Raw genomic sequence first — 115,343 nt, 5'->3', positions numbered from 1 at the left:
CTGGTGGCGAAAGGTCTGCCGCCAGAAATGATGGAAATGGCAAAGCAAAAAGCGCAGGAAATACAAAAAGCTTACGAGCTAATTAAAGAACAGAAAGGCTTTAAATAATCGTTATGCCGGGTGGCAGCTAGCGCCTTATCCGGCCTACGTTAATGAATGTAGGCCGGGCAAGCGAAGCACTCGGCCTAAATGGGTCCTGCGTTTAAAAATCTGCTGGAACTTTAAACGTCATACTGTTGCCGTATTCGGGATGCGTGATAGTTAACATCTCTGCATGCAGCAGCAGGCGCGGCGCTAACGCCAGGGCCTGTGGCGGGGCGTAGAAGCGGTCGCCCAGGATCGGATGCCCTAATGCCAGCATATGCACACGCAACTGGTGGGAGCGTCCGGTAATGGGTTTGAGCACGACCCGGGCGGTGTTATCTTCCACGAACTCCACCACTTCATACTCGGTCTGCGCCGATTTTCCGGTCTCATAACACACTTTCTGCTTTGGCCGATTCGGCCAGTCGCAAATCAGCGGTAAATCAACCAGCCCCTCGGCCGGAGCGGGATGTCCCCAGACGCGTGCGACATACTGTTTCTTCGGCTCGCGTTCGCGAAACTGGCGCTTTAGCTCGCGCTCTGCCGCTTTAGTTAGCGCCACTACAATCACGCCGCTGGTTGCCATATCCAGACGATGTACGGATTCAGCTTGCGGGTAATCGCGCTGAATACGCGTCATCACGCTGTCTTTGTGTTCATCCAGACGACCCGGCACGGACAACAAGCCGCTCGGCTTGTTGACCACCATAATGTGCTCATCCTGATACAGGATAACCAGCCAGGGTTCCTGCGGCGGATTATAGTTTTCCATCCCCATGTCAGGCTCCGTTACTGATGCGTCACGACGATCAGGCGCAGGGCATCCAGACGCCATCCCGCCTGATCCAGGCTTTCCATCACCAGCTGACGATTGCTTTCAATGGCGCTGAGTTCGTCATCACGGATGTTCGGGTTAACGGCACGCAGCGCTTCCAGACGGGAGAGTTCAGCCGTCAGCTTCTCGTCCGCCTCTTTGCGCGCCGCATCGATTAGCACGCGGGCCGATTTTTCTACCTGCGCTTCACCGAGTTGCAGAATGGCATGAACATCCTGCTGAACGGCGTTGACCAGTTTACTGCCGGTGTGGCGGTTAACGGCGCTGAGCTGACGGTTAAAGGTTTCGAATTCAACCTGCGCGGCAAGGTTGTTGCCGTTTTTGTCCAGCAGCATGCGTACCGGAGTTGGCGGCAGGAAGCGGTTTAACTGCAGCTGTTTTGGCGCTTGCGCTTCAACGACGTAGACCAGTTCAACCAGCAGAGTACCGACCGGTAATGCTTTGTTTTTCAGCAAAGAAATGGTGCTGCTTCCGGTGTCGCCGGAGAGGATCAGATCCAGACCATTACGGATCAGCGGATGCTCCCAGGTAATAAACTGCGCGTCTTCACGCGACAGGGCAACATCACGCTCAAACGTAATGGTACAGCCATCTTCCGGCAGCCCAGGGAAATCCGGCACCAGCATATGATCGGACGGTGTCAGCACGATCAAATTGTCGCCACGGTCATCCTGATTAATACCAACGATATCAAACAGGTTCATGGCGAAGGCGATCAGGCTGGTATCGTCGTCCTGTTCTTCAATACTCTCAGCCAGCGCCAGCGCTTTTTCGCCGCCGTTAGAGTGGATCTCCAGCAGGCGATCGCGACCTTGCTCCAGCTGCGCTTTCAGCGCGTCATGCTGTTCGCGACAGGTTTTGATCAGATCGTCAAAGCCATCGGTGTTTTCTGGCTCAGCCAGGTAGCCGATTAGATTGTTATATACCGTGTCATAGATGGTACGTCCGGTCGGGCAAGTGTGTTCGAACGCATCCAGACCTTCGTGGTACCAACGCACCAGCACGGATTGCGCGGTTTTTTCCAGGTATGGAACGTGGATCTGGATATCATGCACCTGACCAATACGGTCCAGACGGCCAATACGCTGTTCCAGCAGGTCCGGATTGAAAGGCAGATCAAACATCACCAGATGGCTGGCGAACTGGAAGTTACGCCCTTCGGAGCCGATTTCAGAGCACAGCATCACCTGGGCGCCGCTATCTTCTTCGCTAAACCAGGCCGCAGCGCGGTCACGTTCAATGATCGACATCCCTTCATGGAACACGGCGGCGCGGATACCTTCGCGCTCGCGCAGAACCTGCTCCAGCTGAAGCGCAGTGGTGGCTTTCGCGCAGATAACCAGAACTTTTTGCGAGCGGTGGCTGGTCAGGTAGCCCATCAGCCATTCCACGCGCGGGTCAAAGTTCCACCAGGTGCCGGTGTCGCCTTCGAATTCCTGATAAATCTGCTCCGGGTAGAGCATGTCGCGCGCGCGGTCTTCCGCGCTCTTACGTGCGCCCATAATACCGGAGACTTTAATGGCCGTCTGGTATTGGGTTGGCAACGGCAATTTGATGGTATGCAGCTCGCGTTTAGGAAAGCCTTTCACACCGTTACGGGTATTTCGGAACAGTACTCGGCTGGTGCCGTGGCGGTCCATCAGCATCGAAACCAGCTCCTGACGCGCGCTCTGGGCGTCTTCGCTGTCGCTGTTTGCCGCCTGCAGTAACGGCTCAATGTCCTGTTCGCCAATCATGTCACCTAACATGTTCAGCTCATTGTTACTCAGCTTGTTGCCTGCCAGTAACATGGCGACGGCGTCGGCGACCGGACGGTAATTTTTCTGTTCTTCAACAAACTGGGCGAAATCGTGGAAGCGGCTTGGATCCAGTAGGCGCAGGCGCGCAAAGTGGCTTTCCAGGCCCAGCTGTTCCGGCGTTGCGGTCAGCAGCAGGATGCCCGGTACGCGCTCTGCCAACTGCTCAACGGCCATATATTCACGGCTGGGCGCGTCTTCGCTCCACACCAGGTGATGGGCTTCATCGACAATCAGCAGATCCCATTCGGCATCACACAGGTGCTCCAGACGCTGTTTACTGCGACGGGCAAAGTCCAGCGAACAGATAACCAACTGTTCGGTTTCAAACGGGTTGTAGGCATCGTGCTGCGCTTCTGCATAACGCTCATCATCAAACAGCGCAAAGCGCAGGTTGAAACGACGCAGCATTTCGACCAGCCACTGGTGCTGTAACGTCTCCGGGACGATGATCAGCACGCGCTCCGCGGCGCCTGACAGCAGCTGTTGATGCAGGATCATCCCAGCTTCAATGGTTTTACCTAAACCCACTTCGTCTGCCAGCAACACGCGAGGGGCATGACGACGGCCGACATCATGGGCAATGTTGAGCTGGTGGGGGATCAGGCTGGTACGTTGACCACGCAAACCACTCCACGGCATACGGTACTGTTCGCTCTGAAATTTACGTGCGCGATAGCGCAGCGCAAAGCGGTCCATACGGTCAATCTGGCCGGCAAACAGGCGATCCTGGGGTTTACTGAAAACCAGTTTGCTGTCGAGCAGCACTTCACGCAGCGTTACACCGGTTTCTTCGGTATCAAGGCGGGTTCCGATATAGGCAAGCAGGCCGTTTTCTTCTTTTACTTCATCGACATGCAGTTGCCAGCCTTCATGGCTCGTGATCGTGTCACCAGGATTGAACATCACGCGGGTCACGGGGGAATCACTGCGCGCATACAGACGGTTTTCACCCGTCGATGAGAAAAGTAAAGTGACGGTTCGCGCATCCATGGCGACAACAGTACCAAGTCCCAATTCGCTTTCTGTATCGCTGATCCAGCGTTGACCAAGTGTAAAAGGCATATATGTTCGGCTCTATATCTTTAATTGCAGGCAATACTCGTCATTTTCCGGGCTAGTCCCCGTTATTGAGAGCATACGACCCCGCTACCAGGCTAATAAATCAGTGGTAGGGGTGTTAAATGGGTCCAGGAATGGAAAGGGCGCTATGGTACTGGATGGCGGCGGTTTCGTCACGCGTCAAAATAACCCCAGTTGTCCTGTGAGTAGTGTAGCAAAATTATCGTCAATAAAGGGAAGAATTCCCTCGGCAACCGGCTGGATCTGGCGGGTCAGATAATGCTCGTAATCAAGTGCAGATAGCTGATAATCAACAGGTTCAGGTCCATTTATCGTCCAGACATATTTAATCGTGCCACGATTCTGATACTGCTGCGGACGCCCCAGTTTGACGTTCTGCTCATCGGCGAGCCGCGCGGCGCGAACGTGCGGCGGAACATTCCGCTGGTATTCGCTCAACGGGCGGCGCAGGCGTTTGCGGTACACCAGGTGTTCATCCAGTTCACCCGCCATCAGACGGTCGATAGTCTCGCGAACAAACTCTTGATAGGGCTCGTTACGAAAAATTCGCAGGTACAGCTCCTGCTGAAACTGCTGGGCCAGCGGCGTCCAGTCGGTGCGTACCGTTTCCAGACCTTTAAATACCATGCGTTGCTCAGCGCCTGACTGAATCATTCCGGCGTAGCGTTTTTTGCTGCCGGTATCTGCACCGCGAATGGTCGGCATCAGAAAGCGACAAAAGTGGGTTTCAAATTCCAGCTCCAGCGTGCTGGTCAGGTTTTGCTGCTTCAGCGATTGCGCCCACCAGTTGTTGACATAGCTTACCAGCTCCCGACCAATCCGGGCCGCATCGTCTTCCGAGTGCGCCTTTTTAAGCCAGACAAAGGTGGAGTCGGTGTCGCCATAGATGACGTCGTAACCCTGAGCCTCAATCAGCGCTTTGGTCTGACGCATGATCGCGTGACCGCGCATGGTGATAGACGAAGCCAGCCTCGGGTCGAAAAAGCGGCAGGCGGTGGTGCCAAGCACGCCGTAAAACGCGTTCATGATGATTTTCAGCGCCTGTGAGAGCGGCTTATTGCCGCGGCGTTTGGCTTCATCGCGCCCATGCCAGATCTGGGTAACAATTTCCGGCAGACAGTGCTTTTCGCGTGAGAACCAGGCGTCAAGGAACCCCTCGGTACTGTGTTCCCGATCCGGCTGTGCCATCCCTTCGATAAGTCCCACTGGATCGATCAAAAAAGTACGAATAATTGACGGGTACAGGCTTTTGTAATCCAGCACCAGCACGGAGTCGTACAAACCCGGGCGCGAGTCCATCACGTAGCCACCGGGGCTGGCGTGCGCGGGAACCTCCCCCAGATTCGGTGCCACATAGCCCGCCCGGTGCATTCGCGGTAGGTAGAGATGGCCGAAGGCGGCAACGGAACCGCCGTGCCGGTCGACCGGCAGGCCGTTTACCGTCGATCGTTCCAGCAAAAATGGCATGATCTCGGTTTTATGAAAAATACGCGTGACCAGCTCACAGTCTTTGAGATTGTAGGTGGCGAGTGCGGGCTTATCCTGGGCAAACCGGCGATCTATTTCGTCCATCCTGTCCCAGGGATTATCTATCGACTTCCCTTCGCCCAGCAGCTCCTGTGACACCGTTTCCAGCGAAAAGGATGAGAAATTCCAGAATGCGGATTTAAGCGCCTCAATGCCGTCGATAATCAGGCGACCTTTAGCCTGCGCGAAGAATACGCCGTTTTTGAAGCCATGTTCGCGCCACTCCAGCTCGCTATTGTCACGGCCAAAACGCAGGGGAATGCGGTAACGTTCAGCATGCTTTTGCAGGACGCGTAAATCGAATTGCACGACGTTCCAGCCGATTACCACATCAGGATCGTGACGGGCAATCCAGTCGTTGAGCTTTTCCAGTAACTGCGGGCGGCTTGCGACATATTCAAGTTCAAAATCCAGCGCTGAGGCATCGCCGTTTGCCGGACCGAGCATGTAGACAATACGCTGCCCACAGCCTTCAAGGCCGATACAGTAGAGTTCGCCGTGGCGCGTGGTTTCGATATCCAGCGAGACCCATTTCAGCGGCGGTCGATAGTCAGGGTTCGGCTTCAACCGGGCATTAACCAGCGTACCGTTATGTCTGTCGCCTTCAACCCAAACAGGCGAGGTGATAAAACGCTCCATCAGATACCGTTCCGGCGGACGCACGTCGGCCTCGTAGACGGTAATTGCGTTTTCACGCAGCAGCTTTTCCAGCCGCATGAGCTGGCGATGTGAGCGGCAATACAGGCCGGAAACGGGCTGGCGGTGGAAGTCTTGCAATTGCAGCGGCGTCAGACGATAGCCGTTTTCATTGCGTAATAATGACGCTACGCGAGGAACCTGACTGACAGGAATAAACGCGACCGACTCCTGAGGCGCGAGCGTGACCTGTAGCGGCCCGTCGTCTGTAGCCAGCCAGAATGTGACCTCAGTTCCCTGCGGGGTGTCCCGCCAGTGCCGGGTTAAAATAAAGCCTGCCTGCGCCACGCTGCGTACCCATTAAAAAACCAGGCATTATTATAGCCTGGTTTACACGATTTTACTGTTATTTTGTACAGTTAAAAATGAGAGCTGCGGGCAGTTATTGTGACAATAAAAGTAAAATGCCCTCCGCAGTAAAAGTGTTACAGGATAGGGTTTGGTATTTAATAAATGAATGCCTTAATTGAAAGCTCTTCCTTTAATTATTTTATTGGCCTGTCATGGCTATTTGGATCTATTATTCTTTTGTAATTATATTTGTTTCATAAATTGGAAGTCCGTTTCAGGATTTTTATGTCATTTTCGGAATCGTGCTCGTATGGTTTTGTTACTCATCCCTCGGTTCAGGAAAAATGGTTATTTTTTTTATTTGTTTTTATTCATGGTTAGTGTAACTATTTTAATCAAACACTCGGGTTACCAGGTTGAATATAATATATTTTTATGGCTTACTATTGTCTGGATAAAAACGGATTTTCGGTTCGATTTCGTCGGGAATATCTCTCTGTATAATTTGATTTTTATCGCTGAATATAATTTTATTCATCTGATAGCTCGGGTGTTTTATATCAATAGCTTGGGTGCGTAGTGTTATGGAGGCCTATTATGGATATTTATACTCAGGCGTTACAGGTAGGATATGATCACTATTTATTTGTTAATACTCAGTTATCTAACCCTACAATTAAATCAGTAAGTCAATATATTGAGTATAGAACGTGGTCAGGTCAAATTTGGCGTACTGAGGTTATTGAACGTGGGAATGCTTTCTTTCACTGGCAAGGGCATGACAGAATAAATGGTCATCGTGATACGGTGATTAATTATCTGTTGAATGGACAGCGCTGGCAGTCAACGATTACAGATTACATTTTCTTTCATTCACTGGATGGTGAAGAGGCGCAGGGACATTATGACAACGTGATTAAATACGTTTGTGCTAATAACTGTGTGTATCGAAGTGCGTTTGCGGAATATATAAAGGAATAACCAGAGAGCGCGCCACCGAGATTTCGGGCGCGCTCAGATTGTTTTCACTGGCCGTAGTAGGCTTTTGCGCCGTGTTTACGTAGGTAATGTTTATCTAACAGGGTTTGCTGCATATCCGGCAATTGCGGCGCGAGCTGGCGACAGAAGATCCCCATGTAGGCGACTTCTTCCAGCACGATGGCGTTGTGTACCGCATCTTCGGCGTTTTTTCCCCACGCAAACGGACCGTGAGAGTGCACCAGCACGCCAGGCATCTGCGAAGCGTCAATACCTTGTTTCTCAAAGGTTTCAACGATCACATTACCGGTTTCCCACTCATATTCGCCGTTGATTTCTTCCTCGGTCATTTTCCGTGTGCAGGGAATCGATCCGTAGAAATAGTCCGCATGAGTGGTACCCGTGGCTGGAATCGACTGGCCCGCCTGCGCCCAGATGGTTGCATGACGCGAATGGGTATGAACAATGCCGCCAATGGTCGGGAATGCCTGATACAGCAGACGGTGCGTTGGGGTATCGGAGGAGGGTTTCTTCGCACCTTCTACAACCTCACCGGTGGCGATACTGACTACGACCATATCTTCTGCGGTCATAACGCTGTAATCGACCCCGGATGGTTTAATCACAAACACGCCGCGCTCGCGATCGACGGCACTCACGTTCCCCCAGGTCAAGGTGACCAGGTGGTGCTTAGGCAACGCCAGATTGGCTTCCAGCACCTGACGTTTGAGATCTTCTAACATGTTGATTCCTCTGTGCCGGATGGCGGGCAAGCGCAGAGCCATCCGGCAACAACATAATTAACGTTTAAAACCGTAATAGACGTCGTTCCAGCGCAGCGCGTCCTTAAAGGCCGGCAGGCGGGTATCGTTGTCGATCACGGCGATCTCGATATCGTGCATTTCAGCGAACTGGCGCATATCGTTCAGATCCAGCGCGTGGCTGAAGACGGTGTGGTGCGCGCCACCGGCCAGGATCCAGGCTTCAGATGCGGTTGGCAGATCAGGCTGGGCCTTCCACAATGCGTTAGCCACCGGCAGTTTCGGCAGGGAGTGCGGTGTTTGAACTGTGTCGATGCAGTTAACCAGCAGGCGATAGCGATCGCCAAGATCGATCAGGCTGGCAACGACTGCCGGACCAGTTTTGGTGTTGAAGATCAGACGAGCGGGATCGTCTTTGCCACCAATGCCGAGATGCTGAACGTCGAGGATCGGTTTATCTTCCACCGCGATAGACGGGCACACTTCCAGCATGTGCGAGCCGAGCACCAGATCGTTGCCTTTCTCGAAGTGGTAGGTGTAATCCTCCATAAATGAGGTGCCGCCCTGCAGACCGGTTGACATCACCTTCATGATGCGAAGCAGAGCGGCGGTTTTCCAGTCGCCTTCGCCCGCAAAGCCGTAGCCTTGCTGCATCAGACGCTGTACGGCCAGACCCGGGAGCTGTTTCAGGCCGTGTAAATCTTCAAATGTCGTGGTAAAGGCGTGGAATCCGCCCTGTTCCAGGAAGCGCTTCATCCCCAGTTCAATACGGGCCGCTTCCAGTACGTTCTGACGTTTCTCACCGTGGACTTGCGTTGCCGCCGTCATGGTGTAGGTGCTTTCATACTCATCGATTAGCGCGTTGATTTCGCCGTCGCTAATGGAGTTCACTACCTGCACCAGATCGCCTACGGCCCAGGTATTTACCGAGAAGCCAAATTTGATCTGCGCAGCGACTTTATCGCCATCGGTGACCGCGACTTCACGCATGTTGTCGCCAAAACGGCAGACTTTCAGATGGCGGGTATCCTGTTTGGACACGGCCTGGCGCATCCAAGAGCCAATGCGTTCGTGCGCTTGTTTGTCCTGCCAGTGACCGGTGACCACGGCGTGCTGCTGACGCATACGTGCGCCGATGAAGCCGAACTCACGGCCGCCGTGCGCGGTCTGGTTCAGGTTCATAAAGTCCATATCAATGCTGTCCCACGGCAGGGCGGCGTTGAACTGGGTATGGAATTGCATCAGCGGCTTGTTGAGGATAGTCAGACCGTTAATCCACATTTTGGCCGGAGAGAAAGTGTGCAGCCAGACCACCAGACCTGCGCAGCGATCGTCGTAGTTAGCGTCACGACAAATAGCGGTAATCTCGTCAGGTGAAGTACCCAGAGGTTTTAAAACCAGTTTGCAGGGCAGTTTAGCTTCAGTATTCAGCGCGTTAACGACGTGCTCGGCATGTTGGGTTACCTGACGCAGGGTTTCAGGGCCATACAGATGCTGGCTACCAATCACAAACCACACTTCATAGTTATCAAAAATCGTCATTGTCGTGTCCTTAATGTGTCAGGGTTGCCTGGTCTACCGGGGTTTGTTGCGCCGGAGCGGCAGTCGGAAGGTATTGTTGTTCAGCGCTTATCGCCCACTGCTGGTATCGGCGGTAAAGCTGTTCAAAACGTTGAGCCTGCTCTGGTCGAGGTTGCAGCGTGTTTTCCACGGCGCTTGCCATCTGTTGCTGAGCGGCTGGGATATCGGTGTGTACTTTCGCGGCAACGGCGGCAAAGATAGCCGCACCGAGTGCGCAGCACTGGTCTGAAGCGACAATCTGTAGCGGACGGTTGAGCACGTCACAGCAGGCCTGCATGATGACCGGGTTTTTACGGGCGATGCCGCCTAGCGCCATTACGTTGTTAACCGCAATGCCTTGTTCGGTGAAGCATTCCATGATGGCGCGAGCACCAAAGGCGGTGGCGGCAATCAGACCGCCGAACAGCGCTGGCGCGTCGGTTGCCAGATTCAGATCGGTAATCACTCCTTTCAGACGCTGGTTGGCATTGGGCGTACGGCGACCGTTGAACCAGTCGAGCACCACCGGCAGATGATCCAGCGACGGATTTCTCGCCCAGGCTTCGGTTAGCGCTGGTAGCAGCTGTTTTTGGCTGGCTTTAATCTGGGTCTTCAGCTCCGGGTGCTGCGTGGCAAGCTGCTCCAGCGGCCAGCTCAGCACACGGCTAAACCAGGCATAAATATCGCCGAACGCGGACTGGCCTGCCTCGAGGCCAATAAAATGCGGCACCACGCTGCCATCAACCTGGCCGCAAATGCCTTTCACCGCGCGCTCGCCGACGCTGTGTTTGTCAGCAATCAGAATGTCGCAGGTCGACGTGCCAATGACTTTCACCAGCGTATTGGGCTGTGCGCCCGCGCCGACCGCGCCCATATGGCAGTCAAAAGCGCCGCCTGCAATCACCACGCTTTCCGGTAGCCCCAGACGCTGCGCCCACTCGGCGCACAGGGTGCCAACCGGCAGGTCGGCTGTGAAGGTATCGGTAAACATCGGGTATTGCAGATGGCGGTTGAGGATGGGGTCGAGTTCGTCAAAGAAACTGGCTGGCGGTAGACCACCCCAGCTTTCATGCCACAGGGATTTATGCCCGGCGCTGCAGCGACCGCGACGAATATCCTGTGGACGTACGGTATTAGAGAGCAGGGCTGGAACCCAGTCGCACAGTTCAATCCACGAAACCGCGGCCTCGGCAACCGCGTGGTCCTTACGGGTCACATGCAGGATTTTGGCCCAGAACCATTCGCTGGAATAAATACCGCCGATATAGCGGGAGTAATCGATCTTGCCCGGTGTGTGGCACAGACGGGTAATTTCTTCAGCTTCTTCTACTGAGGTGTGATCTTTCCACAGGACAAACATTGCATTTGGGTTTTCAGCGAACTCCGGACGCAACGCCAGTACGTTGCCGTCGGCATCGATGGGGGCCGGGGTTGAACCGGTGCTGTCAACGCCAATCCCGACCACTTCCGCACGCTGTTTAACGCTCAGTTCGGCCAGCACGGTTTTCAGCGCCGCTTCCATCGATTCAATGTAGTCGCGTGGATGATGGCGAAACTGGTTGTTTGGGCCATCGCAATACTGTCCTTCCTGCCAACGTGGGTACCACTCTACGCTGGTGGCGATTTCTTCACCGGTGGCACATTCCACTGCCAAAGCGCGTACTGAATCACTGCCAAAATCGAGGCCAATTGCAATCGCCATCGTCTTACTCCATCCAAAAATACGGGTATGGATAAACAGTAGTTAGTAGGGATAAAAACCGTCAGGCAGGATTCGCTAATCTTATGGACTAAAATGCTGTGGCATCACAAAGTGTGACGCCGTGCAAATAATCAATGTGGACATTTCTGCCGTAGTTATAGACACTTTTGTTAGCCGATTTTAACGTTGGCGCAGTACATATTTTTTACAAAGTGCTTTTCACAAGCGGGGTTGATGGTCCATTACCGCAAACACAGCGGCCCGCAGGGGCGACGGCAATGATGTCTGGCGTAATATGGACAAATTGTTTCTTAGCAGAATATAGGGAGTATTGAAATTATGGCTGAAACGCAAAACGATCCCCTGCTGCCAGGCTATTCGTTTAACGCGCATTTGGTGGCCGGATTAACCCCCATCGAGGCGAACGGATACCTGGATTTTTTTATCGACAGGCCGCTGGGTATGAAGGGCTATATCCTCAATCTCACTATCCGTGGCGAAGGGGTTATCAATAATCAGGGCAAACAATTTGTCTGTCGGCCTGGCGATATTTTGCTGTTTCCGCCCGGAGAAATTCACCACTACGGACGCCATCCTGATGCCAGCGAGTGGTATCACCAGTGGGTTTACTTTCGCCCACGCGCCTACTGGCAGGAGTGGCTGACCTGGCCGGCCATTTTTGCTCAGACTGGATTCTTTCGTCCGGATGAAGCACATCAGCCGCATTTTAACGAACTGTTTGGGCAGATAATCAACGCCGGGCAGAGAGAAGGTCGCTATTCCGAACTGCTGGCGATTAATTTACTGGAACAGTTATTGCTCCGACGTATGGAAGCCATTAATGAATCGCTGCATCCCCCCATGGACAACCGCGTGCGCGACGCCTGCCAGTACATCAGCGATCACCTGGCGGACAGTAATTTTGATATTGCCAGCGTCGCACAGCACGTCTGCCTGTCGCCTTCCCGTTTGTCGCATCTGTTCCGTCAACAGTTGGGTATCAGCGTATTAAGCTGGCGCGAGGATCAGCGTATCAGCCAGGCCAAGCTATTGCTGAGTACCACTCGTATGCCCATTGCTACGGTGGGGCGCAATGTTGGCTTTGACGATCAGCTCTATTTTTCTCGCGTTTTCAAAAAATGTACCGGCGCCAGTCCGAGCGAGTTTCGCGCCGGATGTGAATAAAAAGTGAATGATGTGTCCTGAAAGTTGTCATAACTCGCAATCTATTCAGACAATTGATGGCTTGACGAAGTTGAGACGGGTTATCAAAATCCCTGCTTCGTAAATCTGACGGACACATTATGCAAGCATTGCTGGAACACTTTATTCTTCAGTCCGCCCTGTACTCCCTGATCGCCGTACTGCTGGTGGCCTTTCTGGAGTCACTGGCGCTGGTTGGCCTGATTCTGCCCGGTACCGTGATGATGGCGGGACTGGGGGCGCTGATTGGCAGTGGCGAACTGAACTTCTGGCATGCCTGGCTTGCGGGCATCATTGGTTGCCTGTTGGGGGACTGGATCTCTTTCTGGTTGGGCTGGCGCTTTAAAAAGCCGCTGCACCGTTGGTCGTTCATGAAAAAGAACAAGGCGTTGCTGGATAAAACCGAGCACGCGCTGCATCAGCACAGCATGTTTACCATTCTGGTGGGGCGTTTTGTGGGACCGACGCGTCCGCTGGTGCCAATGGTGGCGGGCATGCTGGATCTGCCTGTCGCTAAATTTATCGTCCCGAATATTATTGGTTGCATACTGTGGCCGCCGTTCTACTTCCTGCCGGGGATCCTGGCGGGGGCGGCAATTGATATTCCTTCTGAGATGCAGAGCGGGGATTTCAAATGGTTGCTGCTGGCGACGGCGCTGTTGCTATGGGTAGGGGGCTGGTTTTGCTGGCGACTGTGGCGTAGCGGCAAAGCGGCAGTCGATCGCTTAACCGCGTATTTCCCCCGCAGCCGTTTACTGTATCTGGCGCCGTTGACGCTTGGGATCGGCGTGGTTGCGCTGGTGGCGTTACTGCGCCATCCGCTGATGCCGGTGTATATTGATATTCTGCGTAAAGTCGTGGGTTTCTGACGATTCTTTTGCCGGATGGCGCTGACGCTTATCCGGCCTGGGAAATCAATCACTCGGCTTTGATGCCCAAGAGCGTCGAGGCGCTGGCCTGACCGCTTAATAACTCATCCGTTTTGCCCTGCCAGGCGATGCGCCCGTCGGCGACCACAATCGAACGGGACGCAATTCGCGCCGCATCTTCTACACTGTGGGACACCATCAGCAAGGTAAGCTGTTTATCGCGACAGACCTCGGCAACCAGCGTTAACATCTCCTGGCGCAGGGCGGGATCGAGCGCAGAGAACGGTTCATCAAGCAGCAAAATGGGTTGTTCCCGCACCAGGCAACGCGCCAGCGCTACGCGCTGTCGCTGACCGCCGGAAAGCTCACCGGGGAGGCGCTCCAGCAGTGAGTCGATCCCCATTTGCTGGGCGATGTGATGCATTTTCTCCCGCTGCGATGCGTTCAGCTTCAATCCCGGGTTAAGGCCCAGGCCGATGTTTTGCTGCACGCTCAGGTGGCTGAACAGGTTATTTTCCTGAAACAGCATCGAAACGGGGCGACGTGAGGGAGGCGTGGCGGTGTGATCTTCACCTTCAATCAACATGGTACCGCTGGCAGGCGTGAGAAAGCCGGCGATCAGATTCAGCAGCGTACTTTTCCCGGCGCCGCTGGGCCCGAGGATCGCGACCTGCTCACCGCGCGCGATCGACAGCGTAAAGCGCATCGGCAAATGGTGATAAAGCCATGTGATATCAATCAGTTTTAACATTTCGACCCGGCAATTTCTCAATAACGGTAAACAGCGTAAAGCATAGGATCAGCAGCAATAACGCCGTAACTGCGCCATCCTGACTGCGATAAGAGCCAATCTGCTGATATAAATAAAACGGCAGGGTGCGGAAATCCTCATTACCAAATAGCGCGACCACGCCAAAATCGCCAATCGACAGCACGCAGGCAAAAGCCATCGCCTGCGCCAGCGGGCGCTTCAGGGCGCGAAGTTCAACCACTTTCAGGCGCGACCATCCCTCAATTCCCAACGACTGGCACAACATACTGTAGCGGGTGGTGACGTCCCGCATTGGGTTTTCCAGCACCTTCAGCGCGTAAGGGATCGCCATCAGCGCATTGGTAAAAATGACAATGCCGTCGGCTGATTCGGGGAGTCCAATGGTGTTATTGAGCAGCAGAAAGAAGCCGGTTGCCAGCACGATGCCCGGCATGGCGAGGATCATCATGCCGCTAAGTTCCAGCATCTGACCAGCCAGCACCTGCTGTCGGGCACGCAGTTCACGACTGCTCCATAACAGCATCATGGTGAGAACAACGCACAACGCACCTGCCGCCAGCGCAATACGCAGCGAGGTTCCCAGCGCGTGCCACAGTACAGGTTGCTTAAGAACATCCAGCATATGGCGGTTAATACCATCGACAATTACCGCCAGCAGCGGCGGCAGCAGTAGCAGCAGGGCCAGAATAATCAGCAGCGCGTCTGCCAGGCGGCTGTGCAGACGATCGTCGGGATCGCGCCAGCCCTGAACCAGCGTGGTACCGGGGGCGATGGCGCGGCTCAGACGTTGGCTGAAGAGCACCAGCGCTAAACAACAAACCATCTGGATCAACGCCAGCATGGCGGCGCGGGCGGGATCGTAATCAAAGTTCAGCGCCTGATAAATCGCCAGCTCGATGGTTGTGGCCTGCGGTCCACCGCCCAGTGACAAAACGGTGGCGAAGCTGGCGAAACAGAGCATAAAGATGAGCGCCGCGACGGGAAGGATTTGCCGACGCAGCCACGGCCATTCAACAAAGCGGAAGAAATGCCAGCCGCGCAGACCTAACTGAGCGGCTAACTGTCGCTGTTCGCCGGGAATATTCTCCAGCGACTGCAACAGCAGACGACTGGCCATCGGCAGATTGAAAAAGACGTGCGCCAGCAGAATGCCCTGCAGACCGTACGGCGAAAACGTCCATTCCAGCCCGAATGTATGCCAGATCGAGGCCAACCAGCCCTGACGACCGTACACGCTAAGAATACCGAAGACCGCGACCAGCACTGGCAGGATTAACGTCATCGCGCACAGGCGCAGCAGCGCCAGTCGTCCTGGAAAACGGCGGCGATAGAGCGCTCTGGCAAGGAAAATCGCCGGGATGACCGACAGCACTGCGGATAAAAAAGCCTGCCAGAAAGAAAAACGCACCACGTGCCACAGGTAGTCGTCTTGCCACAGTGAGATCCACTCCCCCCGTGGGGCGTTAAACCATAGCGCCAGAAACGCGGCCAGGGCAACGGCCACCATCAGCGTGGCGGCGGTAAGCCCTGGAACCAGCCAGCCGGGAATTAACGGCTGACGGCGCGTTGCCATTCGCTAATCCATGCCTGGCGTTGAGCCGCAACCTGCTGCGGCGTAAATTCCAGAGCGGTGGCTGGCTTATTCAGTTGCTCGAATCCAGACGGCAGGGCGACCTGGGTTACCGGATACATCCAGTTGCCGGTCGGAATCGCGTTCTGGAAGGCCGGAGACACCATAAACTTGAGGAATTTCTCGGCCAGTTCCGGCTGTTTGCTGGCCGCAGTACGGGCGGCGACTTCTACCTGCAAATAGTGGCCTTCGCTAAAGTTGGCTGCGGCGTAGTTGTCTTTTTTCTCGGCGATGATGTGATAGGCCGGAGAGGTGGTGTAGCTGAGTACCAGGTCGCTTTCGCCCTTCAGGAACAGGCCGTAGGCTTCACTCCAGCCCTTGGTGACCGTGACGGTTTTTGCCGAAAGCGCGCGCCAGGCCTCCGGCGCCTTATCGCCATAGACTTTCTGCATCCATAGCAGCAGGCCCAGCCCCGGCGTGCTGGTACGCGGGTCCTGATAAATGACGCGCCATTTTTGATCGCTCTCTACCAGTTCTTTCAGGCTTTTGGGCGGATTCTTCAGCTTGTTCTTATCATAAACGAAGGCGAAATAGCCGTAATCAAACGGAACGAAGGTATCGTTTTTCCAGCCGCCGGGCACGTTTACGGCTTCACTTGCTACACCGCTTTTGGCAAACAGTTTGGTTTGGGTGGCGGCTTCCAGAAGGTTGTTATCGAGGCCCAGTACGACGTCAGCTTTACTGTTTTTTCCTTCCATGCGCAGGCGGTTAAGCAGCGAGACACCATCTTCCAGCGCGACCAGTTTCAGTTCACAGTTGCAGTCAGCTTCAAAGGCTTTTTTTATTGTCGGACCCGGGCCCCAGTCAGCTGCGAACGAGTCGTAGGTATATACTGTCAGTACAGGTTTGGCGAAAGCAGGCGCTGCGCACAGCAGTAAAAGCGGAAGACATTTTTTAAACACTTTGCACCTCATAAAGTTGGGTGGCAAAGGACTTGAGTTGCAGCCTCAAATCCCTTCGCCGGCATTATCCGGATCAGGTTCGACGGGTATCTCTCAGCCCATACACTTCATCATTCACGCTGCCTCTGTGTTGGCTGCGTTACTCGGCCCATCTCCGGGCCTCGCCCCTTCGGGGCCGCTGCAAGCAGCGTTCAAATCTGCTCCCGGCAGATTTGTCGCTCACCCCAGTCACATAGTTATCTATGCTCCTGGGGACTCACTCGCTTGCCGCCTTGATGCAGCGTGAATGATTTTGTGTATGTTTTTATTTAGCACCCCGTTGAGAACGGCGTTAGTGTAATGATTTTGTTGCTATGCGGCAATCAAGAGCCGGATCTAAGGATCCGGTGGTGCAAACCACGCTGATTTAAAATCAAACCAGCCGAGGGTATTCATGCGTAACCCGCGCATACTGCGCTGTCCTTGAATGATGAGCCAGTGGTGGATCAGCGGCACAATGGCCTTTGTGGCGAGCAGCTGTTGGCACCATGCCGCCAGGCTCATTTCGCCCGTTCGCCAGCGGGCCGCATCGTTTTCCCAGTCCCGCGAGATACAGTTTTGCAGTAACGGGACTTCGCACAAATGGGCGAACAGCGAGAAATCCAGCGGTAGGGTAAAATTGGCGCTGTTGAGCCAGATATCGCTGACGATTTCACCCGCATGCCATTGATCGTAGTCGATCTCCTGAATATTTAACTGTACCTGATGCTCTGCCAGCAACGTCTTCATGATCTGCGCGATAATCCGATGTTCGATGTGATCGCGATAGTAGGTGATCGTCAGCGTTTCCAGTCCGGCGGGTTTTTCACCATGGCCGGGTTTGGCATGGTGCCAGCGGGGGAGCAAACCGTAGGCGGGAAACCACAGTCGCTGAAACTGTTCGTCGGCGTGGCAGATGAGATGGGTTGGCGAAAGAACGCGGCTAACCCAATCGCGAACCTCCTGATTAGCGCCACGGTGGGTGCGCGCATCAAACAGCAGGTAGTAGCATCCTTCCTCGAGGCGGCTTTCGATCGCCTTTTCATCCTCCGTGGGGCCTTTTAGCGTCAACCCACCGCCAGGCTCTTCACCGATATCGGGTAAAACCCAAACGTTAACTTCGTCGATCAGCGCCCGGTAGCCAAAGTAATCATCAAATGCATGAATTTTCAGTTGGTTATTGGTATTGCGCATCACCGCATAGGGACCAGTGCCAATTGGGTGGCTGGAGAAGTTGCTGAGCGTCTCCCATTCTCGCGGCAGGATCATGGCGGGGACTTGCCCCAATAGCCAGGGAAGCCAGCGGTCGGGTTGGGCGAGATGGATATCCAGCGTCCAGGCCGTGGGAGAAACGATCTGCGTGATGTGCGAGTACAGCGGCAGGGCGTTAATGCGCATCAGCGAGGTGATGACATCTTCCATTTCCAGTTCGCGGCCATGATGAAAATGAATCCCCGGACGCAGGAAGAATCGCCAGTGTAAAGGTGAAATCTGCTGCCAGTGATGGGCGATGTCCGCTTCCAGTTCCCCATTTTCCTCATTTACCCGAATTAAGGCGCTGAAGATTTGCCGGGCGATATGAGTTTCTGAACGGCGTAGCGCCGTACCGGGAAGCAGGTTGTGCATGGGACGATAATAGAGAACGCGCATGATGTGCCGCCCCTGGCGAAAACTGCGCCCCAGGTGAGAAATCAGCATTTGTCGTACGGCCGTTTTGTCACCGACCAACTGCACCAGTTGATCGATGCGATCCTGTTCCAGCAGGTCTTCTGCCCGCTGCTGCTGGAGTGCCAGCCCGGTATAGAGGAAAGTCAGGCGCGAGCGTTTACCTCGCCCAACTTCGGCTTCCCACGTTAACCAGCCGCGTTCTTGCATGGTATTGAGCAGGGTACGCATATGGCGGCGCGAACAACTCAGCAGCTCCGCCAGCTCGTTCAGCGTCGTGTCTTGCGTTTTGCCGTCACAGCATTGCCACAGACGGATGAACTGTTGTTGCAGACGACCAGAAGACATAAAAGGGGAACTCCTGCGAAAAACTCAGCAATTTTATTATCCCTATATTAAGCCAATAATAGATTCCGATGAAGCGATGAGACAACGAAGGGGTCATCTATGCGTCAGTTCTGGTTGAAATACTTTACCGCGACAGAAAAATCGTCCTGGTTGGCTTGCCTGAGCGCACCGCAGCGCTTAAAGATGCTCGAAGAACTGATGCAGTGGGAGGTGACAGCCTGACTCCTGAATTGGGAATTGCAGACATCATGTGTGACTGAGTATTGGTGTTAATCGCCGCGCCAGCAGATAATCACTGCTGGCTTTTTTTGTTTCTGCTGCGCTAAAAGGAACTGTAATGCTCTGGATTATGACCATGGGACGGCGCCTCAACGGCGTTTACGCGGCATTTATGCTAGTCGCTTTTATGATGGGCGTAGCAGGTGCATTGCAGGCACCCACGCTGAGCTTGTTCCTGAGCCGTGAAGTCGGGGCGCAGCCGTTTTGGGTCGGGCTGTTTTATACCGTCAATGCGATTGTCGGGATCGTTGTCAGCCTTGCCCTCGCGAAACGATCCGACAGCCAGGGCGACAGGCGCAAGCTGATCATGTTCTGCTGCCTGATGGCAATCGGAAACGCGCTGCTGTTTGCGTTTAATCGCCACTATCTCACGCTTATCACCTGCGGTGTGCTGCTGGCCTCGCTGGCGAATACCGCCATGCCGCAGCTGTTTGCGCTGGCGCGGGAATACGCTGATAACTCCGCGCGTGAAGTGGTGATGTTTAGCTCGGTGATGCGTGCGCAGCTTTCGCTGGCCTGGGTAATTGGACCGCCGCTGGCCTTCATGCTGGCGCTGAATTACGGCTTTACGGCGATGTTTTCCATTGCCGCAGGGATTTTCGCCATTAGCCTGGTGCTGATTGCGCTGATACTGCCGTCAGTCACGCGGGTGGAGCAACCTGTTGACGTACCGCTGGAACAGACCGGCGGTTGGCAGGACAAAAATGTGCGCATGTTGTTTATTGCCTCCACGCTGATGTGGACCTGCAATACCATGTACATCATCGATATGCCGCTGTGGATAAGCCTTGAGCTGGGGTTACCGGACAAGCTGGCCGGTATCCTGATGGGGACGGCGGCTGGGCTGGAAATTCCGGCGATGATCCTGGCGGGCTACTATGTGAAGCGCTTTGGTAAACGGCGAATGATGATCGCGGCCGTCGCGGCGGGCGTACTGTTTTATCTTGGTTTGATCTTCTTTCACAGCCGCACGGCGCTGCTGGTGCTGCAACTATTTAATGCAGTATTTATCGGTATCATCGCCGGGATAGGAATGCTGTGGTTTCAGGATCTTATGCCAGGGCGTGCGGGGTCAGCGACCACATTATTTACCAACAGTATTTCAACGGGGGTCATTCTCGCGGGAGTGATTCAGGGGGCTGTTGCGCAAAGCTACGGTCACTTTGCCGTCTATTGGGTGATTGCGGCGATTTCTGTGGTCACGCTGGTGATGACCGGGCGGGTAAAGGACGTTTGATTTTTGTAGTGCCGGATGGCAGCTTACGCCTTATCCGGCACCACAAGGACTAGCGCATAAACGCTAGCTGCTTGTCTTCGTACTCGGTGATGGCCGCTTCATGCTGCAGCGTCAGCCCGATGCTGTCCAGACCGTTCAGCATGCAGTGGCGGCGGAAGTCGTCGATTTTAAAGCTGTAGGACTTATCGCCCGCTTTCACCACCTGCGCTTCCAGATCCACTTCAAATTTAATGCCCGGATTGGCTTTCACCAGGGCGAACATTTCATCTACCTGCGCATCGCTCAGGGTCACCGGCAGCAGTTGGTTATTGAAGCTGTTGCCGTAGAAGATGTCAGCGAAGCTTGGCGCGATCACTACTTTAAAGCCGTAATCGGTCAGCGCCCATGGCGCATGTTCACGGGAAGAGCCGCAGCCAAAGTTTTCCCGCGCCAGCAGAATTGACGCGCCTTTATATTCCGGGAAGTTCAGTACGAACTCTGGGTTAGGCTGTTGCCCTTTTTCGTCCAGGAAACGCCAGTCGTTAAACAGATGAGCGCCAAAACCGGTGCGCGTAACCTTCTGCAAAAACTGTTTGGGAATAATCGCGTCGGTATCCACGTTGGCGGCATCCAGTGGGACAACCAGGCCGGTATGTTGGGTAAATTTCTCTGCCATGGTAGTTTCCTTATTTGATGCTGCGAATGTCGGCAAAATGACCGGTAACGGCGGCAGCGGCGGCCATGGCCGGGCTGACTAAATGCGTGCGACCACCGCGGCCCTGGCGGCCTTCAAAGTTACGGTTGCTGGTGGATGCACAGCGCTCGCCTGGGTTCAGGCGGTCATTGTTCATGGCCAGACACATGGAACAGCCCGGTAAACGCCATTCAAACCCGGCTTCGATGAAGATCTTGTCCAGACCTTCCGCTTCAGCCTGCGCTTTCACCGGACCAGAACCCGGCACAACCAGCGCCTGTACGCCTGGCGCAACTTTGCGCCCTTTGGCGATTTGGGCCGCAGCGCGTAAATCTTCAATACGCGAGTTGGTACAGGAACCGATAAACACTTTATCAATAGCCACTTCTGTTAACGGAATACCCGGTTTCAGCCCCATATATGCCAGCGCTTTTTCAGCCGATGCGCGCTCAACGGGATCGGAAAATGACGCCGGGTCGGGAATATTATCGTTCACCGAGATGACCTGACCCGGGTTCGTACCCCAAGTGACCTGCGGTGCGATCTCTTCGGCCTGCAGGGTAACGACGGTATTAAACGTCGCGTTGTCGTCGGTTTTCAGCGTTTTCCAGTACGCAACCGCGTTGGTAAAATCCTCACCCTTCGGTGCGTGTAAACGACCCTGCACATAGTTAAAGGTGGTTTCATCCGGTGCGACCAGACCCGCTTTGGCGCCCATTTCAATGGCCATGTTGCACAGGGTCATACGGCCTTCCATGCTCAGCGCACGGATGGCTTCGCCACAAAATTCAACGACGTGCCCGGTACCGCCTGCACTACCGGTTTTACCGATAATCGCCAGCACGATATCTTTGGCGGTAATGCCAGGTGCTGCCGTGCCGTTAACTTCAATCTTCATGGTTTTGGCACGCCCCTGTTTCAGGGTCTGCGTCGCCAGAACGTGTTCAACTTCAGAGGTGCCAATACCAAAGGCCAGCGCGCCAAACGCGCCGTGTGTGGCGGTGTGGGAGTCGCCGCAAACGATGGTCATACCCGGCAACGTTACGCCTTGCTCAGGCCCCATCACGTGAACGATCCCCTGATACGGGTGGTTCAGGTCGTACAGTTCGACGCCAAATTCATTGCAGTTTTTGATTAATTCCTGCATCTGAATGCGCGCCATTTCGCCGGAAGCGTTAATGTCTTTGGTTTGCGTGGATACGTTATGGTCCATGGTGGCAAAGGTTTTACCCGGCTGGCGCACCTGACGGCCATGCGCACGCAGGCCATCAAACGCCTGCGGAGAGGTCACTTCATGCACCAGATGTCTGTCGATATACAACAGCGGGGTTTCGTTTTGCGCTTCGTAGACGACGTGCGCATCGAACAATTTTTCGTATAACGTTTTGGCCATGATTACACCCCTTCTGCGACGTAACGGGCAATAATGTCACCCATTTCATCGGTACCGACTGCGGCAGCGCCACGGGCTAAGTCACCGGTGCGAATGCCTTCTTCTAATGCGCGGTTGATGGCGCTCTCAATTGCGGTTGCCGCATCATTGGCGTCCAGGCTGTAGCGCAGCAGCAGCGCCAGCGAAAGGATTTGGGCGATAGGGTTAGCAATGTTTTTCCCGGCGATATCCGGAGCGGATCCGCCAGCGGGCTCGTACAGACCAAAGCCCTGCTCATTCAGGCTGGCGGACGGTAACATCCCCATTGATCCGGTGATCATGGCGCATTCGTCAGACAGAATGTCGCCAAACAAGTTGGAGCAAAGCAGCACGTCGAACTGGGATGGATCTTTGATCAACTGCATCGTCGCGTTGTCGATGTACATATGCGCCAGCTCAACATCCGGATATTCATTAGCAATTTCATTGACGATTTGGCGCCACAGAATAGACGTTTGCAGTACGTTGGCTTTATCAATCGACGTGACTTTGCGGCGACGCTGGCGAGCAGATTCAAACGCGATACGTGCGATACGCTCGATCTCGAAACGGTGATAAACCTCGGTATCAAAGGCTTTTTCATGTTGTCCGCTGCCTTCGCGGCCTTTTGGCTGACCGAAGTAGATACCGCCGGTCAGTTCGCGCACGCACAGGATGTCGAAACCGTTCGCGGCAATATCTGCGCGCAGAGGGCAAAATGCTTCCAGACCCTGGTACAGCTTAGCCGGGCGCAGGTTGCTGAATAATTTGAAGTGTTTACGCAACGGCAGCAGCGCGCCGCGTTCAGGCTGCTGGTTTGGTGGCAGATTTTCCCATTTCGGACCGCCAACGGAGCCAAACAGAATGGCGTCAGCTTGCTCACAGCCTTCAACCGTCGCTGGCGGCAGCGGCTGACCATGGTTATCGATAGCGGCACCCCCCACGTCGTAGTGGCTGGTGGTAATGCGCATGTTAAAACGGTTGCGGATTGCGTCCAGTACCTTCAGGGCTTGCGCCATCACTTCCGGGCCAATACCGTCGCCCGGCAAAACAGCAATATGATAATTCTTCGACATCACACGGTTTCCTTGTTGTTCTCGTTGTTCTGAGCTTTGCGTTGCAATTCTTTTTCGACTTCTTCGGCGCGCCAAATGTTGTTCAGCACATGAACCATCGCTTTCGCGGACGATTCGACGATATCTGTTGCCAGACCGACGCCGTGGAAGCGGCGACCGTTATAATTAGCAACGATATCCACCTGGCCCAGCGCATCTTTACCGTGCCCTTTGGCGGTCAGGCTGTATTTCACCAGTTCGATGTTGTACTCGGTCACACGGTTGATGGCCTGATAAATGGCATCGACCGGACCGTTACCGTTCGCCGCTTCGGCTTTGACTTCTTCACCGCAGGCCAGCTTGACGGCGGCGGTGGCGATGTCATTTGAGCCGGACTGCACGCTGAAGTAATCCAGACGGAAATGCTCCGGCTCTTCCTGCTGTTTATTAATAAAGGCCAGCGCTTCCAGGTCGTAATCAAATACCTGACCTTTTTTATCCGCCAGCTTCAGGAATGCGTCGTACAGGTTGTCCAGGTTGTATTCATTCTCTTTATATCCCATCTCATCCATACGGTGTTTCACCGCGGCGCGTCCGGAACGGGAAGTCAGGTTCAACTGCACCTGGTTCAGACCGATGGATTCAGGCGTCATGATTTCGTAGTTTTCACGATTTTTCAGTACGCCGTCCTGATGGATGCCAGAGGAGTGGGCAAAGGCGCCGCTACCGACAATGGCTTTGTTGGCCGGAATGGGCATGTTGCAGATTTGGCTGACTAACTGACTGGTACGCCAGATTTCCTGGTGATTAATGCGGGTCTGTACGTTCAGGATATCTTTGCGCACTTTGATCGCCATGATCACTTCTTCCAGTGAGCAGTTACCGGCGCGTTCGCCGATACCGTTCATCGCGCCTTCCACCTGGCGAGCACCGGCGTGGACGGCCGCCAACGCGTTGCCAACGCCCAGACCTAAATCATCATGGGTGTGCACGGAGATGATGGCTTTATCGATATTCGGTACGCGTTCATACAGACCAGAAATGATTGCTCCGAATTCGAAAGGCATGGTGTAGCCCACGGTATCGGGGATATTGATAGTTTTGGCTCCCGCATTAATCGCGGCTTCGACCACGCGGGCCAGATCGGCAATAGGGGTACGGCCAGCATCCTCGCATGAGAACTCCACGTCATCCGTATAATTACGCGCACGCTTCACCATGTAGACTGCTCGCTCGATCACTTCATCCAACGTGCTGCGCAATTTCGTCGCGATATGCATCGGCGAGGTGGCGATGAACGTATGAATGCGGAAAGCCTCAGCGACCTTCAGAGATTCTGCGGCAACGTCGATATCTTTTTCTACGCAGCGGGCTAAGGCGCAAACGCGGCTGTTCTTAACCTGACGAGCGATGGTTTGTACGGACTCAAAGTCACCCGGTGAAGAGACCGGAAAACCGACCTCCATCACGTCAACGCCCATACGCTCGAGGGCCAGCGCAATCTGCAGTTTTTCTTTCACACTCAGGCTCGCCTGTAACGCCTGTTCACCGTCACGTAAGGTGGTATCGAAAATAATGACTTGCTGGCTCATGGTTTAGGTCCTTGGTCTTTAGGGCGCCTTGCTTCGAGCATAAAAAAACCCGCGCAACGGCGCGGGTTTTTTGTCTTAACTGGAGCTGACTTAATGCTGAATGTCGTCCACCAGTCTACCGCGCAATGAGAATGCGTTTAGTAGTAGTAGACCGATAAAACGAGCAATATAAGTCATCAATCAAGCTCCAGGCGAATGCGATATGCTTTTAGTGGTACTGGATATGAAGACTGATGTCAACCCCATTCCCTGCAAATGCTCCCGTTAAGGGGGAAAGTTTCTGATAAACTTAAGCGAATTGTGCTGAATTTCTCAGGGTATATAAAATTAATCATCTGATCGTTGAACATGTTTTTCACGGTTTGACATATTTAAGCATATTTATTTGCATTTATGGTAACGAAGAACTGAAGATAACGCCTCGTTTGGGATTTCATATCTTTATGATTTATCAGCTTTTATAGTCATTGTGAATGGGTGAAACCAATGTGTTACCCAATAATTGATAAATTAATGTTAACTTTTAATGTGTTAATAATAGAAATGTTTAATTAAAACTTAAATACGTATTCACTGTGCGTATGATTGTGTATTCGCCACGCTTATGGTTATATTGTTTTCGAAATTTAAACATATGAATCATCGCGCAGTGACATCTGCCGCACTACGCTTGTGGTGTTCTTTTGTACATTTAGATTTGTGCCTTTATGTTTTCCTAATTTTAATGTTTTTCCTTTTTCTTATTTTATATGCATGGTAAATCATATTAACGGAGATTATTTCTGCACTCCGTCTGGGAAAAGGGAGTTTAGAGTGACAGTGGAGTTAAATATGCCAGAAGTAAAAATAATAGATAAATCTAATCTCATAGAGATGGGGAAGCCACAGCTTCGCATGGTTGATCTTAATTTATTAACTGTTTTTGATGCGGTGATGCAGGAACAAAATATTACGCGTGCTGCACATACGCTGGGGATGTCGCAACCCGCTGTCAGTAATGCGGTCGCACGCCTGAAAGTCATGTTTAACGATGAGCTTTTTGTTCGTTATGGCCGTGGAATCCAGCCGACAGCAAGAGCCTTCCAGCTGTTTGGCTCCGTTCGTCAGGCATTGCAATTAGTGCAGAATGAACTGCCTGGTTCCGGCTTTGAACCTACCAGCAGCGAGCGTGTATTCAATCTTTGCGTATGCAGTCCATTGGATAATATTCTTACTTCGTTGATTTATAATCGAGTTGAACAAGTCGCGCCGAACATTAATGTCGTTTTTAAATCTTCACTAAATCTAAATACCGAGCACCAATTACGTTATCAGGAAACTGAGTTTGTTATTAGCTATGAAGAATTCCGTCGTCCGGAATTTACCAGTGTTCCGTTATTCAATGACGAAATGGTGTTAGTGGCAAGCAAAAAACATCCGCGCATTAGTGGCCCATTGCTGGAAAGCAATCTCTATCATGAACAGCATGCCGTGGTTTCGCTCGATCGCTTCGCCTCATTCAGCCAGCCGTGGTATGACACACCGGATAAACAATCCTGCGTGGCTTATCAGGGAATGGCATTAATCAGCGTGCTTAATATTGTGTCGCAAACGCACCTGGTCTCTATTGCGCCGCGTTGGTTGGCGGAAGAGTTCGCCGATTCTTTAGAACTGCAGATATTGCCTTTACCTTTAAAATTGAACAGCCGCACATGTTATCTTTCCTGGCATGAGGCTGCGGGGCGCGATAAAGGACATCAATGGATGGAAGAACTGTTGGTCTCCGTATGTAAGAAGTAGCCGCTGGCAGAATAAATCGGGGAGTACATCTGGTTTATTCTGCTTTTGTCTTTATATCTAAAATTTTGTGCTGAACTCGACTTTTTACGTATGTCCGAAAGTGTAAAAAAATAGACTAATTGCTGTAAGTCCCCCTTTTTAAGCGATTATTTATCATATCAATTGCTTATGCTGGTTTAATTCTCCATTTATTCAATTCTAACCTCCGTTTTATTCTTATTTACTCCAGTGCCACCCCTTCGGAGTCAATTGCCATGCGTCATCATCAGCGGTTAATGTGTTGTTAAACCGTAATTCATTATAAGAGTGAGGCAAGCCATGGAGATGTTGTCTGGAGCCGAGATGGTCGTCCGATCGCTTATCGATCAGGGTGTGAAGCAGGTATTCGGTTATCCCGGGGGGGCCGTCCTCGATATTTATGATGCATTGCATACGGTCGGCGGTATTGATCATGTGTTAGTCCGTCATGAGCAAGCCGCAGTACATATGGCTGATGGCCTGGCTCGTGCCACGGGAGAAGTGGGCGTCGTTTTGGTCACTTCCGGACCAGGGGCAACCAATGCGATCACCGGGATTGCAACGGCATATATGGATTCCATTCCGTTGGTGATCCTCTCTGGCCAGGTCGCCACCTCCCTGATTGGCTACGATGCCTTCCAGGAGTGCGACATGGTGGGTATATCCCGCCCGGTGGTAAAACACAGTTTTCTGGTTAAACAAACGGAAGATATCCCGCAGGTGCTGAAAAAAGCCTTCTGGCTGGCGGCAAGCGGTCGTCCGGGGCCGGTGGTGGTGGATTTGCCGAAAGATATTCTGAATCCGGCGAAAAAACTGCCTTATAGCTGGCCGGAGTCGGTGAGTATGCGTTCGTATAACCCGACAACGACCGGGCACAAAGGACAGATAAAACGTGCTTTGCAGACGCTGGTCGCGGCGAAGAAACCGGTTGTCTATGTTGGTGGTGGCGCGGTGAATGCCGCCTGTCACGAACAACTGGGGCAAATTGCCGAAGCACTCAATCTGCCGGTTGTCTCCTCGCTGATGGGGTTAGGCGCGTTTCCGGCCACGCATCGCCAGGCGCTGGGAATGTTGGGCATGCATGGTACTTACGAAGCGAATATGACCATGCATCATTCTGATGTGATCTTTGCCGTCGGCGTTCGTTTTGACGATCGAACGACCAATAACCTGGCAAAATATTGCCCGAATGCGACCGTGCTGCATATCGACATCGATCCGACCTCAATTTCAAAAACCGTCACTGCGGATATTCCGATTGTGGGCGATGCTCGCCTGGTGCTGGATCAGATGCTTGAACTGCTGCCGCAGGAGAAATCGCAGCAGCCGCTGGATGATAACCGTGACTGGTGGCAACAGATCGAACACTGGCGCGCTCGTCAGTGCCTGAAATACGACACGCAAAGTGAAAGTATTAAACCGCAGGCGGTGATTGAAACCATCTGGCGTCTGACGAAAGGGGATGCATACGTGACCTCTGACGTTGGTCAGCATCAAATGTTTGCCGCACTTTACTATCCGTTCGATAAACCACGCCGCTGGATTAACTCAGGCGGCCTCGGCACCATGGGATTCGGGTTACCCGCGGCGTTAGGGGTGAAAATGGCGCTGCCGGATGAAACGGTGGTGTGTGTTACCGGGGATGGCAGCATTCAGATGAACATCCAGGAACTGTCGACGGCGCTGCAATATGAGCTACCGGTACTGGTGCTCAACCTTAACAACCGCTATCTCGGCATGGTCAAACAGTGGCAGGACATGATTTACTCCGGGCGTCACTCCCAGTCTTACATGCAGTCGCTACCCGATTTTGTGCGCCTTGCTGAAGCTTATGGGCATATCGGTATCCAGATTAATCATCCAGGCGAACTGGAGAGCAAGCTGGGCGAAGCGCTGGAACATGTGCGTAACCATCGCTTGGTGTTTATTGATGTCACCGTCGACGGCAGTGAGCATGTCTACCCGATGCAGATTCGTGGGGGCGGGATGGACGAAATGTGGTTAAGTAAAACGGAGAGGACCTGATTATGCGCCGGATATTATCAGTATTGCTGGAAAACGAGTCGGGTGCATTGTCACGTGTGATTGGTCTCTTCGCCCAGCGCGGATACAACATTGAAAGCCTGACCGTCGCGCCGACTGACGACCCGACCTTATCGCGAATGACGATTCAAACGGTAGGGGATGAGAAAGTCCTGGAGCAGATCGAAAAGCAGCTACACAAACTGGTGGATGTTTTGCGCGTCAGCGAACTGGGGCAGGGCGCCCACGTTGAACGAGAAATCATGCTGGTGAAAATCCAGGCCAGTGGCTATGGCCGGGAAGAGGTGAAACGCAACACGGAGATATTCCGTGGGCAAATCATCGATGTTACGCCGTCGATCTACACCGTACAGCTGGCGGGCACCAGCGATAAGCTGGATGCGTTTCTGGCAACGCTACGGGAAGTCGCCAAAATCGTGGAAGTTGCCCGTTCCGGCGTGGTGGGGCTTTCCCGCGGCGATAAAATTATGCGCTAACGCTTACCTGACCTACGCGAGATGCATTGGCTATCGGTTGCTTTTTTTTTGCGAAATCAGCAGTAACCAGAGACAAAAGCGGTTGCCGCAGTCATTATTCTGCGCTTAGATGTTAAGAAGTTTAACCCATGCCATCTCAAAGGTTATGGTTTGTACATTTTACGCAAGGGGCAATTGTGAAACTGGATGAAATCGCTCGGTTGGCCGGCGTTTCGCGAACGACTGCAAGCTACGTTATTAACGGCAAAGCAAAGCAATACCGCGTAAGCGACAAAACGGTTGAAAAAGTCATGGCGGTGGTGCGTGAGCATAATTACCACCCGAATGCCGTGGCGGCCGGGCTGCGTGCTGGACGCACACGTTCTATCGGGTTGGTGATCCCGGATCTCGAGAACACGAGCTATACCCGGATCGCAAACTATCTGGAGCGCCAGGCGCGTCAGCGCGGGTATCAACTACTGATTGCCTGCTCTGAAGATCAGCCGGATAACGAAATGCGCTGTATTGAGCATCTTTTACAACGTCAGGTTGATGCCATTATCGTTTCGACTTCCTTGCCGCCTGAACATCCGTTTTATCAGCGCTGGGCGAACAGTTCATTCCCGATTGTGGCGCTGGATCGCGCGCTGGATCGTGAACATTTCACCAGCGTGGTGGGCGCAGACCAGGATGATGCGCAGATGCTGGCGGAGGAGTTACGTAAATTCCCTGCTGAAACCGTGCTCTATCTGGGGGCGCTTCCTGAATTGTCCGTCAGTTTCCTGCGCGAACAGGGTTTCCGTACCGCGTGGAAGGACGATCCGCGTGAAGTGCATTTTCTCTATGCCAACAGCTATGAGCGGGAGGCGGCCGCGCAGTTATTTGATAAATGGCTGGAAACGCATCCAATGCCTCAGGCGTTGTTTACCACGTCGTTTGCCCTGTTGCAGGGGGTGATGGATGTGACCCTGCGCCGCGACGGGCAGTTACCGTCTGATTTAGCGATTGCGACTTTTGGCGACCACGAGCTGCTCGACTTCCTGCAGTGCCCGGTTCTGGCGGTGGCGCAGCGCCATCGAGATGTCGCGGAACGCGTGTTGGAGATTGTGTTGGCAAGCCTGGATGAGCCGCGTAAACCCAAACCAGGTTTAACGCGTATACGGCGTAATCTGTACCGTCGCGGTATTCTAAGCCGTAACTAAGTTGCCTCAATTGATGATGTCGGCGGATAAGCCTCTGACATCATCAATTATCCCGTTCTCGGAAATAACCGCATTATAATTAAGAATATTCTTTAGAATTATCTGAAATTGATTCTTCTATTATGCCGAATTAAAAATGCAACTATCCATTTTTGGGTAATTGAGACGTAACGATGCGTTACGGTTGTATTATTTTGTTACAAGCATGTAGGGATTTGCCGAATTAACAAACACTTTACTGGTGTGTTGCGACAATCTCGCCCTTATCTCGCTCCTGTGCGGCGTACAGACTGATTAACTGGTACTGTTATCTCGCTGCATATTGTCCTAAAATGCCGCTCGCGTCGCAAACTGACACTTTATATTTTTCTTTTGATGATATTCAGTTGTTTTAAACAATCATGAGTTGTTGGATTTTTTTCTTACAAATATTCATGACGTTAATTTGCTTCGTTTGCTGTACGGAATTTGTTCAACGCTGATATTAGCCGTAAACAATGGGTTTTTTGCTCCGCTAAGCGCCGTGACTTGCTTGACAAGGTTTTCCTCCGCTCCGTAAACTCCTTTAAGTGGGAATTTGTGGGATAAAGTGGTAATCGGGGGTGAGGCTGGCATGTTCCGGGGAGCAACGTTAGTTAATCTCGACAGTAAAGGGCGCTTATCTGTGCCTACCCGTTATCGGGATCAACTGCTCGAGAGCGCTACCGGTCAAATGGTTTGCACCATTGACATCCATCACCCGTGCCTGCTGCTGTACCCCCTGCCTGAATGGGAAATTATCGAGCAGAAGTTATCGCGTCTGTCGAGCATGAATCCAGTTGAGCGTCGCGTACAGCGCCTGTTGTTGGGTCATGCTAGCGAATGTCAGATGGATAGCGCTGGCCGATTATTGATAGCGCCCATTCTGCGGCAACACGCAGGGCTAACGAAAGAAGTGATGCTGGTTGGGCAGTCCAATAAGTTTGAGCTGTGGGATGAAACGACCTGGTATCAACAGGTCAAGGAAGATATCGACGCTGAGCAGTCTGTTACCGGCGCGCTGTCGGAACGATTGCAGGATTTGTCTCTATAAAATGATGGAAAATTATAAACATACAACGGTGTTGCTGGATGAAGCCGTAAACGGCCTGAATATTCGTCCAGACGGCATCTACATTGACGGGACATTTGGTCGCGGTGGTCACTCACGTCTGATCCTCTCGCAACTTGGCGAAGAGGGGCGTTTACTGGCCATCGATCGCGATCCGCAGGCGATTGCCGTTGCAAAGACGATTACCGATCCCCGTTTTTCCATCGTCCATGGTCCTTTTTCTGCGCTGGCTGATTATGTCGCCGAGCGCGGACTTACCGGTAAGATCGACGGGATTCTTCTTGATCTTGGGGTGTCTTCTCCACAGCTTGATGATGCTGAGCGCGGATTCTCATTTATGCGTGACGGTCCGTTAGATATGCGTATGGACCCTACACGCGGTCAGTCAGCGGCCGAATGGCTGCAAACCGCCGATGAAGCAGATATTGCCTGGGTGATTAAAACCTTTGGCGAAGAGCGCTTCGGCAAACGTATTGCTCGCGCCATCGTAGAGCGCAACCGCATCGAACCGATGACCCGCACTAAAGAGCTGGCGGAAGTGATTGCGGCGGCAATGCCGGTGAAAGACAAATTCAAACATCCCGCGACCCGTACCTTCCAGGCGGTGCGCATTTGGGTGAACAGTGAACTGGAGGAGATAGAGCAGGCGCTAAAAAGCTCGCTCAGCGTGCTGGCACCAGGTGGTCGCCTTTCGGTAATCAGTTTCCATTCGCTTGAAGATCGCATTGTGAAACGCTTTATGCGCGAACAAAGCCGTGGTCCTCAGGTTCCGGCTGGAATACCGATGACCGAAGCGCAGATCAAAAAGCTGGGCGGCCGTGAGTTAAGAGCACTAGGCAAGATGATGCCGGGTGAAGAAGAGGTAGCTGAAAATCCTCGTGCCCGTAGTTCAGTTCTGCGTATTGCAGAGAGGACGAACGCATGATCAGCAGAGTGACAGAAGCCCTCAGCAAAGTTAAAGGATCGATAGGAAGCAACGAGCGCCATGCCTTGCCTGGCGTGATCGGTGACGATCTTTTGCGGTATGGGAAGCTGCCACTCTGCCTGTTCATTTGCATTATTTTGACGGCGGTTACCGTCGTGACAACAGCACACCATACGCGCTTACTGACCGCGCAGCGTGAGCAGCTGGTTCTGGAGCGAGATGCGTTGGATATCGAATGGCGCAACTTGATCCTTGAGGAGAACGCGCTCGGCGACCATAGCCGTGTTGAACGGATCGCAACGGAAAAGCTGCAAATGCAGCATGTTGATCCCTCACAAGAAAATATCGTAGTACAAAAATAAGGATAAACGCGACGCATGAAAGCAGCGGCAAAAACGCACAAGCCAAAACGCCAGGAAGAACAAGCCAACTTTATCAGTTGGCGTTTTGCGTTACTGTGCGGCTGTATTTTGCTGGCACTGGGTTTTCTGCTGGGGCGCGTTGCCTGGCTGCAAATCATCGCGCCGGACATGCTGGTGCGTCAGGGCGATATGCGCTCTCTGCGCGTACAGGAAGTGTCCACATCGCGCGGGATGATTACCGACCGTTCAGGTCGTCCGCTGGCGGTGAGCGTTCCGGTTAAGGCGATTTGGGCCGACCCAAAAGAGGTGCATGACGCAGGCGGCGTAAGCGTTGGTGAACGCTGGAGAGCGCTGTCGACCGCGCTGAATCTCCCGCTCGATCAACTGGCTTCCCGCATTAACGCCAACCCGAAAGGGCGCTTTATCTATCTGGCGCGTCAGGTAAACCCTGACATGGCTGACTACATCAAAAAACTGAAGCTGCCAGGCATTCACCTGCGCGAAGAATCCCGCCGTTACTATCCTTCCGGAGAAGTGACCGCTCACCTTATCGGCTTTACTAACGTCGACAGCCAGGGGATTGAAGGCGTTGAGAAAAGCTTCGACAAATGGCTCACCGGACAACCGGGCGAACGTATTGTACGTAAAGACCGTTATGGCCGCGTCATTGAGGATATTTCCTCTACCGACAGCCAGGCGGCGCATAACCTTGCGCTAAGTATCGATGAGCGTTTACAGGCGCTGGTCTACCGCGAACTGAATAACGCCGTGGCGTTTAACAAGGCGGAGTCAGGCAGTGCGGTACTGGTGGATGTGAACACCGGTGAAGTGCTGGCGATGGCCAACAGCCCGTCCTACAACCCGAACAATCTCACCGGTACGCCGAAGGATGCGATGCGTAACCGTACGATTACCGACGTGTTTGAACCGGGGTCCACCGTCAAACCGATGGTGGTGATGACGGCGCTGCAGCGTGGCGTGGTTCGCGAAAATACCGTACTTAACACTATCCCTTACCGAATTAATGGCCACGAAATTAAAGACGTGGCGCGTTATAGCGAATTGACCCTCACCGGGGTTTTGCAGAAGTCGAGTAACGTCGGTGTTTCCAAGCTGGCGTTAGCGATGCCGTCCTCAGCGTTAGTAGACACTTACTCACGTTTTGGGCTGGGAAAAGCGACCAATTTGGGGTTGGTCGGAGAACGCAGTGGCTTATATCCTCAAAAACAACGGTGGTCTGACATAGAGAGGGCCACCTTCTCTTTCGGCTATGGGCTAATGGTAACGCCGTTACAGTTAGCGCGAGTCTATGCAACGATCGGCAGCTATGGCGTTTATCGGCCACTGTCGATCACCAAAGTTGACCCTCCTGTTCCGGGCGAGCGTATCTTCCCGGAATCAACCGTGCGTACCGTAGTGCACATGATGGAAAGCGTGGCGCTGCCCGGCGGCGGCGGCGTGAAGGCGGCGATTAAAGGCTATCGTATCGCCATTAAAACCGGTACGGCGAAGAAAGTAGGGCCGGATGGCCGCTACATCAACAAATACATTGCTTATACCGCAGGCGTTGCGCCTGCGAGTCAGCCGCGCTTCGCGCTGGTTGTTGTTATCAACGATCCGCAGGCGGGTAAATACTACGGTGGCGCCGTTTCCGCGCCGGTCTTTGGTGCCATCATGGGCGGCGTACTGCGCACCATGAACATCGAACCGGATGCGCTGACAACGGGCGATAAAAATGAATTTGTGAATAATCAAGGCGAGGCAACAGGTGGCAGATCGTAATTTGCGCGACCTTCTTGCTCCATGGGTGCCGGGTGCACCGGAGCGAGCACTGCGGGAGATGACGCTCGACAGCCGTATGGCTGCATCGGGCGATCTCTTTGTCGCAGTATTGGGTCATCAGGCGGACGGGCGTCGGTATATCCCGCAGGCGATAGCGCAAGGTGTGGCTGCCATTATTGCAGAAGCAAAAGATGAAGCTACTGACGGTGAAATCCGTGAAATGCACGGCGTTCCAGTTATCTATCTCAGTCAGCTTAACGAACGTTTATCTGCACTGGCGGGCCGCTTTTACCACGAGCCTTCTGAAAAAATGCGACTGGTCGGCGTGACCGGGACCAACGGTAAAACCACCACCACCCAATTGCTGGCACAGTGGAGCCAACTGCTTGGCGAAACCAGCGCGGTGATGGGAACAGTCGGCAATGGCCTGCTGGGCAAAGTGATCCCGACGGAAAATACCACCGGTTCAGCCGTTGATGTCCAGCATGTGCTGGCGGGGCTGGTTGCACAAGGCGCAACGGTTGGCGCAATGGAAGTGTCTTCACACGGTCTGGTTCAGCATCGCGTGGCGGCGCTGAAGTTTGCCGCATCAGTATTTACTAACTTAAGCCGTGACCATCTTGATTACCACGGCGACATGGAACATTACGAAGCCGCGAAATGGCTGCTGTATTCCACGCACCATTGCGGCCAGGCCATCGTTAATGCGGATGATGAAGTCGGTCGTCGCTGGTTGGCCAAACTTCCGGATGCGGTTGCCGTATCGATGGAAGATCACATCAACCCGAACTGTCACGGTCGTTGGTTAAAGGCGATTGACGTGAATTATCATGACAGCGGGGCAACGATTCGTTTTACCTCCTCATGGGGTGACGGCGAAATTGAAAGTCGCCTGATGGGCGCGTTTAACGTCAGCAATCTGCTGTTGGCGCTGGCAACGCTGCTGGCGTTGGGATATCCGTTAGCAGATTTACTGAAAACAGCGACACAATTACAGCCGGTTTGTGGGCGCATGGAAGTGTTCAGCGCGCCGGGTAAAACCACCGTTGTGGTTGATTATGCCCATACGCCAGATGCGCTGGAAAAAGCGCTGCAGGCGGCACGTCTGCACTGTACTGGCAAACTGTGGTGCGTCTTTGGCTGCGGCGGCGATCGCGACAAAGGCAAACGTCCGTTGATGGGCGCGATTGCCGAGCAGTTTGCTGATGTTGTCGTGGTGACCGATGACAACCCACGTACCGAAGAGCCGCGCGCCATTATTAACGACATTCTGGCGGGTATGCTGGATGCCGGACAGGCGAAAGTGATGGAAGGTCGCGCAGAGGCTGTGACAAACGCCATTATGCAGGCGAAAGAAAACGATGTGGTGCTGGTGGCCGGGAAAGGTCACGAAGACTACCAGATCGTTGGCTCGCAGCGCCTCGACTATTCTGACCGCGTCACGGCAGCGCGTCTGCTGGGAGTCATCGCATGATTAGCGTAACGCTCAGCCAACTGGCGGAGATCCTCCGCGGCGAACTGAAAGGAGCCGATCTGACTCTTGATGCGGTGACAACTGATACGCGTAAAGTTACGCCGGGCTGCCTGTTTGTCGCGCTGAAAGGCGAACGCTTTGATGCCCACGATTTCGCAGACAAGGCGCAAGAGAGCGGGGCGGGTGCGCTGCTGGTCAGCCGTCCGCTGGACACCAACCTGCCGCAGCTGATTGTTAAAGATACACGTCTGGCGTTTGGTGAACTGGCGGCATGGGTACGCGCTCAGGTTCCGGCGCGCGTTGTCGCGCTGACCGGCTCTTCCGGTAAAACGTCCGTCAAAGAGATGACCGCATCCATTCTGAGTCAGTGTGGCAACACCTTATATACCGCGGGCAACCTGAATAACGACATCGGCGTACCGATGACGCTGTTGCGCTTAAACAACGATTACGACTATGCCGTGATTGAGCTTGGCGCTAATCATCAGGGCGAAATCGCCTGGACCGTTGGCCTGACGCGTCCGGAAGCGGCGCTGGTGAATAACCTGGCGGCCGCGCATCTGGAAGGCTTTGGTTCACTGGCGGGCGTTGCGAAGGCAAAAGGTGAGATTTTTACCGGCCTGCCAGCGAACGGAATCGCCATTATGAATGCCGACAATAACGACTGGCTGAACTGGCAGAGCATTATCGGCGATCGCAAAGTCTGGCGCTTCTCCCCGAATGCGGCCAACAGCGACTTTTCGGCGGCCAATGTTCATGTGACTTCACACGGCACAGAGTTTTCTCTGCAAACGCCAACCGGAAGCATTGATGTTCTGCTGCCGCTGCCGGGTCGTCACAACATTGCTAACGCCCTGGCGGCGGCTGCGCTCTCTATGGCGGTAGGCGCGACGCACGAAGCGATTAAAGCGGGTCTGAAGGAGCTGCAAGCGGTACCGGGGCGTCTGTTCCCGATTCAACTGGCAGAAAATCAGCTACTGCTGGATGACTCCTATAACGCAAATGTCGGGTCAATGACCGCAGCGGTAAACGTGCTGTCCGAAATGCCGGGCTACCGCGTGCTGGTCGTTGGCGATATGGCAGAGCTTGGCGCGGAAAGCGAAGCATGCCACGTGCAGGTGGGTGACGCTGCGAAGGCTGCAGGTATCGACCGTGTGCTGAGTACAGGGAAACTGAGTCAGGCAATTAGCCATGCCAGCGGTGTGGGTGAGCATTTTGCGGATAAAACCGCGTTGACCGCGCATCTTAAGGCGCTGATTGCAGAACATCAGATTATGACGATTTTAGTGAAGGGTTCACGTAGTGCCGCCATGGAAGAGGTAGTACGCGCATTACAGGAGAATGGGACATGTTAGTTTGGCTGGCCGAACATTTGGTCAAATATTATTCCGGCTTTAACGTCTTTTCCTATCTGACGTTTCGCGCCATCGTCAGCCTGCTGACCGCGCTGTTCATCTCTTTGTGGATGGGCCCGCGCATGATCGCCCGCTTGCAAAAAATGTCCTTTGGACAGGTCGTGCGTAACGACGGTCCGGAATCACACTTCAGTAAACGCGGTACGCCGACTATGGGCGGGATTATGATCCTCACCGCGATTGTTATCTCCGTACTGCTGTGGGCATACCCGTCGAACCCGTACGTATGGTGCGTGCTGGTGGTATTGGTCGGTTACGGCATTATCGGTTTTGTTGATGACTACCGCAAAGTGGTACGCAAAGACACCAAGGGCCTGATCGCGCGCTGGAAATACTTCTGGATGTCGGTGATTGCGCTGGGCGTGGCCTTTGCCCTGTATTTGGCTGGTAAAGATACCCCGGCCACTGAGCTGGTGGTGCCGTTCTTTAAAGACGTGATGCCGCAGTTGGGGCTGTTCTACGTGCTGCTGGCGTACTTCGTGATTGTGGGTACTGGCAACGCGGTCAACCTCACCGATGGTCTGGATGGTCTGGCGATTATGCCGACCGTGTTTGTGGCCGCAGGTTTTGCGTTGGTAGCGTGGGCGACTGGTAACATGAACTTCGCCAACTATCTGCATATTCCCTATTTACGTCATGCCGGCGAATTGGTGATCGTCTGTACGGCAATTGTCGGTGCGGGGTTAGGCTTCTTGTGGTTTAACACCTATCCGGCGCAGGTCTTTATGGGCGACGTCGGATCGCTGGCGCTGGGCGGCGCGCTGGGCATTATTGCCGTGCTCCTGCGTCAGGAGTTCCTGCTGGTGATCATGGGCGGTGTATTCGTCGTAGAAACACTGTCGGTCATTTTGCAGGTTGGCTCCTTTAAGCTGCGCGGACAGCGCATCTTCCGTATGGCGCCGATCCACCATCACTATGAACTGAAAGGCTGGCCGGAACCGCGCGTAATTGTGCGCTTCTGGATTATTTCGCTGATGCTGGTGCTGATTGGCCTGGCAACGCTGAAGGTACGTTAATCATGGCTGATTACCAGGGTAAAAAAGTCGTCATTATCGGTCTGGGTTTGACCGGGCTGTCCTGCGTGGATTTCTTCCTGGCGCGTGGCGTGACGCCGCGCGTAATGGATACCCGCGCGACGCCGCCGGGCCTGGACAAATTACCGGAAGCGGTTGAGCGTCATGTTGGCAGTCTGAATGATGACTGGCTGCTGGCCGCTGATCTTATTGTCGCCAGCCCTGGTATTGCCCTGGCGCATCCTTCGTTGAGCGCCGCCGCCGATGCGGGAATTGAAATTGTCGGCGACATTGAGCTGTTCTGTCGCGAAGCACAGGCACCGATCGTCGCGATCACCGGTTCCAACGGGAAAAGCACAGTCACTACGCTGGTAGGTGAGATGGCGAAAGCGGCCGGTGTGAACGTGGGGGTTGGCGGTAATATTGGCCTGCCCGCGCTGATGCTGCTGGATGACGAACGTGAGCTGTATGTTCTGGAATTGTCGAGCTTCCAACTGGAAACGACCTCCAGCTTACAAGCCGTAGCCGCTACCATTTTGAACGTCACCGAAGACCATATGGACAGATATCCGTTTGGCTTGCAGCAGTACCGTGCGGCCAAACTGCGCGTCTATGAAAACGCGAAAGTGTGTGTGGTCAACGCTGATGATGCGCTGACCATGCCGGTTCGCGGGGCGGATGAGCGTTGCGTGAGCTTTGGCATCAACATGGGTGACTATCACCTGAACCGTCAGCAGGGCGAAACCTGGCTGCGAGTGAAGGGTGAAAAAGTTCTTAACGTGAAAGAGATGACGCTTTCCGGTCAGCATAACTATACCAACGCCCTGGCTGCGCTGGCGCTGGCGGATGCTGCGGGTCTGCCGCGGGCGTCGAGCCTTAAAGCGCTGACCACGTTTACCGGTCTGGCGCACCGTTTCCAGACTGTGCTTGAGCACAACGGCGTGCGCTGGATTAACGATTCTAAAGCCACCAACGTCGGCAGCACTGAAGCCGCGCTGAATGGCCTGCACGTTGACGGTACGTTGCACCTGCTGCTGGGTGGCGACGGGAAATCCGCTGACTTTACGCCGCTGCAACGATATCTGACCGGCGACAACATTCGTCTGTACTGCTTTGGTCGCGATGGCGCGCAGCTTGCCGCTCTGCGACCTGACGTTACGGAACAAACTGAAACCATGGAGCAGGCAATGCGTCTGCTCGCACCGCGCGTGAAGTCGGGCGATATGGTGCTGCTGTCGCCCGCCTGCGCCAGCCTCGACCAGTTCAAGAACTTTGAGCAACGCGGTGACGTCTTTACCCGCCTGGCGAAGGAGTTGGGTTGATGCGCTTATCTCTCCCTCGTCTGAGAATGCCGCGCTTACCGGGACTGGGTATCCTGGCGTGGGTCTTCGCGGCACTTAAAGGCTGGGTGATGGCTTCGCGTGATAAAGACGCGGACAGCCTGATCATGTATGACCGCATGCTGCTGTGGTTGACCTTTGGTCTGGCAGCGATCGGTTTTGTGATGGTGACATCGGCATCGATGCCCGTAGGACAACGTCTGGCGGGCGATCCTTTCCTGTTTGCTAAGCGTGACGCACTGTACATCTTCCTCGCCTTCTGCCTGGCGATGGTGACGCTGCGTCTGCCGATGGAGTTCTGGCAAAAGTACAGTACGACGATGCTGATAGCCTCGATCATCATGCTGCTGATTGTGCTGGTGGTGGGTAGCTCCGTTAACGGGGCGTCGCGCTGGATTGCGCTGGGGCCGCTGCGTATTCAGCCTGCGGAATTTACCAAGCTGTCGCTGTTCTGTTACCTCGCCAACTACCTGGTGCGTAAAGTTGATGAAGTGCGTAACAACCTGCGCGGTTTCTTAAAACCGATGGGCGTGATCCTGGTGCTGGCTATTTTACTGCTGGCACAGCCTGACCTTGGTACGGTGGTAGTGCTGTTTGTCACTACCCTGGCGATGCTGTTTCTCGCCGGAGCGAAACTGTGGCAGTTCATTGCCATCATTGGCATGGGGATTTCAGCGGTCGTGCTGCTGATCCTTGCCGAACCGTATCGTATTCGCCGCGTAACCTCCTTCTGGAACCCATGGGAAGATCCGTTCGGCAGTGGCTACCAGTTGACGCAATCCCTGATGGCCTTTGGTCGCGGTGAGGTTTGGGGGCAGGGCTTAGGTAATTCAGTCCAAAAACTGGAGTATTTACCAGAAGCGCACACCGACTTCATCTTCGCCATCATTGGGGAAGAGCTGGGTTATATCGGTGTGGTATTGGCACTTTTAATGGTATTCTTCGTCGCTTTTCGCGCGATGTCGATTGGCCGTAAGGCGTTGGAAATTGACCACCGTTTTTCAGGCTTTTTAGCCTGCTCAATCGGGATCTGGTTTAGCTTCCAGGCACTGGTAAACGTCGGTGCGGCGGCGGGTATGCTGCCAACCAAAGGTCTGACGCTGCCGCTGATCAGTTATGGTGGTTCAAGTTTGTTGATTATGTCGACGGCCATCATGTTTTTGTTACGTATTGATTATGAAACGCGTCTGGAAAAAGCCCAGGCGTTTACACGAGGTGCACGATGAGTGGTCAACCGAAGCGGTTAATGGTGATGGCGGGCGGTACCGGCGGGCATGTGTTCCCGGGGCTGGCAGTCGCGCACCATTTAATGGCCCAGGGCTGGCAGGTTCGTTGGCTGGGCACCGCCGATCGTATGGAAGCGGACTTAGTGCCGAAACACGGCATTGAAATTGACTTTATTCGTATCTCCGGTTTGCGTGGTAAAGGCGTCAATGCGCTGCTGGCTGCACCTGTGCGTATTTTTAATGCCTGGCGTCAGGCGCGCGCCATCATGAAGCAGTTTAAACCCGATGTGGTGCTGGGTATGGGCGGCTACGTGTCTGGCCCTGGCGGTCTGGCGGCCTGGTCATTAGGTATTCCGGTTGTACTGCATGAGCAGAACGGCATTGCGGGATTAACTAACAAATGGCTGGCGAAGATTGCCACTACGGTGATGCAGGCTTTTCCTGGCGCTTTCCCGAATGCGGAAGTGGTGGGCAACCCGGTGCGCACTGACGTGCTGGCGCTGCCGTTGCCAAAAGTGCGCCTGGCCGGGCGTGAAGGTCCGGTTCGTGTGTTGGTCGTCGGGGGATCTCAGGGCGCACGCGTACTGAACCAGACGATGCCGCAGGTTGCCGCAAAGCTTGGCGGCGCGGTGACTATCTGGCATCAGAGCGGCAAAGGCGCGCAGCAGACCGTTGAACAGGCGTATGCCGACGCGGGACAACCGCAGCACAAGGTCACTGAGTTTATTGATGATATGGCAGTGGCCTACGCGTGGGCTGATGTCGTGGTTTGTCGCTCAGGCGCGCTGACGGTGAGCGAAATTGCCGCCGCAGGTTTGCCTGCGCTGTTTGTGCCGTTCCAGCACAAAGACAGACAGCAGTATTGGAATGCGCTGCCGCTGGAGAAAGCGGGCGCCGCCAAAATTCTGGAGCAGCCGCAGTTTACTGTGGATGCCGTCGCCAGCACCCTTGCCGGGTGGTCGCGAGAAACGTTATTAACCATGGCAGAACGTGCGCGCGCCGCATCCATACCGGATGCCACAGAGCGCGTTGCAAATGAAGTGAGCCGGGCTGCCCGGGCGTAATTGTGGTGATGCCTTTTGCATCGCATGAACTAAGAAGTTAATGGCTAAAGAATGAATACACAACAACTGGCAAAACTGCGTTCCATCGTGCCCGAAATGCGTCGCGTTCGGCACATTCACTTTGTCGGCATCGGTGGTGCTGGTATGGGCGGTATTGCCGAAGTTTTGGCCAATGAAGGTTATCAGATCAGCGGTTCTGACTTAGCGCCGAATCCTGTGACGCAGCAGTTGACGAATCTGGGTGCCACGATTTTCTTCAACCATCGCCCGGAAAACGTGCGCGATGCGAGCGTGGTGGTGGTATCCAGCGCTATTTCTGCGGATAACCCGGAAATTGTTGCAGCGCATGAGGCACGTATTCCGGTGATTCGTCGTGCTGAAATGCTGGCGGAGTTAATGCGTTTTCGTCACGGTATTGCTATTGCCGGGACGCACGGTAAAACCACGACCACGGCAATGGTCTCCAGCATCTACGCGGAAGCGGGTCTGGATCCCACTTTTGTCAACGGCGGTCTGGTGAAGGCCGCTGGCGTGCATGCGCGCCTGGGTCATAGCCGTTATTTGATTGCCGAAGCGGACGAGAGCGACGCGTCGTTCCTGCATTTGCAGCCGATGGTGGCGATTGTCACCAATATCGAAGCCGATCATATGGATACCTACCATGGCGACTTCGAAAATTTAAAGCAGACGTTTATTAATTTCCTGCATAACTTGCCGTTTTATGGCCGTGCGGTGATGTGCGTTGACGATCCGGTGATCCGCGAACTGTTACCGCGAGTTGGCCGTCAAACCACAACCTATGGTTTCAGTGATGATGCCGATGTGCGCGTTGAAGATTACCAGCAGATTGGTCCACAAGGACACTTCACGCTGGTGCGTCAGGGGATGGCCGATTTACGTGTTACGTTAAACGCGCCGGGTCGTCACAATGCACTGAACGCGGCGGCGGCAGTGGCGGTCGCGACGGAAGAAGGTATTGAAGACGACGCTATTCTGCGCGCGCTGGAAAGTTTCCAGGGTACCGGACGTCGTTTTGACTTCCTCGGCGAATTCCCGCTTGAGCCGGTGAACGGTAAAGCCGGAACCGCGATGCTGGTTGATGATTATGGCCACCACCCAACGGAAGTGGACGCTACGATTAAAGCCGCGCGCGCGGGTTGGCCGGACAAAAACCTGGTGATGCTGTTCCAGCCGCACCGGTTTACGCGTACTCGCGATCTGTACGACGACTTTGCCAACGTGCTGACCCAGGTCGATGCGCTGTTGATGCTGGATGTGTATGCCGCGGGCGAAGCCGCGATTCCGGGTGCCGACAGCCGCTCGTTGTGCCGTACGATTCGTGGCCGCGGTAAGATCGATCCGATTCTGGTATCCGATCCGGCCCAGGTGGCAGAAATGCTGGCACCCGTATTAACCGGCAACGATCTGATTTTGGTGCAGGGCGCTGGAAATATCGGCAAAATCGCGCGTTCCTTAGCTGAAATCAAACTGAAGCCGCAAAACCCGGAGGAAGAACAACATGGCTGATAAAATCGCGGTCCTGTTAGGGGGAACCTCCGCTGAGCGTGAAGTATCGCTGAATTCAGGCGCGGCCGTACTGGCAGGATTACGCGAAGGTGGTGTAGATGCCCATCCGGTTGACCCCAAAGAGGTCGATGTCACTCTTTTGAAATCTATGGGGTTTCAGAAGGTGTTTATTGCGCTGCACGGCCGTGGCGGTGAAGATGGCACATTGCAGGGCATGCTGGAGCTGATTGGCCTGCCGTATACCGGCAGCGGCGTCATGGCTTCCGCGATTTCAATGGACAAACTGCGCAGCAAGCTGCTGTGGCAGGGCGCAGGTTTACCCGTCGCCCCATGGGTTGCGCTGACCCGCGCTGAGTTCGAAAAAGGTCTTATCGATGAAGCAGTTACAAAAATTTCTGCGTTAGGCTTGCCGTTGATTGTAAAGCCAAGCCGTGAAGGTTCCAGCGTAGGGATGTCAAAAGTTGAAGAAGAAAATGCTTTGCAGGGTGCATTAGTATTGGCTTTTCAGCATGATGAAGAAGTACTGATTGAAAAATGGCTCAGTGGCCCGGAATTTACAGTTGCGATACTTGGCGAAGAAATTTTACCGTCAATACGTATCCAACCCGCGGGAACCTTCTATGATTATGAGGCGAAGTATCTCTCTGATGAGACACAATATTTCTGCCCTGCTGGTCTGGAAGTCGAACAAGAAGCCTTTTTACAGGAATTAGTCCTGAAAGCGTGGACCGCATTGGGCTGTAAAGGTTGGGGTCGCATTGACGTCATGCTGGACAGCGATGGCCAGTTTTATCTGCTGGAAGCGAATACCTCTCCGGGTATGACCAGCCACAGCCTGGTGCCGATGGCGGCGCGTCAGGCGGGCCTGAGCTTCTCGCAGTTGGTGGTAAGAATTCTGGAGTTGGCGGACTGATATGTCGCAGGCTGCGCTGAACACGCGAAACGGTGATGAAGAAGAAGTAAACTCCTCACGCCGCAATAATGGAACGCGTCTTGCAGGAATACTGTTCCTGCTGACAGTGCTGTGCACCGTGTTTGTCAGCGGCTGGGTAGTGTTGGGATGGATGGAAGATGCGCAGCGCCTGCCATTGTCAAAACTGGTGTTAACCGGCGAACGGCATTACACGCGCAATGACGATATCCGTCAGTCCATCCTGGCGCTGGGCGCTCCGGGAACATTTATGACTCAGGATGTGAACATCATCCAGAGTCAGATTGAACGCCTCCCCTGGATCAAACAGGCGAGCGTCAGAAAGCAATGGCCTGATGAATTGAAGATTCATCTGGTTGAATATGTGCCAATAGCGCGTTGGAATGACCAACATATGGTGGATGCCGAAGGAAATACCTTCAGTGTCCCAACCGGTCGGGCCAATAAGCAGGTATTACCTATGTTGTACGGACCGGAAGGCAGCGCAAGTGAAGTGCTGCAAGGGTTCCGCGATATGGGGCAGGTGCTGGCTAAGGACAGATTCACCCTGAAGGAAGCGGCAATGACCGCTCGTCGTTCCTGGCAGTTGACGCTGAATAACGATATTAAGCTGAATCTGGGCAGGGGCGATACGATAAAACGTTTGGCTCGCTTTGTGGAACTCTACCCGGTTTTACAGCAGCAGGCGCAAACCGATGGCAAACGGATTAGCTACGTTGATTTGCGTTATGACTCAGGAGCGGCAGTAGGCTGGGTTCCCTTGCCTCCTGAGGAATCTAATCAGCAACAGAATCAGGCACAGGCAGAACAACAATGATCAAGGCGACGGACAGAAAACTGGTAGTTGGACTGGAGATTGGCACCGCGAAGGTAGCCGCTTTAGTAGGGGAAGTTCTGCCCGACGGTATGGTCAATATCATTGGCGTGGGCAGTTGCCCATCGCGAGGTATGGATAAAGGCGGGGTGAATGACCTTGAGTCAGTGGTGAAGTGCGTACAGCGCGCCATTGACCAGGCTGAACTGATGGCAGATTGCCAGATCTCTTCAGTGTATCTGGCGCTTTCCGGTAAACATATTAGCTGTCAGAATGAAATTGGTATGGTGCCCATTTCCGAAGAGGAAGTGACGCAGGAAGATGTGGAAAACGTGGTACATACGGCAAAATCCGTACGCGTTCGCGATGAACATCGTGTTCTGCACGTCATCCCGCAGGAATACGCCATCGACTACCAGGAAGGTATCAAAAATCCGGTCGGTCTTTCCGGTGTGCGTATGCAGGCAAAAGTCCATCTTATTACCTGCCACAACGACATGGCGAAGAATATTGTCAAAGCCGTTGAACGTTGTGGTCTGAAAGTTGACCAACTGATTTTTGCCGGGTTGGCAGCCAGTTATTCCGTATTGACGGAAGATGAACGTGAACTGGGTGTCTGCGTGGTGGATATTGGTGGTGGTACAATGGACATCGCCGTTTATACTGGCGGGGCGTTGCGCCACACTAAAGTTATCCCTTATGCAGGGAATGTCGTGACCAGCGATATCGCGTATGCCTTTGGTACGCCGCCGAGCGATGCTGAAGCCATCAAAGTGCGTCATGGCTGCGCACTGGGTTCCATCGTGGGTAAAGACGAGAGCGTTGAAGTGCCAAGCGTTGGTGGTCGTCCGCCGCGTAGCCTGCAACGTCAGACTCTGGCAGAGGTCATTGAGCCGCGTTATACCGAGCTGCTCAACCTGGTCAACGAAGAAATTTTGCAATTACAAGAACAGCTTCGCCAGCAGGGTGTGAAACATCATCTGGCGGCGGGGATTGTGTTAACCGGCGGTGCTGCGCAAATTGAAGGTCTTGCGGCCTGCGCACAGCGCGTGTTCCATACACAAGTACGTATTGGCGCACCGCTGAATATTACCGGTCTGACGGATTATGCCCAGGAGCCGTATTATTCAACGGCGGTGGGGCTGCTGCACTACGGGAAAGAATCCCATTTAAGTGGTGAGGCTGAAGTAGAAAAGCGCGTAACTGCCTCGGTCGGATCGTGGATCAAGCGACTGAATAGCTGGTTACGTAAAGAGTTTTAATTTTTAAAGAGACCGACGCAAATTAACGGTCTCAGGCGACAGGCACTACACAAAGTCATTCAAGTTGCATCGCGGCGGCAACTGAGCGAATCTCCTGGAGCATAGTTTACTATGTCACGGGAGTGAGTGAAGGCAGCCAACAAAGAGGCGGCTTGAAGGATGAAGTGTAAAACGGAGAGAGAAACTATGTTTGAACCTATGGAACTAACCAACGACGCGGTGATTAAAGTCATCGGCGTCGGTGGCGGCGGCGGTAATGCCGTTGAACACATGGTGCGTGAGCGCATCGAAGGTGTTGAATTCTTCGCGGTGAATACCGACGCTCAGGCGTTGCGTAAAACGGCGGTTGGACAGACCATTCAGATTGGTAGCGGCATCACCAAAGGTCTGGGCGCGGGTGCAAACCCGGAAGTCGGTCGTAATGCGGCAGACGAAGATCGCGAAGCTCTGCGCGCAGCGCTTGACGGTGCAGACATGGTGTTTATCGCAGCTGGCATGGGCGGCGGTACCGGTACCGGTGCAGCGCCAGTGGTAGCTGAAGTCGCAAAAGATTTAGGTATTCTGACCGTTGCTGTCGTGACTAAGCCTTTCAACTTTGAAGGCAAGAAGCGTATGGCATTCGCGGAGCAGGGTATCACCGAGCTGTCCAAACACGTGGACTCTCTGATCACTATCCCTAACGACAAGCTGCTGAAAGTACTGGGCCGTGGTATCTCCCTGCTGGATGCATTTGGCGCAGCGAACGACGTGCTGAAAGGCGCAGTCCAGGGTATCGCTGAACTGATTACTCGTCCAGGCCTGATGAACGTCGACTTTGCAGACGTGCGCACCGTGATGTCCGAAATGGGCTACGCGATGATGGGTTCTGGCGTGGCGAGCGGTGAAGACCGTGCAGAAGAAGCGGCTGAAATGGCTATCTCTTCTCCGCTGCTGGAAGATATCGATCTGTCCGGCGCACGCGGCGTGCTGGTTAACATTACTGCGGGCTTCGACCTGCGTCTGGATGAGTTCGAAACCGTGGGTAACACGATTCGTGCCTTTGCATCGGATAACGCAACTGTGGTTATCGGTACCTCTCTGGACCCGGATATGAACGACGAATTGCGCGTGACCGTTGTTGCGACTGGAATTGGTATGGACAAGCGTCCTGAAATCACTCTGGTGACCAACAAACAGGTACAGCAGCCGGTAATGGATCGTTACCAGCAGCACGGTATGGCGCCGTTGACGCAAGAGCAGAAACCGGTAGCGAAAGTGGTTAACGACAATACGCCGCAAACCACGAAAGAGCCGGATTATCTGGATATCCCTGCATTCCTGCGTAAGCAAGCTGATTAAGAATTAGCTGGAATTTGGGAATTGTGGCTCTTTGTGCTAAACTGGCCCACCGAATGTATAGTACACTTCGGTTGGATAGGTAATTTGGCGAGATTATACGATGATCAAACAAAGGACTCTTAAACGTATCGTTCAGGCGACTGGCGTCGGTTTGCATACCGGCAAAAAAGTCACCCTGACATTACGCCCTGCGCCGGCCAACACCGGGGTCATCTATCGTCGCACCGACTTGAATCCTCCGGTAGATTTCCCGGCCGATGCCAAATCTGTGCGTGATACCATGCTCTGTACGTGTTTGGTCAATGAGCATGATGTGCGGATTTCAACCGTAGAGCACCTTAATGCTGCTCTGGCGGGCTTAGGTATCGATAACATCGTTATTGAAGTTAACGCCCCGGAAATCCCGATTATGGATGGCAGTGCCGCTCCGTTCGTTTACCTGCTGCTTGATGCAGGTATTGAAGAACTGAGCAGCGCCAAAAAATTTGTTCGCATCAAAGAGACCGTTCGTGTCGAAGATGGCGATAAGTGGGCTGAGTTTAAGCCGTATAATGGTTTTACGTTGGATTTCACCATCGACTTTAACCATCCGGCGATCGACTCCAGCACGCAGCGCTACGCGATGAACTTCTCTGCGGATGCGTTCATGCGCCAGATCAGCCGCGCGCGTACTTTCGGCTTCATGCGTGATATCGAATATCTGCAGTCCCGCGGCCTGTGCCTGGGCGGCAGCTTCGATTGTGCCATCGTTGTTGACGATTATCGCGTATTGAACGAAGACGGCCTGCGTTTTGAAGACGAATTCGTTCGTCACAAAATGCTCGACGCGATTGGTGACTTGTTCATGTGTGGTCACAACATTATTGGTGCATTCACCGCGTATAAATCCGGTCATGCACTGAATAACAAACTATTGCAGGCAGTCCTGGCAAAACAGGAAGCTTGGGAATATGTGACCTTCCAGGACGATGCAGAACTGCCGTTGGCGTTCAAAGCACCTTCGACTGTACTGGCATAACGACATACGCTGTCGCATAAATTCGACTGGTAAATCTGGCACTCTCTCCGGCCAGGTGAGCCAGTCGTTTTTTTATCTTTCGATTGCAAAACCACCTTATCTGAAGCGACTTTTTCCCCACCAACAGATTAAAACACCGTTCGATCGCTGCTTTCTTAAGCATATTTACCCGCGACTTGCTGTCATTACTGCTGTGGAGCGTACGCTTTAATGGTAATATTTATGCGCAAAAAAATGGTTTTGCATTTGTAACCCCAAACGCAGGGTATATCAGGTGGCAATAACGTGAGTGGAATACTGACGCGTTGGCGACAGTTAGGCAGACGGTACTTCTGGCCGCATCTCCTGTTGGGGATGGTCGCGGCTAGTTTTGGCCTGCCTGCGCTCGGTAATGCTGCTGAACCTAATACTCCCGCGAAGGCGACCGCCAGCAATCACGATCAATCTGCCAAAGTTAACTTTAGCCAGCTTGCTTTGCTGGAGGCGACCAATCGCCGCCCGAATTTTACCGTTGACTACTGGCATCAGCATGCCATTCGTACGGTCATTCGCCATCTTTCTTTTGCTATGGCTCCTCAGGCGCTGCCTGTTGCCGAAGAGCCGTTGCCAATCCAGGCGCACCATCTTGCGTTACTGAATACGCTCAGCGCGATGCTGACGCAAGAAGGCAGACCGCCCGCGACCGTGAGTCGCGTGACATATGCCCATTTTACCTCTCAGGCCGCATTTAGCGTTCCGGTCTGGATCAGCCAGCTGCAGGGTATCCGCGCTGGCCCTCAACGCCTCAGCTAAAAAAGAACCTTCCAACTTATAATTTTTGACTCCGCACCGCGGGGCGTTTGAGATTTTATTATGCTAATCAAATTATTAACAAAAGTATTCGGTAGCCGTAACGAGCGTACGCTGCGTCGTATGCGTAAAGTGGTCAATGTCATCAATGCAATGGAACCGGAGATGGAAAAACTCTCCGATGATGAACTGAAAGCGAAGACCGCTGAATTCCGCGCCCGTCTGGAAAAAGGCGCCAGCGTTGAAAGCCTGATCCCGGAAGCGTTCGCGGTGGTCCGCGAAGCGAGTAAGCGTGTGTTCGGCATGCGTCATTTCGACGTACAGCTGCTGGGTGGTATGGTGCTTAACGATCGCTGCATCGCGGAAATGCGTACCGGTGAAGGTAAAACCCTGACCGCAACGCTGCCAGCCTACCTTAACGCATTAAGCGGGAAGGGTGTACACGTGGTTACCGTGAACGACTACCTGGCTCAGCGTGACGCCGAAAATAACCGCCCGCTGTTTGAATTCCTCGGCATGACCGTGGGTATCAACATGTCTGGCCTGCCTGCGCCAGCCAAGCGTGAAGCCTACAATGCCGATATTACTTACGGTACCAACAACGAATACGGCTTTGACTACCTGCGCGACAACATGGCGTTTAGCCCGGAAGAGCGCGTTCAGCGTAAACTGCACTATGCGCTGGTCGATGAAGTCGACTCCATCCTGATCGATGAAGCGCGTACGCCGCTGATCATTTCCGGTCCGGCTGAAGACAGCTCGGAAATGTATAAAAAAGTGAACAAAATCATCCCGCACCTGATTCGTCAGGAGAAGGACGATTCCGACACGTTCCAGGGGGAAGGCCACTTCTCTGTTGATGAGAAAGCGCGCCAGGTCAACCTGACCGAACGTGGTCTGGTACTGATTGAAGAGCTGTTGGTTAACGAAGGCATTATGGATGAGGGCGAGTCGCTGTACTCTCCGGGCAACATTATGCTGATGCACCACGTGACTGCTGCACTGCGCGCGCACGTGCTGTTTACCCGCGACGTTGACTATATCGTGAAAGACGGTGAAGTTATCATCGTTGACGAACACACCGGTCGTACCATGCAGGGCCGCCGCTGGTCCGATGGTCTGCACCAGGCTGTTGAAGCCAAAGAAGGCGTAGATATCCAAAACGAGAACCAGACGCTGGCATCTATTACCTTCCAGAACTACTTCCGTTTGTACGAAAAACTGGCCGGTATGACCGGTACAGCAGATACTGAAGCCTTTGAATTCAGCTCCATCTACAAACTGGATACCGTTGTTGTGCCGACCAACCGCCCGATGATCCGTAAGGATTTACCGGATCTGGTGTACATGACTGAAGCGGAAAAAATTCAGGCGATCATTGAAGATATTAAAGAGCGTACCGCAAATGGCCAGCCGGTGCTGGTTGGTACTATCTCTATTGAAAAATCGGAAGTGGTTTCTAACGAGCTGAACAAGGCGGGTATCAAACACAACGTTCTGAACGCCAAGTTCCACGCCAACGAAGCCGCAATAGTCGCCCAGGCGGGTTATCCGTCCGCAGTGACTATCGCGACAAACATGGCAGGTCGTGGTACCGATATCGTGCTGGGTGGTAGCTGGCAGGCGGAAATTGCCGAGCTGGAAGACCCGACTCCAGAACAAATCGCGCAGATCAAAGCCGAGTGGCAGGTTCGCCATGATGCGGTATTAGCAGCAGGTGGTTTACATATTATCGGTACCGAGCGTCACGAATCTCGTCGTATAGATAACCAGCTGCGTGGTCGTTCTGGTCGTCAGGGGGATGCGGGGTCTTCTCGTTTCTATCTGTCGATGGAAGATGCGCTGATGCGTATTTTTGCTTCTGACCGCGTGTCCGGCATGATGCGTAAACTGGGCATGAAGCCTGGTGAAGCGATTGAACACCCGTGGGTGACTAAAGCGATTGCAAACGCGCAGCGTAAAGTAGAAAGCCGCAACTTCGATATTCGTAAGCAACTGCTGGAATATGATGACGTTGCCAATGACCAGCGTCGCGCAATCTACACCCAGCGTAACGAACTGCTGGACGTAACTGACGTTAGCGAAACCATTAATAGCATCCGTGAGGATGTCTTCAAAGCGACGATTGATGCCTATATTCCGCCGCAGTCTCTGGAAGAAATGTGGGATATCCCGGGTCTGCAGGAACGTCTGAAAAACGACTTCGATCTGGAAATGCCTATTTCAGAGTGGCTGGATAAAGAGCCTGAGCTGCATGAGGAAACGCTGCGCGAACGTATTCTGGCAAACGCCATCGAAGTTTATCAGCGTAAAGAAGAAGTTGTGGGCGCGGAGATGATGCGTCACTTCGAAAAAGGCGTGATGCTGCAAACTCTCGATTCTCTGTGGAAAGAGCACCTTGCGGCGATGGACTACCTGCGTCAGGGTATCCACCTGCGTGGTTATGCGCAAAAAGATCCGAAGCAGGAATACAAGCGTGAATCCTTCTCTATGTTTGCATCAATGCTGGAATCACTGAAGTACGAAGTGATCAGTACCCTGAGCAAAGTTCAGGTACGTATGCCTGAAGAAGTAGAAGCGATGGAGCAGCAACGTCGTGAAGACGCTCAACGTTTAGCGCAGATGCAGCAGTTGAGCCATAAAGGTGATGATTCTGCCGCGGCAGAAGAGCTGGCAGCACAAACTGGCGATCGTAAAGTGGGCCGTAACGATCCGTGTCCTTGCGGTTCCGGCAAAAAGTACAAACAGTGCCATGGCCGCCTGAGTTAAGAAAATAACTTACTGAAAAGGCGCAGAATTCTGCGCCTTTTTTATGGACGATAAAGATGAAAATACTGCAGATCGCCGTCGGGATTATTCGCAACCAGCACCATGAAATTTTTATAACCCAGCGTGCGGCTGATGCCCACATGGCAAATAAGCTGGAGTTCCCCGGCGGGAAAATTGAAGCGGGCGAAACGCCGGAGCAGGCGCTGATTCGCGAGTTACAGGAAGAAGTAGGCATTACGCCGACTCAAAGCTCACTGTTCGAAAAGCTGGAGTACCAGTTTCCGGACCGGCATATCACTCTGTGGTTCTGGCTGGTTGAAAGCTGGGAAGGCGAACCGTGGGGGAAAGAGGGGCAACCGGCGCAGTGGATTGCGCAAGATGCTCTGAATGCAGAAGATTTTCCGCCTGCGAATGCGCCGGTAATTGAAAAGCTGATTGCTGGATAATGGTGTTCGTAGGCCGGATTAGGCAACCCCACCATCCGGCAAATTAGGGCGGGGTTGCTAAGCTTGCCCGCCCTACGTTTTAGCTGAATTACTTCTGCTCTTCACTCCAGTCGTCGTTTTCCGACAGATCACCAGAGCTGGGGATACGTTTCTCTTCTGCGGCCCACTCACCCAGATCGATTAACTGGCAGCGCTTGCTGCAGAATGGGCGAAACGGGCTGACTTCACCCCACACTACGGGTTTGCCGCAGGTTGGGCAGTTGACGATGGTTTGTTCAGACATGTTGACTCCTTAACAGCACGCCAGATCAAAATCGAGACGCTCAGGCACCTGGCCATTCTCGCTATCCAGCGGCATAAAGCGAATAGCAAAGCGGCTCTTATGACCAGAAATTTGCGGATAAAGCTGCGAATCAAGCGGCAGCTGCAAGCGAAGCAGATCGGCATCTTCGCCGTTGTCCTGATAAAAACCATTCAAGCTGGTTTGCTTACGGAATGGCGCAGAGTTGCGAATTAAATCCAGCACCAGCGACAGTGCCTGATTGAGCGGATTCAGACTTGCAAGCCAGGTTTCAACCTGCGCGTCGCGATGCGACTGCGGTAGATGTAACCAAATATGCAGGGTCGGCAGATCGAAGCTGCAGCATCCGCCAGGAATGCTTAAACGCTGACGTACAAGGCCAATCAGACGATCTTCGCGCAGCGTCTGTCCAATACGCGGAGCCGAAATAAGAATGCTGCCCGCGCTTTTTAACTGCTGGCGCAATGCGTCGATCCTGTTTTGATCGACGCCGGGAACTTCAACCCAGGCCTGGAGTTTACGCTGTTGTCTTTCCAGCTCTTTGAGGAGTTCGGTACGGACTTCGCCGCGTTCAAAGACATCCAGTAAGTCCCCGATGTTGCGGAAAAAATGCAGTGCGCCTGCATGGTCCGCTATGGGTACATTAACGGAGAGCTGTTGGATTAAAAACTCTATGCGCAGCCATGTACGCATCTTCTCATTGAGAGGGTGTTCAAAAAGGACCTGGGTGTGCATTACGGTTTTTCCTGTGAGACAAACTGCAACGCGCATTGCAGATAGAGCGCGTGCAGGCGGGCGACATCCGAGGCGATGGCCTCCGGTGCGCCATTATTATCAATAACATCGTCTGCCACGGCCAGACGCGCTTCGCGCGTTGCCTGGGCAGCAAGAATTTGTTCAACATGCTCACGCGTGACGTCATCGCGCTGCATAGTGCGTCTGAGCTGTGTCTCGGGAGTAACATCCACCACGAGTACGCGGTTGGCTTTTTTATACAGCGAATTTTCCACCAGCAAAGGTACAACCCACAACAGATAAGGGGAGGTTGCTTGCTGAAACTGGCGCTGCGTTTCCTGCTGAATAAGCGGATGGAGCAGGGCATTCAGCCAGCTTTTCTCCTCAGGACTGGAAAAAATGCGTTCGCGTAAAATGCGTCGCTGCAACGATCCGTCGGTAGCTATAACTTCGGTACCAAAATGTTCTTCGATCGCCTTAAGGGCTGGGGTACCGGGTTCAACCACCTGGCGCGCAATAATATCTGCATCAATGACGTTTATTCCGAGGTCTGCGAACGCATTTGCAACGGTACTTTTACCACTGCCAATGCCACCGGTTAAGGCTACCGTATACCTCATAGATGCAGATCCTGGAGTTTAAGTTTGATTATCAAACAGTTAAAAGTTAAGCGTGCGACGGCGAGGTTGCTGCAGGATTAACCTACTATTCGCCAGGTAAATTTATGGGATTGTAGCGTAAAAAAAGAGAATTTCGCAGTCTTGCGCGGCATTGATTAGTGCGTATGATAGCGTCACTGGAGTTGTGAGTTTCGATTTTTCGCCATTAACCCCAGGAATCCGCACATGCGTATCGAAGAAGATCTGAAGTTAGGTTTCAAAGACGTTCTTATCCGCCCTAAGCGTTCTACTCTCAAAAGCCGTTCCGATGTTGAGCTGGAACGTCAATTTACCTTTAAGCACTCAGGTCAGACCTGGTCCGGCGTACCCATTATTGCCGCGAACATGGACACTGTCGGGACGTTTGCCATGGCAACGGCGCTGGCATCCTTCGACATCCTGACTGCGGTACACAAACACTATTCTGTTGAAGACTGGGCTGCTTTCATCGCAGAGAGCTCTGCTGATGTGCTCAAACACGTAATGGTTTCAACCGGCACCTCTGACGCAGATTTCGAAAAAACCAAACAGATTCTGGCGCTCAACCCGGCGCTGAACTTTATCTGCATTGATGTGGCAAATGGCTACTCAGAGCATTTTGTTCAGTTTGTGTCGAAAGCGCGTGAAGCATGGCCGACAAAAACAATTTGTGCGGGCAATGTGGTTACTGGAGAAATGTGTGAAGAGCTGGTACTTTCCGGCGCGGACATTGTTAAAGTCGGCATTGGCCCGGGTTCTGTATGTACCACACGTGTAAAAACCGGCGTTGGCTACCCACAGCTTTCTGCGGTTATTGAATGTGCCGATGCAGCTCACGGTCTGGGCGGCATGATTGTCAGTGACGGCGGCTGCACAATGCCGGGTGACGTGGCAAAAGCGTTCGGCGGTGGCGCGGACTTCGTTATGCTCGGCGGTATGTTGGCCGGTCATGAAGAAAGCGGCGGCAAAATTGTTGAAGAGAACGGTGAGAAATTCATGCTGTTCTACGGCATGAGCTCTGAATCAGCCATGACGCGTCACGTTGGTGGTGTTGCACAATACCGCGCTGCGGAAGGTAAAACAGTTAAGTTGCCTCTGCGTGGCCCGGTTGATAACACTGCACGCGATATCCTTGGCGGCCTGCGTTCTGCCTGTACCTATGTCGGTGCATCTCGCCTGAAAGAACTGACCAAACGTACAACGTTTATTCGTGTACAGGAACAAGAAAACCGCGTTTTCAATAGCCTGTAAGAACAGGTAGTACTATGACATGCCGGATAAGCTGTGCGCCATCCGGCATTTGAATTTATCCCACCCCGCTCATCGCATCTCCTAAATGAAAAATCGGCAAATACATCGCAACGACCAGCGTACCGATTATCAGCCCCGTAATGACCAGTAACGCAGGCTCTAGTAGTGCAGCCAGATTCTCTGCCTGAGACAATGTTTTCTCGCCGTGGTGATGGGCGAGATTACGCAGCATTGTATCCAGCGAGCCGGAAGCCTCACCTGTTCTGACCAACTGTATGCACAATGGGCTGAATTCACCGCAATTTTTTAGCGCTAACCAGACCGGTTTTCCGGCGCTGATGTCGTGATGTACCTGCGCTAAGCGTTGCGACCAGAAAGGGTTGGCCAGCGTTTCAGTGACGCTCTCAAGACCTTGCAGAAAAGGAATACCTGCATTTTGCGTTAACGCCAGAACAGTGAAGATCTGCGTGAGTTTTTGCCCTCTCACCATCGGTCCTATGACCGGGAAGCCGAGCAGCAATTTCTGGCGCAGAGTGAGCCAGTATGGCTTCTGCTTCATCAGGTGATATGCCGCACCCACTACCAGGCTGAATGCTCCCGCCAGCCATCCCCATTGGCTGCTAAAATGCGCGATGGCAATAATCCACTGAGTGAGTGCCGGTAGCGGGGTGTTAAACGACTGGTAAATAGCGGCAAACTCAGGGAGTACAAACTGCAGCATCGCGAACACCACCATCACCGCCATCGTGATAATGAAAATCGGATAGCGTAGAGCTTTTTTAACTTTATCCGCCAGTTGCTGTTGATTCTTTTGCTGGCGGGCGAGTTCAAAGCAGCAGTCGTCCAGCTTACCCGTAAGCTCTCCGGTACGGATCATTGCCTGATAAAGAGGCGGAAAAACGTGTTGCCACTGAGATAGCGAGGTGGAGAGAGAAATACCCTGTTCCATATCGTGAGCCAGCGTGCGCAGTAGCGCTTGCCATTGGCTGCTGGGATGCTGTTCAGCCAGCAAAGCTAAACTTGCCGAGAGTGTTAGCCCTGCTTTCAGCAACGTCGCCAGTTGATGTATGGTTTCAGCGCTTTTTTCACGGCTACATTGTGAGGCTTTTACACGCATACGATTAATGCGCAGCGGCGTAATATGCCGTTGCTCGAGAGCAAGTATCAATGAGGGGCGGGTATCGGCCCAAAGTACGCCTTCCAGTGGATTACCTTCGTTGCTAATACCTTGCCAGCGCCAAAGCAGTTTAGCTGACATGGGGCATGCCCAGTACGCGTACCAACTCTTCAAATGTTGTTAACCCTTGTTCGACGGCCTTGCAACCATTTTCGAAAAGCGTGCTCATCCCCAGTTGCTGAGCATTCGATTCCACTCCGTCTACGGACGTACCGTTGGCGATGCTCTGGCGCAATGCAGGTGTAACGGGGAGAACTTCAAACAATGCCGTACGGCCATAAAATCCGTGATAGCAATGTTGGCAGCCCGGAGCCTGCCAACTAGGCAGTGGCGTAGGCCAGATCGCTTCCGGGAGCATGATCGACGTTTCCAGACGTTGTCGGCAATGGGGACACAATTTTCTCACCAACCGCTGCGCAATAACGAGCGTCAGCGCGGAGGCGATCATCCAGCGTGCAACCCCCATTTGCTGCAAGCGTATAAGTGTTTCTGTAGTGGAATTGGTATGCAGTGTTGATAGAACCAGATGACCGGTTTGTGCGGCTTTAAGGGCTATTTCGGCCGTTTCGCCATCACGGATTTCACCCACCATGATAATGTCGGGATCCTGACGCAGCAGCGCGCGCAATACTCCCTGAAAAGTGAGACCGGCACGTGGATGAATTTGTGTTTGGTTAAGACCTGCAATCGGGATCTCGACTGGATCTTCCACGCTACAGAGGTTAACGTCCGGAGTGTTTCGGGTCTGCAGCGCACTGTACAGCGTGACCGTTTTACCGCTTCCGGTTGGTCCGGTGACCAGAATCAGCCCCTGAGGCTGCTGCAACGCTTGTGAAAATGCTGCCAACTGCGCGTCCTGCATTCCCAGCGCGGTGATTTCCAGCGCTTGATCGACCTGATGCAGTAGCCGTAGCACCACTTTTTCGCCGAAACGACAGGGCAGGGTGGCGATGCGAAACGAGACCGGCTCTTCTGAAATCTCAACGGTAAATTGGCCGTCTTGCGCAAGTCGGTGCTCGGCAATATCCAGACTGCCTAAAACTTTTAGTCTGGCAGTGATGGCGATACCCATCTCGGTCGTGACGTCCGGTAAAGCATGCAGTACGCCATCCACACGTAATCTGATTCGATAGTGATTTTCCGCTGGCTCAAAATGAATATCAGAAGCCCGTTGCACCAGGGCGGATTGAAACGTCTGATTCAGCAAATCTGCTGCGCTGGCGCTGCTTTTCGTGACCACTGCCGGGAGCATTTTCTGTGGCGTATGCGTGTGGCCTTCCATTTGTTGACGCGTCCAGCAGACGATGTCGATACGTCGGGTGGTGGCAAAATGCAGTGCGTCCAGCAATTCGTGGGATGGAGCGTCCACGACGGCGATGTGCACCACTTCATTGTCTGCATCCAGTAATATTCCCTGATGACGTTGGCACAGCGCCGTAAGTTGGGTGGTATTCATCTCTTTTCCTTAATTGATATCGAAACGGAAAACGTCTTCACAGGCCTGTTGCAATGCGCTGTCATTCTGGATAACGCAGTTACGGCTCCAGCCGGTAATACCGTTGGCATTGTCCCAACCCGGCGTCATGGTGATGCTTAACCCGTTCAGGCTTTCTTGTCCGCTGAGGCTGACCACCCCTTTTTCAACGCTCATGGCTGAGACATAACGGGTGGTGGCTGGAGAAGGGATGCCATTCGTTCCGGCATCACAGGTTGTTGTTCCGCCATGCTCCAGCGCACAGAGCTCAACCGCCGTGCGATAGGGAACAAAGGTTTGCAGCATGTCTGTTAACGCGGCTTTGCGCAGATAGTTTTGATAAGCCGGAATACCGATGGCGCTAAGGATGGCAATAATGCCAATGACCACCATGAGTTCGATAAGTGTGAAGCCTCGTTGCTTGTCCATCGTTCGCTCCTTGAGTTAGCTGGCGCTACTTTGGCAAACGCTCGGGGTCACGGCGAGAGGCAAAAAACAGAACGGGAAGGCGGGTTCCGAGGATTTTTATGAAATTACAGAGTCAGACAACGTATTTGCGAAGAGGCTCGAAGAAACAGCCGTATGGCGGCGTAAACGCTTATCCGGCCGATAGAAAAACCGGCGTGATGGGCCCGATAAGTGAAAGTACTATCGGGCTAAACCATCAGTAATTAGCGAAAACGCATAGAGAGATCGAGCGCGCGAACATGCTTGGTCAGCGCGCCAACAGAGATGAAATCCACGCCGGTTTCAGCAAATTCGCGCAGAGTTTCATGAGTGACGTTACCCGACACTTCCAGACGCGCCTGGCCGTTGGTGCGTTTTACCGCTTCCCGCATTTGGTCAGTTTCGAAGTTATCGAGCATGATGATGTCGGCCCCTGCTTTCAGCGCGTCGTCCAGTTCATCCAGGCTTTCTACTTCGACTTCAACCGGCACATCCGGGTGCAGCCAGAAGGCTTTTTCAACGGCCTGACGTACCGAACCTGAAGCAATAATGTGGTTTTCTTTAATCAGGAAAGCGTCAGAAAGGCCCAGACGATGATTCGCGCCGCCGCCGCATAATACGGCGTATTTCAGCGCGGTACGCAGCCCCGGCAGAGTTTTACGTGTATCCAGCAGTTGGGTTTTTGTTCCCGCCAGCAGGTCGACATATTTACGCACCTCGCTCGCCACACCCGAAAGCGTCTGTACAAAATTAAGCGCGGTACGTTCGCCGGTTAGCAGCACGCGGGAAGGGCCGTCCAGTTCAAATAGCGGCTGATTGGCCTTAATGCTGTCGCCATCTTCGACATGCCAGGTGATGTTGACATCATCGCCAGCCAGTTGAATAAAGACCTCTTCCACCCAACGTTTTCCACAAAAAACGCCATCTTCGCGGGTGATCACGGTGGCGTGGGAGCGCATCTCCGCGGGTAAAAGCTGTGCGGTGATATCGTTATTGGCATCAACTTCTCCGCCTAAATCTTCACGCAGCGCCTGAGCTACAGCGGCAGGGATATCCAGATTTATGCGTTCCAACAGCGCGTCACGTCGGTAGTCAGGGTTATAGCGGCGAGGCGGCATGATAAAACTCCAAATTGCTAACGAATCATAAGGTGGAAACATGCTACCCTGAACCTGATATGAGCACCACCAATAAGGAGATTCTGCATGTTGTTAGACGAGGGCTGGCTGGCAGAGGCGCGATGCGTTCCCTCTCCTCATTACGATTGCCGCCCAGATGACGAAAACCCTTCTCTGCTGGTGGTGCATAATATCAGCCTGCCGCCTGGCGAGTTTGGCGGCCCGTGGATCGATGCGCTGTTTACGGGCACGATTGATCCCAATGCCCATCCTTATTTTGCCGGGATCGCCCATTTGCGCGTTTCGGCACATTGTTTAATTCGCCGTGACGGTGAAATCGTGCAGTATGTCCCCTTTGATAAACGCGCCAGGCATGCTGGCGTGTCGAACTATCAAGGCCGCGAACGCTGTAATGATTTCTCAATTGGTATTGAGCTGGAAGGGACGGATACGCTGGCTTATACCGATGCGCAGTATCAGCAACTGGCAGCCGTGACGAATGCCCTGATTACGCGTTATCCGGCCATTGCCAACAACATGACAGGACATTGCAATATTGCGCCCGAGCGTAAGACCGATCCCGGGCCCTCTTTTGACTGGGCAAGGTTTCGCGCCCTGGTCACCCCCTCGTCGCACAAGGAGATGACATGACGCTGTTTACAACATTACTGGTGTTGATTGTTGAACGCCTGTTTAAGCTGGGTGAGCACTGGCAGCTTGATCACCGGGTTGAAGCTTTTTTCCGCCGGGTGAAGCATTTTTCGATGATGCGTACGGTAGGCATGGCCCTTATTGCGATGGGGGTGACGTTCCTGCTGCTGCGCGCACTTCAAGGCCTGTTGTTTAACGTGCCTTTGCTGGTGGCGTGGATCTTAATTGGTTTGCTGTGCATCGGCGCTGGCAAGACGCGTCTTCATTATCATGCCTATCTGAACGCGGCTGCTCGCGATGACGCTCACGCCCGTGAAGCGATGGCCAGCGAGCTGACCCTGATTCATGGGATTCCGCCTGAGTGCGATGAGCGTGAGTTCTTGCGCGAACTGCAGAACGCGCTGTTATGGAACAACTTTCGTTTTTATCTGGCGCCGTTATTCTGGCTGATTGTCGGTGGCCCGTGGGGACCGGTGACGCTGGTGGGTTATGCCTTTCTACGTGCCTGGCAGTCTTGGCTGGCGCGCTATCAGACGCCGCACCAGCGTTTGCAATCAGGTATCGATGCGATCCTGCATGTGCTGGACTGGATCCCGGTGCGACTGGCGGGTGTCGTCTATGCGCTGCTGGGGCACGGCGAGAAGGCGTTGCCTGCCTGGTTTGCGTCGCTGGCGGATCTGCATACTTCGCAATATCAGGTGCTTACTCGCCTTGCGCAGTTTTCTTTGGCACGTGAACCACATACCGATAAAGTCGCAACGCCAAAAGCCGCGGTTTCGATGGCGAAGAAGACCTCGTTTGTGGTGGTGGTGGTCATTGCCGTGCTGACCATTTATGGCACATTAATTTAAGCCATTATTATTGGTGGATGGCGCTGCGCTTATCCGTCGAGGAAAAAAGATTGGCCCGGTCACTTTGTGCTTGCGGGCCAATCTTTCAAAGCGTATCAGCAGGTGGGATGCCAAAATCTGGCATCTCGTTTTCGTTCCAGCGCACCAGCTTCAGACGAGTGTGGCGGTTTGGATCGTATAGCGGATCGCCCTCGATTTCAGTGTAATTTCTCGCGTGGTACACCAGCACATCTTCACCTTCCGGCGTTTGCGTAAAGCTGTTGTGCCCCGGCCCGTATTGGCGGTTTTCGTAGCTGGTGGTAAAGACCGGGCGCGGCGATTTGTGCCAGTTCTGCGGGTTGAGCGGATCGGCATTGAGATCAATCCACAATAATCCCATACAGTAGTTCTCATCGGTGGCGCTGGCGGAATAGCTGATAAACAGCTTATCGCCGTGAACCATGACGGCCGGGCCTTCGTTGACCCAAAAACCCCGGCATTCCCAGTCATACTCTGGATGACTGAGCATTACCGGCTCGCCTTTAATCGTCCATGGATTTTCCAGTTCGGCGAGATAGATATTGGAGTTTCCGGCGATATCGGGGGATTTCTGCGCCCACAGATACCACTGTTTTCCCTGATGGTTAAAGGTGGTGGCATCGAGCGCGAAGGTATCAAACTGCGTTTTAATCTGCCCTTTCTCTGTCCATTGGCCGGTCAGCGGATCGGCGTCTGCACATTCGAGCGCAAACATACGGTGCTGGAACATCCCCTGCTTGTCGAGCGCCTGTGTGTGGGCGGCGGCAAAATAGATGTACCACTTGCCTGCCAGACGATGGATCTCAGGTGCCCAGATCAGCTGGCTCATGGGGCCGTTTTCTGGTTTGCGCCAGACGACAACCGGGATAGCGGTGCGTAACCCTTCCAGCGAGTCCGCCCGGCGGATCTCCAGACGATCGTATTCGGGCACTGAAGCAATGAAATAGTAGTGGCTACCGTCACGTAAAATAAACGGGTCGGCACGCTGTTCAATAAAGGGATTTGGCCACTGATTCATTAGGCTTTCCTTACGTTTTCAGTCGTTTTTATATCGTGGTACTCATTCAGTTCACGGTAGTTGGCGCGGCGCTTTTCTAAATCTGTCTGGATTTGTTGCATAAACTCGCGGTCAACTTTCAGCAGACGAACTACGCCTGCGGTAATCAGGTAGCCTACACCCGGTATGATGGTAAACAGCAACATAATACCGTTAATGGCGGAGTCGCTTTGCGCTTTCGCCCCTGCGTCGTAGCCGTACCAGGAGAGCAGGAAACCAACCATCGCTCCGGCAATCGCCAGGCCCAGTTTCAAGAAGAACAGGTTGCCGGAGAAGCTGATTCCGGTGATACGTTTACCGGTTTTCCACTCGCCGTAATCATCGACATCCGCCATCAGCGACCAGTGCAGTGGGGATGGGATCTGATGCAGAATGTTGAGCAGGAAGTAAAGCACCATAATCATCATGGTGGCTTTAGGATCGAAGAAGTAAAACGCGCCGGAGAAAATCGCCAGGATGATATTGGTCCAGAAGAAGACTTTCAGTTTGCACCAGCGATCGGTTAACACCTTCGCCAGCATGCTGCCGATCATCATGCCCACAACGCCAAGGCTGATAAACAGCGTTGCGAACTGCGTGCTTTGCTGCATAACCCAGGTTACGTAGTACATGGTGGCGGCCATGCGAATAAAGCCCGGACAGACGTTGCATAGGGTTAACAGCAGGATTTTTACCCACTGATCGTTCTTCCATACGTCTTTCAGGTCGGCTTTTAAATCGTCGTTAGTCGGGACGGCAGGACGTACGCGCTCACGGACGGTTGCAAAGCAAAACAGGAACATACACATGCCGATGAAGGCCAGCACTGCCATCGCCATCTGATAGCCTTTAGCTTTATCTTCCCCGCCAAACCAGTCCGCCATTGGCAGCAAGGTGAGGGAGAGCAGCAGGGTTGCAATTCCTACCAACACAAAGCGATATGACTGGCAGGCGACACGTTCCTTTGGATCGTTAGTGATGACGCTGCCGAGCGAGCAGTAAGGGATGTTGATCGCCGTATAGGTGATAGAGAGCAGGAAGTAGGTGACGAACGCATAGATTACTTTGCTGTTATATGTCCACTCAGGGGTGGTAAACATGAGTACGCTAAATAATGCGTATGGGAAAGCCATCCACAAAAGCCATGGACGAAATCGACCATATTTGCTGCGGGTGCGGTCGGCCATCGCGCCCATAATAGGGTCGGTAACGGCATCTATAACGCGTACTGAGAGCAGTAACACGCCGACCAGGGCCGGTGCCAGGCCAAAAATATCTGTGTAAAAATAGTTAACAAACAACATGATGGCGCCAAAGATGATGTTGCATCCGGCGTCGCCCATTCCATAGCCGATCTTTTCTTTCACCGTGAGCTTACTGGTTTCCATCAACTGCACTCCATTAATAAGATATGGAGATAATTATTGTCTGGCAGAGGTGTTTTTGCGTTGCAGGATAACGCCAGTGATATGGACGAAACAGTCGTGAGTGGGAAAGTGTGAGGCAGGTAACAACCCCCACCTGATGCAGGTGGGGGAGGGAGAATTAATGCGCTTTAGCTACTTTGGCGGTTTTCTGTTTGCACAAATAGCCGATGCCAAGAATGGCAATCCATACCGGGATTAAGTACACCGAAATCGCCATGCCCGGCGTCATCAGCATAATCACCAGCACTGCAGCCATGAAAATCAGACATACCCAGTTACCAAGCGGATAGAGCAGCGCCGGGAAACGGGTGGTAACGCCTTGCTGCTGTTTGGCTTTGCGGAACTTCATGTGCGCCAGGCTAATCATTGCCCAGTTGATCACCAGTGCGGAAACCACCAGCGCCATCAGCAGGCCAAAGGCGGATTCCGGTGCCAGATAGTTGATCAGTACACACAGAGCCGTAACCAGCGCGGAGACCAGAATGGTGTTCACCGGTACGCCGCGTTTGTCGACGTTCATTAGCGCTTTTGGCGCGTTGCCCTGCTGTGCCAGACCGAACAGCATACGGCTATTGCAGTATACGCAGCTGTTATAGACAGAAAGGGCAGCGGTCAGAACTACGATGTTCAGTGCATTGGCAACGAAGGTGTCGCCCAGCTCGTGGAAAATAAGGACAAACGGGCTGGTATCAGCCGTGACGCGCGTCCACGGCATCAGGGAAAGCAGAACAGCCAGCGAACCTACATAGAAAATCAGGATACGGTAGATAACCTGGTTGGTTGCTTTGGGAATGCTTTGCTCCGGGTTATCGGCTTCAGCTGCGGTGATCCCGACCAGCTCCAGCCCACCAAAAGAGAACATAATAATAGCCATCATCATCACCAGACCGGTGAAGCCGTGCGGCAGGAAGCCCCCCTGGCTCCACAGGTTACTGACGCTGGCCTGCGGGCCGCCGTTGCCGCTAAACAGCAACCAGCCGCCGAACAGAATCATCGCAACCACGGCAATGACTTTGATAATGGCGAACCAGAACTCCATTTCCCCAAACACTTTCACGTTGGTCAGGTTGATGGCGTTGATCAGCACGAAGAAGGCTGCAGCAGAAACCCAGGTGGGGATCTCCGGATACCAGAACTGGATGTATTTACCTACGGCAGTCAGTTCAGCCATGGCAACCAAGACGTACAGTACCCAATAGTTCCAGCCAGAAGAGAAGCCCGCAAAACCGCCCCAGTATTTATAAGCAAAGTGGCTAAAGGAGCCTGCAACCGGCTCTTCAACCACCATTTCACCTAACTGACGCATAATCAAAAAGGCGATAAAGCCGGCAATTGCGTAACCCAGAATAATACCCGGTCCTGCAGACTGGATAACGGATGCGCTACCGAGGAATAACCCGGTACCAATCGCGCCACCCAGCGCGATTAGCTGTATATGGCGGTTCTTAAGACCGCGCTTGAGCTGATCGCCATACTGTTGACTTTCCATCATTAAACCTCGTGTGTGGTTTTACTCTTCATATTTCGAGTACTTATTTTTTGAACTACGCAGCAATGCGTGTGTAAGTTTGCAATTCCGTTTGTTGTATTTATTTGTTTACAGATGCTTTAGATAAAATGTTGCCTCAATGCTTTTGTCTTGATCAGAATAATGATATGCGAGCGCGAATGCACCTGCTTTATGCGGGCAAGATGACGAGTTGAATAAAAAGAAACCATTTGTAAATGCGAGTTTATCTACCACAAAATTTCCATTTTGAATTTTTATTCACTAATTGTGGCTAATGTGTCGATAAATAATCAGGTGAATCGGTTCAGATGAGATATTTTTTCGTTTCAATTCCGTTAAAACTACCCCGTGGTGGGTAAATTTAACATTTGTGCATAGTTACATGTTTGAAACGTTATTTCTGTAATGTTGTTAAAATATGCCCCCTTTACTGATTTCAATCAAAACCTGTATGGACAGAAGGTGAATACTTTGTTACTTTAGCGTCAAGAACATGAAATTGGTAAGACCAATTGACTCCGGGCAAATGGCTTAAGACAGGAAATCATGGCCTACAGCAAAATCCGCCAACCAAAACTCTCCGATGTGATTGAGCAGCAACTGGAGTTTTTAATTCTTGAGGGGACACTTCGCCCCGGAGAAAAACTCCCACCGGAACGCGAGCTGGCAAAACAGTTCGACGTCTCCCGCCCCTCCTTACGCGAGGCGATCCAACGCCTTGAAGCGAAGGGGTTACTGCTTCGTCGTCAGGGCGGTGGCACTTTTGTTCAGAGCAGCCTGTGGCAGAGCTTTAGCGACCCACTAGTAGAGCTGCTCTCCGACCATCCTGAATCCCAGTTTGACCTGCTTGAGACGCGCCATGCGCTGGAAGGTATTGCAGCCTATTACGCTGCACTGCGCAGCACGGATGAAGACAAAACGCGTATCCGTGAACTCCACCATGCGATCGAGCTTGCTCAACAGTCCGGCGATCTTGACGGCGAATCTGACGCGGTACTCCAGTATCAAATTGCTGTCACCGAAGCGGCACATAATGTGGTGCTGCTCCATTTGCTAAGGTGTATGGAGCCGATGCTGGCCCAGAACGTTCGGCAAAACTTCGAATTGCTGTATGCGCGTCGCGAGATGCTGCCGCTGGTGAGCAGCCACCGTACCCGCATCTTTGAAGCAATTATCGCCGGGAAGCCTGAAGAAGCGCGTGAAGCGTCTCACCGTCACCTGGCGTTTATCGAAGAGATTCTGCTGGACAGGAGCCGTGAGGAAAGCCGTCGTGAACGCGCCTTACGCCGTCTGGAGCAACGAAAGAATTAGTGATTTTTCTGGCAGAACGTTAACCAGAAGATGTTGTAAATCAAGCGCTATCGAAAGGCGCGGCAACTAAACGCAGAACCTGTCTTATTACGCTCTCTGGTGAGAACGTAATGGGACAGGTTCCAGATAACTCAACGTATTAGATAGATAAGGAATACCCCCATGTCAGAACGTTTCCCAAATGACGTGGATCCGATCGAAACTCGCGACTGGCTACAGGCGATCGAATCGGTCATCCGTGAAGAAGGTGTTGAGCGTGCTCAGTATCTGATCGACCAACTGCTTTCAGAAGCTCGCAAAGGCGGCGTGAAAGTAGCGGCAGGTGCTGGGGCCAGCAATTATGTAAACACTATTGCCGTTGAAGATGAACCGGAATACCCGGGCAATCTGGAGCTGGAGCGTCGTATTCGTTCTGCTATCCGCTGGAACGCCATCATGACCGTACTGCGCGCGTCTAAAAAGGACCTCGAGCTGGGTGGCCACATGGCATCCTTCCAGTCCTCCGCAACGGTGTATGATGTTTGCTTCAACCACTTCTTCCGTGCACGCAACGAACAGGATGGCGGCGATCTGGTTTACTTCCAGGGCCACATCTCTCCGGGCATCTACGCTCGCGCATTCCTGGAAGGTCGTCTGACTGAAGAGCAGATGAACAACTTCCGTCAGGAAGTACATGGCAAAGGCCTGTCTTCCTACCCGCACCCGAAACTGATGCCGGAATTCTGGCAGTTCCCGACCGTATCTATGGGTCTGGGCCCAATCGGTGCAATCTACCAGGCTAAATTCCTGAAATATCTGGAACACCGTGGCCTGAAAGATACCTCTAAACAAACCGTTTACGCCTTCCTGGGCGACGGCGAAATGGATGAGCCAGAATCTAAGGGTGCAATCACCATCGCGACCCGTGAGAAACTGGACAACCTGGTCTTTGTTATCAACTGTAACCTGCAGCGTCTTGACGGTCCGGTCACCGGTAACGGCAAGATTGTTAACGAACTGGAAGGCATCTTCGCGGGCGCTGGCTGGAACGTTATCAAAGTCATGTGGGGCGGTCGTTGGGATGAGCTGCTGCGTAAAGATACCAGCGGTAAACTGATCCAACTGATGAACGAAACCGTTGACGGCGACTACCAGACCTTTAAATCCAAAGATGGCGCATACGTACGTGAGCACTTCTTCGGTAAATACCCGGAAACCGCAGCCCTGGTTGCTGACTGGACTGACGAGCAGATTTGGGCTCTGAACCGTGGTGGTCACGATCCGAAGAAAGTCTACGCTGCACTGAAGAAAGCGCAGGAAACCAAAGGCAAAGCAACTGTAATCCTGGCTCATACCATCAAAGGTTACGGCATGGGTGACACCGCCGAAGGTAAAAACATCGCTCACCAGGTTAAGAAAATGAACATGGACGGCGTGCGTTATATCCGCGACCGTTTCAACGTTCCTGTGACCGATGAGCAGGTTGAAAACCTGTCTTACATCACCTTCCCGGAAGGTTCTGAAGAGCACACTTATCTGCACGCTCAGCGTCAGAAACTGCACGGCTATCTGCCTGCTCGTCAGCCGAACTTCACCGAGAAGCTGGAACTGCCTGCTCTGGAAGACTTCGGTGCGCTGCTGGAAGAGCAGAACAAAGAAATCTCCACCACTATCGCTTTCGTTCGTGCCCTGAACGTGATGCTGAAGAACAAGTCGATCAAAGATCGTCTGGTTCCGATCATCGCTGACGAAGCGCGTACTTTCGGTATGGAAGGTCTGTTCCGTCAGATCGGTATCTACAGCCCGAACGGTCAGCAGTACACCCCGCAGGACCGTGAGCAGGTTGCTTACTATAAAGAAGACGAGAAAGGTCAGATCCTGCAGGAAGGCATCAACGAACTGGGTGCTGGCGCATCCTGGCTGGCTGCTGCGACCTCCTACAGCACCAACGATCTGCCGATGATTCCGTTCTACATCTACTACTCCATGTTCGGGTTCCAGCGTATCGGTGACCTGTGCTGGCAGGCAGGCGACCAACAGGCTCGCGGCTTCCTGGTAGGGGGAACTTCTGGTCGTACGACGCTGAACGGCGAAGGTCTGCAGCACGAAGATGGTCACAGCCATATTCAGTCTCTGACTATCCCGAACTGTATCTCTTACGATCCGTCTTACGCGTACGAAGTTGCGGTCATCATGCACGATGGTCTGGAGCGTATGTACGGTGAGAAACAAGAGAACGTTTACTACTACATCACCACGCTGAATGAAAACTACCACATGCCGGCAATGCCAGCAGGTGCCGAGGAAGGTATCCGTAAAGGTATCTACAAACTCGAAACCCTCGAAGGTAAGAAAGGTAAAGTTCAGCTGCTGGGCTCCGGTTCTATCCTGCGTCACGTGCGTGAAGCAGCACAGATCCTGGCGAACGACTACGGTGTAGGTTCTGACGTTTACAGCGTAACCTCCTTCACTGAACTGGCGCGTGATGGCCAGGATTGTGAACGCTGGAACATGCTACACCCGATGGAAACTCCGCGCGTTCCGTACATCGCTCAGGTGATGAACGACGCTCCGGCAGTGGCATCTACTGACTATATGAAACTGTTTGCCGAACAGGTTCGTACTTATGTACCGGCTGATGATTATCGCGTACTGGGTACTGACGGCTTCGGTCGCTCTGACAGCCGTGAAAACCTGCGTCACCACTTCGAAGTTGATGCTTCTTATGTGGTTGTAGCGGCCCTGGGCGAACTGGCTAAACGTGGCGAAATCGATAAGAAAGTGGTTGCTGACGCAATCATCAAATTCAACATCGATGCAGATAAAGTTAACCCGCGTCTGGCGTAAGAGGTAAAAGAATAATGGCTATCGAAATCAATGTACCGGACATCGGGGCTGATGAAGTTGAAATCACCGAGATTCTGGTCAAAGTAGGCGACAAAGTTGAAGCTGAACAGTCGCTGATCACCGTAGAAGGCGACAAAGCCTCTATGGAAGTTCCGTCTCCTCAGGCAGGTATCGTTAAAGAGATCAAAGTCTCTGTTGGCGACAAAACTGAGACCGGCAAACTGATCATGATTTTCGATTCCGCCGATGGTGCAGCAGCCGCTGCACCTGCTCCGGCAGAAGAGAAGAAAGAAGCAGCTCCGGCAGCAGCACCTGCTGCGGCAGCGGCGAAAGAAGTACACGTACCGGACATCGGCGGTGACGAAGTCGAAGTTACCGAGGTTATGGTTAAAGTGGGCGACACCGTTGCGGCTGAACAGTCTCTGATCACCGTTGAAGGCGATAAAGCGTCGATGGAAGTTCCGGCGCCGTTCGCGGGCACCGTTAAAGAGATCAAAATCAACACGGGCGACAAAGTGTCTACCGGTTCTCTGATTATGGTCTTCGAAGTTGCAGGCGCAGCGCCTGCTGCAGCACCGGCTCAGGCGGCAGCTCCAGCAGCAGCGGCGGCTCCGGCAGCTTCTGGCTCGAAAGAGGTTAACGTTCCGGATATCGGCGGTGACGAAGTTGAAGTCACTGAAGTGATGGTTAAAGTGGGCGATAAAATTGCCGCTGAACAGTCACTGATTACCGTTGAAGGCGATAAAGCGTCGATGGAAGTTCCGGCACCGTTCGCGGGCACCGTGAAGGAAATCAAAATCAGCACCGGTGACAAAGTCAAAACCGGTTCTCTGATTATGATCTTCGAAGTTGAAGGCGCAGCACCTGCTGCTGCTCCTGCTGCCGCGGCTGCTCCAGCCTCTGCAGCTGCACCGGCTCAGGCTGCTAAACCAGCCGCAGCTCCGGCCGCGAAAGCGGAAGGTAAATCTGAGTTCGCTGAGAACGACGCTTACGTTCATGCAACGCCGCTGATTCGTCGCCTGGCGCGCGAGTTCGGTGTAAACCTGGCGAAAGTGAAAGGTTCTGGCCGTAAAGGTCGTATCCTGCGTGAAGACGTTCAGGCTTACGTGAAAGACGCTATCAAGCGTGCTGAAGCTGCTCCGGCAGCAGCAGGCGGCGGTATTCCGGGCATGCTGCCTTGGCCGAAAGTGGACTTCAGCAAGTTTGGTGAAATCGAAGAAGTGGAACTGGGCCGTATCCAGAAAATCTCTGGTGCTAACCTGAGCCGTAACTGGGTGATGATCCCGCACGTTACTCACTTCGACAAGACCGATATCACCGATCTGGAAGCGTTCCGTAAACAGCAGAACGCCGAAGCTGAAAAACGTAAACTGGATGTGAAATTCACGCCAGTGGTCTTCATCATGAAAGCCGTTGCCGCCGCTCTGGAACAGATGCCGCGCTTCAACAGCTCTCTGTCTGAAGACGGTCAGCGTCTGACCCTGAAAAAATACATCAACATCGGTGTTGCGGTAGATACGCCGAATGGTCTGGTTGTTCCGGTCTTCAAAGACGTGAACAAGAAGAGCATTACCGAGCTGTCTCGTGAACTGACCACCATCTCCAAGAAAGCGCGTGATGGCAAGCTGACCGCTGGCGAAATGCAGGGCGGTTGCTTCACCATCTCCAGCATCGGTGGCCTGGGCACGACCCACTTCGCGCCGATTGTGAACGCGCCGGAAGTGGCTATCCTCGGTGTCTCCAAGTCCTCTATGGAGCCAGTGTGGAACGGTAAAGAGTTTATGCCGCGTCTGATGATGCCGATTTCGCTCTCCTTCGACCACCGCGTAATCGACGGTGCTGATGGTGCGCGCTTTATCACCATCATCAACAACATGCTGTCTGACATTCGCCGCCTGGTGATGTAAGCGAAAAAGCCGGCCCGACGGCCGGCTTTTTTCTGGTAATCTCATGAAGTCAGTGAGGTTATTGTGCGAAAGACAAATCGGTTGCCGTTTGTTGTTTCAAAATTGTTAACAATTTTGTAAAATACGGGCGGATAGAACGACCCGGTGGACGACGGGTATAAATTAAGAGGTCATGATGAGCACTGAAATCAAAACTCAGGTCGTGGTACTTGGGGCAGGCCCTGCAGGTTACTCTGCTGCCTTCCGTTGCGCAGATTTAGGTCTGGAGACCGTCATCGTAGAACGTTACAGCACCCTCGGTGGTGTTTGTCTGAACGTCGGCTGTATCCCTTCTAAAGCGCTGCTGCACGTAGCAAAAGTTATCGAAGAAGCCAAAGCGCTGGCTGAACACGGTATCGTTTTTGGCGAGCCGAAAACCGATATCGACAAGATTCGTACCTGGAAAGAAAAAGTTATCACTCAACTGACCGGCGGTCTGGCGGGTATGGCCAAAGGCCGTAAAGTGAAAGTGGTTAACGGTCTGGGTAAATTTACCGGGGCGAACACCCTGGAAGTTGAAGGTGAAAACGGCAAAACCGTGATCAACTTTGACAACGCGATCATCGCGGCGGGTTCCCGTCCGATCGAACTGCCATTCATTCCGCATGAAGATCCGCGCGTGTGGGATTCCACCGATGCACTGGAACTGAAAACTGTTCCTAAGCGCCTGCTGGTAATGGGCGGCGGTATCATCGGTCTGGAAATGGGTACCGTGTACCACGCGCTGGGGTCAGAGATCGACGTGGTTGAAATGTTTGACCAGGTTATCCCGGCGGCCGATAAAGACGTGGTTAAAGTCTTTACCAAACGCATCAGCAAGAAATTCAACCTGATGCTGGAAACCAAAGTGACCGCCGTTGAAGCGAAAGAAGACGGTATCTACGTTTCCATGGAAGGCAAAAAAGCGCCTGCTGAAGCTCAGCGTTACGATGCGGTGCTGGTGGCTATCGGTCGTGTACCGAACGGCAAAAACCTCGACGCGGGTAAAGCTGGCGTGGAAGTTGATGACCGTGGCTTCATCCGCGTTGACAAACAGCTGCGCACCAACGTGCCGCACATCTTTGCTATCGGCGATATCGTCGGTCAGCCGATGCTGGCGCACAAAGGTGTTCACGAAGGTCACGTTGCCGCTGAAGTTATCGCCGGTAAGAAACACTACTTCGATCCGAAAGTTATCCCATCCATCGCCTACACTGAACCAGAAGTAGCATGGGTTGGCCTGACGGAGAAAGAAGCGAAAGAGAAAGGCATCAGCTACGAAACCGCCACCTTCCCGTGGGCTGCTTCTGGTCGTGCTATCGCTTCCGACTGCGCAGACGGTATGACTAAACTGATTTTCGACAAAGAATCTCACCGTGTTATCGGTGGTGCGATTGTCGGTACCAACGGCGGCGAGCTGCTGGGTGAAATCGGTCTGGCGATCGAAATGGGTTGTGATGCTGAAGACATCGCGCTGACCATCCACGCGCACCCGACTCTGCACGAGTCTGTGGGCCTGGCGGCAGAAGTGTTCGAAGGTAGCATCACCGACCTGCCAAACCCGAAAGCGAAGAAAAAGTAATCTTCCCGCTTTTGTGAAAACGCCTCTTCGGAGGCGTTTTTTTTGCCTGAAAGCTACCAGTTCTGGTAACGTTGCCGCACTGCGCCAGGGCACGTCCGGTATCAAGCTGCAAACCTGCAGCGCGCAGGGCGATCGCGCAAAATACCAGACCCGCGTTGTGTCTAATGCCAACAAAGTGAACCTGAAGTTCGAAGAAGCGAAACCGGTTCTGGAAGCGCAGCTGGCGAAATCCGTCGCTAACATCCTGTAATCTCTCGTGAGTTGGCCGGAGCCCCGGTCAACTCACTATTTGACTGGCATTCAGGGCGCTACGGGCTGCCAGTTTTTATCCAGATGATATGCGGTTAACGCCTCGGCTTTCTGCTGTGCATCAGCGCCGAGATCGGCCTGATAGACTTTATCATCACCGTTAATCATAAAACTCATAACGCCAGTGTGATCGTAGCTGACGGGCCAGGCAACCATCGCAAAGCCGCTGGTTTTATCGGGAAGGATACGGAAACGATAGCCGTGATAGCCCGTGCCAGGCTCCTGCGGACTAAAGGCCGGGCCAAGCGGGCTTGGCGCTTCGCCGGGCGAAACAGGCCAGTACAGACCATCTTTTTTCCCTTCAGAACTGACAATCTTTTGCGCGTATTTTTGGTTCATCGCAAAGTAGCTTTGCTGAGCATCTACATAGGCGTGTAATGCTTCAATAGCCGCAAGTTCGTTGCGCCCAATCTCACGGGTCAGGATCTCTTCAGCCGCTTCCTTGATATCAAATTGCCAGCCGGAAGCGGTTTTAACAACCGGGATCGGCAGTTGCCAGTCGCTGTCCCCGACCACCAGGTGTGCGGTATTGCCGTCGATGACGGTATTATGGCAGACCTTCCAGTCGCGCAGGAAGCGATCAACTGCATCAGGATCGACGCCTTCCGGTGGCAGAAACTCGCGCCAGTTTTCCCCGAGCAGGTTGTTCATCGCGCTTTCATTCTGCTCGCTTATCGCGGTTGCCAGGGCATCGGTCGCCTGGTCTGGTGTGCTGAAGGATTGCTGTGCCATCGCGGTGGTCGAAACCATGAATAACACCATTCCACTGAGTAGTTTATTTTTCATGTCGCTTCCCTTAACGATGACGGAATTCACGGTGTTCAGCACGGTCGCCGGATAGCTGGCGAGATGGCTGGTTGCGGGCGACCTGCCTGCTTTGAGCCCCTCGCTGCTGCTGCGCCTGCCAACTGGCGGAGCGACTGTCGTTGCCGCTCAGCGCATTGGCCCGCGGCTGGCTGGTACGCTGTTGAAGATTGCGCTGCTGCACGTTGCGTTGCTGCGCTGGTTGCGTGACCCGTTTCTCTTGTCGCTGAGTGGCGGCCTGGCGATGTTCATGTTGCTGAGCGTTTGCCCGTTTTGCCGTTTGCGGTTTGGTATCGTAACCACGGTAGTTATTACGCTGGGAAATTTGCTTTAGTTGTTGGCTGGATGCCTGACGCTGGGCGTCTTTCGTTCCCGTACGCGCCGTCTGGGGGAAGGTTTTCCCCGTTGATTTTTCCATCTGGCTCAACGCTGCCTGACGCTGGCTATCACGGTTGACCGGTCTTTGCTGGGTTGAGCTTAGGCCCGTAGCCGTGTTAGTGGAGTGGAAGCGGTTATTGAGCTGGCTATTAGGGTACGGCACCCCTTCGCGATAGGCCGGGTTGTGCTGCCAGGTACGGTTGGCATCCGTCAGACGCTGTCCACTGATTTTATTGAAGTTATCTACGTTGATATTGATGTTGTTATCACCGTTGCGGTTATAGCCGCCATGGTTATCCCAGTCATCGTTATGATGGTGATCCCAGTCATCGTCGTCATCCCAGTCAATATTGCTGAAGATGGCATAAGTTGTGGCGACGCCGAGGCTGAAGCCTAAACCGTTAACGAAGCTGTTGCCAAACTGCTCGCCGGGCGTTGGCGGTAGATAGGTTGGCGGATAGGCGGTGTTCGGCCAGGTACCGTAAACCGTATTTGGGTTATAGGTGGGAACGTAAACTACCTGCGGGTCGGCGGATTCAATTTTGATTACCGTTGGGCTTGCTGAGGCGGCGGTCGTGGCTGTTGTGGTCGTTGACTCGCTGGTAACGGTTTTAGCCGGAGCTGCTTTGGCCACGGTGGTAACAGTCTGCTGCGGTGTTGATTGCAACGCTCCGGTCTGTTGCGCCAGCGCACGCAGGCGTTGAACGGAATCCATAACCTCTTTCGGCTGCGCAAGGAATGCATCGCCCAGGCTCTGTACCCACGGCGGATTTTCACCCATCAGCGACATCAGCTGTGGAAACGCCACCAGCGATTTCACGCTGGGATCCCAGGGTTGGCTAGCAACGGCCTGAATGGCGGCATCACCCTGCATTTTGGGATTGTCTTTTGACCACTGCGCGGCCTGGATGACGTTGGCCGGGTAGGTTGAGGCCATCAAAATTTGCGACAGCAGTGAATCCGGATAGAGCGCGATAGGCGCAACCCACTGATCGATTTGTGCCGATGTGTACGTAGGGGCTGCGGTGGGCGCTGGTTGATCGGCCGGGGCAGGGGCCGCTACGGGAGCTGGAGCCGGTGCGGACGGTTGCTGTGCGACGGGGGCTGGAGCTGCTGGCTCCGTTGCGCGACTTTTAACGAACATCACGCCAGAGGCGGCAAACAGCCCGGCACTGCACAGAAGGACAAGCAGATGTGGCTTAAAGGGCAACTTCATAAAATGACTCCAACGAGACAAGCGCTGTGCCGTGAGGCGTTCTGTTGCCGCGAGTATTATTCACCCGTGTTAGATAGTTTTGACTTTTATTGGGGATTCACCCGACAGGTCCGGAAAAAGAGTGTGAAGATTTATTACACAATTATATCTGATGGCTGAAAAATCGCTGGAATATTCAGCATGTCGCGCTTGAAAATCAACCATTTCACATCGTTTTTAGGGAACCCAAATTACGCCCCGCCTTGTCGCTACACCATTCTTAACGATTCAGCCAATTTTTTATGTTGCTTTTTTGTAAACGGATTAACACTTAATGAAAATCCTGTTATTGTGCCTTACGCGGTACCGGGCATTTACCCTACTAACTACTGTCTCACAGGAGCGTGAAGAGAATCGCCCATCTACAAAAGCGCCGCATTATGACAATGAGAGCGAGGAGATATCGTCGTGCTAGAAGAATACCGTAAGCACGTAGCTGAGCGTGCTGCCCAGGGGATTGTGCCAAAACCGTTAGACGCAACCCAAATGGCCGCACTTGTCGAGCTGCTGAAGACCCCGCCTGTGGGCGAAGAAGAATTCCTGTTAGACCTGTTGATCAACCGCGTTCCTCCTGGCGTAGATGAAGCCGCTTATGTTAAAGCGGGTTTTCTCGCTGCCGTCGCGAAAGGCGACACCACCTCCCCGCTGGTGACTCCAGAAAAAGCCATTGAACTGCTGGGCACCATGCAGGGTGGTTACAACATTCATCCGCTGATCGACGCGCTTGACGACGCAAAACTGGCGCCGATTGCCGCCAAAGCGCTCTCTTCAACGCTGCTGATGTTCGATAACTTCTACGATGTAGAAGAAAAAGCCAAAGCGGGCAACGAATATGCGAAGCAGGTAATGCAGTCCTGGGCCGATGCCGAATGGTTCCTGAACCGTCCAGCTCTGGCTGAAAAAATCACCGTTACCGTGTTTAAAGTGACGGGTGAAACTAACACCGATGACCTCTCTCCGGCACCGGACGCATGGTCTCGCCCGGATATCCCTCTGCACGCGCTGGCGATGCTGAAAAACGCCCGTGAAGGTATCGAACCGGACCAGCCGGGCGCGGTAGGTCCGATCAAACAGATTGAAGAACTGCAGAAAAAAGGCTACCCGCTGGCTTATGTGGGTGACGTTGTTGGTACCGGCTCTTCGCGTAAATCTGCCACCAACTCCGTACTGTGGTTCATGGGCGATGATATCCCTCATGTACCGAACAAGCGCGGCGGCGGTCTGTGTCTCGGCGGCAAAATTGCACCGATCTTCTTCAATACCATGGAAGATGCGGGCGCACTGCCAATCGAAGTGGACGTTTCGAACATGAACATGGGCGACGTGATTGACGTTTACCCATTCAAAGGAGAAGTGCGTAACCACGAAACCGGCGAATTGCTGGCAAGCTTTGAGCTGAAAACTGATGTGCTGATCGACGAAGTGCGCGCTGGTGGCCGTATTCCGCTGATCATCGGTCGTGGCCTGACTACCAAAGCGCGCGAAGCGCTGGGACTGCCGCACAGCGACGTATTCCGTCAGGCGAAAGACGTGGCGGAAAGCAGCCGCGGTTTCTCTCTGGCGCAGAAAATGGTGGGCCGCGCCTGCGGTGTGAAAGGTATCCGTCCGGGCGCGTACTGCGAACCGAAGATGACCTCTGTGGGTTCTCAGGATACCACCGGCCCGATGACCCGTGATGAACTGAAAGACCTGGCGTGCCTGGGCTTCTCTGCTGACCTGGTGATGCAGTCCTTCTGTCACACTGCCGCGTATCCGAAGCCGGTTGACGTGACCACGCACCACACTCTGCCGGACTTCATCATGAACCGTGGCGGCGTGTCGCTGCGTCCGGGCGATGGCGTAATCCACTCCTGGCTGAACCGCATGCTGTTGCCGGATACCGTCGGCACCGGCGGTGACTCCCATACTCGTTTCCCGATTGGCATCTCCTTCCCGGCGGGTTCTGGCCTGGTGGCGTTTGCTGCTGCGACCGGCGTGATGCCGCTGGATATGCCGGAATCCGTTCTGGTGCGTTTCAAAGGCAAAATGCAGCCGGGGATTACCCTGCGCGATCTGGTACACGCCATTCCGCTGTACGCGATCAAACAGGGTCTGCTGACCGTTGAGAAGAAAGGTAAGAAAAACATCTTCTCTGGCCGCATCCTCGAAATCGAAGGTCTGCCGGATCTGAAAGTGGAGCAGGCGTTCGAACTGACCGATGCCTCCGCTGAACGTTCCGCTGCCGGTTGTACCATCAAACTGAACAAAGAGCCGATCGTTGAGTATCTGAACTCTAACATCGTTCTGCTGAAGTGGATGATCGCTGAAGGTTACGGCGATCGCCGTACGCTGGAGCGTCGTGTGCAGGGGATGGAAAAATGGCTGGCGGATCCGCAATTGCTGGAAGCCGACGCTGACGCAGAATACGCGGCGGTGATCGACATCGATCTGGCGGATATCAAAGAGCCAATCCTGTGTGCACCGAACGATCCGGACGACGCGCGTCTGCTGTCTGACGTGCAGGGCGAGAAGATCGATGAAGTCTTCATCGGCTCCTGCATGACCAACATCGGCCACTTCCGTGCGGCGGGTAAACTGCTGGATGCACACAAAGGCCAGTTGCCGACGCGTCTGTGGGTGGCTCCGCCAACCCGTATGGATGCGGCGCAGCTGACCGAAGAAGGCTACTACAGCGTGTTTGGTAAGAGCGGTGCGCGTATTGAGATCCCTGGCTGTTCGCTGTGCATGGGTAACCAGGCGCGTGTGGCTGACGGCGCAACGGTGGTTTCGACCTCTACCCGTAACTTCCCGAACCGTTTAGGTACCGGGGCGAACGTCTACCTGGCTTCTGCGGAGCTGGCGGCGGTTGCGGCGCTGATTGGCAAACTGCCGACGGCGGAAGAATATCAGACCTATGTGGCGCAGGTTGATAAGACGGCGGTGGATACTTACCGTTATCTGAACTTCGACCAGTTGTCTCAGTATACTGAGAAAGCCGATGGTGTGATTTTCCAGACCGCGGTGTAATACGCAAACGCGATTTGTGTAAAAACGCATCAATGCCCGGAGAAGTCTGCTTCTCCGGGCATTTTTATTTCTATTCCTTATACCCGCTACGCTTTTTTTCTGCCGCGCTGCTGCGATAATTACAGCAAGGCGCAATGCGGTATTGGCGCATTGCCAGGAGCAGAGGAAGACATTATGGATTACGAATTTCTGCGCGATATTACCGGAGTGGTAAAAGTGCGTATGTCCATGGGCCACGAGGTGGTGGGGCACTGGTTTAACGAAGAAGTGAAAGAGAACCTGGCCTTACTTGATGAAGTGGAACAGGCGGCGCATGCGGTGAAGGGCAGTGAGCGCTCCTGGCAGCGAGCAGGGCATGAATACACGCTCTGGCTGGATGGTGAAGAGGTGATGGTGCGCGCCAATCAGCTGGAATTCTCCGGAGATGAAATGGAAGAGGGGATGAGCTACTACGACGAAGAGAGCTTTTCACTTTGCGGCGTAGAGGACTTTCTTCAAGTCGTGGCGGCGTACCGCGAGTTTGTACAACAATCCTGAGATATTTCAGATATCAATGAAACCGGGTGAGACGAACCCGGTTTTTTTTCATTGAAATGATTATTTGATTTTTATTAATCATTTTAAAACTGTGATCTGCCGCATTTGCGATCTGTTTTTGATTGAATATAATCGTTATGATTTTATTTAATCACAACACAACAACAGGCGGGAAGACCATGAACATCAAGAAGGCAATAGAACGCGTACCCGGCGGCATGATGGTAGTGCCGTTGGTTATCGGTGCCATTATCAACACTTTTGCCCCGCAGGCGTTGCAGATCGGTGGATTCACCACGGCTTTATTTAAAAATGGTGCGGCTCCTTTGATCGGCGCGTTCCTGCTCTGCATGGGGGCGGGAATTAGTGTAAAGGCGGCACCACAGGCTTTGTTACAAGGCGGTACGATTACGCTGACGAAATTGCTGGTCGCAATCGCGATTGGTCTCGGGGTTGAACACCTGTTTGGTGCAGAAGGCATCTTTGGCTTGAGCGGTGTCGCCATTATTGCGGCAATGAGTAACTCCAATGGCGGGCTTTATGCGGCGCTGGTTGGGGAATTTGGCAACGAACGTGATGTCGGTGCGATTTCTATTCTGTCTTTGAATGACGGACCTTTCTTTACCATGATTGCACTGGGTGCTGCGGGTATGGCAAACATTCCTGTCATGGCGCTGGTGGCAGTTCTGGTACCGTTGGCGGTAGGTATGATCCTCGGTAACCTCGATGCCAATATGCGTGACTTCCTGACCAAAGGCGGTCCGTTGCTCATTCCTTTCTTTGCGTTTGCACTTGGGGCTGGCATTAATCTGGAAATGCTGCTGCAGGGTGGTCTGGCAGGCATTCTGCTTGGCGTGCTGACCACCTTTGTTGGCGGCTTCTTTAACATTCGTGCCGATCGTCTGGTAGGCGGAAGTGGTATTGCTGGCGCCGCTGCATCCAGTACAGCGGGGAACGCCGTCGCGACGCCGCTGGCGATAGCACAAGCCGATCCATCGTTGGCAGAGGTTGCCGCTGCGGCTGCGCCGTTGATTGCTGCGTCGGTAATTACCACCGCTATTCTGACGCCAATTCTTACGTCGTGGGTGGCGAAAAAACAGGCGCGTCAGGCGGTGCAGGAGAAGAAAGCATGAAAATGATCGTTATCGCCGATGATTTTACGGGGTCTAACGATACCGGCGTACAGTTGGCGAAAAAAGGCGCACGCACTGAGGTCATGCTTACATCGGCACAGAAGCCTTCTCGTCGCGTCGATGTTCTGGTCATCAACACGGAAAGTCGGGCGATGCCTGCAATGCAGGCCGCAGCAGCTGTACAACAGGCGTTAGCGCCATGGTGTGAAGAAGCAATAAAACCGCTGGTGTACAAAAAAATCGACTCGACATTCCGTGGCAACGTAGGGGCTGAAGTTACTGCTGCCATGCACACAGCTGGTCGGACGCAGGCCGTTATTGCGGCGGCGATTCCTGCCGCCGGGCGTACCACACTGGATGGATTATGCCTGGTTCATGGCGTACCGCTGTTGGAGACGGAATTCGCCAGCGATCCGAAAACGCCAATTCTCTCTTCACGTATTGCTGAACTGGTCGCGTTACAAAGCGATATCCCGGTACATGAGGTGTCGCTAGCGGATGTGCGTCGGGGAAGCTTGAGTGCGTTGCTGAGCGGATTCGCGACAGCAGGTGAATGTATGGTGGTGGTGGATGCGCAAGAGGAACGAGATCTCGCGTTGATTGCTCAGGCGGTCTGTGAGCAAAAACAGATGCCACTACTGGTCGGGGCGGCGGGGCTTGCCAATGCGCTACCGGCCGGAACGTTTATGCAAGAAAAGCAGGAATTGCCGGTGTTGGTTGTTGCGGGCTCAATGAGCGAAGCAACGCGACGTCAGGTGGAAAAGGCCTTGTGTCAGGACCGGGCAAAGGTGGTGGACGTTGATGCCGCACGCCTGGCAGGGTCAGCATTCGAGCAGGAAATGGCCTCCGTTATTGAGCAGGCTTGTGGGCTGTTGAGCCAACAACACCACACGATCCTGCGCACCAGTCGGCGTGCTGAAGACCGGGATATGATCGACGCGCTGTGTCGTAACGTGGAAATGAGCCGACAACAACTAGGAGAATTGCTGAGCCAGCGTCTCGGAGTGATAACGCTGCGCATTATTGAACAGGCACGTATCGGCGGCTTGTTCCTGACCGGAGGTGATATTGCCACGGCGGTCGCCAGTGCGTTGGGAGCCGAAGGGTATCGCATTCAAAGTGAGGTTGCCCCCTGTATTCCGTGTGGAACGTTTGTGAATAGCGAGATTGATGACTTGCCTGTGATTACCAAAGCGGGCGGATTCGGTTCTGACACGACCCTTTGTGATGCGCTGTATTTTATTGAGGAGATGTACCGTGGTAACTAAAACAATTGCGATTACGATGGGAGATCCGGCGGGGATTGGTCCGGAAATTATTGTTAAAGCGCTACGCGAGGATGAGCTTAACGGTGCGCCGTTAGTGGTGGTTGGGTGCCTGAAAACGCTGCATCGATTGCAGGCCCAGGGGTTGGCCGAAGGGGTGACATTTCGCGCTATTGAACAGGTCGCCGATGCCCGATTTACACCAGATACGATTCATGTGATTGATGAACCGTTGGCACAACCCGATGAACTTGTTCCGGGAACCGTACAGGCGCAGGCGGGCGATCTGGCCTATCGCTGTGTGAAACGCGCGACGGAACTGGCAATGAAGGGCGATGTACATGCGATTGCGACCGCGCCGTTGAACAAAGAAGCATTGCATCTTGGTGGACACAATTATCCCGGACATACAGAACTGCTGGCAACGCTGACGGAAAGTCGTGATTACGCAATGGTGCTGTACACAGACAAACTGAAAGTCATCCATGTTTCCACGCATATCGCTCTGCGCAAATTCCTCGATACGCTCAATGGGCAACGTGTCGAAACGGTGATTGGCATTGCCGATACCTTCCTGAAGCGCGTAGGCTTTGCGCATCCGCGTATTGCCGTTGCGGGAGTGAACCCACATGCCGGTGAGAATGGCCTGTTTGGCGATGAGGAAATCCGTATTGTCGGGCCTGCGATTGAGAATATGAAGGCGAAGGGGATGGATGTTTACGGTCCGTGCCCACCGGATACCGTGTTTTTACAGGCTTATGAAGGCCAGTATGACATGGTCGTGGCGATGTACCACGACCAGGGACATATCCCACTGAAGTTGCTCGGTTTTTATGATGGCGTAAATATCACAGCAGGTTTGCCGTTCATTCGTACTTCTGCCGATCATGGTACGGCATTTGATATCGCCTGGACGGGAAAAGCAAAATCTGAGAGCATGGCCGTATCGATCAAACTGGCAATGCAACTGGCGTAATTTACTGTTATGAAAGGGCAACACCGTCTGGATAAGATAGTGGCGTATTTGAAAAATCATACGCTGGTTACCGTGGAACAATTGGTTGATGCGGTTGACGCTTCACCAGCGACGATCAGACGCGATCTCATTAAGCTGGATGAACAGGGTGTGATCAGCCGTAGCCACGGCGGTGTTGCGTTACGACGCTTTGAAGCGGCGCAGCCGACCACGAACGAAAAGCAACTGCGTTCGCGTGCTGAGAAACGGGCGATTGCGCGTTTTGCCGCCTCAATGGTGCGCGCGGGCGATGCCGTGGTGCTTGACGCCGGTACCACGATGCTGGAATTGGCAAAATGTTTGACGCATTTGCCGCTGCGCGTCATTACCGTTGATCTACACATTGCCCTGTTTTTGTCAGAATTTCGCCAGATAGAGGTGACGATCGTCGGTGGGCGCATCGATGACAGTAGCCAGTCCTGTATTGGTGAGTTTGGCCGGAAAATGTTGCGCAGCGTCTATCCTGATATCGCTTTTATGAGCTGTAACACCTGGAGTATGGAAAAGGGCGTAACCACGCCCACGGAAGACAAAGCGGGATTAAAGCAGGAAATTATTGCTAATGCTCAACGCAAGGTATTACTGGCGGATAGCAGTAAGTACGGCGCGCATTCGTTATTTAACGTCGCGCCGCTCAGCCGCTTTACCGATGTTGTTACCGATGTGAATTTAGCGCCAAACGCGCAGGCTGAATTAAAAGCGCAATCCGTTGCCCTCACGCTGGTTCAGCCAGAGTAACGGTAATATCAACCGTGGTCGTGCCGGAGATTATTTTACGTAAGCCAACAGGCTCAGGGAGTCACGTGCCAGCGCTTTGCATTTCTTGGCCGTTGGGATGCCAATACCGCTGAGGTCGCGGTAGCTGTCTTCACCCAACGCTTTCATATTGAAGGTGTCGTAATTGCTCAGGTCCCACTGGTTTTGCTGGGCAAAAAAGACCAGTGCGCGACGAATCTGCCCATTTGGCAAATTCTGGTATCCACAGTCATTTTTCAGAAAAACAAAAACTGCCGTTAAATCGGCCATATCTTCGGCTTCGGACTCACTAAGCGCGTAGCTGTTTGCGCATACGGCCATCAGGCTGCCGAACAAAACGGTTCTGAAAAACGTCTTCATTGCTTCTACCACTGCATCACGGAATTTAAACGTTAGCACACTGCGAGCGAAGCGACGACCTTTATTATTAGCCGTTTACTTGACCTTCCCGTAAGGGGAGGGCTTATGCTTAAAAGATAGCCTGCTTAAGCTGCTGAATATAAGGAAGTGATTATGCAACGTCGTGACTTTTTAAAGTACTCCGTGGCGCTGGGCGTCGCGTCAGCGTTACCTCTGTGGAGCCGGAGCGTATTTGCTGCAGACCGTCCCGCATTACCCATTCCAGACCTGTTAACCGCAGATGCCTCTAACCGTATGCAGCTGATCGTGCAAGCCGGACAGTCGAGTTTTGCCGGTAAAACAGCCACGACCTGGGGATATAACGGTAGTTTGCTCGGGCCGGCGGTCAAGCTGAGTAAAGGGCAATCGGTGACGGTGGATATCCATAACCAGCTTGCCGAAGAGACGACGTTGCACTGGCACGGGCTGGAAATCCCCGGTGAAGTCGACGGTGGCCCGCAAGGTATTATTCCGGCGGGTGGGAAACGTTCTGTGACCTTCACACCGGATCAGCGCGCGGCAACCTGCTGGTTCCACCCGCATCAGCATGGGAAGACCGGTCATCAGGTGGCGATGGGCCTGGCCGGACTGGTGCTGATTGAAGATGAAGAGATTCGCAAGCTGCTACTGCCTAAGCAGTGGGGCATTGATGATGTGCCGGTGATTATTCAGGATAAACAGTTCTCTGCTGATGGTCAGGTTAACTATCAACTGGACATCATGACCGCTGCCGTCGGCTGGTTTGGCGATACGCTGCTGACCAATGGGGCGATTTATCCTCAGCATGCTGCACCGCGCGGTTGGCTGCGCCTGCGTCTGCTAAATGGTTGTAACGCACGCTCACTGAATATCGCGGCCAGCGACAATCGTCCTTTGTACGTTATTGCCAGCGACGGCGGACTGTTGGCGGAGCCAGTAAAAGTGACCGAACTTCCTATGCTGATGGGCGAACGCTTTGAAGTGCTGGTGGATGTGAGCGACGGTAAAGCGTTTGATCTGGTCACTCTGCCTGTGGGTCAGATGGGCATGGCGATTGCGCCATTTGATAAGCCGCATCCGGTGATGCGCGTTCAGCCGCTGCTGATTACCGCTTCCGGCACGCTGCCGGATACGCTGACATCCATGCCGGCGCTGCCATCGCTTGAGGGGCTGACGGTGCGCAAACTGCAATTATCGATGGACCCAATGCTCGACATGATGGGCATGCAAATGTTGATGAAGAAGTACGGCGCTCAGGCTATGGCGGGTATGGATCATGGCAAGATGATGGGCCATATGAATAATGACAATATGGGCCACGGGAACATGAAGCATGGCAATATGAACCACGGTGCGATGGGGAATATGCAGCATGGCGACATGGGCAACATGAAGCATGGAACATTCGATTTCCATAATGCCAACCGGATTAATGGTCAGGCGTTTGATATGAATAAACCGATGTTTGCCGCGGCGAAAGGTCAACACGAACGCTGGGTGATTTCCGGTCAGGGCGACATGATGCTGCATCCGTTCCACATTCACGGCACGCAGTTCCGTATTCTGTCTGAAAATGGCAAAGCGCCTGCTGCGCACCGCGCGGGATGGAAAGATACGGTGCGGGTAGAGGGCGGCGTGAGCGAGGTGCTGGTGAAATTTGACCACGACGCGCCAAAGGAACATGCCTATATGGCGCACTGTCATTTGTTAGAGCATGAGGATACCGGGATGATGCTCGGTTTTACCGTATAAACAGCGGCGGATAGCGGTGGCGCTATCCGCTAAATGTTTATTTCAAAAACGGATTATTACTTTATCGTCGAGTAAAAGCATTCATATACTGATGAGGTTAATCACTCATCACGAGGTATTCATGACCCTTTTGCGTAAAGTACTGACGGCATCTTTTATTATGCTTCTGGCGGTTTCGGCACAGGCTGCGATGAAGATGGAACGTCAACAGATTTCAAAACTGAATTTAAGTCTCGAAATTCCGCAGACGCTCACGCCAATGCCGGACGAAATGGCAAAAATCAAATACCCTTCTGAAAACCGTCCACAGGTGATTTACGGTGACGAACGCGGTAAAGCGTCTCTAGGTATTACCGCCGGGCGCAACGCGTTGCCTGCCGCTCAGTTGGATATGGCAAAGGATGCGACACTGAAGATGCTGACCAACTTCAAGCCGCAGGCGGAACCTGTCACGGTTGATGGACATAAAGCGTGGCTGATTACTTTCCGTTCTCAAGCGCCGGATACTGAAATTCTCAATATGCTGCTGATTACCTCGCAAAACGAGAAAGCGGTGCAGGTCTCCTTCAATATGACCAAAGATCTTGTGGCTCAGTATCAGGAAGCCGCAAAAGCGTCGTTACTGTCACTGAAGTTTGAATAAAAAAACGCCCGCTGATTAGCGGGCGTTTTCCATTTTACTTCGCGTCGTCCGGCAACGCGTATGCCACGATATAATCGCCCATCTTGGTGCCAAATGAGCCGTGGCCCCCGGCGGATATCACCACATATTGCTTACCGTTAACTTCATACGTCATCGGCGTTGCCTGGCCGCCTGCCGGAAGCCGACCCTGCCACAGTTTTTCACCGTTGCTCATGTTGTATGCGCGCAGATAGTTATCGGCAGTCGCGGCTATAAACAGCACGTTACCCGCGGTGGAGATAGGTCCACCCAGCATCGGCATCCCCATATTGAACGGCACCGGAACCGGCATTGGGAATGGCATGCTGTCCTGTGGCGTGCCAATGCGTTTTTTCCACACCACTTGATTGGTTTTCAGATCTACGGCGGAAATGTAGCCCCATGCTGGCTGCTTACACGGCAGGCCAAATGGTGAAAGGAATGGATTAAGCGTTACGCCGAACGGTACGCCGTACTGCGGCTGAATACCGGACTCCGTGCCAGTACCTTTGGCATCTTTCGGCGGCTCCATCGGATTGCCGGGACCGCGTGGGATCAGCTTAGAAACGAACGGCAGCGCCATCGGGTTGGCAATGGCTACCTGACGGTTGGGATCAACGGAAATACCGCCCCATTCGAACATGCCGAGGTTACCCGGGAACACCAGAGTGCCTTGCTCTGAAGGCGGGGTAAAAATGCCTTCATAGCGCAGCTGGTGGAACATTACGCGGCACACCAACTGGTCAAACATGGTTGCGCCCCACATATCCGCACCACTGAGATCTTTTTGCGGACGGAAACTGAGATCGGAGAACGGCTGGGTTTTGCTGACATAATCACCTTTGGCTGCACCTTGCGGCACCGGTTTTTCCGGGGCAGGCACCACCAGTTCACCATTACGGCGGTCGAGCACAAAGATATTACCGGTTTTTGCCGGGGCATAAATGACCGGAATTTTCTCTCCATTGACGTTGATATCCGCCAGGGTTGGCTGCGCCGGTAAGTCCATATCCCACAGATCGTGGTGAACGGTCTGATAGCTCCAGGCCAATTTCCCGGTCGTGGCATTTAACGCCAGAATGGCGCTGGCGTAACGTTCCTGTTCCGGTGTGCGGTTACCGCCCCAGATATCCGGCGTGGTAACGCCCATGGGTAGATACACCAGATCCAGCTTCGCGTCGTAGGCCGCAGGCGCCCAGGAGTTGGGTGAATTAAAGGTGAAGGTATGTTCATCTGACGGGATGAAATTAGGATCCTTGGCTCCGGGATCAAACGCCCATAGAAGCTTGCCGTTATTGACGTCAAAACCACGTATCACCCCAGATGTTTCGCGGGTTGAGTAGTTATCGGTTACCGACCCGGCAATAACGATAGTTTTATCGGTGATTATCGGGGGAGACGTCGGTTCGTACAGGCCCGGTGAGGTATCCGGCATATTGGTCTGCAGATTCAAAATACCTTTATTGGCGAAGGTTTCGCACAGCTTGCCGGTCTCGGCATTCAAGGCAAACAGTCGACCATCATTGACCGGCAAAAGGATGCGGCGCGGACAGTCGGCCATCACCTCTGCAGAAGCCGTATCCGGTTTGGCTTCATGATAAGAAACGCCGCGACAGGTTACGTGCTGGAAGCTGGTATTGGTATTGAGTTGGGGATCGAAATGCCACTTCTCTTTACCGCTGGCCGCATCCAGGGCGAACAGCCGCTGATGGGCGGTACACAGATAAAGAGTATCCCCCACTTTTATTGGCGTGACTTCATTGGTGATTTCACCGGGATCGTTGGGTTGTTTTAAATCCCCGGTACGAAATACCCAAGCTTCTTTCAACTGATGAACGTTGTCAGCGTTAATTTGTTTTAACAGTGAGTAGCGTTGACCTTCCTGATTGCGACCGTAAGCCGGCCAATCCTCGTCGGCAACCGCTGAGATTGCATCGGCCTGAGAGGTATCTGCACTCAGCGTGCCGTGAACCTCTTGTGGATCGTTGAAGCCAGCCCAGGTCAGGATACCGCCGCTAATCAGCAGGGCCACCACCAGCGCCGCTACTGCGCCACTGGAAGGGATAATCAGGCGATGCCAGACGAAAGGCAGGATAAGCCAGATACCAAAGAAGACCAGGATGTCGCTACGCGGCGTCAGCGCCCAGAAATCAAAGCCGACTTCCCAGACGCCCCAAATCATGGTGGCGAGAAGCAGGGCGGCATACAGCCAAAGGGCGGATCGGTTACTGCGCCACAGCAGGAGAGCCACACCGAGCATGGCAAGGCCCGCGATCGGGTAATACCAGGAGCCACCGATGGCGACCAGCCAGCCTCCACCAATCAGGAGATATAGTCCACAAAGTGCCGCAAACAGGGCGCTCAGGGTCACGATAAGCCGTTGAGAACGTACGTTGTTATTTGCCATAAAAAATACCATCACAGGTGTTATTTCTTTAATAGCAGTTAATTATAGGAGCTAAAACGCGTGATAAACGTCACATTATGAACTTTATCAACAGATGCCGCGTATGAATGCTTTTGCTGGTATACTGCGTGCCTTGCGCTTAGATGCTGACTTATTAAAAGTTAGCATTGAGTGATTTGTTTTTAAATCATATGGTTAGAGATATGAAACATACTGTTGAAGTCATGATCCCGGAAGCGGAGATCAAAGCGCGTATTGCTGAACTGGGACGTCAGATTAACGAACGTTACAAGGACAGCGGCAGCGATATGGTGCTGGTTGGTCTGTTACGCGGCTCATTTATGTTTATGGCCGACCTGTGCCGTGAAGTGCATGTCTCCCACGAAGTCGATTTCATGACTGCTTCCAGCTATGGCAGCGGAATGTCCACCACGCGCGATGTTAAAATCCTGAAAGACCTGGATGAAGACATTCGTGGCAAGGACGTGCTGATTGTCGAAGACATCATCGACTCCGGTAACACGTTGTCCAAAGTGCGTGAGATTCTGAGCCTGCGCGAGCCGAAATCCCTGGCTATTTGTACGCTGCTGGACAAACCTACCCGTCGTGAAGTGGATGTTCCGGTTGAGTTTATCGGATTCTCTATCCCAGATGAGTTTGTTGTCGGCTATGGCATTGACTATGCCCAGCGTTATCGCCATTTGCCGTACGTTGGCAAAGTGGTGCTGCTGGACGAGTAATGTCGGGAGCGCCTGATGGCGCTTTGCTTATTCGGCCTGCACGATACTTCCCCGCAGGCCGAAAAGCGACTTAAGCGTCGCTGCCGCTTGTTGGTATCTGCTTGTGATTGGTATGTTTCTGGCTGAGGTTAGACAGCCCCTGGCGATAGCGCTGCTCCAGCGTCTCGCGACTGGTGGCGGTGACGTCCAGATCGCGCAGCAGGCCATCATGAATACCGTAAGCCCAGCCGTGAATGGTAACTTTCTGACCGCGCTTCCAGGCTGAACGCATGATGGTTGAGTGGCCCAAGTTGTAGACCTGCTCCATTACATTCAGTTCGCACAAGGTGTCAATGCGACGTTCCTGCGGCATTTCGCCCAGCAGTGAACTGTGTTTAAACCAGATATCGCGAATATGCAGTAACCAGTTATCAATCAACCCCTGTTCTTTATTTTCAATAGCCGCCTGTACGCCACCACATCCATAGTGGCCGCAAATAATAATATGTTCCACTTCCAGCACATCCACCGCATACTGAACCACTGAGAGACAGTTCAGGTCGGTGTGAATAACCAGATTGGCAACATTACGGTGAACAAATAATTCACCCGGCTCAAGACCGGTTAAACGTTCTGCGGGAACGCGACTGTCGGAACATCCAATCCATAAAAAGCGCGGATTTTGTGCGTGAGTCAGCGTTTCAAAAAATCCGGGATCCTCTTCTACCAGCATCTTTGACCATAGCGCGTTGTTGCTGATGAGTGTATCTATGTCTTTCATGGAGGCTGTAACCAATTGAATTGCGTTGCGCTAATATAGGTTAACTCCTGATTTATTAAAACCAAATATCAAGCATTAGAATGTAAGGTAAGTAAAAAACCATGACCATTGCTCTGGAACTTCAACAACTTAAAAAAACCTATCCCGGTGGCGTTCAGGCGTTACGCGGAATAGATTTGCAAGTCGAAGCGGGGGATTTTTATGCGCTTTTGGGACCGAATGGCGCAGGCAAGTCCACCACCATCGGGATAATCAGCTCGCTGGTGAATAAAACCTCTGGGCGGGTGAGCGTCTTCGGATACGATCTTGAAAAAGATACCGTTAATGCGAAACGCCAGCTTGGTCTGGTACCGCAGGAGTTTAACTTTAACCCGTTTGAAACCGTGCAGCAGATCGTAGTCAACCAGGCGGGTTATTACGGCGTTGAGTATAAAGAGGCGGTCAAACGCAGCGAATTATATTTAAAGCAGCTCGATTTATGGGAAAAACGTAACGAGCGCGCGCGCATGCTCTCCGGCGGGATGAAACGCCGTCTGATGATTGCCCGCGCACTAATGCACGAGCCTAAATTACTCATCCTTGATGAACCGACGGCGGGGGTCGACATTGAGCTGCGTCGTTCAATGTGGGGTTTTTTAAAGGATTTAAACGACAAAGGCACCACGATTATTCTGACCACTCACTATCTCGAAGAAGCGGAAATGCTGTGTCGCAACATCGGCATTATTCAGCATGGCGAGCTGGTGGAAAACACCTCGATGAAGAGCCTGCTCTCTAAGCTGAAATCCGAGACCTTTATTCTCGATCTGGCGCCGAAAAGCCCGCTGCCAAAACTGGAGGGCTATCATTACCGGCTGGTGGATACCTCCACGCTGGAAGTGGAAGTCCTGCGTGAACAGGGGGTAAACAGCGTGTTCTCACAGCTGAGCGCCCAGGGCATTCAGGTATTGAGTATGCGAAACAAAGCGAACCGACTGGAAGAACTGTTTGTTTCTCTGGTGCATGAAAAACAAGGAGATCGCGCATGATGCAGCTTTATTGGGTTGCGCTGAAAAGCATCTGGGCGAAAGAGATCCACCGCTTTATGCGTATCTGGGTCCAGACTCTGGTTCCTCCCGTCATTACTATGACGCTCTATTTTATTATCTTTGGTAACCTGATCGGCTCGCGTATCGGCGAAATGCATGGTTTTAGCTACATGCAGTTTATCGTGCCAGGGCTGATTATGATGGCGGTAATTACCAACTCGTACGCCAACGTGGCATCGTCATTCTTCAGCGCCAAGTTTCAACGCAACATTGAAGAGTTACTGGTCGCTCCGGTACCGACGCACGTGATCATCGCCGGTTTTGTTGGCGGCGGCGTGGCGCGTGGCCTGTGCGTAGGGATCCTGGTAACAGCGATTTCGCTGTTCTTCGTGCCGTTCCAGGTGCATTCCTGGGTCTTTGTGGCGCTTACGCTGGTGTTAACAGCGGTGCTGTTTTCGCTGGCCGGTCTGTTGAACGCGGTTTTCGCTAAAACCTTTGACGATATCAGCCTGATCCCAACCTTCGTGCTGACTCCGCTGACCTATCTGGGCGGCGTTTTCTATTCGTTAACGTTGCTGCCGCCGTTCTGGCAGGGACTGTCCCATCTGAACCCGATTGTCTACATGATTAGCGGTTTCCGTTACGGCTTCCTGGGGATCCACGATGTTCCGCTGGTCACGACCTTTGGCGTGCTGGTGGTGTTTATCGCGGCGTTTTATTTGCTGTGCTGGTACCTGATTCAGCGCGGACGCGGCCTGCGCAGCTAAGTCTTTCTTCCTCTCCTTGCCCGGGAGAGGAAGACTTTTGATGCTTATCACCATTACGGATTTATCACCCTGATAAACTACTTGCCTGCTAAGGAGGTAGGCAATGCTAGGTTGGGTAATTACCTGTCATGATGATAAGGCACAGGATATGCTGCATCGTCTGGAGAAAAAGTACGGCCCGTTGGTTCAATGCCAGGCGGTGAGTTTTTGGCGTGGGCTTAGCTCGAATATGCTAAGTCGCATGATGTGCCATGCCCTGCATGCTACAGACTCTGGCGAGGGTGTGATATTCCTGACGGATATGGCCGGGGCCGCGCCTTACCGCGTGGCTTCGTTAATGAGCCATAAACATCCCCAGTGTGAAGTGATTTCAGGTATCAGTTATCCATTGCTTGAGCGAATGCTTTCGTCGCGGGAATCGATGAGCAGTTCTGCGTTTCGTGATAGCATCGTTGCGCTTGGCGGGCCCGAAGTCTCTAGCCTCTGGCATCAACAACAGAAAAATCCCCCCTTCGTGTTGAAGCATGATTTGTATGAGTATTAATCATTGGTATTGATGGCGCTTTTGCTACAATAGCCGGGGTTTCTCGCCTCGGTTATCTCATATGGTGATGCGCGTTCTGCTTGTTTTATTGCTCCTGTTTTCTGGCAGCATAGCTGCGGCTTTGCCTGCTCGCTACATGCAAACCACCGAAGCAGCCGCCGTGTGGGCGCAGATTGGCAACAAGATGGTGACGGTAGGAAATATTCGCGCCGGGCAGATCCTTGCCGTTGAGCCAATTGCGGCAGACTATTACGAATTTACCTTTGGTTTTGGTACCGGGTTTATTGATAAGGGGCATCTGGAGCCTGTGCAGGGGCGGCAGAAAGTTGATGATGGTCTGGGCGATCTCAATAAACCCCTCAGCAACCAAAGCCTGATCACCTGGAAAGATACGCCGGTTTATAACGCTCCGGATGTTGGTAGCGCCCCGTTTGGCGTGCTGGCGGATAATCTGCGTTATCCGGTTATCAGCAAGCTTAAAGACCGTCTCAACCAAACCTGGTACCAGATCCGTATTGGCGGCAGACTGGCCTATATCAGCGCTCTGGATGCGCAGGAAGACAACGGTATCCCGGTGTTAACCTATCACCATATTCTGCGCGATGAAGAGAATACCCGTTTTCGCCACACCTCCACGACAACCTCCGTACGCGCCTTCAGCAACCAGATGGCCTGGCTACAGGACCGCGGCTACACCACGTTGACGATGTACCAACTGGAAGGCTATGTTCGCAACAATATGAATCTCCCGGCGCGGGCGGTGGTGCTGACTTTTGATGATGGTCTGAAGTCGGTGAGTCGTTATGCTTACCCGATTCTGAAGCAGCACGGCATGAAGGCAACGGCGTTTATTATCTCCTCACGTATCAAGCGCCACCCGCAGAAGTGGGATCCGAAATCACTGCAGTTTATGAGCATCGCGGAACTGAATGAGATTAGGGACGTGTTCGACTTCCAGTCGCATACCCATTTTTTACATCGGGTTGATGCGAATCACCGGCCAATCCTGCTGAGTCGCAGCTATCACAATATTCTGTTTGATTTTGCCCGTTCGCGTCGGGCGTTGTCTCAGTTTAACCCTCACGTTCTTTATCTTTCTTACCCGTTTGGCGGCTATAACGCCACCGCAGTAAAAGCGGCAGGCGACGCGGGATTCCACATGGCGGTCACCACGGTGAGAGGGAAGGTTAAACCGGGGGATAATCCGTTCTTATTGAAAAGACTTTATATTTTAAGAACGGATTCGCTGGAGACGATGTCGCGGCTGATAAGTAATCAGCCGCAGGGGTAAGGGCTGTCAGGCAACCTGTACCGGAATGGCTTTCGCGGTGCGCTTCATTTCGTTGTCGCCTTCAAAGTAGGCCACTTTCGGGCGCCAGGTGCGGGCTTCTTCATCAGACATGGTGACGAAGCTGGCGATAATCACAATGTCGCCGACTTCAGCACAGTGTGCCGCTGCGCCGTTCACCGAGATGATTCTGGAGCCGCGTTCAGCCGCAATCGCATAGGTTGAGAAACGTTTACCGTTGGTCACGTTCCAGATATCAATAGCTTCGTTTTCCAGAATACCAGAGGCATCGAGAAAATCCTGGTCGATGGCGCAGGAGCCTTCGTAGTGCAGGTCCGCCTGCGTGACTTTGACGCGGTGGAGCTTGCCTTGCAGCATGGTGCGAATCATAACTTCTATACCCTGTCGTTTACCTTGGCTAAGCAGGCGCTACTGGCCTGCTTTGAGAAATTCTCAGGCAGTATTGCCTGATTTTTAACCCCTGTCTACTGGGCTAATGTAACGCTTTGATTATCGATCAGACGTGCCTGACCCAGCCAGGCGGCGGCCAGAATCACCGCGCGTTTACTGGTTTCCGTCAGCTCCAGCAGCGTGTCGGCATCACGAATCTGAATATCGTCGGCACGGAAGCCTTTTTCATTCAGTTCCTGCTCGGCAATGGCAATAATCTCTTCCTGGTCACGATGGCCGGCAAGCAGCTTTTCAGCGATGCCGTTCATCACTTTGTGCAGACCCGGCGCAATTTTTCGCTGCTCTGCGGTCAGATAACCGTTACGTGAGCTAAGCGCCAGACCGTCTTTGGCGCGAATAATCGGCACGCCAACGATCTCAATGTCATAACCCAGATCCGCCACCATTTTGCGGATCAGTGCGAGCTGCTGGAAATCTTTCTCGCCAAAGCAGGCGATATCAGGCTGGATCAGGTTAAACAGCTTGCTGACGATAGTGGAAACGCCACGGAAGTGGCCTGGACGGCTGGCGCCTTCCAGCATGGTGGAGAGACCGGGAACTTCAACGAACGTCTGGCCTTCCAGACCCTGCGGGTAGATTTCCTCAACGGCTGGCGCAAAAACATAATCGACTTTACGCTTGTTCAGCTTTTCACAATCTTCCTGCAGCGTGCGCGGATAGCGCACCAGATCGTCCGGTCGGTCAAACTGCATCGGGTTGACGAAAATGCTGACGATCACCACATCAGCCCGCGCTTTTGCCTCATCGACCAGCTTCATATGGCCGTCGTGCAGGTTGCCCATGGTGGGAACCAGAGCGACGCGTTTGCCTTCCTGACGCAGACGACGAATATGCTGGCGCAGCAGCGGCAGGGTTTCAATGATTAACACGACAAGACTCCTTGAGTTGCCTGAGGAACCGTAGGCCGGATAAGGCGTTTACGCCGCCATCCGGCAACATGCAGCGAACCGCCTGATGGCGCTACGCTTTTCAGGCCGATATATGGCCTGAAAAATTAGTGGAAACTGTGTTCTTCGCCCGGATAAACGCCGGACTCCACTTCAGCCATATACTGCCGCACTGCGGCGCGCATGTCGCCTGCTTCATTGAGGAAATTCTTCGCAAATTTCGGGATGTGGCCACCGGTAATACCAAAGGCATCGTGCATGACGAGGATTTGTCCATCGGTGACGTTACCTGCGCCGATACCGATAACCGGAATCGACAGCGCTTCGGTGACACGCTTCGCCAGCTCAACCGGCACGCACTCCAGCACCAGCAACTGAGCGCCAGCGGCTTCTAAGGCCAGCGCGTCATCCAGCAATACCTGCCCGGCGTCGCCGCGGCCCTGAATTTTATAGCCGCCGAAAATATTCACCGACTGCGGTGTTAATCCCAGATGACCGCAAACCGGTACGGCGCGTTCGGTGAGCATTTTTACCGTATCCGCCAGCCAGGCGCCGCCTTCAATTTTGACCATATTAGCGCCCGCCCGCATCACCACCGCGGCGTTTTCAAATGCTTGTTCCGGCGTGGCGTAAGCCATAAATGGCAGGTCGGAGAGCAGCAGACAGTTGGGAGCGCCACGACGTACGGCACGAGTGTGGTAAGCAATATCTTCAACGGTGACCGGTAGGGTGGAGTCATGCCCCTGGATCGTCATGCCCAGCGAGTCGCCAACCAGCATCACATTAATGCCTTCGTCGGCAAATAACTTAGCAAAGCTGTAGTCGTAGGCTGTAATGGTCGCGAAGCGTTTTTTCTCTTGCTTGCATTTCTGCAGCAGTGAAATGGTGGTGGGTTTCATAACATTTCCTGATGATGAAAGTCATATTTATCGGCATTCTAACAGTCACATTCAGGGGGGCAATTGTTTTAAGCAACCGTTTGGCACTAAAGTAGTAAACGCTGAAGGGGAGAGGATACTTTACCAGTGTGCAGGTTTTGCGGCACCAAGATGGGTGAGGTGCTGATGCAGGCTGATACCCTCCGGGAAGATAAGCTCAGGTGCGATTTCAGCGAGCGGCCACAGCATAAAACCACGGTTTTTCATGTCGTAGTGCGGCACGGTCAGACGTTCGGTGTTAATCACTTCATCGCCAAACAGCATAATATCGAGGTCCAGAGTGCGCGGCCCCCAGCGTTCGGCTTTACGTACGCGTCCCTGTTGCAGCTCAATGCGTTGGGTATGATTAAGCAATTCTTCGGGAGCGAGAGTGGTTTCCAGCGCCACGGCAGCGTTCAGGTAATCTGGCTGATCCTGTGGGCCTAATGGCGGTGTGCGGTAAAAGGAGGAAACAGCGACGATACGGCTGTCGGGAATGTCGCCAATCGCTTTTACGGCAGCATTAACCTGCTCCAGAGGAGAGGCCAGATTACTGCCGAGAGCGATATAGGCGATGGTCACGCGGAACCTTCACGGCGCGGGGCGCGTTTACGCGGGCGACGATGACGACGGCGTTCTGGTTCTTCGTCGAGTTCGTTGAGCATGCCTTTTTGTTCCGGCGGTGCTGAAACCTGGAATTCTCCCCACCACTGCGCCAGACGCTGCAGTTCAGCGTTGTTTTCCACTTCGGCACGCAGGGCCAGCAGATCGTAAGCGGCGCGGAACTTCGGATGCTCCATCAGCTTCCAGGCGCGTTTGCCCTGGCGACGAGACATGCGTAGCTGCAACTGCCAGATATCACGGGTCAGCGAGGTCAGACGTTTCGGGATCGCCAGCGAGCGGCAGGCTTCATCCAGTACGTCGTTCATCGCCAGTGCGAAGGCATCGTAATAAGCCAGACCGCTTTCCTGGGCAATTTTCTGCGCAGCTTCCAGTAACGGATACCAGAACATGGCGGCGAACAAGAACGCCGGGTTAACGCGCATATCATTGTGGATGCGGTTATCGGTATTCTTCAGCACCTGAGCGATGATGCGTTCCATTGGGCTGTCACCGTCTTCGGTGAAATAGCGCGTAATGGTGGGGAACAGCGGCTGGAACAGGCTGTACTCACGCAGTTTTTTATAGGTTTCATACCCATAGCCCGCCTGTAACAGTTTGAGCGCTTCTTCAAACAGGCGTGCGGGGGGAATATCGTTAAGCAGTGTTGCCAGACGCGGGATTGGCTCAGCGGTTTCCGGGCTGATACGCATGTCGAGCTTGGCGGCAAAGCGCACGGCCCGCAGCATACGTACAGGGTCTTCGCGGTAGCGCGTTTCCGGATTACCGATCAGGCGAACGATGCCCTCTTCGAGATCCTGCATGCCACCAACGTAATCACGCACGGTGAAATCGGCCACGCTGTAATACAGGCTGTTAATTGTGAAGTCGCGACGCTGGGCATCTTCTTCGATGGAGCCGAAGATGTTGTCGCGCAGCAGCATACCGTTTTGTCCGCGCTGTGAGGTTGTGCGATCGGACTCGCTGCCTTCATGATGACCACGGAAAGTTGCCACTTCGATAATTTCCGGGCCAAACATGACATGGGCCAGACGGAAACGGCGACCAACCAGACGACAGTTACGAAACAGTTTTCGTACCTGATCTGGCGTGGCGTTAGTCGTGACATCAAAATCTTTCGGCTTTTTGCCCAGCAAAAGATCGCGTACGCCTCCGCCAACCAGCCATGCCTCGTATCCGGCCTTATTGAGCCTGTACATTACCTTCAGGGCATTTTCACTGATATCTTTGCGGGAGATAGAGTGCTGCTCACGCGGGATTACCGTCATGTGTGGACGGGCGACGGCGAGCTCGGCCTCGCGCTCCTCGCGGCTTAGCACCTTGCGGCAAAAATTAGCGACTCGGGTAAAAATAGTGCACCTCGGTAGTGTCAAACTTCAATCAGAACAAGTGTTGCTGTGTAAAAATAGCGGCTAATCATAGCTCAGCATGATGCATTTGAGAATGGCGGATTTACGATCGCCGATTCTGGCACCGCTGTCAGACTCCAGTTTTCAATGGCAAACGTGAGAATCTGATCCACGCGCATCTCCTGCCACGGGATATCGGAGTGCTGGCCGAGAAAGCGCAGCGCAGCAACAATCACCGGGCGTGGATCGCCTTGCGGCAGTGCAGGTGCATGATTTTGTTTTGAAAGTTTAGCGCCTTGTTCGTTGAGCGCCAGCGGCAGATGAATATAGTCCGGCGCTTGCCAGCCGAACTGTTGATACAACGAAATTTGCCGTATCGTCGGTTCGATAAGATCGGCACCGCGCACAATTTCCGTCACGCCCTGGAAGTGGTCGTCTACCACCACCGCGAGGTTATAGGCAAACAGCCCGTCGCGACGGTGAATAATAAAATCTTCCTTTGCAAGCCGCGGATCAGCCTGAATCACACCGCGCAGTTGGTCCTTAAACTGCATCACCGGATGGCGTTGCTTAATGCGGACCGCCGCCTGTTCAGGCCCGTGGCGTAGTTCACGGCAATGACCGTCGTAAATACCGCCGACGCTTTGAATACGCGCGCGCGTACAGGTGCAGTAATAGCTCAGATCCTGCTGATGCAGCCAGGCCAGCGCCTCGCGGTAGGCGTCATGACGCTGGGATTGCCATAAAATATCGCCATCCCAGTGCAGTCCGTAATGTTCCAGCTGACGCAGAATCGTGTCTGCAGCACCGGGAACTTCACGAGGGGGGTCAATATCTTCAATGCGTACCCGCCAGGTTCCGCGACGAGCACGGGCCTGCAGGTAACTCCCGAGGGCGGCAATCAGTGAACCAAAATGGAGTTCGCCAGAGGGGGAAGGGGCGAAGCGGCCAATATAATGTGAATCGCTCATTTTGCGGGCTAACAAATAATAAGGCGGGAGAAGCTCCCGCCTGTAGTAAACGTGGTAAAAATGACCGGAATTAACCTGCCATTTGTTTTTCGCGGATTTCTGCCAGCGTTTTACAGTCGATGCACAGATCGGCTGTCGGACGCGCTTCCAGACGGCGAATACCAATTTCTACGCCGCATGATTCGCAGTAGCCGAAATCTTCGTCTTCTACTTTCTTCAGCGTCTTCTCGATCTTTTTGATCAGTTTGCGTTCACGATCACGGTTACGCAGCTCAAGGCTGAATTCTTCTTCCTGTGCGGCGCGGTCCACCGGATCAGGGAAGTTAGCCGCTTCGTCTTGCATATGAGATACGGTGCGATCAACTTCATCCCTAAGTTGATTACGCCATGCCTCAAGAATACGCCTGAAGTGCGACAGCTGGGCTTCGTTCATATACTCTTCGCCCGGTTTCTCCTGGTACGGCTCCACCCCAGCGATGGCGAGAATACTCAGGGACGATGTTTTACGGTTTTGCCCTTCTTGCATGTTGCTTCTCCTTAACACGCACTATCGATCCCCATGTTCGGGGGAAAAATCAGGTCGCTATAAATAGCAGATGCTTTTCCGGATAGCAATTATCTAAACGTAACACTTGACAACCCTGTGAGGAAAAGCGTATTTGCCCACGCGCCCAGAATACTAATTAACCGAATGTTTACACCATTACAAGGTAATGGGCAACGGCTCTTTAAGAGTCATACCATGGGCAGAAAGTTCCGCTTTATAAACCAGAATTTCTACCCCCTTAAGCTGTGCTTCAACTAATAATTGCGCATATTTTGCATCGATATGGCGCGCGGGTGAAAACCGTGTAATGGCTGAATGCAACACCGCGAAAAATATCACCGCGCGCTTGCCTTCGGCCGCTACGCTCATCAATTCCCGAAGATGTTTCTGACCTCGTTCAGTGATGGCATCGGGAAAATAACCCTGATCTTTTTCCGCCAACGTGACTGATTTCACTTCAATATAGCAGTCAGGTCGGGAATCCGCCTGTAACAAAAAGTCGATGCGGCTCCCTTCGGCGCCGTATTTTACTTCACTTTTCAAGGTGCTGTAGTCTGAAACTTCCGAAATTAACGAACGCTGAATAGCCTCTTTCGTTAATCTATTGGCCCACAGCGTGTTAACACAAATAAGTGCACCGGATTGGGTTTGCGTTAATTCCCAGGTATGTGGATATTTTCGTTTGGTATTTTCTGATGTCGAATACCAGACAGTATCTCCCGGCGTTGCGCAGCCGGTCATAGCTCCCGTATTGGGGCAGTGTAGCGTTAACGTTGTGCCATCCGGTGTGATCACATCCGCTAAAAAACGCTTATAGCGCTGAATGAGCGTTGCAGGTTGTAAAGGTGGAAAAAATTGCATGAACAGTTCCTTTGATTATTCAGTCAGCGTCCAGCGTTGCAACTGCGTGTAACGCGTGCGTCCTCGCATGAATGAGGAGGAGTAAAGCCCAAACTCCGTTACCGGAAACGACCAGCCAAACCCTGGCGGAGGGATAGATACCGCGTGACCGGCGTCACGCAGCAGCGTGATATGCGGGTGAAAAGGCTGCGGGCTCTGGTGGCACCCACTGCGTGCGGCTTGTGCCCGCAACATGTTCGCCAACTGCAGCAGCCCGCGCGGCGGCTGACGCATTCCCAACCACACGACTCGCGAGCGCAGCCATTGCCCGGCATCGTCGAGTTTGAGCGTAAAACCCGGCTGGCGAATACGCCCTGCAAGCTGCGTTAACGCATGCTGCTTCTCAGCGCTGACGTCGCCCAAAAAGGCGAGCGTCAGATGCAGATTATCGGCGGCGACGGGACGACCCGCTTCAGGGGGGAACTGCGCGGCACGCCAGTGGATTAACTGCTCCCGAACCTCGCCAGGCAATTCAATCGCAAAGAACAGCCTTTTTGGCTCAGACATGATGGATACTCGGTTATGAATTAACGCGATGCTACAATGCAGCGCGAAGAATGTTAACCCTCTGGAGTCATTTGTGACGTCGTTGCCCGTTGCCGCCGTAGTGCCTGAACTACTTACCGCCCTTGATGCCTCGTCGCAGGTTCTGCTGACGGCGCCGACCGGTGCCGGGAAATCAACCTGGCTGCCGTTGCGACTCCTTGAACATCGCGGTATCAAGGGACGGATTATTTTGCTGGAGCCGCGGCGTCTGGCAGCACGCAATGTGGCGCAGCGGTTGGCGGAATTGCTGAATGAAAAGCCTGGCGAGACCGTGGGGTATCGCATGCGTGCGCAAAGCTGCGTAGGGCCGCTGACCCGCCTTGAGGTGGTGACGGAGGGGGTTCTGACGCGCATGATCCAGCGCGACCCCGAATTGACGGGCGTTGGGCTGGTCATCCTCGACGAATTTCACGAGCGGAGTTTGCAGGCCGACCTGGCGCTGGCGCTGTTGCTGGATGTGCAGCAAGGGCTGCGTGACGATCTGAAACTGTTGATCATGTCTGCCACTTTGGACAACGGGCGTTTGCAGCAGATGTTGCCCGATGCGCCGACGATCGTTTCTGAAGGCCGCGCATTTCCCGTTGTTCGACGATATCAGCCGTTGGCGGCGCATCTGCGTTTTGCTGAAGCGGTAGCGGTAGCGACGGCAGAACTCCTGCGCCATGAAAGCGGGTCGCTGCTGCTGTTTTTACCGGGTGTAGGGGAAATCCTGCGCGTGCAGGAGCAACTGGCAACGCGTGTGGGCAGCGATGTGTTGTTGTGCCCACTGTACGGCGCGCTGACGCTTGCCGAGCAGCGTCAGGCGATTTTGCCCGCTCCGCAAGGCAAGCGCAAAGTGGTGCTGGCGACCAATATTGCCGAAACCAGCTTAACGATCGAAGGCATCCGGTTGGTGGTGGACAGCGCCCAGGAGCGCGTGGCGCGCTATGACGCGCGTACCGGTTTGACGCGACTAATTACCCAACGCATAAGCCAGGCCTCGATGACCCAGCGAGCGGGACGCGCGGGCCGTCTGGAACCCGGTATCTGCCTCCATTTGCTTGCCAAAGAGCAGGCGGAAAGAGCGGCGGCACAGGGAGAACCGGAGATTTTACAGTGCGACCTGTCCGGACTGCTGATGGAGTTACTGCAATGGGGATGCACCGACCCTGAGCAACTGAACTGGCTGGATACCCCGCCCGCCATCAACCTGCAGGCGGCAAAACGGCTGCTGCAGATGCTGGGGGCGCTTGAGGGTGACAGGCTCAGCGCCAGGGGGCAGAAAATGGCGACGTTGGGTAACGACCCCCGTTTAGCGGCTATGCTGGTTAGCGCCAACAATGACAATGAAGCGGCAACGGCGGCAAAACTGGCTGCGATTCTGGAAGAGCCGCCGCGCGGTGGCAGTACCGATCTGGCTGTAGCGTTTTCACGAAATCAGCCCGCCTGGCAGCAGCGCAGCCAACAATTACTGAAACGGCTTAACGTTCGCAGCGGACAGCCGGACAGCGCGCTGCTCCCCTCATTACTGGCGCGGGCGTTTGCCGATCGGATCGCGCGTCGGCGCGGGCAGGAAGGGCGCTATCAACTGGCGAATGGCATGGGGGCAATGCTGGATGCCGATGACGCCTCCGGACGCCATGAATGGCTGATTGCGCCGCTGTTACTGCAGGGCAGCGCTTCGCCGGATGCGCGTATTCTGCTGGCTCTGCCGCTGGATATCGAGGTGCTGATACAGGCATGCCCTGAACTGCTACAACAATCTGACACCATCGAATGGGATGAAACTCACGGAACGTTAAAAGCATTGCGTCGGTCGCGCATTGGCCAGCTAACGGTAAAAGTACAGGCGCTGGCCAAACCCTCGGAAGAGGAGTTACACCTGGCGATGTTGAACGGCATTCGCGATAAAGGGCTAAGTGTGCTCAACTGGACGCCGGAAGCCGAGCAATTTCGCCTGCGTCTGCAATGTGCGGCAAACTGGTTGCCAGAGTATAACTGGCCCGCGGTAGATGAGGATTCTCTGCTGGCGACGCTGGAGAGCTGGCTGCTGCCGCACATGAGCGGTGTGCATTCGCTACGCGCGTTAAAAGCGCTAAATGTGGGTCAGGCGTTGCGCGGTTTGCTGGATTGGTCAATGCTGCAACGTCTGGATAGTGAACTGCCAGCGCATTACACTGTGCCGACGGGAAGCCGGATTGCCATTCGCTATCATGAGGATAACCCTCCGGTATTGGCGGTTCGGATGCAGGAAATGTTTGGTGAAGCGAAGACCCCAACCATCGCCGAGGGGCGCGTGCCGCTGGTGCTGGAACTGCTATCTCCGGCGCAACGACCACTACAGGTAACGAGCGATTTGAGCGCGTTCTGGCAGGGATCGTACCGTGAGGTGCAAAAAGAGATGAAAGGGCGCTATCCCAAACATGTCTGGCCGGACGATCCGGCGAATACCGCGCCAACGCGGCGAACAAAGAAGTATTCGTAATGAAACTGTAGGTCGGATAAAGCGAAACCGTCATCCGGTATAAACACGGCAGTAAATTGAGAGATTTCTTCTTCTGTTAACTGACGGAAGAACAGAGAATCGGGCCCTTGCGCCTGAATGTTGCGGAGAAAAAGCATGGCGGGGAATGACCGCGAGCCAATTGGACGTAAAGGGAAACCCTCGCGTCCGGTGAAACAAAAGGTGAGCCGTCGTCAACTCAGAGATGAAGAGTATGACGACGATTATGATGATGATGACTATGAGGATGAAGAACCGATGCCGCGTAAGGGTAAAGGCAAAGGGCGTAAGCCTCGTGGTAAACGCGGCTGGTTCTGGCTGCTGGTAAAACTGTCGATTGTTTTTTTGGTGCTGATCGCCATTTACGGCGTTTATCTGGACCAAAAAATCCGCAGCCGTATAGATGGTAAAGTCTGGCAGCTTCCTGCGGCAGTATATGGCCGTATGGTTAACCTTGAGCCAGAAATGCCGATCGGCAAGAACGAGATGGTGAAACTGCTGGAGGCTACGCAGTATCGTCAGGTGACGAAGATGACGCGCCCTGGCGAATTCACCGTGCAGGCGAAAAGCATCGAGATGATCCGTCGTCCGTTTGATTTTCCGGACAGTAAAGAAGGGCAGGTGCGCGCGCGTCTGACCTTTGATGGCGACCATCTGGATACCATCGAGAATATGGATAACAACCGCCAGTTCGGTTTCTTCCGTCTCGATCCGCGGCTGATTACCATGCTCTCTTCGCCTAACGGTGAGCAGCGCCTGTTTGTCCCGCGCAGTGGATTCCCGGATCTGCTGGTGGACACGCTGCTGGCGACCGAAGATCGTCACTTCTATGAGCATGACGGTATCAGCCTCTATTCCATTGGCCGCGCGGTGCTGGCGAACCTGACGGCGGGGCGCACGGTACAAGGGGCCAGTACGCTGACCCAGCAACTGGTGAAAAACCTGTTCCTGTCCAGCGAACGTTCCTATTGGCGTAAAGCCAACGAAGCCTATATGGCGCTGATCATGGATGCGCGTTACAGCAAAGACCGCATTCTTGAGCTGTACATGAACGAAGTCTATCTCGGTCAAAGCGGTGACAATGAGATCCGCGGCTTCCCGCTGGCGAGCCTCTACTACTTTGGCCGTCCGGTGGAAGAGCTGAGCCTCGACCAGCAGGCGCTGCTGGTAGGGATGGTTAAAGGAGCGTCAATCTATAACCCGTGGCGTAACCCGAAGCTGGCACTGGAGCGTCGTAACCTGGTGCTGCGTTTACTACAACAGCAGCAGATTATCGACCAGGATCTGTATGACATGCTGAGCGCGCGTCCGTTAGGCGTACAGCCGCGTGGTGGGGTGATCTCACCGCAGCCCGCCTTTATGCAGATGGTGCGCCAGGAGCTACAGGCAAAGCTGGGCGATAAAGTTAAAGACCTCTCCGGCGTGAAGATTTTCACCACCTTTGATTCCGTGGCGCAGGACGCTGCAGAAAAAGCGGCGGTGGAAGGTATTCCGGTGCTGAAGAAACAACGTAAGCTGAGCGATCTTGAGACCGCGATTGTGGTGGTCGACCGCTTTAGCGGCGAAGTGCGTGCCATGGTCGGTGGGGCAGAACCGCAGTTCGCTGGTTATAACCGTGCGATGCAGGCGCGTCGTTCGATTGGTTCTTTGGCTAAACCAGCGACCTATCTGACTGCGCTCAGCCAGCCGAAACTGTACCGTCTGAATACCTGGATTGCTGATGCCCCGATTGCGCTGCGCCAGCCTAACGGCCAGGTGTGGTCGCCGCAGAACGATGACCGTCGCTATAGCGAAAGCGGAAAAGTGATGCTGGTGGATGCGTTAACGCGCTCAATGAACGTGCCAACGGTAAATCTGGGGATAGCGCTGGGCCTGCCTGCCGTCACCGATACCTGGCTGAAGCTGGGCGCGCCGAAAGATCAGCTTAATCCGGTTCCAGCCATGCTGCTGGGGGCGTTGAACCTGACGCCGATCGAAGTGGCGCAGGCGTTCCAGACTATCGCCAGCGGCGGGAACCGCGCGCCGCTGTCGGCGCTGCGTTCGGTGATTGCCGAAGATGGGACGGTGCTGTATCAGAGCTTCCCGCAGGCCGAGCGTGCCGTTCCGGCGCAGGCGGCGTATATGACGCTGTGGACCATGCAACAGGTGGTTCAGCGTGGTACGGGCCGCCAGCTTGGCGCGAAATATCCTGGGCTTCATCTGGCAGGGAAAACCGGGACCACTAACAACAACGTGGATACCTGGTTTGCCGGGATCGACGGCAGCCAGGTAACCATCACCTGGGTGGGTCGTGATAACAACCAGCCAACCAAGCTGTACGGTGCCAGCGGTGCGATGTCGATTTATCAGCGTTATCTGGCCAACCAGACGCCAACACCGCTGGTGCTGACGCCGCCGGAAGATGTGGTGGATATGGGCGTGGACTACGACGGTAACTTCGTTTGTAGCGGGGGGATGCGTACGCTTCCGGTATGGACTACCGATCCTGATTCGCTGTGTCAGCAGGGTGAAATGATGCAACAGCCGACCGGGAATCCGTTCGATCAGTCAACGCCGCAGCAGCAGCCTCAACAGCAGCAGCAACAACCGGCGCAGCAGGAAAAGAAAGATAGCGACGGTGTCGCTGGCTGGATAAAGGATATGTTCGGCAGTAACTGATATTGCTCAAAACCCGCTTCGGCGGGTTTTTCTTCTTTGGTCCATTCTCAGGGCCGAATAACATTCCAGCCTAATTTATTAACCCTTTCTTTTCATCTGGTTATTTCTTAACCCCTCAGTTTTAGTAGGGACGCGTATTGCTTGCTATCTCGCCAGAGTTTCGAATATTATGCTGCCGTTATAATAATAATTCTCGTTTACGTTATCATTCACTTTCATCAGAGAAATACCAATGGCGCGTCTTAAAACTGCTCAGCCAAGTTCATCGCTGCGTAAAATCGCAGTAGTGGTAGCCACAGCGGTTAGCGGCATGTCTGTCTATGCACAGGCGGCGGTTGACCCGAAAGAAGAAACCATCACCGTAACTGCTGCACCTGCCGCACAAGAAAGCGCATGGGGGCCAGCGGCAACCATCGCCGCACGACAGTCTGCTACGGCGACCAAAACCGACACCCCGATTCAAAAAGTTCCTCAGTCTATTTCAGTGGTCACCGCCGAAGAGATGGCGTTGCATCAGCCGAAATCAGTTAAAGAGGCGCTCAGCTACACGCCAGGCGTAGCCGTAGGTACCCGCGGCGCGTCTAACACCTATGACTACCTGATTATTCGCGGATTTGCCGCCGACGGCCAAAGTCAGAATAACTATCTGAATGGCCTGAAGATGCAGGGTAACTTCTACAACGATGCGGTAATCGACCCGTATATGCTGGAACGCGCTGAAGTGATGCGCGGTCCGGTTTCCGTTCTTTACGGAAAGAGTAACCCTGGCGGCTTGTTGAACATGGTCAGCAAACGCCCGACCACAGAGCCGTTAAAAGAAATTCAGTTCAAGATGGGCACTGACAGCCTGTTCCAGACCGGTTTTGACTTCAGCGATGCGCTGGATGACGATGGTGTGTACTCATACCGCCTGACCGGCCTGGCGCGTTCCGCGAATGCGCAGCAGCAGGGCGCGGAAGAACAACGCTACGCCATCGCGCCATCATTCACATGGCGTCCGGATGATAAAACGAACTTCACCTTCCTCTCCTACTTCCAGAACGAGCCGGAAACTGGCTATTACGGATGGTTGCCGAAAGAGGGGACGGTGACTGAGCTGCCGAACGGCAAGCGTCTGCCTACCGATTTCAACGAAGGTGCGAACAACAATACCTACTCTCGTAACGAGAAGATGGTGGGCTACAGCTTCGACCACGAATTTAACGACACCTTTACCGTGCGTCAGAACCTGCGTTACGCGCAAAACAAGGTTTCGCAGAACAGCGTGTATGGCTACGGTATGTGCTCTGATCCGCTCTATACAAAGGATCCGGTTAACAGTCCTTGCGCCAGCGTTCCTCAGTCCGAGTGGGCTCACACGCTGACTCGTCAGTATGTTGACGATAATGAGAAATTGCAGAACTTCGCTGTTGATACCCAGTTGCAGAGCAAATTCGCTACCGGTTCCGTGGATCACACATTGCTGACCGGCGTTGACTATATGCGGATGCGTAACGATATCAACTCCTGGTTTGGTTGGGCTGGTTCGGTAGCGCCTTCAGATATTTATAACCTTGATCGCAGCGACTTTGATTTTGGGGCACATACTGGACCGGGCGCTCCCTACCGTGTTCTGAATAAACAGGAACAAACGGGCCTGTACGCTCAGGATCAGATGCAGTGGGATAAGGTGCTGGTCACTCTGGGCGGTCGTTACGACTGGGCTAAGCAGGACTCACTGAACCGTGTTTCTGGCGTGCTTGATTCCCGTGATGACAGACAGTTCACCTGGCGTGGCGGTGTTAACTACCTGTTCGACAACGGTGTGACTCCGTATTTCAGCTACAGCGAATCGTTTGAACCTAGTTCTCAGGTCGGGGAAAGCGGTAATATCTTTACTCCATCTAAAGGTAAGCAGTACGAAGCGGGCGTGAAGTATGTGCCGAGCGATCGTCCGATCGTGATCACCGGTGCTGTTTACCAGTTGACCAAAACCAACAACCTGATGGCCGACCCGAACGGATCATTCTGGTCAGTTGAAGGCGGTGAAATTCGCTCACGTGGTGTGGAAATTGAAGCGAAAGCGGCGCTGTCTGCCAGCGTTAACGTGGTCGGTTCTTATACCTATACCGATGCGGAATACACCACTGACACCAACTACAAAGGTAACACGCCTGCTCAGGTGCCAAAACATATGGCATCACTGTGGGGGGATTACACCCTTTATGACGGCGCGCTTTCCGGGCTGACGTTGGGTACGGGTGTTCGTTATACTGGTTCCAGCTATGGCGATCCGGCAAACTCCTTCAAAGTGGGAAGTTATACGCTGGTGGATGCGTTAGTACGTTACGATCTGGCGCGCGTCGGCATGGCGGGTTCCAACGTGGCGCTGCATGTTAACAACCTGTTTGACCGTGAGTACGTCGCCAGCTGCTTCAATACCTATGGCTGCTTCTGGGGCGCAGAACGTCAGGTCGTTGCAACCGCAACCTTCCGTTTCTAATTTCTTTTTGGGCACGCTTTGCGTGCCCGTTTTACAAGTTGGCTGCTATGCAGGAAAACAGATCCCATCCCGACACCACTTTCGCGTTGCGTAATGTCTCCTTTCGTGTGCCTGGCCGCACGCTGTTGCATCCTCTCTCATTAACTTTTCCGGTGGGGAAAGTAACCGGCCTTATCGGCCACAACGGGTCCGGAAAATCGACGTTATTGAAAATGCTGGGACGTCATCAGCCGCCGTCGGAAGGTGAAATCCTGCTCGACGAACAGCCGCTGGAGAACTGGAGCAGTAAAGCGTTTGCCCGCAAGGTCGCCTATCTGCCGCAGCAGTTGCCGCAGGCCGAAGGGATGACGGTGCGTGAACTGGTGGCGATTGGCCGCTATCCGTGGCACGGGGCGCTGGGACGTTTTGGCGTTGCCGACAGAGAGAAAGTAGAAGAAGCTATTTCGTTGGTCGGCTTAAAACCGCTGGCGCACCGCCTGGTGGATAGCCTGTCCGGCGGAGAACGCCAGCGTGCGTGGATTGCCATGCTGGTGGCGCAGGACAGCCGCTGTCTGCTGCTTGATGAGCCGACTTCCGCGCTGGATATCGCTCATCAGGTTGACGTGCTGGCGCTGGTGCATCGCTTAAGCCAGCAGCGTGGGCTAACGGTTATTGCGGTGCTGCATGATATCAACATGGCGGCCCGCTACTGCGATTACTTAGTTGCGCTGCGCGGTGGTGAAATGATTGCGCAAGGAACGCCTGCTGAACTGATGCGCAGTGAAACTCTGGAACAGATTTACGGTATCCCGATGGGCATTTTGCCGCATCCGGCCGGTGCCGCACCCGTGAGTTTTGTCTATTAATGATTGAATTACATCATATTACCCGTCGGCGTCTGCTTACGGCGATGGCGCTCTCGCCGCTGCTGTGGCGGATGAATACGGCGTCCGCCGCGGCGATTGATCCGCAGCGTATTGTGGCGCTGGAATGGCTGCCGGTAGAGCTGTTGCTGGCGCTGGGTATTACGCCGTATGGCATTGCGGATATCCCTAACTACAAGCTGTGGGTCAGTGAGCCACCTCTACCGGACTCGGTGATTGATGTCGGGCTACGCACGGAACCCAATCTCGAACTGCTGACCGAAATGAAACCCTCGTTTCTGCTCTGGTCGGCAGGCTATGGTCCTTCCCCTGAAAAGCTGGCACGTATTGCACCTGGTCGGGGATTTAACTTCAGCGACGGTAAAAAACCTCTGGTCGTTGCGCGACAATCGCTGCAGGAAATGGCGCAATTGTTCAATCTGCAGGCCTCTGCTGAACGCCATCTGACTGAGTACGATCGTTTTATTGCCAGCCTGAAGCCGCGCTTCATTCAACGCGGCGCGCGCCCTGTGCTTCTCACCTCTCTGCTTGATTCGCGGCATATGCTGGTGTTTGGCCCAAACAGCCTGTTTCAGGACGTGCTGGACGAATATGGGATCCCCAACGCCTGGCAGGGAGAGACAAACTTTTGGGGCAGCACTGCCGTGAGTATTGACCGTCTGGCTGCTTTTCAGGATGTCGATGTATTGTGCTTTGATCACGGCAACGATAAAGAGATGGCTGCACTGATGTCTACGCCGTTGTGGCAGGCGATGCCCTTTGTTCGCAGCGGACGTTTTCAGCGCGTGCCGGCCGTCTGGTTCTATGGCGCAACGCTATCAGCCATGCATTTTGCCCGCATTCTGGATAATGCGCTGGGAGGCAAAGCGTGAGTAAACGTATCGCGCTGTTCCCCATTCTCCTGCTGACGGTTCTGTTTGTTGCCGCCTGTTGGCTCACATGGGTTAACTTCTCCGTTGCGCTACCGCGCAGCCAATGGCAACAGGCTATCTGGTCACCGGATATCGATGCCATTAAACAGATGGTTTTCCACTACAGCCTGCTGCCGAGGCTGGCAATTTCGCTGTTGGTCGGTGCCGGGCTGGGACTGGTCGGCGTATTATTTCAGCAGGTGCTGCGTAACCCACTGGCGGAGCCAACCACGCTAGGCGTTGCGACCGGTGCGCAGTTGGGCATTACCGTCACGACGCTGTGGGCTATTCCCGGTGCGCTCACCACGCAATTTGCTGCGCTGGCAGGTGCTTGTGTCGTTGGGGCGCTGGTGTTTGGCGTCGCCTGGGGCAAACGTCTTTCTCCGGTGACGTTAATCCTTGCCGGACTGGTGGTCAGCCTGTACTGCGGGGCGATTAACCAGTTGATGGTTATCTTCCATCACGATCAACTGCAAAGCATGTTTTTATGGAGCAGCGGCACGCTAACCCAAACCGACTGGAGCGGCGTACAGCGACTGTGGCCACAGCTGCTGGGCGGCGTGATGCTGACTCTGCTGCTGTTGCGTCCAATGACGCTGATGGGACTGGATGACGGCGTGGCGCGTAACCTCGGTCTGGCGTTGTCGCTGGCGCGCCTGGCGGCCTTATCGCTGGCGATTGTCATCAGCGCCTTGCTGGTTAACGCGGTTGGGATTATCGGCTTTATTGGCCTGTTTGCACCGCTGCTGGCTAAAATGCTCGGCGCGCGGCGTCTGTTGGCGCGTCTGATGCTGGCCCCGCTGATTGGTGCGTTGATCCTCTGGCTCTCTGACCAAATCATTCTGTGGCTGACCCGCGTATGGATGGAGGTCTCCACCGGTTCGGTGACGGCGCTGATTGGCGCGCCATTGCTGCTGTGGTTGTTGCCGCGCCTTAGAAGTATGAGCGCACCGGATATGAATGCCAGCAACCGTATCGCCGCGGAGCGTCAGAATGTACTGATGTTTGCGCTGGCGGGCGGGGTGGTTTTGCTGCTGGCTCTGGTGGTGGCGCTGTCGTTTGGCCGCGATGCGCACGGCTGGACATGGGCCAGCGGCGCGATGCTGGATGAACTGATGCCCTGGCGCTGGCCACGTATTCTGGCGGCGTTGATTGCCGGGGTGATGCTGGCGGTAGCGGGCTGTATTATTCAGCGTCTGACCGGAAACCCAATGGCTAGCCCGGAAGTTCTGGGCATTAGCTCCGGCGCGGCATTTGGCGTGGTGTTAATGCTGTTTCTGGTCCCCGGAAATGCCTTTGGCTGGCTTCTGCCCGCAGGGAGCCTCGGGGCTGCGGTCACCTTGCTTATCATTATGATTGCCGCCGGGCGCGGTGGTTTTTCGCCGCACCGTATGCTGCTGGCAGGGATGGCGCTCAGTACGGCGTTTACTATGTTGTTGATGATGCTGCAGGCCAGCGGCGATCCGCGTATGGCGGGCGTGCTGACCTGGATCTCCGGCTCAACCTATAACGCGACGGGCGAACAGGTACTGCGCACCGGGATTGTGATGGTTATCCTGCTGGCGCTGACGCCGCTGTGCCGTCGTTGGCTGACGATTTTACCGCTCGGCGGCGATACGGCGCGTGCGGTGGGTATGGCGATCACGCCGTCACGCGTGGGGTTACTGCTGTTGGCTGCGGGGCTAACGGCGACAGCAACCATGACCATTGGACCGTTGAGTTTTGTCGGGCTGATGGCTCCGCATATTGCCCGAATGATGGGTTTTCGTCGCGCGATGCCGCATATGCTGATTTCGGCGCTGGCGGGAGGTGTGCTGCTGGTCTTTGCTGACTGGTGCGGCAGGATGGTGCTGTTTCCGTATCAGATCCCGGCAGGATTACTGTCGACGTTTATTGGCGCGCCGTACTTTATCTATCTGCTACGTAAGCAGAGTCGCTGAGGTTTATCCCTTCTATTTAGGCTGCGTCGCCATTCGGCAATAAAAAAGCCGGGTGGCGGCTTCGCCTTACCCGGCCTACGTTATTTCTGGACGTTCTCTTTTACAATTTCGCAAACACCCGGCGCGCGGCGTCGATGGTGTTATTGATATCGTCTTCACTGTGCGCGACGGACATAAAGCCCGCTTCGAAGGCGGACGGCGCCAGGTAAATCCCTTCATCCAGCATCATGTGGAAGAAACGCTTGAAGCGTTCAACGTCGCATGCCATCACATCCTGATAGCAGGTCACGGTTTCTGCATCGGTGAAGAAAATCCCGAACATCCCGCCCACATGGTTAACCACCAGCGGAATATTCGTCTCTTCGGCGGCTTCCAGCAGACCTTCCGCCAGACGCGTCGTCAGTTCGTTCAGCGTTTCATGAATACCTGGCTGGGCCACTTCGTTCAGACAAGCAAAACCTGCTGCCATCGCAATCGGGTTACCTGAAAGCGTACCCGCCTGATAAACCGGACCGGTCGGCGCCAGCGCGTCCATCACATCACGGCGACCGCCGAATGCGCCAACGGGCATCCCGCCACCGATGATTTTGCCAAGGCAGGTCAGATCCGGAACGACGCCGTAATAATCCTGCGCACCGGCCAGCGCCACGCGGAAACCGGTCATGACTTCATCGATGATCAACAGCGCGCCAAACTCATCACACAGGGCACGCAGGCCCGGCAGGAATTCTGGCAGCGGCGGGATGCAGTTCATGTTGCCTGCGACCGGCTCAACGATAATGCAGGCGATCTCCTGCGGATACTGTTCAAATGCCGCACGAACTGAAGAGAGATCGTTGTAGGTGCAGGTCAGGGTGTGTTTCGCAAAATCGGCTGGAACGCCCGGGGAGTTTGGCTGACCCAGCGTTAACGCGCCGGAACCAGCTTTAACCAGCAGGCAGTCGGCATGACCGTGATAGCAGCCTTCAAATTTGATGATCTTATCGCGACCGGTGAAACCGCGCGCCAGACGGATGGCGCTCATCGTCGCTTCCGTACCGGAGTTCACCATACGCACCATATCCATGGTCGGCACAAGTTCAGTGACCAGCTCCGCCATTTTCACTTCCATCTCGGTCGGCGCGCCGAAGCTTAAACCGCGCTCTGCGGCTTCAATCACCGCATTGCGAATTGCCGGGTGGTTATGGCCCAGTACCATCGGTCCCCAGGAACCGACGTAATCGACATAGGCTTTACCATCGACATCGTACAGATACGCGCCGTCCGCTTTTTCGATAAACAGCGGAGTACCACCCACGCCAGTAAAGGCGCGAACGGGGGAGTTAACGCCGCCAGGGATAAGTTCGCGTGCTGCGCTGTAGAGATTTTCAGACTTACTCATGGATGGGGTCCTGGTTCGTAGAAAAAGTAAATGCCCGCTATTCTAGTTATTCAGAGAAGGTTATGAAAGTTTTACGCAATTGAAACAATGCGATTTGCAGGGGATTTTCGTGAAATGTGCGAGTAGAATGCCGATTCCGTATTTGTATTACCAATTAATGATCATCTGATGAAGACTGACTCTCCCTCTTTTGAAGCACAACAAATTGTGCGTTTACGCCGCAGGGATCAAATCCGTCGACTCCTGGAACGCGACAAAACGCCGTTGGCGATCCTGTTGATGGCCGCCGTTGTCGGTACCGTGACGGGGCTTGTTGGCGTGGCATTTGAGAAAGCGGTGACCTGGGTGCAAAATCAGCGCATTGGCGCCCTGGCCCAGGTTGCGGACCATGCCATTCTGCTGTGGCCGCTGGCGTTTATTCTCTCTGCATTGCTGGCGATGGTCGGCTATTTTCTGGTTCGTAAATTTGCGCCGGAAGCGGGAGGCTCGGGGATCCCTGAGATTGAAGGCGCGCTGGAAGAGCTACGACCTGTGCGCTGGTGGCGCGTTCTGCCGGTGAAATTTATTGGCGGCATGGGCACGCTGGGAGCCGGTATGGTGCTCGGGCGAGAAGGGCCGACAGTACAGATAGGCGGGAACATTGGGCGCATGGTGCTGGATATTTTCCGCATGCGCAGCGCTGAAGCGCGACATACCCTGCTGGCCACCGGTGCGGCTGCGGGTTTGTCGGCGGCGTTTAATGCGCCTCTGGCGGGGATCCTGTTCATTATTGAAGAGATGCGCCCGCAGTTTCGCTATAACCTCGTCTCGATCAAAGCCGTGTTTACCGGCGTTATTATGTCGAGCATTGTGTTTCGTGTGTTCAACGGTGAAGCACCGATTATTGAAGTCGGGAAGCTGTCTAATGCGCCGGTAAATACGCTGTGGCTGTATCTTGTGCTGGGGCTTATTTTTGGCTGTGTCGGGCCGTTGTTCAACACCATGGTGTTGCGTACCCAGGATATGTTCCAGCGCTTCCACGGCGGTGAAATTAAAAAATGGGTGCTGATGGGCGGCGCGATTGGTGGCCTGTGCGGGATCCTGGGATTAATTAAACCGGAAGCGGCAGGCGGCGGGTTTAACCTGATTCCTATCGCCGCGGCGGGTAATTTTAGCGTCGGTTTACTGCTGTTTATATTTATTACCCGGGTGATCACCACGCTGTTGTGCTTCTCGTCCGGCGCGCCCGGTGGGATTTTTGCCCCGATGCTGGCGTTGGGCACATTACTTGGCACTGCGTTCGGTATGGCCGCGGCGGCCTCTTTTCC

96 protein-coding genes and 1 pseudogene (2 of these 97 running past the window's edge) are annotated in these 115,343 nt (G+C 53.7%); 57 read left to right on the top strand and 40 right to left on the bottom strand.

The window, feature by feature from the left end:
* On the top strand, positions 1-108 hold the 3' end of the coding sequence (djlA, locus tag HV302_RS20660; RefSeq protein WP_181626525.1) for a co-chaperone DjlA. It extends 708 nt beyond the left edge of the window; the window shows 108 of its 816 coding nt (coding positions 709-816); its start codon lies off the left edge, out of view; its stop codon occupies positions 106-108.
* A 94-nt stretch (positions 109-202) separates the two neighbouring features.
* Here djlA and rluA read toward each other — a convergent pair whose 3' ends face one another.
* From rluA to polB, 3 genes are all read right to left on the bottom strand, one after another.
* Positions 203-862 (bottom strand): bifunctional tRNA pseudouridine(32) synthase/23S rRNA pseudouridine(746) synthase RluA, encoded by a 660-nt coding sequence (gene rluA / locus HV302_RS20655; protein WP_181626524.1) that lies wholly within the window; start codon positions 860-862, stop codon positions 203-205.
* Between the two features lie 11 nt (positions 863-873).
* Complete coding sequence (gene rapA / locus HV302_RS20650; protein WP_181626523.1) at positions 874-3,780, bottom strand: RNA polymerase-associated protein RapA; 2,907 nt, start codon at positions 3,778-3,780, stop codon at positions 874-876.
* Between the two features lie 177 nt (positions 3,781-3,957).
* Positions 3,958-6,309 carry a DNA polymerase II gene (gene polB / locus HV302_RS20645; protein WP_181626522.1) on the bottom strand — a complete coding sequence of 784 codons (2,352 nt, stop codon included), beginning with the start codon at positions 6,307-6,309 and terminating at the stop codon, positions 3,958-3,960.
* A gap of 600 nt (positions 6,310-6,909) precedes the next feature.
* On the opposite strand from polB, the gene HV302_RS20640 reads away from it, so the two are divergent.
* Complete coding sequence (locus tag HV302_RS20640; RefSeq protein WP_016155677.1) at positions 6,910-7,293, top strand: DUF4751 family protein; 384 nt, start codon at positions 6,910-6,912, stop codon at positions 7,291-7,293.
* Between the two features lie 44 nt (positions 7,294-7,337).
* Here the strand turns inward: HV302_RS20640 and araD are convergent, their stop codons facing one another.
* Genes araD through araB form a run of 3 tightly spaced genes read right to left on the bottom strand, consistent with a single transcriptional unit; the run spans position 7,338 to position 11,313 of the window.
* Positions 7,338-8,033 carry an L-ribulose-5-phosphate 4-epimerase gene (gene araD, locus HV302_RS20635; protein ID WP_047498360.1) on the bottom strand — a complete coding sequence of 232 codons (696 nt, stop codon included), beginning with the start codon at positions 8,031-8,033 and terminating at the stop codon, positions 7,338-7,340.
* 57 nt (positions 8,034-8,090) lie between these two features.
* Entirely contained in the window at positions 8,091-9,593 is a 1,503-nt protein-coding gene (gene araA / locus HV302_RS20630; RefSeq protein WP_016155678.1) for an L-arabinose isomerase, read from the bottom strand.
* Positions 9,594-9,603: 10 nt separating this feature from the next.
* Positions 9,604-11,313 carry a ribulokinase gene (gene araB / locus HV302_RS20625; protein WP_181626521.1) on the bottom strand — a complete coding sequence of 570 codons (1,710 nt, stop codon included), beginning with the start codon at positions 11,311-11,313 and terminating at the stop codon, positions 9,604-9,606.
* A 339-nt stretch (positions 11,314-11,652) separates the two neighbouring features.
* Between araB and araC the strand changes: the two genes are divergently transcribed.
* Together araC and HV302_RS20615 are read left to right on the top strand one after the other, a co-directional pair.
* Entirely contained in the window at positions 11,653-12,498 is an 846-nt protein-coding gene (gene araC, locus HV302_RS20620) for an arabinose operon transcriptional regulator AraC (RefSeq protein ID WP_103768415.1), read from the top strand.
* Between the two features lie 119 nt (positions 12,499-12,617).
* The gene (locus tag HV302_RS20615; RefSeq protein WP_016155679.1) at positions 12,618-13,385 is read left to right on the top strand and encodes a DedA family protein; all 768 of its coding nucleotides are present in this window, start codon (positions 12,618-12,620) and stop codon (positions 13,383-13,385) included.
* A 49-nt stretch (positions 13,386-13,434) separates the two neighbouring features.
* Here HV302_RS20615 and thiQ read toward each other — a convergent pair whose 3' ends face one another.
* The 4 genes from thiQ to sgrR form a co-directional block, all read right to left on the bottom strand.
* A complete protein-coding gene (gene thiQ, locus HV302_RS20610; RefSeq protein ID WP_016151677.1) occupies positions 13,435-14,136 on the bottom strand; it encodes a thiamine ABC transporter ATP-binding protein ThiQ in 702 nt (233 codons plus the stop codon).
* Complete coding sequence (gene thiP, locus HV302_RS20605; protein WP_181626520.1) at positions 14,120-15,730, bottom strand: thiamine/thiamine pyrophosphate ABC transporter permease ThiP; 1,611 nt, start codon at positions 15,728-15,730, stop codon at positions 14,120-14,122. The genes thiQ and thiP overlap by 17 nt, the downstream gene beginning before the upstream one ends.
* Positions 15,706-16,689 carry a thiamine ABC transporter substrate binding subunit gene (thiB, locus tag HV302_RS20600; RefSeq protein ID WP_016151679.1) on the bottom strand — a complete coding sequence of 328 codons (984 nt, stop codon included), beginning with the start codon at positions 16,687-16,689 and terminating at the stop codon, positions 15,706-15,708. Before thiB ends, thiP begins: the two co-directional genes overlap by 25 nt.
* Before the next feature lie 375 nt (positions 16,690-17,064).
* Positions 17,065-18,720, bottom strand: a complete 1,656-nt coding sequence (sgrR, locus tag HV302_RS20595; protein ID WP_095715624.1) for an HTH-type transcriptional regulator SgrR — start codon at positions 18,718-18,720, stop codon at positions 17,065-17,067.
* Between the two features lie 99 nt (positions 18,721-18,819).
* Between sgrR and sgrT the strand changes: the two genes are divergently transcribed.
* Entirely contained in the window at positions 18,820-18,942 is a 123-nt protein-coding gene (gene sgrT / locus HV302_RS20590) for a glucose uptake inhibitor SgrT (protein ID WP_016151681.1), read from the top strand.
* A 115-nt stretch (positions 18,943-19,057) separates the two neighbouring features.
* Positions 19,058-20,236 (top strand): sugar efflux transporter, encoded by a 1,179-nt coding sequence (locus HV302_RS20585; RefSeq protein WP_016155683.1) that lies wholly within the window; start codon positions 19,058-19,060, stop codon positions 20,234-20,236.
* A gap of 49 nt (positions 20,237-20,285) precedes the next feature.
* Here the strand turns inward: HV302_RS20585 and leuD are convergent, their stop codons facing one another.
* From leuD to leuL, 5 genes are all read right to left on the bottom strand, one after another.
* A complete protein-coding gene (gene leuD, locus HV302_RS20580; RefSeq protein ID WP_181626519.1) occupies positions 20,286-20,891 on the bottom strand; it encodes a 3-isopropylmalate dehydratase small subunit in 606 nt (201 codons plus the stop codon).
* Positions 20,892-20,901: 10 nt separating this feature from the next.
* Positions 20,902-22,302, bottom strand: a complete 1,401-nt coding sequence (gene leuC, locus HV302_RS20575) for a 3-isopropylmalate dehydratase large subunit (protein ID WP_065554751.1) — start codon at positions 22,300-22,302, stop codon at positions 20,902-20,904.
* Between the two features lie 2 nt (positions 22,303-22,304).
* The gene (gene leuB, locus HV302_RS20570) at positions 22,305-23,396 is read right to left on the bottom strand and encodes a 3-isopropylmalate dehydrogenase (protein WP_016155686.1); all 1,092 of its coding nucleotides are present in this window, start codon (positions 23,394-23,396) and stop codon (positions 22,305-22,307) included.
* Positions 23,396-24,967, bottom strand: a complete 1,572-nt coding sequence (gene leuA / locus HV302_RS20565; RefSeq protein ID WP_181626518.1) for a 2-isopropylmalate synthase — start codon at positions 24,965-24,967, stop codon at positions 23,396-23,398. The genes leuB and leuA overlap by 1 nt, the downstream gene beginning before the upstream one ends.
* A gap of 90 nt (positions 24,968-25,057) precedes the next feature.
* Complete coding sequence (gene leuL, locus HV302_RS28655; RefSeq protein ID WP_049269161.1) at positions 25,058-25,144, bottom strand: leu operon leader peptide; 87 nt, start codon at positions 25,142-25,144, stop codon at positions 25,058-25,060.
* Positions 25,145-25,798: 654 nt separating this feature from the next.
* Between leuL and leuO the strand changes: the two genes are divergently transcribed.
* The 23 genes from leuO to mutT all read left to right on the top strand — a co-directional run bounded on the left by leuO (position 25,799) and on the right by mutT (position 53,049).
* Positions 25,799-26,746 (top strand): transcriptional regulator LeuO, encoded by a 948-nt coding sequence (gene leuO / locus HV302_RS20555; protein WP_016151687.1) that lies wholly within the window; start codon positions 25,799-25,801, stop codon positions 26,744-26,746.
* 318 nt (positions 26,747-27,064) lie between these two features.
* Positions 27,065-28,789, top strand: a complete 1,725-nt coding sequence (gene ilvI, locus HV302_RS20550; RefSeq protein ID WP_181626517.1) for an acetolactate synthase 3 large subunit — start codon at positions 27,065-27,067, stop codon at positions 28,787-28,789.
* 2 nt (positions 28,790-28,791) lie between these two features.
* Positions 28,792-29,283, top strand: a complete 492-nt coding sequence (gene ilvN, locus HV302_RS20545) for an acetolactate synthase small subunit (RefSeq protein WP_003829566.1) — start codon at positions 28,792-28,794, stop codon at positions 29,281-29,283.
* Between the two features lie 176 nt (positions 29,284-29,459).
* Complete coding sequence (cra, locus tag HV302_RS20540) at positions 29,460-30,464, top strand: catabolite repressor/activator (protein ID WP_016151689.1); 1,005 nt, start codon at positions 29,460-29,462, stop codon at positions 30,462-30,464.
* 613 nt (positions 30,465-31,077) lie between these two features.
* The gene (mraZ, locus tag HV302_RS20535) at positions 31,078-31,536 is read left to right on the top strand and encodes a division/cell wall cluster transcriptional repressor MraZ (protein ID WP_181626516.1); all 459 of its coding nucleotides are present in this window, start codon (positions 31,078-31,080) and stop codon (positions 31,534-31,536) included.
* 1 nt (position 31,537) lies between these two features.
* Positions 31,538-32,479: a 16S rRNA (cytosine(1402)-N(4))-methyltransferase RsmH gene (gene rsmH, locus HV302_RS20530; protein WP_016151690.1), complete on the top strand. Its 942-nt coding sequence runs from the start codon at positions 31,538-31,540 to the stop codon at positions 32,477-32,479.
* Positions 32,476-32,841 (top strand): cell division protein FtsL, encoded by a 366-nt coding sequence (gene ftsL / locus HV302_RS20525; protein ID WP_006686695.1) that lies wholly within the window; start codon positions 32,476-32,478, stop codon positions 32,839-32,841. Before rsmH ends, ftsL begins: the two co-directional genes overlap by 4 nt.
* Positions 32,842-32,856: 15 nt before the next feature.
* Positions 32,857-34,623: a peptidoglycan glycosyltransferase FtsI gene (gene ftsI / locus HV302_RS20520; protein ID WP_016151691.1), complete on the top strand. Its 1,767-nt coding sequence runs from the start codon at positions 32,857-32,859 to the stop codon at positions 34,621-34,623.
* Positions 34,610-36,097 (top strand): UDP-N-acetylmuramoyl-L-alanyl-D-glutamate--2,6-diaminopimelate ligase, encoded by a 1,488-nt coding sequence (murE, locus tag HV302_RS20515; protein WP_016151692.1) that lies wholly within the window; start codon positions 34,610-34,612, stop codon positions 36,095-36,097. Before ftsI ends, murE begins: the two co-directional genes overlap by 14 nt.
* Positions 36,094-37,452 carry a UDP-N-acetylmuramoyl-tripeptide--D-alanyl-D-alanine ligase gene (gene murF / locus HV302_RS20510; protein WP_019078371.1) on the top strand — a complete coding sequence of 453 codons (1,359 nt, stop codon included), beginning with the start codon at positions 36,094-36,096 and terminating at the stop codon, positions 37,450-37,452. Before murE ends, murF begins: the two co-directional genes overlap by 4 nt.
* Entirely contained in the window at positions 37,446-38,528 is a 1,083-nt protein-coding gene (mraY, locus tag HV302_RS20505) for a phospho-N-acetylmuramoyl-pentapeptide-transferase (RefSeq protein ID WP_016151694.1), read from the top strand. The genes murF and mraY overlap by 7 nt, the downstream gene beginning before the upstream one ends.
* A 2-nt stretch (positions 38,529-38,530) precedes the next feature.
* A complete protein-coding gene (gene murD, locus HV302_RS20500; RefSeq protein WP_016151695.1) occupies positions 38,531-39,847 on the top strand; it encodes a UDP-N-acetylmuramoyl-L-alanine--D-glutamate ligase in 1,317 nt (438 codons plus the stop codon).
* On the top strand, positions 39,847-41,091 hold the full coding sequence (gene ftsW / locus HV302_RS20495; RefSeq protein WP_016151696.1) for a cell division protein FtsW: 1,245 nt from the start codon (positions 39,847-39,849) through the stop codon (positions 41,089-41,091). The genes murD and ftsW overlap by 1 nt, the downstream gene beginning before the upstream one ends.
* Positions 41,088-42,155, top strand: a complete 1,068-nt coding sequence (murG, locus tag HV302_RS20490) for an undecaprenyldiphospho-muramoylpentapeptide beta-N-acetylglucosaminyltransferase (protein ID WP_181626515.1) — start codon at positions 41,088-41,090, stop codon at positions 42,153-42,155. The genes ftsW and murG overlap by 4 nt, the downstream gene beginning before the upstream one ends.
* A 51-nt stretch (positions 42,156-42,206) precedes the next feature.
* Complete coding sequence (gene murC / locus HV302_RS20485) at positions 42,207-43,682, top strand: UDP-N-acetylmuramate--L-alanine ligase (protein ID WP_016151698.1); 1,476 nt, start codon at positions 42,207-42,209, stop codon at positions 43,680-43,682.
* Positions 43,675-44,595 (top strand): D-alanine--D-alanine ligase, encoded by a 921-nt coding sequence (locus HV302_RS20480; protein WP_181626514.1) that lies wholly within the window; start codon positions 43,675-43,677, stop codon positions 44,593-44,595. Before murC ends, HV302_RS20480 begins: the two co-directional genes overlap by 8 nt.
* Before the next feature lies 1 nt (position 44,596).
* Entirely contained in the window at positions 44,597-45,430 is an 834-nt protein-coding gene (ftsQ, locus tag HV302_RS20475; protein ID WP_003018758.1) for a cell division protein FtsQ, read from the top strand.
* Positions 45,427-46,689, top strand: coding sequence for a cell division protein FtsA (gene ftsA, locus HV302_RS20470; protein ID WP_003018755.1), 1,263 nt, complete (start codon positions 45,427-45,429; stop codon positions 46,687-46,689). Before ftsQ ends, ftsA begins: the two co-directional genes overlap by 4 nt.
* A gap of 186 nt (positions 46,690-46,875) precedes the next feature.
* Entirely contained in the window at positions 46,876-48,027 is a 1,152-nt protein-coding gene (gene ftsZ / locus HV302_RS20465) for a cell division protein FtsZ (protein WP_003018753.1), read from the top strand.
* A 100-nt stretch (positions 48,028-48,127) separates the two neighbouring features.
* Positions 48,128-49,045: a UDP-3-O-acyl-N-acetylglucosamine deacetylase gene (lpxC, locus tag HV302_RS20460; RefSeq protein ID WP_006686706.1), complete on the top strand. Its 918-nt coding sequence runs from the start codon at positions 48,128-48,130 to the stop codon at positions 49,043-49,045.
* Positions 49,046-49,330: 285 nt separating this feature from the next.
* Positions 49,331-49,837 (top strand): secA translation cis-regulator SecM, encoded by a 507-nt coding sequence (secM, locus tag HV302_RS20455; RefSeq protein WP_029139762.1) that lies wholly within the window; start codon positions 49,331-49,333, stop codon positions 49,835-49,837.
* A 60-nt stretch (positions 49,838-49,897) separates the two neighbouring features.
* Entirely contained in the window at positions 49,898-52,603 is a 2,706-nt protein-coding gene (secA, locus tag HV302_RS20450; protein WP_181626513.1) for a preprotein translocase subunit SecA, read from the top strand.
* Positions 52,604-52,659: 56 nt separating this feature from the next.
* The gene (mutT, locus tag HV302_RS20445) at positions 52,660-53,049 is read left to right on the top strand and encodes an 8-oxo-dGTP diphosphatase MutT (RefSeq protein WP_046275370.1); all 390 of its coding nucleotides are present in this window, start codon (positions 52,660-52,662) and stop codon (positions 53,047-53,049) included.
* Between the two features lie 88 nt (positions 53,050-53,137).
* Here mutT and yacG read toward each other — a convergent pair whose 3' ends face one another.
* The 3 genes from yacG to coaE are packed head-to-tail and all read right to left on the bottom strand — an operon-like array spanning position 53,138 to position 54,705.
* Positions 53,138-53,332 (bottom strand): DNA gyrase inhibitor YacG, encoded by a 195-nt coding sequence (yacG, locus tag HV302_RS20440; RefSeq protein WP_016151704.1) that lies wholly within the window; start codon positions 53,330-53,332, stop codon positions 53,138-53,140.
* A gap of 9 nt (positions 53,333-53,341) precedes the next feature.
* A complete protein-coding gene (gene zapD / locus HV302_RS20435; protein ID WP_016151705.1) occupies positions 53,342-54,085 on the bottom strand; it encodes a cell division protein ZapD in 744 nt (247 codons plus the stop codon).
* Positions 54,085-54,705, bottom strand: coding sequence for a dephospho-CoA kinase (gene coaE, locus HV302_RS20430; RefSeq protein WP_046275369.1), 621 nt, complete (start codon positions 54,703-54,705; stop codon positions 54,085-54,087). The genes zapD and coaE overlap by 1 nt, the downstream gene beginning before the upstream one ends.
* 225 nt (positions 54,706-54,930) lie before the next feature.
* Here coaE and HV302_RS20425 point away from each other — a divergent pair, with 225 nt between their 5' ends.
* A complete protein-coding gene (locus HV302_RS20425; RefSeq protein ID WP_003829510.1) occupies positions 54,931-55,974 on the top strand; it encodes a GMP reductase in 1,044 nt (347 codons plus the stop codon).
* 55 nt (positions 55,975-56,029) lie between these two features.
* Here the strand turns inward: HV302_RS20425 and hofC are convergent, their stop codons facing one another.
* The 4 genes from hofC to nadC all read right to left on the bottom strand — a co-directional run bounded on the left by hofC (position 56,030) and on the right by nadC (position 60,190).
* Positions 56,030-57,232, bottom strand: a complete 1,203-nt coding sequence (gene hofC, locus HV302_RS20420; RefSeq protein ID WP_181626512.1) for a protein transport protein HofC — start codon at positions 57,230-57,232, stop codon at positions 56,030-56,032.
* A complete protein-coding gene (gene gspE / locus HV302_RS20415) occupies positions 57,222-58,607 on the bottom strand; it encodes a type II secretion system protein GspE (protein ID WP_181598586.1) in 1,386 nt (461 codons plus the stop codon). Before gspE ends, hofC begins: the two co-directional genes overlap by 11 nt.
* Positions 58,608-58,616: 9 nt before the next feature.
* On the bottom strand, positions 58,617-59,054 hold the full coding sequence (gene ppdD / locus HV302_RS20410) for a prepilin peptidase-dependent pilin (protein ID WP_016151710.1): 438 nt from the start codon (positions 59,052-59,054) through the stop codon (positions 58,617-58,619).
* A 242-nt stretch (positions 59,055-59,296) separates the two neighbouring features.
* On the bottom strand, positions 59,297-60,190 hold the full coding sequence (nadC, locus tag HV302_RS20405; RefSeq protein ID WP_016151711.1) for a carboxylating nicotinate-nucleotide diphosphorylase: 894 nt from the start codon (positions 60,188-60,190) through the stop codon (positions 59,297-59,299).
* A gap of 87 nt (positions 60,191-60,277) precedes the next feature.
* On the opposite strand from nadC, the gene ampD reads away from it, so the two are divergent.
* Positions 60,278-60,841 carry a 1,6-anhydro-N-acetylmuramyl-L-alanine amidase AmpD gene (ampD, locus tag HV302_RS20400; protein WP_181626511.1) on the top strand — a complete coding sequence of 188 codons (564 nt, stop codon included), beginning with the start codon at positions 60,278-60,280 and terminating at the stop codon, positions 60,839-60,841.
* Positions 60,838-61,692 (top strand): beta-lactamase regulator AmpE, encoded by an 855-nt coding sequence (gene ampE, locus HV302_RS20395; protein WP_016155697.1) that lies wholly within the window; start codon positions 60,838-60,840, stop codon positions 61,690-61,692. The genes ampD and ampE overlap by 4 nt, the downstream gene beginning before the upstream one ends.
* A gap of 85 nt (positions 61,693-61,777) precedes the next feature.
* Here the strand turns inward: ampE and HV302_RS20390 are convergent, their stop codons facing one another.
* From HV302_RS20390 to aroP, 3 genes are all read right to left on the bottom strand, one after another.
* The gene (locus tag HV302_RS20390) at positions 61,778-62,728 is read right to left on the bottom strand and encodes a glycoside hydrolase family 43 protein (protein WP_181626510.1); all 951 of its coding nucleotides are present in this window, start codon (positions 62,726-62,728) and stop codon (positions 61,778-61,780) included.
* Complete coding sequence (locus tag HV302_RS20385; RefSeq protein WP_016151715.1) at positions 62,728-64,134, bottom strand: glycoside-pentoside-hexuronide (GPH):cation symporter; 1,407 nt, start codon at positions 64,132-64,134, stop codon at positions 62,728-62,730. The genes HV302_RS20390 and HV302_RS20385 overlap by 1 nt, the downstream gene beginning before the upstream one ends.
* A 157-nt stretch (positions 64,135-64,291) precedes the next feature.
* Positions 64,292-65,665 (bottom strand): aromatic amino acid transporter AroP, encoded by a 1,374-nt coding sequence (gene aroP, locus HV302_RS20380; RefSeq protein WP_181626509.1) that lies wholly within the window; start codon positions 65,663-65,665, stop codon positions 64,292-64,294.
* A 564-nt stretch (positions 65,666-66,229) separates the two neighbouring features.
* Between aroP and pdhR the strand changes: the two genes are divergently transcribed.
* From pdhR to traT, 5 genes and pseudogenes are all read left to right on the top strand, one after another.
* Positions 66,230-66,994, top strand: a complete 765-nt coding sequence (pdhR, locus tag HV302_RS20375) for a pyruvate dehydrogenase complex transcriptional repressor PdhR (RefSeq protein ID WP_003018699.1) — start codon at positions 66,230-66,232, stop codon at positions 66,992-66,994.
* Positions 66,995-67,156: 162 nt separating this feature from the next.
* Positions 67,157-69,820 carry a pyruvate dehydrogenase (acetyl-transferring), homodimeric type gene (gene aceE, locus HV302_RS20370; protein WP_016151717.1) on the top strand — a complete coding sequence of 888 codons (2,664 nt, stop codon included), beginning with the start codon at positions 67,157-67,159 and terminating at the stop codon, positions 69,818-69,820.
* 14 nt (positions 69,821-69,834) lie between these two features.
* Positions 69,835-71,727 carry a pyruvate dehydrogenase complex dihydrolipoyllysine-residue acetyltransferase gene (gene aceF / locus HV302_RS20365; protein ID WP_016151718.1) on the top strand — a complete coding sequence of 631 codons (1,893 nt, stop codon included), beginning with the start codon at positions 69,835-69,837 and terminating at the stop codon, positions 71,725-71,727.
* A 175-nt stretch (positions 71,728-71,902) separates the two neighbouring features.
* Positions 71,903-73,327, top strand: a complete 1,425-nt coding sequence (lpdA, locus tag HV302_RS20360) for a dihydrolipoyl dehydrogenase (RefSeq protein WP_003018686.1) — start codon at positions 71,903-71,905, stop codon at positions 73,325-73,327.
* A 58-nt stretch (positions 73,328-73,385) separates the two neighbouring features.
* Positions 73,386-73,577, top strand: a pseudogene (traT, locus tag HV302_RS20355) (complement resistance protein TraT); the annotation flags it as partial.
* Between the two features lie 50 nt (positions 73,578-73,627).
* Here traT and HV302_RS20350 read toward each other — a convergent pair.
* Together HV302_RS20350 and HV302_RS20345 are read right to left on the bottom strand one after the other, a co-directional pair.
* The gene (locus tag HV302_RS20350; RefSeq protein ID WP_131351776.1) at positions 73,628-74,422 is read right to left on the bottom strand and encodes a DUF2950 family protein; all 795 of its coding nucleotides are present in this window, start codon (positions 74,420-74,422) and stop codon (positions 73,628-73,630) included.
* A 10-nt stretch (positions 74,423-74,432) separates the two neighbouring features.
* On the bottom strand, positions 74,433-76,034 hold the full coding sequence (locus HV302_RS20345; protein WP_181626508.1) for a DUF3300 domain-containing protein: 1,602 nt from the start codon (positions 76,032-76,034) through the stop codon (positions 74,433-74,435).
* A 447-nt stretch (positions 76,035-76,481) separates the two neighbouring features.
* On the opposite strand from HV302_RS20345, the gene acnB reads away from it, so the two are divergent.
* The 6 genes from acnB (at position 76,482) to HV302_RS20315 (ending at position 83,767) form a co-directional block, all read left to right on the top strand.
* Positions 76,482-79,079, top strand: coding sequence for a bifunctional aconitate hydratase 2/2-methylisocitrate dehydratase (acnB, locus tag HV302_RS20340; protein WP_016151723.1), 2,598 nt, complete (start codon positions 76,482-76,484; stop codon positions 79,077-79,079).
* Positions 79,080-79,253: 174 nt separating this feature from the next.
* Complete coding sequence (gene yacL, locus HV302_RS20335) at positions 79,254-79,616, top strand: protein YacL (RefSeq protein ID WP_016151724.1); 363 nt, start codon at positions 79,254-79,256, stop codon at positions 79,614-79,616.
* A 179-nt stretch (positions 79,617-79,795) separates the two neighbouring features.
* Positions 79,796-80,749 (top strand): 2-keto-3-deoxygluconate permease 1, encoded by a 954-nt coding sequence (locus HV302_RS20330; protein ID WP_016151725.1) that lies wholly within the window; start codon positions 79,796-79,798, stop codon positions 80,747-80,749.
* Positions 80,746-82,017, top strand: a complete 1,272-nt coding sequence (gene dtnK / locus HV302_RS20325; protein ID WP_049042707.1) for a D-threonate kinase — start codon at positions 80,746-80,748, stop codon at positions 82,015-82,017. The genes HV302_RS20330 and dtnK overlap by 4 nt, the downstream gene beginning before the upstream one ends.
* A complete protein-coding gene (locus tag HV302_RS20320) occupies positions 82,007-82,990 on the top strand; it encodes a D-threonate 4-phosphate dehydrogenase (protein WP_080859362.1) in 984 nt (327 codons plus the stop codon). The genes dtnK and HV302_RS20320 overlap by 11 nt, the downstream gene beginning before the upstream one ends.
* 9 nt (positions 82,991-82,999) lie before the next feature.
* Positions 83,000-83,767 (top strand): DeoR/GlpR family DNA-binding transcription regulator, encoded by a 768-nt coding sequence (locus tag HV302_RS20315; protein ID WP_016151728.1) that lies wholly within the window; start codon positions 83,000-83,002, stop codon positions 83,765-83,767.
* A gap of 30 nt (positions 83,768-83,797) precedes the next feature.
* Here the strand turns inward: HV302_RS20315 and HV302_RS20310 are convergent, their stop codons facing one another.
* Complete coding sequence (locus HV302_RS20310; protein ID WP_003018667.1) at positions 83,798-84,145, bottom strand: YacC family pilotin-like protein; 348 nt, start codon at positions 84,143-84,145, stop codon at positions 83,798-83,800.
* 153 nt (positions 84,146-84,298) lie between these two features.
* Here HV302_RS20310 and cueO point away from each other — a divergent pair, with 153 nt between their 5' ends.
* The gene (gene cueO, locus HV302_RS20305) at positions 84,299-85,915 is read left to right on the top strand and encodes a multicopper oxidase CueO (RefSeq protein WP_181626507.1); all 1,617 of its coding nucleotides are present in this window, start codon (positions 84,299-84,301) and stop codon (positions 85,913-85,915) included.
* A 121-nt stretch (positions 85,916-86,036) separates the two neighbouring features.
* A complete protein-coding gene (locus tag HV302_RS20300; protein WP_016155709.1) occupies positions 86,037-86,558 on the top strand; it encodes a hypothetical protein in 522 nt (173 codons plus the stop codon).
* A 34-nt stretch (positions 86,559-86,592) separates the two neighbouring features.
* On the opposite strand, the gene HV302_RS20295 is transcribed toward HV302_RS20300, so the two are convergent.
* A complete protein-coding gene (locus HV302_RS20295) occupies positions 86,593-88,983 on the bottom strand; it encodes a glucose/quinate/shikimate family membrane-bound PQQ-dependent dehydrogenase (RefSeq protein ID WP_191212328.1) in 2,391 nt (796 codons plus the stop codon).
* A gap of 203 nt (positions 88,984-89,186) precedes the next feature.
* Between HV302_RS20295 and hpt the strand changes: the two genes are divergently transcribed.
* A complete protein-coding gene (gene hpt / locus HV302_RS20290; protein ID WP_016151732.1) occupies positions 89,187-89,723 on the top strand; it encodes a hypoxanthine phosphoribosyltransferase in 537 nt (178 codons plus the stop codon).
* Between the two features lie 70 nt (positions 89,724-89,793).
* Here hpt and can read toward each other — a convergent pair whose 3' ends face one another.
* Complete coding sequence (gene can / locus HV302_RS20285; RefSeq protein WP_016151733.1) at positions 89,794-90,483, bottom strand: carbonate dehydratase; 690 nt, start codon at positions 90,481-90,483, stop codon at positions 89,794-89,796.
* A gap of 101 nt (positions 90,484-90,584) precedes the next feature.
* On the opposite strand from can, the gene HV302_RS20280 reads away from it, so the two are divergent.
* From HV302_RS20280 to HV302_RS20265, 4 genes are all read left to right on the top strand, one after another.
* Complete coding sequence (locus HV302_RS20280) at positions 90,585-91,511, top strand: ABC transporter ATP-binding protein (RefSeq protein WP_016155710.1); 927 nt, start codon at positions 90,585-90,587, stop codon at positions 91,509-91,511.
* Positions 91,508-92,278 carry an ABC transporter permease gene (locus HV302_RS20275; RefSeq protein WP_003829467.1) on the top strand — a complete coding sequence of 257 codons (771 nt, stop codon included), beginning with the start codon at positions 91,508-91,510 and terminating at the stop codon, positions 92,276-92,278. Before HV302_RS20280 ends, HV302_RS20275 begins: the two co-directional genes overlap by 4 nt.
* A gap of 103 nt (positions 92,279-92,381) precedes the next feature.
* Positions 92,382-92,822 (top strand): PTS sugar transporter subunit IIA, encoded by a 441-nt coding sequence (locus tag HV302_RS20270; RefSeq protein ID WP_016151735.1) that lies wholly within the window; start codon positions 92,382-92,384, stop codon positions 92,820-92,822.
* Between the two features lie 61 nt (positions 92,823-92,883).
* Positions 92,884-94,113: a polysaccharide deacetylase family protein gene (locus tag HV302_RS20265; RefSeq protein WP_016151736.1), complete on the top strand. Its 1,230-nt coding sequence runs from the start codon at positions 92,884-92,886 to the stop codon at positions 94,111-94,113.
* 6 nt (positions 94,114-94,119) lie between these two features.
* Here HV302_RS20265 and panD read toward each other — a convergent pair whose 3' ends face one another.
* From panD to thpR, 9 genes are all read right to left on the bottom strand, one after another.
* A complete protein-coding gene (panD, locus tag HV302_RS20260; RefSeq protein WP_000621526.1) occupies positions 94,120-94,500 on the bottom strand; it encodes an aspartate 1-decarboxylase in 381 nt (126 codons plus the stop codon).
* Between the two features lie 95 nt (positions 94,501-94,595).
* Positions 94,596-95,450: a pantoate--beta-alanine ligase gene (gene panC, locus HV302_RS20255; RefSeq protein ID WP_016151737.1), complete on the bottom strand. Its 855-nt coding sequence runs from the start codon at positions 95,448-95,450 to the stop codon at positions 94,596-94,598.
* A 125-nt stretch (positions 95,451-95,575) separates the two neighbouring features.
* The gene (panB, locus tag HV302_RS20250) at positions 95,576-96,367 is read right to left on the bottom strand and encodes a 3-methyl-2-oxobutanoate hydroxymethyltransferase (RefSeq protein WP_094760753.1); all 792 of its coding nucleotides are present in this window, start codon (positions 96,365-96,367) and stop codon (positions 95,576-95,578) included.
* A 120-nt stretch (positions 96,368-96,487) separates the two neighbouring features.
* Positions 96,488-96,967, bottom strand: a complete 480-nt coding sequence (gene folK, locus HV302_RS20245) for a 2-amino-4-hydroxy-6-hydroxymethyldihydropteridine diphosphokinase (RefSeq protein WP_016151739.1) — start codon at positions 96,965-96,967, stop codon at positions 96,488-96,490.
* Positions 96,964-98,358 (bottom strand): polynucleotide adenylyltransferase PcnB, encoded by a 1,395-nt coding sequence (pcnB, locus tag HV302_RS20240; RefSeq protein ID WP_203457720.1) that lies wholly within the window; start codon positions 98,356-98,358, stop codon positions 96,964-96,966. The genes folK and pcnB overlap by 4 nt, the downstream gene beginning before the upstream one ends.
* A 71-nt stretch (positions 98,359-98,429) precedes the next feature.
* On the bottom strand, positions 98,430-99,326 hold the full coding sequence (gene gluQRS, locus HV302_RS20235; RefSeq protein ID WP_181626506.1) for a tRNA glutamyl-Q(34) synthetase GluQRS: 897 nt from the start codon (positions 99,324-99,326) through the stop codon (positions 98,430-98,432).
* Between the two features lie 70 nt (positions 99,327-99,396).
* Entirely contained in the window at positions 99,397-99,852 is a 456-nt protein-coding gene (gene dksA / locus HV302_RS20230) for an RNA polymerase-binding protein DksA (protein WP_003018625.1), read from the bottom strand.
* Between the two features lie 177 nt (positions 99,853-100,029).
* Entirely contained in the window at positions 100,030-100,734 is a 705-nt protein-coding gene (gene sfsA, locus HV302_RS20225; RefSeq protein WP_131347696.1) for a DNA/RNA nuclease SfsA, read from the bottom strand.
* A 15-nt stretch (positions 100,735-100,749) separates the two neighbouring features.
* On the bottom strand, positions 100,750-101,280 hold the full coding sequence (gene thpR / locus HV302_RS20220; RefSeq protein ID WP_016155716.1) for an RNA 2',3'-cyclic phosphodiesterase: 531 nt from the start codon (positions 101,278-101,280) through the stop codon (positions 100,750-100,752).
* 73 nt (positions 101,281-101,353) lie between these two features.
* Here thpR and hrpB point away from each other — a divergent pair, with 73 nt between their 5' ends.
* From hrpB to fhuB, 6 genes are all read left to right on the top strand, one after another.
* Positions 101,354-103,783, top strand: coding sequence for an ATP-dependent helicase HrpB (gene hrpB / locus HV302_RS20215; protein ID WP_181626505.1), 2,430 nt, complete (start codon positions 101,354-101,356; stop codon positions 103,781-103,783).
* A gap of 135 nt (positions 103,784-103,918) precedes the next feature.
* On the top strand, positions 103,919-106,459 hold the full coding sequence (gene mrcB, locus HV302_RS20210) for a bifunctional glycosyl transferase/transpeptidase (RefSeq protein WP_181626504.1): 2,541 nt from the start codon (positions 103,919-103,921) through the stop codon (positions 106,457-106,459).
* A gap of 232 nt (positions 106,460-106,691) precedes the next feature.
* Positions 106,692-108,941 carry a ferrichrome porin FhuA gene (gene fhuA, locus HV302_RS20205; protein WP_181626503.1) on the top strand — a complete coding sequence of 750 codons (2,250 nt, stop codon included), beginning with the start codon at positions 106,692-106,694 and terminating at the stop codon, positions 108,939-108,941.
* Between the two features lie 47 nt (positions 108,942-108,988).
* Positions 108,989-109,786: a Fe3+-hydroxamate ABC transporter ATP-binding protein FhuC gene (gene fhuC, locus HV302_RS20200; protein WP_003845793.1), complete on the top strand. Its 798-nt coding sequence runs from the start codon at positions 108,989-108,991 to the stop codon at positions 109,784-109,786.
* Positions 109,786-110,676 (top strand): Fe(3+)-hydroxamate ABC transporter substrate-binding protein FhuD, encoded by an 891-nt coding sequence (gene fhuD, locus HV302_RS20195; RefSeq protein ID WP_019078397.1) that lies wholly within the window; start codon positions 109,786-109,788, stop codon positions 110,674-110,676. The genes fhuC and fhuD overlap by 1 nt, the downstream gene beginning before the upstream one ends.
* Positions 110,673-112,655, top strand: a complete 1,983-nt coding sequence (gene fhuB, locus HV302_RS20190; protein WP_181626502.1) for a Fe(3+)-hydroxamate ABC transporter permease FhuB — start codon at positions 110,673-110,675, stop codon at positions 112,653-112,655. Before fhuD ends, fhuB begins: the two co-directional genes overlap by 4 nt.
* Before the next feature lie 100 nt (positions 112,656-112,755).
* Here the strand turns inward: fhuB and hemL are convergent, their stop codons facing one another.
* Entirely contained in the window at positions 112,756-114,036 is a 1,281-nt protein-coding gene (gene hemL, locus HV302_RS20185; protein ID WP_016155721.1) for a glutamate-1-semialdehyde 2,1-aminomutase, read from the bottom strand.
* 168 nt (positions 114,037-114,204) lie between these two features.
* On the opposite strand from hemL, the gene clcA reads away from it, so the two are divergent.
* Positions 114,205-115,343, top strand: the 5' portion of a protein-coding gene (gene clcA / locus HV302_RS20180; RefSeq protein ID WP_019078400.1) for a H(+)/Cl(-) exchange transporter ClcA. It continues 283 nt past the right edge of the window; the window shows 1,139 of its 1,422 coding nt (coding positions 1-1,139); it begins with the start codon at positions 114,205-114,207; the stop codon falls past the right edge of the window.

Origin of the sequence: Citrobacter sp. RHBSTW-00859 (genome assembly GCF_013729795.1) — a bacterium.
GTDB lineage: Bacteria > Pseudomonadota > Gammaproteobacteria > Enterobacterales > Enterobacteriaceae > Citrobacter > Citrobacter braakii.
Note: the sequence above shows the minus strand (reverse complement) of the source record. Positions and strands in the feature narration are given on the sequence as shown.

Coding starts and splice junctions, on each gene's coding strand:
- rluA (WP_181626524.1), bottom strand. CDS start 862: ATGGGGATGGAAAACTATAATCCGCCGCAGGAACCCTGGCTGGTTATC.
- rapA (WP_181626523.1), bottom strand. CDS start 3,780: ATGCCTTTTACACTTGGTCAACGCTGGATCAGCGATACAGAAAGCGAA.
- HV302_RS20640 (WP_016155677.1), top strand. CDS start 6,910: ATGGATATTTATACTCAGGCGTTACAGGTAGGATATGATCACTATTTA.
- araD (WP_047498360.1), bottom strand. CDS start 8,033: ATGTTAGAAGATCTCAAACGTCAGGTGCTGGAAGCCAATCTGGCGTTG.
- araA (WP_016155678.1), bottom strand. CDS start 9,593: ATGACGATTTTTGATAACTATGAAGTGTGGTTTGTGATTGGTAGCCAG.
- araB (WP_181626521.1), bottom strand. CDS start 11,313: ATGGCGATTGCAATTGGCCTCGATTTTGGCAGTGATTCAGTACGCGCT.
- araC (WP_103768415.1), top strand. CDS start 11,653: ATGGCTGAAACGCAAAACGATCCCCTGCTGCCAGGCTATTCGTTTAAC.
- HV302_RS20615 (WP_016155679.1), top strand. CDS start 12,618: ATGCAAGCATTGCTGGAACACTTTATTCTTCAGTCCGCCCTGTACTCC.
- thiQ (WP_016151677.1), bottom strand. CDS start 14,136: ATGTTAAAACTGATTGATATCACATGGCTTTATCACCATTTGCCGATG.
- thiP (WP_181626520.1), bottom strand. CDS start 15,730: ATGGCAACGCGCCGTCAGCCGTTAATTCCCGGCTGGCTGGTTCCAGGG.
- sgrR (WP_095715624.1), bottom strand. CDS start 18,720: ATGTCTTCTGGTCGTCTGCAACAACAGTTCATCCGTCTGTGGCAATGC.
- sgrT (WP_016151681.1), top strand. CDS start 18,820: ATGCGTCAGTTCTGGTTGAAATACTTTACCGCGACAGAAAAATCGTCC.
- HV302_RS20585 (WP_016155683.1), top strand. CDS start 19,058: ATGCTCTGGATTATGACCATGGGACGGCGCCTCAACGGCGTTTACGCG.
- leuD (WP_181626519.1), bottom strand. CDS start 20,891: ATGGCAGAGAAATTTACCCAACATACCGGCCTGGTTGTCCCACTGGAT.
- leuC (WP_065554751.1), bottom strand. CDS start 22,302: ATGGCCAAAACGTTATACGAAAAATTGTTCGATGCGCACGTCGTCTAC.
- leuB (WP_016155686.1), bottom strand. CDS start 23,396: ATGTCGAAGAATTATCATATTGCTGTTTTGCCGGGCGACGGTATTGGC.
- leuA (WP_181626518.1), bottom strand. CDS start 24,967: ATGAGCCAGCAAGTCATTATTTTCGATACCACCTTACGTGACGGTGAA.
- leuL (WP_049269161.1), bottom strand. CDS start 25,144: ATGACTTATATTGCTCGTTTTATCGGTCTACTACTACTAAACGCATTC.
- leuO (WP_016151687.1), top strand. CDS start 25,799: ATGCCAGAAGTAAAAATAATAGATAAATCTAATCTCATAGAGATGGGG.
- ilvI (WP_181626517.1), top strand. CDS start 27,065: ATGGAGATGTTGTCTGGAGCCGAGATGGTCGTCCGATCGCTTATCGAT.
- ilvN (WP_003829566.1), top strand. CDS start 28,792: ATGCGCCGGATATTATCAGTATTGCTGGAAAACGAGTCGGGTGCATTG.
- mraZ (WP_181626516.1), top strand. CDS start 31,078: ATGTTCCGGGGAGCAACGTTAGTTAATCTCGACAGTAAAGGGCGCTTA.
- rsmH (WP_016151690.1), top strand. CDS start 31,538: ATGATGGAAAATTATAAACATACAACGGTGTTGCTGGATGAAGCCGTA.
- ftsL (WP_006686695.1), top strand. CDS start 32,476: ATGATCAGCAGAGTGACAGAAGCCCTCAGCAAAGTTAAAGGATCGATA.
- ftsI (WP_016151691.1), top strand. CDS start 32,857: ATGAAAGCAGCGGCAAAAACGCACAAGCCAAAACGCCAGGAAGAACAA.
- murF (WP_019078371.1), top strand. CDS start 36,094: ATGATTAGCGTAACGCTCAGCCAACTGGCGGAGATCCTCCGCGGCGAA.
- mraY (WP_016151694.1), top strand. CDS start 37,446: ATGTTAGTTTGGCTGGCCGAACATTTGGTCAAATATTATTCCGGCTTT.
- murD (WP_016151695.1), top strand. CDS start 38,531: ATGGCTGATTACCAGGGTAAAAAAGTCGTCATTATCGGTCTGGGTTTG.
- ftsW (WP_016151696.1), top strand. CDS start 39,847: ATGCGCTTATCTCTCCCTCGTCTGAGAATGCCGCGCTTACCGGGACTG.
- murG (WP_181626515.1), top strand. CDS start 41,088: ATGAGTGGTCAACCGAAGCGGTTAATGGTGATGGCGGGCGGTACCGGC.
- murC (WP_016151698.1), top strand. CDS start 42,207: ATGAATACACAACAACTGGCAAAACTGCGTTCCATCGTGCCCGAAATG.
- HV302_RS20480 (WP_181626514.1), top strand. CDS start 43,675: ATGGCTGATAAAATCGCGGTCCTGTTAGGGGGAACCTCCGCTGAGCGT.
- ftsQ (WP_003018758.1), top strand. CDS start 44,597: ATGTCGCAGGCTGCGCTGAACACGCGAAACGGTGATGAAGAAGAAGTA.
- ftsA (WP_003018755.1), top strand. CDS start 45,427: ATGATCAAGGCGACGGACAGAAAACTGGTAGTTGGACTGGAGATTGGC.
- ftsZ (WP_003018753.1), top strand. CDS start 46,876: ATGTTTGAACCTATGGAACTAACCAACGACGCGGTGATTAAAGTCATC.
- lpxC (WP_006686706.1), top strand. CDS start 48,128: ATGATCAAACAAAGGACTCTTAAACGTATCGTTCAGGCGACTGGCGTC.
- secA (WP_181626513.1), top strand. CDS start 49,898: ATGCTAATCAAATTATTAACAAAAGTATTCGGTAGCCGTAACGAGCGT.
- mutT (WP_046275370.1), top strand. CDS start 52,660: ATGAAAATACTGCAGATCGCCGTCGGGATTATTCGCAACCAGCACCAT.
- yacG (WP_016151704.1), bottom strand. CDS start 53,332: ATGTCTGAACAAACCATCGTCAACTGCCCAACCTGCGGCAAACCCGTA.
- zapD (WP_016151705.1), bottom strand. CDS start 54,085: ATGCACACCCAGGTCCTTTTTGAACACCCTCTCAATGAGAAGATGCGT.
- coaE (WP_046275369.1), bottom strand. CDS start 54,705: ATGAGGTATACGGTAGCCTTAACCGGTGGCATTGGCAGTGGTAAAAGT.
- HV302_RS20425 (WP_003829510.1), top strand. CDS start 54,931: ATGCGTATCGAAGAAGATCTGAAGTTAGGTTTCAAAGACGTTCTTATC.
- hofC (WP_181626512.1), bottom strand. CDS start 57,232: ATGTCAGCTAAACTGCTTTGGCGCTGGCAAGGTATTAGCAACGAAGGT.
- gspE (WP_181598586.1), bottom strand. CDS start 58,607: ATGAATACCACCCAACTTACGGCGCTGTGCCAACGTCATCAGGGAATA.
- ppdD (WP_016151710.1), bottom strand. CDS start 59,054: ATGGACAAGCAACGAGGCTTCACACTTATCGAACTCATGGTGGTCATT.
- nadC (WP_016151711.1), bottom strand. CDS start 60,190: ATGCCGCCTCGCCGCTATAACCCTGACTACCGACGTGACGCGCTGTTG.
- ampD (WP_181626511.1), top strand. CDS start 60,278: ATGTTGTTAGACGAGGGCTGGCTGGCAGAGGCGCGATGCGTTCCCTCT.
- ampE (WP_016155697.1), top strand. CDS start 60,838: ATGACGCTGTTTACAACATTACTGGTGTTGATTGTTGAACGCCTGTTT.
- HV302_RS20390 (WP_181626510.1), bottom strand. CDS start 62,728: ATGAATCAGTGGCCAAATCCCTTTATTGAACAGCGTGCCGACCCGTTT.
- HV302_RS20385 (WP_016151715.1), bottom strand. CDS start 64,134: ATGGAAACCAGTAAGCTCACGGTGAAAGAAAAGATCGGCTATGGAATG.
- aroP (WP_181626509.1), bottom strand. CDS start 65,665: ATGATGGAAAGTCAACAGTATGGCGATCAGCTCAAGCGCGGTCTTAAG.
- pdhR (WP_003018699.1), top strand. CDS start 66,230: ATGGCCTACAGCAAAATCCGCCAACCAAAACTCTCCGATGTGATTGAG.
- aceE (WP_016151717.1), top strand. CDS start 67,157: ATGTCAGAACGTTTCCCAAATGACGTGGATCCGATCGAAACTCGCGAC.
- aceF (WP_016151718.1), top strand. CDS start 69,835: ATGGCTATCGAAATCAATGTACCGGACATCGGGGCTGATGAAGTTGAA.
- lpdA (WP_003018686.1), top strand. CDS start 71,903: ATGAGCACTGAAATCAAAACTCAGGTCGTGGTACTTGGGGCAGGCCCT.
- HV302_RS20350 (WP_131351776.1), bottom strand. CDS start 74,422: ATGAAAAATAAACTACTCAGTGGAATGGTGTTATTCATGGTTTCGACC.
- HV302_RS20345 (WP_181626508.1), bottom strand. CDS start 76,034: ATGAAGTTGCCCTTTAAGCCACATCTGCTTGTCCTTCTGTGCAGTGCC.
- yacL (WP_016151724.1), top strand. CDS start 79,254: ATGGATTACGAATTTCTGCGCGATATTACCGGAGTGGTAAAAGTGCGT.
- HV302_RS20330 (WP_016151725.1), top strand. CDS start 79,796: ATGAACATCAAGAAGGCAATAGAACGCGTACCCGGCGGCATGATGGTA.
- dtnK (WP_049042707.1), top strand. CDS start 80,746: ATGAAAATGATCGTTATCGCCGATGATTTTACGGGGTCTAACGATACC.
- HV302_RS20315 (WP_016151728.1), top strand. CDS start 83,000: ATGAAAGGGCAACACCGTCTGGATAAGATAGTGGCGTATTTGAAAAAT.
- HV302_RS20310 (WP_003018667.1), bottom strand. CDS start 84,145: ATGAAGACGTTTTTCAGAACCGTTTTGTTCGGCAGCCTGATGGCCGTA.
- cueO (WP_181626507.1), top strand. CDS start 84,299: ATGCAACGTCGTGACTTTTTAAAGTACTCCGTGGCGCTGGGCGTCGCG.
- HV302_RS20300 (WP_016155709.1), top strand. CDS start 86,037: ATGACCCTTTTGCGTAAAGTACTGACGGCATCTTTTATTATGCTTCTG.
- HV302_RS20295 (WP_191212328.1), bottom strand. CDS start 88,983: ATGGCAAATAACAACGTACGTTCTCAACGGCTTATCGTGACCCTGAGC.
- hpt (WP_016151732.1), top strand. CDS start 89,187: ATGAAACATACTGTTGAAGTCATGATCCCGGAAGCGGAGATCAAAGCG.
- can (WP_016151733.1), bottom strand. CDS start 90,483: ATGAAAGACATAGATACACTCATCAGCAACAACGCGCTATGGTCAAAG.
- HV302_RS20280 (WP_016155710.1), top strand. CDS start 90,585: ATGACCATTGCTCTGGAACTTCAACAACTTAAAAAAACCTATCCCGGT.
- HV302_RS20275 (WP_003829467.1), top strand. CDS start 91,508: ATGATGCAGCTTTATTGGGTTGCGCTGAAAAGCATCTGGGCGAAAGAG.
- HV302_RS20270 (WP_016151735.1), top strand. CDS start 92,382: ATGCTAGGTTGGGTAATTACCTGTCATGATGATAAGGCACAGGATATG.
- HV302_RS20265 (WP_016151736.1), top strand. CDS start 92,884: ATGGTGATGCGCGTTCTGCTTGTTTTATTGCTCCTGTTTTCTGGCAGC.
- panD (WP_000621526.1), bottom strand. CDS start 94,500: ATGATTCGCACCATGCTGCAAGGCAAGCTCCACCGCGTCAAAGTCACG.
- panB (WP_094760753.1), bottom strand. CDS start 96,367: ATGAAACCCACCACCATTTCACTGCTGCAGAAATGCAAGCAAGAGAAA.
- gluQRS (WP_181626506.1), bottom strand. CDS start 99,326: ATGAGCGATTCACATTATATTGGCCGCTTCGCCCCTTCCCCCTCTGGC.
- dksA (WP_003018625.1), bottom strand. CDS start 99,852: ATGCAAGAAGGGCAAAACCGTAAAACATCGTCCCTGAGTATTCTCGCC.
- sfsA (WP_131347696.1), bottom strand. CDS start 100,734: ATGCAATTTTTTCCACCTTTACAACCTGCAACGCTCATTCAGCGCTAT.
- thpR (WP_016155716.1), bottom strand. CDS start 101,280: ATGTCTGAGCCAAAAAGGCTGTTCTTTGCGATTGAATTGCCTGGCGAG.
- mrcB (WP_181626504.1), top strand. CDS start 103,919: ATGGCGGGGAATGACCGCGAGCCAATTGGACGTAAAGGGAAACCCTCG.
- fhuA (WP_181626503.1), top strand. CDS start 106,692: ATGGCGCGTCTTAAAACTGCTCAGCCAAGTTCATCGCTGCGTAAAATC.
- fhuC (WP_003845793.1), top strand. CDS start 108,989: ATGCAGGAAAACAGATCCCATCCCGACACCACTTTCGCGTTGCGTAAT.
- fhuD (WP_019078397.1), top strand. CDS start 109,786: ATGATTGAATTACATCATATTACCCGTCGGCGTCTGCTTACGGCGATG.
- hemL (WP_016155721.1), bottom strand. CDS start 114,036: ATGAGTAAGTCTGAAAATCTCTACAGCGCAGCACGCGAACTTATCCCT.